Raw genomic sequence first — 90,168 nt, 5'->3', positions numbered from 1 at the left:
AGAGCCCCTAACAGAATGGGCGGTCGATCAGCTTGCGGCGTCTGGTGCGTGCGCTCGCAAGGCGGAGGATCGTCCTCGTACTGGGCGTACATGGACGACTCCGACAACGCGGCGAGCGCGCGTGCCAGGCGTCGCAAGCCGACCGCCCATTCTGTTAGGGGCTCTAAGTGCGCAGGCGTGCCGTGTAGGCGGCCAGGTCGCGGTGTGCGAAGGTGTCCGCGTCCCAGTCCTCGGGCAGTACCTCGCCGAGCCAGACGTACGCCCGCGCCTGCCGTCCATCGGCCAGGGTGATCGACCGGAGCGCGTACGCGTCGCCCTCGAAGGCGTCGAGCCGCCGGCGGTCCTCAGCGGTGAGCCCCAGCAGCAGTACGCCCCGCACGGTCGTGCTCGCGGCGGGGACGAGGCCGGGAAACACGTGCTCCTGGAGTGCCGCCGCCCGCCATCCGGCAGCCTCCGCCGGGGAGTGCTCCGGCACCCTGCCGAGGAGTGCTTCGAGGACCTCGGGAAACCTCAGGGTGCCGTATACGAAGAGGAGTTCGCTTCCGCCAGTCATGCCGCGAGTCTAGGTGTGCCGTTCGGGGGTACCTGGGGGCCGGAGCAGTTGGAGCGCTCTTACTGGTGCGCCTCACGCGGCGCAGGGGCCTTCCAGCCCTCGCAGGATGCGCCGCAGTAGACCGTGCGGGAGAGTTTAGTAGCTGGTCAGACCCCAGACCCCCCTGCGTTGGCGCTTCAACCTACGGTATCGTAACCTACGGTACCGTAGGTGGCGCCTTCCCCGAGGCGCTCCCCGTGCCCCGTTGTCCCCGTTCTCAGGAGCCGCCGTGAGCCTCACCACCCCCCAGCACGCAGGTACGGACGAGTGGACGGACGCCCGGCTGATCTTCGCCCTTGAAGAGGTCGTGGAGAAGGAGCTCAACCGGCACCTGTCCGTCACCAAGGACTGGATGCCGCACCAGTACGTCCCCTGGAGCGACGGCCGCAACTTCGACGGCCCGCTGGACGGCGAGGCATGGGCACCCGACCAGTCCAAGGTCACCGACATCGGCCGGATCGCCCTGGTGGTCAACCTCCTCACCGAGGACAACCTCCCCTCGTACCACCACGAGATCGCCTCGATCTTCGGCCGCGACGGCGCCTGGGGCACCTGGGTCCACCGCTGGACGGCCGAGGAGGGCCGCCACGGCATCGTGATGCGGGACTACCTGCTCGCCTCACGCGCCGTCGACCCGGACGAGCTGGAGCGCTTCCGGATGGCGCACATGTCGGAGGGCTTCGAGTCGGACAACAGCCACAGCATGCTGCACTCCGTCGCCTACGTCGCCTTCCAGGAGCTGGCGACCCGCATCTCGCACCGCAACACGGGCCACCAGTCCGGCGACCCCGTCTGCGACCGGATGCTCGCCCGCATCGCCGCGGACGAGAACCTGCACATGATCTTCTACCGCAACCTGCTGGCCGCGGCCTTCGAGATCGCCCCGGATCTGACGATGCGTGCCGTGCGCGATGTCGTCATCAACTTCCGGATGCCGGGCCACGGGATGCCGGGCTTCGAACGCGCGGCCGCGCGGATGGCCATCGGCGGCGTCTACAACCTGCGGATCCACCACGACGACGTGATCCAGCCGGTGCTGCGCTATCTGAAGGTCATGCACATCAGCGGGCTCGGCCCTGATGGACTGAAGGCCCAGGAGGAACTGGGTCTGTTCATGTCCGGCCTGGACGGCGAAGCCACCAAGTTCGACGAGCGCCTCGCCGCGCGGCAGGCCCGCAAGGCGGCCCGTACAGCGGGCTGAGTCAGCACCGCTGCCCAGCGGCGCGAGACCACCCGCACTCGCGCCACCGCGCCGCGTTCGCCGGCGCCGCCGTCCACTCCCTCATACCTCGCTCACCCTGCCGTCCGCCAGCTCGATCCGGCGCGTCGTGTGCACCGCCTCGAGCATCCGCCGGTCGTGGGTGACGAGCAGCAGCGTCCCCTCGTACTCCGCGAGAGCGGATTCCAGCTGCTCGATGGCCGGGAGATCGAGATGGTTGGTCGGCTCGTCCAGCACCAGGAGGTTCACCCCGCGCCCCTGGAGCAGTGCGAGCGCGGCGCGGGTGCGCTCGCCCGGTGAGAGAGTCGCCGCCGGGCGGAGCACATGCCGTGCCTTCAGCCCGAACTTGGCCAGCAGCGTACGGGCCTCGGCGGGCTCCAGGACGGCGGCGTCGGCGAAGGCGTCGAGAAGCGCCTCGTCCCCGTAGAAGAGCTGGCGTGCCTGGTCCACCTCGCCTACCAGTACGCCGGAGCCGAGCGAGGCGGCACCGGCGTCCAGCTCCAGCCGCCCCAGCAGGGCGGCCAGCAGGGTGGACTTGCCCGAGCCGTTCGGCCCGGTCACCGCGACCCGGTCGCGCCAGTCGATCTGCAGATCGACGGGGCCGAAGTGGAACTCACCGCGCCGCACCTCCGCCGCGCGCAGCGTCGCCACCACAGCTCCGGAGCGGGGCGCGGGAGCGATGTCCATCCGCAGCTCCCACTCCTTGCGCGGCTCCTCGACGACGTCCATCCGTTCGATCAGCCGCTCCGTCTGCCGCGCCTTCGCCGCCTGCTTCTCGGTGGCCTCGACACGGGAGTTCCGGGCGATCTTGTCGTTGTCGCTCATCTTGCGCCGCGCGTTCCGCACGCCCTTCTCCATCCAGCCGCGCTGGGTGCGGGCGCGGGCCTCTAGCCCGGCACGGGTGTCGGCGTACTCCTCGTACTCCTCGCGGGCCTGGCGGCGGGCGCGCTCCCGCTCGTCCAGATACGCCTGGTAGCCGCCGCCGAAGAGGCGCACGCTCTGCTGGGCCAGGTCAAGCTCCAGGACGTCGGTCACCGTGCGGGCCAGGAACTCGCGGTCGTGGCTGACCAGGACCGTCCCGGAGCGGAGCCCGGCCATGAAGGTCTCCAGCAGTCGGAGGCCGTCCAGATCGAGATCGTTCGTCGGCTCGTCCAGCAGGAAGATGTCGTAGCGGCTGAGCAGCAGCGAGGCAAGCGACGCGCGTGCCGCCTGTCCGCCGGACAGCGCCGTCATCTCCCGGTCGAGCCCGGTGTCCAGGCCGAGTTGTGCCGTCACCTCGGCCGCGCGTTCCTCCAGGTCGGCGGCGCCGAGCCCGAGCCAGCGCTCCAGTGCGAGGGCGTACGCGTCGTCCGCGCCCGGCCGTCCCTCGGACAGCGCGAGCGTGCTCGCCTCCAGCGCGGCCTCGGCGTCGGCGACGCCGGTGCGCCGCGACAGGAAACCGCGCACCGTCTCGCCGGGCCGCCGGTCCGGTTCCTGGGGCAGATGGCCGACCGTCGCGGCGGGCGGGGAGAGCCGTACGGTCCCCTCCTCCGCCTCGGTGAGTCCGGCGAGCATCCGCAGCAGAGTGGATTTCCCGGCTCCGTTGACACCGACCAGCCCGACCACGTCGGTCGGACTGACGACCAGATCGAGCCCGGAGAAGAGTGCGCGGTCGCCGTGGCCCGCAGCGAGCCCTTTGGCGACAAGAGTGGCAGACATAAGGCGGTGAGCTTAGCGAATGCGCCGGTGGATGGCCCGTGATTTATTGCCACGGGCAACGACCTGGGACGGTCGAGGTGCGGACGTCTTCTCGCCCCCGACGTGGCTGGATCCAGGCTGCCGGAACCGGTGCCCGGCCGACACCCTGAGAACGCACGGGCACACCAGACCACCACCGGCCGCTCCCCCGGGGAGGCACCTTGTCCGATCCGACCTCCGGCTCCTTCGACGCCGACCGCCCACAGCGGAAGCCGGGTACGGCAGCCCGCCCCAACGTCTCCCGTGCGTGGGACAACTGGTCGGGCGGCAAGGATCACTACCCAAGCGACGCGGACATCGCGGCGAAGATCGTCACCATCCTGCCGAACATCCGCGATTCCGTACGGGCCAGCCGCCGGTTCGTCCAGGAGGCGCCGAGATACCTCGCGGAGCTGGGTATCCACCAGTTCCTCGACATCGGAGCGGGACTGCCGCAGGCGACCGGGACCAACCTCCACGAGGCGGTGCAGGCCGTACAGCCGGAAGCACGGGTCGTCCACGTCGACAACGACCCGAACGCGGTGATGCGCGGCCGCGCCCAGCTGATCAGCTCGCCCGACGGGCGGGTGGTGACGGTGGACGGCGACCTGCGCAAGGTGGCGGAGATCCTGAGCAACCCGGAGGTGACGGACACGCTGGACCTGAACCGGCCGGTCGCTGTCTGCCTCAACGCCCTGATCCACTTCATGGGTGACGACGAGGACCCACCCGGCATGATCCGGCAGCTGATGCGGGCCGTGCCCAGCGGCAGCGCGCTGACGCTGACGCATGCCACGGCCGACTACGTGCCCGAGGCGAGCGCCCAGGCGGAAGTCGTCTACCGCCAGGCGGGACTGCCCGCCGTCCACCACCGGTCGCTCCAGCAGATCGCCGACCTCGTGGCCGGCCTCGACGTGCTCGATCCCGGCATCGTCCCGGTGGAACGGTGGGCCGCCCCCGACTGCACCGCCGAACCGAAGCCCGCCCTCCCCGCCCTCACGGACGCGCTGGGCTACGCCCTGGTGGCCCGTAAGCGCTGACGCCCGGTGGGCGCCTCGAATTCAAGTCATCCGTGGAGCGGGCCCTGTCGCTCCCCGGGGGGGGTGTTGCGAGAGCGTTGACCTGCACCTGGCAGGCTGCCGTCATGAAGGAGACTCCTGAGGACCTGGACCGGCTGCAGCGCCTGCTCGACGACTCGTACGCTGCGGCAGGGACGTACCTCCGCTCCGTCCTCGCCAAGGAGCGCCGTCTCGATGCCGCGGGTGTCGTCGCCGAGTTGGGGGCCGTGCACGTGATGGCCCTGGCCACTACGACAGCCGGGGGCGAGCCCCGGGTCGGTCCCACTGACGGGCTTTTCTACCGGGGGCGTCTGTACTTCTACTCCGGGGCGGGTTCCGTGCGCTTTCGGCACATCCGCGCTCGCCCCGCCGTCTCGGCCTCGGTGATCGACGGCGAACGGCTGCAGATCACGGTGCACGGCCAGGCCCGGGAGGTGATTCCGACAGAAGACCAGGAGCTGGCGGCATTCCTGATCGAGGTGTACGGCCGGGAGGAGTGGGACAGGTCGAGGAGCGCGCTTTCCTGGGCACGGATCGAGCCCAACCGGATGATCACATATCGCCGTCAGGCATCTCGGAAAGACTGACGCCGGCCGCGGCCAGACCCTCAGGGCTGCCCGGTAATCCCTGGCGGGCGCACGACGACAGCTACGGCACCTCGCTGCGTAGCCGGAACGCCCGGACACGCCCAGTATGAGGACGCCCCTCCGCCTTGCGAAGCACCGCATCTGACGCCGCGCGCTGACCCACCAGGGATCACGGGACAGCCCTCAGGTGAGCAGAAGCCAGGCGACGATCAGTGCACCGAGCACGGTGAACGTGGTCAGTACGAGCATGGCTACCGCGACTCCCCTGCTGTCGGGTAACCGGTGTTTGCCGTCACCGTCCATGAGCTACCTCCCGACCGTGCGCACGCACGACACGTACAAGCAGAGTGCGCGTGAACTGGTGAGCGGTAAAGGGTGCTGACCGGAGGACCGTGCACAGCGCGGGCAACGGCAGGGCGGCCAGAGACTGGTGGCCGGGCGCAGTGCGTCGTCGTCACCGGCATACGCGCGGCGGGGGCTGACGATGTGGCGGCGGCCGGTGGCCGGGGTCGACGGTAGACGGCGATGGTCAGCCGGGAGTCACGCGCTGCCATAGCGGCGGGCCCCCTCCCGAGGCAGCGTCACCCACCCGCGGGCGCCGCGCAGCGGTGGTTCGGCCGCCGTGATGCCCACGTCTCCGCCGACGCGGCGGCAGACTCGCGGGCGTCGGCCGCTGACCCGAGACGCTACGGCGCAGGCGGGAGACCCAACGCCCCGACGAGGCTGAGGACTTCTGCCCGGTAGAGCTTGTCCGGGTCGCGGGTCTGGCCGCGCAGGTGGCCGTAGACCTCCAGGGAGACCAGGCCGTGCATGCGGGCCCAGACGCGCAGGGCGAGGGCGACGGCCGCCGGGGGCAGCTCCGGGAAGCGCTCCTGCGTCACTTCGACCAGGTGCGGATCGAAGTCCGACCACTGGTAGGCGTCGTCGGACGGCTGGAGCCGCTCCGCGTGGGGCCACGCGTCGGCGATGAGGCCGGTGAGCCCGGCGCAGGCACGGTTGCCCGTCTCGGGAGCCGGGCCGCCTTCGGGGACCTTGTAGCCGGGGACGGGATCCCCGTAGATGAGCCGGAAGCCCTCCGGGTTGCCGAGGGACCACTCCCGGAACGTCTGGGCCCAGGCCACGATCCGACCTGCCGGATCGCCGTCGGCAACGCCGTCGCGCGCGGCCTCGACGGCATCGAGCAGCGCGGTGTACACGTCGTTGATCAGCGTGGTGATCAGATCGTCCCGGGTCGCGAAATAGCCGTAGATCGCGCCTGCGGTCATACCCATCTCCCGGGCGATGGCGCGCAGCGAAATCGCGTCCGGCCCGCCCTCCGCCATGAGTGCCAGCGCGACCGCCTTGATCTCCGCACTGGTCTCCGCCCTCAGCCGGGCCCGGCGGCTCACCTTCTGATCTCCCACGCTCGGCACCCTACAGCGTGGCGGGGCTGATCTCCGTGCCGTCACTGCACGCCGTGCAGGGAAGCACCGGGTGTACTCGGCGTGGTGTTGACAGCCCGAACAGACCCGCGAAAGCATCCCGCCGGTGGAGATCACCGATCTGAGCCCAGCGGAACGACGCGTCTGGGAGGCGTTCCCGCTCGGCCAGGGCGTCGACTTCCGTACGGGCGCCGACGACGACCCGGCGGCCGGTTCGGCCTGGGGCGCCGACAGGTCCGTACGCGCCGAGATGCTGCGTGCACTGCTGTTCGACGGACCGCAGACGAACGGCGAGATAGCGGGCTTGAAGCTGACAGGTGCGCGCATCACCGGCCAGCTGGACCTGAGATACGGGACGGTCGAGCACCCGGTGGGACTCCATTCCTGCCACTTCGAGCAATGCCCGAAGCTGTACGGTGCGCAGACCCGCTCCCTGGTGCTGAACGATTCCGTACTGCCCGGTCTCAGGGCGGCGACCGTCCGTGTCGACGGAGTGCTGCGCCTGACTCGCTGCAGGCTGACGGGCCCCGTACATCTGGGGGGAGCGCAGATCTCGGGCGCGTTCTTCCTCGACGGAGCGCTTCTCGGCACGTCGGCCGCCCCGGGCGAGCCGCCCTCGCACGGCTCCGGCGATTCCGGGGAACCGCTCCTTCGGCTCAACCACGCGGTGATCACCACCGACGTACAGGCCACCGGCCTCCGCGCACACGGGCAGATCCGGCTGGACGGAGCCGGCGTGGGGGGCCAGGTGAACCTCGACGACGCCGAACTGCACGCCCCCGGCGGCACCGCGCTGCACGCCGAGACCCTGTCGGTCGGCACCGACCTGCGCGCCATGCGGCTGCGCGCCTACGGCCGGGTCAACCTGCGCGGTGCACGCATCTCCCAGCAGCTCAACCTCGCCTACGCCAGGCTCTCCAATCCCGGGGGCCAGGCCCTCCGTGCGAGCAACTGCGTCATCGGCGAGTTATGGCTTCGCGAGGCGGCACGGATCGTGGGCACGGTGAATCTGCGCGACACCTCAATCGACCTGCTGCACGCTGCCCCGGGGGTGTGGCCGGACCGGGTCAAGATCGACGGCCTCAGCTACCGCAGGCTTGGTCCGCACCTCCCGGCCGAGCAGCGCCTGCCGCTGCTCGAACGCGAGGAGGGTGGCTACCTCCCCTTCGCCTACGAGCAGTTGACCGCCGCGTACCGTACTGCGGGCGACGAGACCGCGGCCCGTACCGTCCAACTCACCAAACTGCGCCGCCATCGCCGCACCCTGCCCGGATACGCCCGGCTGTGGGGCCGCCTACAGGACGCCACCGTGGGCTACGGCTTCCGCCCGATGCGCGCCGCAGGCTGGCTGCTGGCCCTGCTGCTCATCGGCGCGCTCGCCTTCACCCGGAAGCGGCCGCACCCGCTGAAGCCCGAAGAGGCACCGGACTTCAACCCCGCCTTCTACACCCTGGATCTGCTGCTGCCGCTCGTCGGCTTCGGCCAGGAGGCTGCCTTCACCTCGCAGGGCTGGCACCAGTGGCTGTCGTATCTGCTGATCGCCACCGGCTGGATACTGGCCACCACCATCGCCGCGGGCATCACCCGCTCCCTCAGCCGCCAGTAGCCGGGACCGGGCCCCCGGCTCCCTTCCCCGCCCCGAGTCATCCCTCCGGGGCTCTCCGCCAGTCCTGCCTCTCTGGACGTGCCGCTGGGCAGGACTGCGCCTGTCACTACACACCTGATGGGGCGGCACGCCCTCGGGCTGATCTCTCGGACAACAAGGTGGGGTCAAACTCTCGCAGGGGTACGGCTTCAGCGGCCGGGACAGTGTCCGCGGCCCGACCCACCTGCCGGTTATGCTCAGCAGCCCCCGCCACCACCGCCGGGATCGCCTGGAATGAAGCCCTTGCGCTTCTTGTTGGCGCGGCGGCGCTCCTCTGGCGACATCCTGATCTGCTTCACGATGCCGGCCACCACCATCACCAGCCAGAACGCGAGCAGCAGCCAAAGGAAACCATGCATCGGTCCCACCCCTCCCCGTTCCGCTCCTGCTGCCCCCGGAACCGGCCCGCAAACCCGGTCAGCAGCGCGCCGCGTGGTCGGCACGGGCTGCTCAGAGACGGATCAGGACCTCGTCGAGGGGTTTGCGGGTCAGGTCGGGGACGTGGGCGTCCGGGGCCGGGTAGCCGATGGGGATGACGTAGGAGGCGCGTTCCTCGGTGGGGCGGTCGCAGATGTCGTTGAGGAAGCGCATCGGGCTCGGGGTGTGGGTGAGGGTCGCCAGGCCCGCCTGGTGGAGGGTGGCGAGCAGGAGGCCGACGGCGATGCCGACGGACTCCTTCGTGTAGTAAGGGCGCGGCGAGTGGGGGCCCTTGTGGACCTCGAAGACGACCAGGACGACAGGTGCGGTCTCCAGGAACGGCTTGTGCTCGTCGGTGCCGATCGGGGCGAGCGCGTCGAGCCATTCCTCGGAGGCGCGGCGGCCGTAGAACTCCCGCTCCTCGGCCTCCGCCGCCTCCCGCAGCCGGGTCTTGCGGGCCGGGTCGGTGAGGGCGACGAAGCGCCAGGGCTGGACGTGGGCGCCGCTGGGTGCGGTGGAGGCGGTGCGGACCGCCCATTCGAGGACGCCTTCGGGCAGCGGGCGCGAGTCGAAATCGCGGACCGTACGCCGCTGGGCCATGACTTCGTAGAAGCCGCGGGCGCGCTCCTCCGCCTCGTGAGCGGGAACCGTCATCGGACGGAGCGGGACCGTGGCGGGGGCAGCGGCATGGGGGCGGCTGTCATGGGCGCTGTCATGGGCACTGGTATGGACCATGGTCAGCAGCACAGCACATGGCTGCTGAGGGCCGCAAGACAGGCGCGGATTGTCGCGCTCTGCGACCCGGCGCGCCAGGCGGCCAGCACCTCGCGTTCCAGCGCTGGTGCGCAGTCGACGAAACGCACACCCGCCGGTGCGGGCCGGTAGGCCATCGCGGGGATCAGTGCGGCGGTCAGACCGGCCTCCACCAGGGCGAGTTGGGTGGTGTACTCGGCGACGGTGTAGCGGATCTCGGGCTCCACGCCGCGCACCCGCAGGGCCTGCAGCAGCGCTTCCCGGGGCTCCGTACCGGGCCCGCAGCTGGCCCAGACCTCGTCCTTGAGCTCTGCCAGGTCGACCGAGTCGTTGGCGGCGAGTGGATGGTCGGCGGCGAGCGCCACTCGTGCCCCTTCGCGGACCAGCGTCCGGAACGCGATACCGGCGGGCAGGGTTATCGGCCGGTTGCTCCAGCTCTCGATGACCAGCAGGTCCAGATCGCCCGCGAGCAGCACCGGAAGCATGTCGACGGCCTCGCCGTCGCAGAGCGTGGGGACCAGTCTCGGGTGTTCACGGGTGAGCGCGGCCAGGGTGCCGGGCAGCAGGCTGCGGATGGCGCTGCCGACCCCGCCCAGCCGCAGCGGGCCGAGGATCTCCTCGTGCAGATCGGCGAGATCGGTCGCGGCGGTCGTCAGTTGGGCGAGCACGAGGTCCGCGTGTGCGGTGAGCACCCGCCCGGCATGGGTGAGGCGGATACTGCGGCCGTCCGGCTCCAGCAGCTGGTGGCCGGATTCGCGCTCCAGCTTGGCCAGCTGCTGTGAGACACCCGAGGGCGTGACGTGCAGGGCGCGGGCGGCTCGCGCGATCGAGCCGTGGGCGGCCACGGCTGACAGCGCGCGGAGACGGTCGATACTGAACACGGTAGGAATGCTACCGAATACCCAGCACAAAAGATCGCTTTTACTTGCGGATCCGAGCCGCCACAGTGGTGGGCATGCCCCCTTCGTCAACGAGTACCACCACGGCCATGGATATGCGGCGCCCCGGAGTGCTGGTGATGGCGGGGGCGGCGTGCACCGCTGCTTCCGGCGCCTTCGTGAAGCTTTCCGGCACCGAAGCGGGGACGGCTGCGTTCCTGCGCTGCGCGCTGGCGCTGCTGGTGCTGGCGCCGTTCGCCGTGCGCGAGTACCGCAGGGTGGGGGCCCGTGACGGGCGGCTGCTGCTGCTCGACGCGGCGGCCGGGGCGCTGCTGGGCATCGACTTCGTGCTGTGGTCGGCCTGCGTCCTGAATCTGGGCGCCTCCATCGCGGCCGTGCTGCTGAACGTGCAGGTGATCGTCTTCCCGTTGCTGGCGAGGATGGTCTCCGGCACCCGGCTGCCCGGCCGGTTCGTGCTCGCCATCCCGGTGATGCTGGCGGGCGTCGCGCTGGCGGGCGGCGCGGTCGGCGGTACGGGTGCGGGCGGCGATCCGGTCACCGGCGTGCTCCAGGGCACGGCCTCGGGGGTTGCGTACGCGGGCTATCTGTTCCTCACCCGGCTCGCGGGCGGTCGCAGGCACTCGGTGCAGCCGGTGTGCGTGTCCACGGCGGCGGCAGCGGCGGCCGCTGCCGTGCTGGGCGGTGTCTGGACCGGCATCTCGCTGCCGGACACCCCGGCCGCCTGGGGCTGGCTCGCCGCGTTGGCGCTGATCGGTCAGGTGCTGGCCTGGCTGCTGATAGGTGCCGCGCTCCCCCGGCTGGCGCCGAACGTCGGCGCGGCACTGCTGCTGATGCAGCCCGTCCTCGCCGTGCTGGTCGGCGTCGTGGCGCTGGCGGAGCGGCCCACGCTCTGGCAGATCGCGGGCAGCGTCCTGGTCGTCGCCACCGTCTGGTACGCGACCCGCGCCCCGCGCGGCGACCGCCCGTCCGGAAGTGCGGGCGGGAGTGCGGACGGGCGTCCCGTACGAGCGGCTCCGGCCCTCGTCACGGCCACGGCCCCGGTGACCGCGCGAAGCGAACCGCACGAGGCCGGGCTTCCACCGCAGCGCTGACGAGCCGTTACGCGGCGGGCGGGAAAAGGCTAGCGTGCGCATATGCGTGAGGTTCTGATCATCGGCGGCGGCGTCATCGGACTGACCACAGCGGTCGTACTGGCCGAGGACGGCGCCCAAGTGCGGCTGTGGAGCCGGGACGCGGCGGCGGACACCACCTCGGCCGTGGCCGGGGGCCTGTGCTGGCCCTACCGCATCGAGCCCGCCGAGCAGGCCGTCGACTGGTCGCTGCGGTCCTTCGCGGCCTTCGCGGCGCTGGCCGGGGACCCCGCCCTGACCGGGGTGCGGCGGGTGGCGGGCCGGATGGACAGCGGCTGGGCACCCGAGGCGTGGACGGCGCTCACCGGCAGCCCGCCGGTGACTCCGCTTGTCGACATGCCGACCTATCTCCGCTATCTGCGCCAGCGGCTGGAGAAGGCGGGCGGACGGTACGAGGAGCGGGCCGCCCGCTCGCTGCGGGAGGCGGCCGGTGAGGCCCCCGTCATCGTCAACTGCACCGGCCTCGGTGCGCGGGAACTGGTGCCCGATCCCGCCGTCCGGCCCGTCCGCGGGCAGGTGGTGATCGTGGACAACCCGGGCATCGAGGAGTGGTACGTCGCCGCCGGCCCATCCTCGGCCCACCCGGTCTATCTCCTGCCGCAGCCCTACGGGCTCATCCTCGGCGGCACGGCGGAGGACGGCGCGACGGATCTCGTACCCGCCCCGGCGACGGCGGAGGCGATCATCGCCCGCTGCGTCCGCGTGCACCCCGCGCTCGCGGACGCCGCCGTGCTGGAGCACCGGGTCGGGCTGCGCCCGTACCGCCCCGCCGTGCGGCTGGAGACCGAGACGCTGCCGGACGGCGGCGTCTGCGTGCACCACTACGGCCATGGCGGGGCGGGCATCACCGTCTCCTGGGCCTGCGCCGAGGACGCCGCCCGACTGGTGCGTACGGCGTCGCCCGGCGCGTAGGCCCTGTCCGGGCGATCCTCTCGAACCTGCGAGGACCCGGCACCCGTCCCCATGCCCGCCTCGGTGGCTACCGCGATGGCGAACGCAGCCTCGCCTACCCGCTGGCCGGCTCCACGGGCCCCGGCGGCCCGGTCATCGCTGACCGCGGCTTCTGGTCGGTCGAGTTCGCTCACCACTTCACCCTGGCGGGCGCGGATCTACTGGTCAGGCTCAAGAGCAGCCGTCGGGCCGGAAGACCGGTACTCAAGGAGGCGCAAGCCTTTTCGCGGCTCTAGTTACTGGGGGCTCTCTCGGACACATCGGTCACCGCGGCAGCCATCAGTGCCACGAAGTTCTCGGTCCAGCAGTCGGACTCCTTCGTCGCGACTTCGACGCCGCATCGGGCACAGACGAGGTTGGGGCCGTCTTGGCCAGCGAGTCCGCAGCAACCACTGATGCGCCGTTGATCGGAGTGAAGCGCCGTTCCAGGAACGTCGTCCGGGTGAAAGATCAGAAGGGTGCCGTCGAAGTTGGTCTTGAAAGTACCCAGGGCCACCCGAGGCGGAACGACCTCGTGGTTCGGCGGCCGCTCCGGGCCTCTCGCTGGATCCCCCGGTACCACTTCGCTCGTTACAGGCTGCTGACAGTTGGCACAGCGAAAGACGGTCATACAGTCATCCTCCTCGCCCGGCGGTGCCCACGCCTTCGTCGCCATAGCGGCGCTGCGCATCGTCGGCTGACTACCTGAATCCGCCAACGTGGGCAGAGTGGTGATCCCCATCCGTCAGGTGCCAGCGCGCTGGGCGATGTCGAGGGCCTTGGAGCGATGTTGTCCAGTGCGCCTGGCTGGAGCGGTTCACTGTGTCGCTGCGGCGGTGAGCTGCCTCGCGTGCTGTTCTTCGAGCGTCGGGTAGTCGGTGTAGCCCTGTGCGCCGTGTGTGTAGAGGTGCTCCGTGTCGATCGGTGTGGCGAGCGGGTCGTTCGCAGCGATGCGCGCGGGCAGGTCGGGGTGAGCGAGGAACGCGCGTCCAAAGGAGATGAGGTCCGCGTGGCCCTGTGTGAGTACTTGTTCTCCCTGGTGTTGGGTGGTGGGCGCGTGGTTCTCGCCGACGTTGGCGATGAGCGTGCCGTTCCAGCGCGGTCGCAGATCTGCCAGGGCCGGGTAGTCGTCGTTGTCGGTGAGGTGGAGGTAGGCCAGGCCGAGTGGGGCCACCGCATTGAGCAGTGCGCGGTATACGGGGGCCGGGGAGCGCTCGGACATGCCGAATTGTGGGTTACCGGGAGAGAGGCGGAGCCCGAGCCGGTGCGCTCCGATGGCCTCGGCGACTGCGGTGACCAGTTCGACGGCGAACCGGGTCTTGTCGCGTCCGTACACGTCTGTGCGGAGGTTGGTGTTGTCGGCGAGGAACTGGTGGGTCAGGTAGCTGTTGGCGCCGTGGATCTCCACGCCGTCGAAGCCTGCCTGTAGGGCGTTGCGTGCGGCGGCCACGTGATCGTCGATCGCGATACGGATGTCGTCCTTCGTCATCTCGCGTGGTACGGGCGCCTCGGCCTTGCCGTCCTTGACGTGCACGGGTCCTGGGACCGGCACAGCGGATGGCCCGGCCGGGACGTCGCCAAGCAGCCGTGAGCGCGGGTGCCCCTGGCGTCCGCCGTGCATGAGCTGAGCGACGATCCGCCCGCCGCGTACGTGTACGGCCTCGGTCACCGCGTGCCAGCCGACGATGTGGGCCTCGGTCTCCAGCCCCGGGATGCGCCAGCCGCTCTGCCCCCGGCGGTGTGGCCAGATGCCCTCCGTGACGAGGAGTCCGGCTTCCGCGCGCTGCGCGTAGTAGTCCGCGACCACCGGGAGCGGGGTCCCGTCCTCGTGCGCGCGGAACCGGGTCATTGGGGCCAACACGAGACGGTTGGGGAGGGTGAAGCTGCCGGAGGAGTAGGGGGCGAGGAGCGGAGAAGTGGCCGTGTTCGTCATGCGGGAACCGTAGGATCTGACACCAGTGTCAGCTTCAACCCTTGAGCCAAGTGAGGGGCTGGAAACCCATGAAGATCGGTGAACTGTCCCACCGTACGGGCGTGAGCGTGCGATCCCTGCGCTACTACGAGCAGAAGTGCATCCTTGCCTCCGAGCGTACGGCCGGCGGGCACCGGGAGTACCCGGAGGCAGCCGTCGACCGCGTGATCCTTATTCAGCAATTGCTGGCCGCCGGGCTGAGCGGCGACAAGATCGCGAGTGTGCTTCCCTGCATGCGAGACCACGATGGAGGTCCGGCGGAGACGGCGACTCCGTGGCTGGTCGACCAGCTGGAGGCAGAGCGTAGCCGGATCGACCGCTCAATCGAGGACCTGCGTTACACGCGCGAAGTCCTGGACGAGGTCATCGTGACGGCGGCGGGCTGACGAGCTCGGGGGATGGAAGTCTGAGGATTCTCGTTTGGATCAGCAGGCGGACCACAGGAAGATCCCCGCGACGTGAAGTCCGGCCACGTGGATGGTTGCGGTCTTCTCGTAGCGGGTCGCGATGCCGCGCCACTGCCTCAAGCGGTTGATGCATCTCTCGGCTGTCAGGACCACGTTCGGCCTGGTGCGGGGCCGTCCACGTCGGCGGGGAACACGCACACGTGACCTCACCTCGGCGAAGGCGGGAGCGTCACCGGTCTGACCGGCAGTGAGGTGGAAGGCGGGCCTGCACTGTCCGTCGGACGCGCCCAGCGCACGTCAGTCAACGACATACTCAGGCCGACGATCAGATGATCCGAACGAAGCGCCCCAGCCGCGGGGCGCCCTTCGGTTGAAAGCGGGACTGAGAGGACACGCCTGCCGCCCACGCATCATGGACATGGCGAGTGTTGCCAGAGTAGACAGCAGGCAGCGAATCCTGTCCCGACAGAGTGGGAGCACTCGTGCGTCACAGATACCTCGCCCCGGCGGCCCTCGCCGTCAGCCTGCTGCTGACGGTCCCGGCGTCGGCGGCGGAGCCCTCACCAGGTACGCCGGGCGTAGGCGACCCCTACTACCCCGACTACGGCAACGGCGGCTACGACGTCTCGCACTACGACCTGCGCCTGAAGTACCAGCCGAAGAACGACCGGCTCAGCGGCACCGCGACCCTGCTGGCCACCGCCACCCAGGATCTGTCCCGCTTCAACCTCGACTTCGCCCTCGACGTCCGGGAGGTCCGGGTCAACGGCCGCAAGGCCGCGTTCACCGCCTCGGGCTCCCACGAGCTGGAGATCACCCCGGCCCGGACGCTGGCCGAGGGCGAGCGGATGACCGTCGTCGTGCGCTACTCCGGTATCCCCTCGAAGGTGGAGGTGAACGGCTACACCTCCTGGCACCGCACCCCGGACGGCGGTGTCGCGGCCAACGAACCGGAGGCCGCCTGGTGGTGGTTCCCGAGCAACGACCACCCCACCGACAAGGCGACATACGACGTCAGCGTGGCCGTACCGGACGGCACCGAGGCCGTCAGCAACGGCGTGCTCACCTCGCAGCGCTCCCAGGCGGGCTGGACCCGCTTCGCCTGGCGCTCGGACCAGCCGCAGGCCACCTATCTGGCCACCCTGGCCGTCGGCGAGTTCGACATCACCACCGACGAGACGGCCGACGGCCTGCCGGTGCTGAACGCCTACAGCGAGAACCTGGGCGAGAACGAGAACGCCGCCCGCGCCAGCATCGAGCGCACCGGCGAGGTCACCGAATGGCTCCAGGGGTACTTCGGGCCGTACCCCTTCAACGCCATCGGCGGCTATGTGCCCGACACCGACACCGGCTACGCGCTGGAGACGCAGACCAGGCCCTTCTACAGCCCCCGGAAGTTCGCCCAGGGCGCCAACGTCTCCGTCGTGGTGCACGAGATGGCACACCAGTGGTACGGCAACAGCGTCTCGGTCAGCCAGTGGAAGGACATCTGGCTCAACGAGGGCTTCGCCAGTTACGCCGAATGGCTCTGGTCCGAAAAGCAGGGCGAGGGCACCGCACAGGAGCTCGCCGACTGGGTCTACGACTCGCACCCGGCCGACGACGCGTTCTGGACGGTGAAGCCGGGCGACCCGGGCGCGGAGAACCAGTTCCACGCAGCCGTCTACGACCGGGGCGCACTCGCCCTCCAGGCGCTGCGGAACAAGATCGGTGACAAGGACTTCTTCGCGATCCTGGAGGGCTGGCAGCAGGAACGGTCGGGCGGCGACGCCGCCGTAGCCGAGTTCACGGCCTACGCCGAGAAGGTGTCCGGCGAACCGCTCGCCGCGCTCTTCGACACCTGGCTGTACCAGCCGGTGAAGCCGGACGCGTCCGCGTCCGGAGCCGCCGCGAACAGCGGGCGGAGCAAGGCGGCGGCTCCCGTGGAGCCGAAGTCCTGGCGGAAGATCCAGGCCTCGCACCAGCACCCACACCCGCACTGATCACTGCCCCCGCAGACACCGTGTACGAACGCGGCCATCTGGTGGCCGCGTTCGTACACGGTCTGCCTCCTGCACCGTCTGCGGGACCGCCGTCAGTACAGCCCTTCCAGCTCCTGGAGCAGCTTCCGCTTCGGGCGGGCGCCGACCATCGACTTCACCGGCTCGCCGGCACGGAAGAGGGCGAGTGTCGGCATCGACAGCACGTCGTAGGCGGCCTGGGTGCGCGGATTGTGGTCCACGTCGAGGGTGACGATCCTGAGCTGGCCCGCCAACTCACGGGCCACATCCTCCAGTACCGGCGCGATCATGCGGCACGGCGGGCACCACGAGGCGGTGAAGTCCACCAGTACGGGCAGATCCGACGCCAGCACCTCCGCCGCGAACGTCTCGTCGGTCACCTCGGTCACGGCCTTCGCCGGCCGGGTGTTCACGGGCTGGGCATTCAGGGGCTGTGTGGCGGGCTGTGGTGTCACGGTGTGGGCCTCTCGGTTCGCTCTACGGGGGTGGTGTCCGGGGTTTCCTGCGGGTGCGTGCTCCACTCACAGCGCGGTTCCGCCACGGAGGCCTCCAACTCGGCCCGTGCCAGATCCGCGCCGACCTGCTGCCGTACGGCGTGCAGCCGCGCGATGCAGTCGTCCAGCTCGGCGAGCTTGCTGCGGTAGACCTCCAGCGAGGCGGGGCAGGAGTCGCCCGCCGGATGCCCGGCGCGCAGACACTCCACGAACGGCCGGGTCTCCTCCAGGCCGAAGCCGAAGTCCCGCAGGGTGCGGATCTGCTCCAGCAGCCGCAGATCCTCCTCGTCGTAGGCCCGGTAGCCATTCGTTGTACGGCGGGCGGGCAGCAGCCCGCGCGCCTCGTAGTACCGCAGCGTCCGGGTCGTCATCCCCGCGCGCTCGGCCAGCTCCCCGATCCGCATGGCCCCGACGTTAGACCTTGACCCCGACGTCAACGCCAGAGCGGCCGGGCCCGACTGTCCGCACGGGTTTCACAGAACTGGTGAGACAGCAATACTGTTGAACATTGACGGAGTATCGACGGAGTGCAGCACACGGAGAGAGGTACGGGTGATGGAGCAGCAAGCAGACGCGGACAGTCTGACCGTCGACCAGCTCGCCGCCCGTGCGGGCGTCACGGTCCGTACCGTCCGCTTCTACAGCACACGCGGACTGCTGCCACCGCCCGCCATCGGCCCCCGGCGGGTCGGCCGCTACGGGCCAGACCACCTCTCCCGGCTGCTGCTGATCGAGGAGCTGCAGAGCCAGGGCATGACCCTCGCCGCCATCGAACGGTATCTGCAACGCCTGCCGGACGACCTCACCGCGTACGACCTGGCCATCCACCGCGCCCTGGTCGCCTCCTGGATGCCGGACACGGTCGACGAGGTGACCAGAGAGCAGTTGGAAGGACGCGTCGGCCGGAAGCTGACCGACGACGACCTGAGCAGGCTCGAGGCCATGAACGTACTGGAGGGCGCCGAGGACACCGGGAAGGCCGAGGACACCGGGAAGACGGGCGTCTTCCGGGTGGACCCGGGCATGCTGCAACTCGGGGTGCGGCTGCTGGACGTACCGATCTCCCAGGAGACGCTGCTCGCCTCGCGGGAGGTCGTACTCGAACACACGCGCTCGGCGGCGCGCGAGCTGAGCAGGCTGTTCAAGGACGAGGTGTGGCTGCCTTACCGGGAGCGGGAGGCCGACCCGGAGCAGGTGGCCGCGATGAAATCGCTGTCCGCCCATATGCAGCCGATGGTGGTGCAGGCGCTGCTCACCGCGTTTCAGCGCTCGCTGAAGGAGGAACTCCGCAACGCGTTTCCCTCCGAGGGCGGTGGCCGAGACGCGGGCGCGCCCACTCCGCCGGAGTCGGGGCACCCGCCAACGGGGTGACGGAACCCGTACCCGCCCCGGGGGGCGGGGCCCCGCTGGGCCGTGTCCGGCGGCACCCGGACTCACCCGCACCGGCGAAGCGCCCGCCTGTGCGGTGCCCGCTGGGCGGGCACCGCCGGGCAGCAGGGTGGGCGTACTCACCGTTGCGGCGGGAAGATCATCCGCCGCAACGGCGGCAAGCCGGACCGGACAGGTCCGGCGGCGTACGCGAGCATCCGCACTCGCGAAGCGTCTGCGGTCAGGAGACCGTGTCGGTGAAGGGCTCGCCCGTGCGGGCCTTTTCGGCGAGGAGGGGCGGGGTGGCGAACCGCTCGCCGTGTAGGGACTCCAGTTCGCGGGCGCGCTCGGCGAAGCCCGCCGGGCCGCCCTCGTAGCCGTTGATGTACTGCATGACGCCGCCGGTCCAGGGCGGGAACCCGATGCCCATGATGGAGCCGATGTTGGCGTCCGCGACGGAGGTCAGCACACCCTCCTCGAAGCAGCGCACGGAGTCGAGGGCCTCGGCGAAGAGCATCCGCTCCTTCAGCTCGGTCAGGTCGGCCAGTGCCGGGGCCGGGGCCCCGTCCCCCGACGCCGCCGGGCCGAAGTGCTCGCGCAGCCCCGGCCACAGCCGCACCCGCTTGCCGCTCTCGTCGTAGTCGTAGAACCCGGCGCCGCCACTGCGGCCCGTGCGTCCGAAGTCGTCGATCATCCGGTCGATGACGGTGTCCGCCGGGTGCGCGGGCAGGCTGACGCCCTCGGCCTCCAGTGCCCGCCGTGTCTCGTCCCGGATCTTGCGGGGCAGGGTGAGGGTCAGGTCGTCCATCAGGGCCAGCACCTTGGCCGGGTAGCCCGCCTGGGCGGCGGCCTGTTCGATGGTGGCCGGGTCGATGCCCTCGGCCAGCATGGCCATGCCCTCGTTGATGAAGTCGCCGATGACGCGAGAGGTGAAGAAGCCCCGCGAGTCGTTGACGACGACGGGTGTCTTCTTGATCTGCCGGACGAGGTCGAAGGCGCGTGCCAGCGCCTCGTCCCCGGTGTCGCCGCCACGGATGATCTCGACGAGCGGCATCTTGTCGACGGGCGAGAAGAAGTGCAGTCCGACGAAGTCGCCTCGGCGCTGGACGCCCTCCGCGAGTGTGGTGATCGGCAGGGTGGAGGTGTTGGAGCACAGCAGCGCGTCGGGCTCGACGATCGCCTCGATCTCCTGGAAGACCTTGTGTTTGAGTGCCGGATCCTCGAAGACCGCCTCGATCACGGCGTCGCAGCCCGCCAGGTCCTGCGGGTCGGCGGTCGGGGTGATGCGGGCGAGCAGCGCCTCGCGCTTGGCTTCGGTGGTGCGGCCACGGGCGAGCGCCTTGTCCAGCAGCGATGCGGAGTACGCCTTGCCCTTGTCGGCCGACTCCTGCGAGACGTCCTTCAGTACGACCTCGATCCCGGCCTTCGCGCAGGAGTAGGCGATGCCCGCGCCCATCATCCCGGCGCCGAGGACGGCGACCCTGCGTACCTGGCGCGGCTCGATGCCCTGGGGGCGGTTGGCACCGGAGTTGACTGCCTGCAGGTCGAAGAAGAACGCCTGGGTCATGTTGGTGGAGATCTGGCCGCAGGCCAGCTCCGTGAAGTAGCGGGCCTCGATGACCTCTGCGGTGGCGAAGTCGACCTGTGAGCCCTCGACTGCGGCGGCCAGGATGTCGCGCTGCGCCGGGTAGGGGGCACCGGCGGTCTGCTTGGCGAGGTTCGCCGGGAAGGCGGGCAGGTTGGCGGCGAACTTGGGATGGGCGGGGGTGCCGCCGGGGATGCGGTAGCCCGGCACGTCCCAGGGCTGCCGCGATTCCGGGTGGGCGTCGATGAAGGCGCGGGCGGCGGCCAGCATCTCCGCCTCGGTCTCCACGACCTCGTGGACCAGCCCCACCTCCTTCGCCTTGGCGGGGAAGTACTGCTGGCCCTGGAGCAGTACGTTGAGCAACGCGTCCGTGATGCCGAGCAGCCGGACCGTGCGGACGACGCCGCCGCCTCCGGGGAGCAGGCCGAGGGTGGCCTCCGGGCAGCCGATCTTGGAGCCGGGCGCGTCGAGGGCGATCCGGTGGTGGCAGGCGAGTGCGATCTCCAGGCCGCCGCCGAGCGCGGCACCGCCCAGGGCGGCCACCACCGGCTTGCCGAGGGTCTCGATGCGGCGCAGGTCGCGCTTGATGCGCATGCCCGTGTCGAAGACGCGCTGGGCGTGTTCGGGGCGGGCGGCGATCAGGTCGCGCAGGTCGCCGCCCGCGAAGAACGTCTTCTTGGCGGAGGTGAAGACGATGCCGCGTACGTCGTCCTGTTCGGCTTCGAGGCGGTCGGCGACCGCGGTGAGGGACTCCTTGAACGCCTCGTTCATCGTGTTGGCGGACTGGTCGGGATCGTCCAGGACGAGGGTGACCACCCCGGTGTCGTCCCGCTCCCAGCGGATGGTTGTCGACTTCGTGGATCCAGCCATGATTCTGGTTCTCCGTAAGGGGGTTCGGGGGGGCCGTTCGGGCTAGGGCGGGCCGGTCAGAGGCGTTCGATGACGGTGGCGATGCCCATGCCGCCGCCGACGCACAGTGTGGCCAGGCCGTACCGCAGGTCGCGGCGCTCCAGTTCGTCGGTGAGGGTGCCGAGGATCATCGCGCCGGTGGCGCCGAGCGGGTGGCCCATGGCGATGGCGCCGCCGTTGACGTTCACCTTGTCCAGGGACAGGCCCATCTCGCGGACGAAGCGCAGCACGACGGCCGCGAAGGCTTCGTTGATCTCGACGAGGTCGATGTCCTCGATGGCGAGGCCCGCCTTGGCGAGTGCCTTGCGGCTCGCCGGTGCCGGGCCGGTGAGCATGATCGTGGGGTCGGCGCCGGAGACGGCGGCGGAGACGATGCGGGCGCGGGGCGTCAGTCCGTAGCGGCTGCCGACCTCCCCGCTGCCGATGGCGACGAGCGAGGAACCGTCCACGATGCCCGAGGAGTTGCCCGCGTGGTGGACATGGTCGATCCGCTCCACCCAGTGGTACTTCTGGAGCGCCACCGCGTCGAAGCCGCCCATTTCGCCGATGTCGGCGAAGGAGGGCTTGAGGGCGGCGAGGGTGTCGGCGGTGGTGCCGGGGCGGATGTGCTCGTCGTGGTCGAGCACGGTGAGGCCGTTGCGGTCGGTGACCGGGACGACGGAGCGGGCGAAGCGGCCGTCCTTCCACGCTTCGGCGGCGCGCTCCTGGGAGAGCGCGGCGAACTCGTCGACATCGCGGCGGCTGAAGCCCTCGATGGTGGCGATCAGGTCGGCGCCGATGCCCTGGGGGACGAAGCCGGTCTCGAAGCTGGTCATCGGGTCCATCGCCCAGGCGCCGCCGTCGGTGCCGAGCGGGACGCGCGACATGGATTCGACGCCGCCCGCCAGGACCAGGTCCTCCCAGCCGGAACGGACCTTCGCCGCAGCCATGTTGACGGCCTCCAGGCCGGAGGCACAGAACCGGTTCTCCTGCACTCCGGCCACGGTGTCCGGCAGTCCGGCGGCGATGGCGGCGATCTTGGCGATGTCCGAGCCCTGGTCGCCGATCGGCCCGACGACGCCGAGCACGAGATCGTCGATGGCGGCCGGGTCCAGGCCGGGGAGGCGGCGGCGCATCTCGTGGATGAGGCCCACGACCAGGTCGATGGGCTTGGTGCCGTGCAGGGCGCCGTTGGCCTTGCCGCGCCCTCGCGGGGTGCGGATGGCCTCGTAGAGGAACGCTTCGGTGGTCAAGGTCGGCAGCCTTTCGGGTGCGGGAGGTGCGGTAGGTGCGGGAGAGCTGGGAGGTGCGGCCGGGGGGTCAGTCGAGCAGCGAGCGGCCGATGATCTCCTTCATGATCTCGGTCGTGCCGCCGTATATCGTCTGGACGCGCCCGTCCGTGAAGGCGCGGGCGACGGGGAACTCGTTCATATAGCCGTACCCGCCGTGCAGTTGCAGGCAGCGGTCGGCGACACGCTTCTGGAGTTCGGTGGCCCACCACTTGGCCATCGACGCGTGCACGGCGTCCAGGCCGCTCTCGGCGTGGTCGGCGATGCACCGGTCGAGGAAGGCGCGGGTGACCGCGCACTCGGTGGCCATCTCGGCGATCTCGAAGCGGATGTGCTGGAGCCTGGACAGCGGGCGGCCGAACGCCTCGCGCTCCTTCACATAGCCGGTGGTGAGCTCCACCAGGGACTCGGCTGCGGTGACGGCCGCGACGGCGATGGCCATCCGCTCCTGGGCGAGGTTGGTCATCAGATGGACGAAGGCGCCGTCCCGCTCCCCCAGCAGGTTCTCCTTGGGGACCCGCACGTCGGTGAAGAACAGTTCCGCCGTGTCCTGTGACTTCTGCCCGAGCTTGTTGAGGTTGCGGCCGCGTTCGAAGCCCTCCGCTCCGCGCTCCACGACCAGCAGGCTCAGACCGTGCGCGCCGCCCTCGGGGGAGGTCTTGGCCACCACGATGACCAGGTCGGCCAGGATGCCGTTGGAGATGAAGGTCTTGGCGCCGTTCAGCAGCCAGTGGTCTCCCCGGTCCTCGGCGCTCGTGCGGATGCCCTGGAGGTCGGAGCCCGCGCCGGGTTCGGTCATGGCGATTGCCGTGATGGTCTCGCCCGAGCAGAAGCCGGGCAGCCAGCGGCGCTTCTGCTCGTCGGTGGCCAGTGAGGTGAGGTAGGGGCCGATGATGTCGTTGTGCAGGCCCAGGGCCAGTCCGGAGACGCCCGCGCGGGCGAACTCCTCGGCCTGGACGACGGCGTAGCGGAAGTCGTCGACTCCCCCGCCGCCGTACTCCTCGGCGACCGCGACACCCAGCAGGCCCTGCCTGCCTGCGGCCAGCCACGCCTCACGGGAGACGATGCCGTCCTCCTCCCACTGGGCGTAGTGCGGCTCGACCTCCTTCGTGAGGAAGGTCCGTACGGTCCTGCGGAAGGCTTCGTGGTCCTCCGTGAACAGTCGGCGTTCCATGCTCACTTGGCGCTCACTTCGCTTTCGTCGGTGTCGAGTGCGGGAAGGCCCCAGTCGCGGGCGACCTCGGCGGTGTCCGCGCCCGGCAGCGGGGGCGGGCGCCGCACGGACCCCGGGGTGGCGGAGAAGCGCGGGGCGGGAGCGGGCTGGGTGTCGCCGGCGTGCTCGACGAAGGTGCCGCGGGCGGCCAGTTGGGGGTGGGCGGGTGCCTCGCGCAGGCTCAGCACGGGGGCCACGCAGGCGTCGGAGTCCTGGAAGACGCCGGTCCACTCCTCGCGGGTGCGGGTGCGGAAGCGGGCGGCGACGGCCTCCCGCAGTTCGTCCCAGCGGGCGAGGTCCTCGCGGGGCGGCAGCGCGTCGCCGAGGCCGAGGAGGCGGGTGAACTCCGCGTAGAACTGCGGCTCCAGGGCGCCGACGGCCATGTGCCCGCCGTCGGCCGTCTCGTAGGTGGCGTAGAACGGGCTGCCGCCGTCGAACAGGTTCGCGCCGCGCCGGTCCTGCCAGCTGCCCGCGTTCAGCATGCCGTGGATCATGGCGGTCAGATGGCTGGTGCCGTCCACGATCGCGGCGTCGACCACCTGGCCCGCGCCGCCCTCCGTACGGGCCCGGTGCAGCGCCCCGAGCACGCCGACAACGAGATAGAGGGAGCCGCCGGCGAAGTCCCCGAGCAGGTTGGCCGGGGCGTACGGCGGGCCGCCCGCCGGACCGGAGAGGCCGAGCGCGCCGGTGACGGCGATATAGCCGAGGTCGTGGCCCGCGCGCTGGGCGAGCGGACCGTCCTGGCCCCACCCGGTCATCCGCCCGTAGACCAGCTTCGGGTTCCGCTTCAGGCACTCCTCGGGGCCCACGCCCAGCCGCTCGGCGACGCCGGGCCGGTAGCCCTCCAGCAGGATGTCCGCCCGCCCGGCCAGGCTGAGCACGGAGGCCGGGCCGTCGGCGCTCTTCAGGTCGATGATCACCGAGCGCTTGTTGCGGTTGGTGAGATCGCGTGCGGGGTCGATGTCGAGCACGGAGCCATGGGGGCGGTCAACCCGTACGACATCCGCCCCCAGATCGGCCAGCAGCATCGCGGCGAACGGGGCCGGTCCTATCCCGGCCAGCTCCACCACCCGCACTCCGTCGAGTGGACCGTCCGCCGCGCCGTGCCGCCCGTTCTCCGCTGCCGTCATCGCGCCCCCAGCCTTGTGACACTAATGATGTAACACCAGTGATGCTAAGAAGGCGCACCCGGTTCCACAAGCCCCCGTAGGGCACCGGCGGCACGTACGGTCACCCGGCACCAGAGCCCGGGGCGTCGACCGCCAGGGCCTGCGCTCGGCCCACTTCTTGGATTCGGCGGAAATACTCGCGGATGACGGCGAGTTCGTCGTCCGAGAAGCTCGCCAGCGCCTCGTCGTAGGCCGTGCCGGGTGCCTCCCACGCCTCGTTCAGCCGGGTACGGGCGGCGGGCGAGAGGGCGACCATCGCGCGGCGCCGGTCGTGGGGGTCTGGTTGCCGTACGACCAGTCCGGCCTTGGTGAGGCGGTCCACCAGACGCGTCGCGGAGCCGGCCGTCAGCCCGGTCATCTCGGCGATCCGGCCGGTGCTCTGCGGGCCTTCCTCCTGTTCGAGCAGGTTCAGGCACTGCAGATCGGTGGGGTGCAGTCCCTGCGCGTCGGCCAGCTTCTGGTTGAGCAGCGTCCAGGCGGCGTAGTGCCGCCTGCTCTCGGCGTTGAGCTGCTCGAGCAGCTCGGAACGGTTTGACACCGGGCCCTCCATGGCTCAATCTTACTTGCGCCACGCAATCTCTTCGTGGCGCAACTAATTCGTGGCGCAGATGTTTCGTCGCGCCTGAATTCTACGGGCGCGCACGCATGCCGGCGCGCTCCGCTCCACTCCACCACTCCGGAAATGAGCATCGCTGTGAGTACCGTCGCGTCCTCCGACGCCGCCTCCCCCGCATCGCCGCCCCTCGCGTCCCCGTCCGAGCCCCTTCCCGTCCGAAAACGCTGGGCCGTACTGGCAGTCGTCCTCGCGGCCGACGTCCTCGACCTCGTCGACGCCACCCTCACCAACATCGCCGCCCCCACCATCACCGCCGACCTGGACGGCGGTCACGGCCTCGTGCAGTGGCTCGGCGCGAGTTACGCGCTGGCCCTGGGCGTCCTGCTGGTCGTCGGCGGGCGGCTCGGCGACAAGTACGGCAGGCGGCGCGTCTTCCTCGTCGGGCTCACCGGCTTCACCCTGACCTCGGTGGCCTGCGGACTCGCACCGTCCGCCGTCTTCCTGGTGATCGCCCGGCTGCTCCAGGGCGCCTTCGGCGCACTGCTGATCCCGCAGGGCTTCGGCATCATCGGCGCCGTCTTCCCGCGCGACCAGATCGGCAAGGCCTTCAGCGCCTTCGGCCCGGTACTGGGCGCCTCCGCCGTCGGCGGGCCGATCCTCGCCGGCTTCCTCATCGAGGCGGACCTGCTGGGCCTGGGCTGGCGCGCCATGTTCCTCATCAACATCGTGCTGGGCGGCGCCGCGCTGTTCGCCGCCGTCCGGCTGCTGCCCCGGGACACCGGTGATCCGGCCACCCGAGTGGACGGGATCGGCTCGGGTCTGCTCTCCGCCGCGATGCTCGGCCTGCTCGGCGGTCTGATCCGCGGCTCGGAGAACGGCTGGACACTCATCCCGGCCCTGCTACTCACCGGCGGCCTCCTGTCCGGCTTCCTCTTCTGGCGGCGCCAGCACACGGCAGCGAGCCCGCTGATCGAGCCGTCCCTGCTCAAGAACCGGGGCTTCACCTCCGGGCTCCTGCTGGGGGTGGCCTTCTTCGCCGCCGTGGCCGGACTCCTCTACGTCCTCTCGCTCTATCTCCAGCAGGGCCTGGGACGTTCGCCCATGGGTGCCGCGCTGGGGCTCGCGCCACTGGCGGCGGGCATCGTGATCGCCTCCATCGCCTGCTACGGACTGGTCGGCAAGCTGGGCCGCCGACTGGTGCTGACCGGTCTGCTCGTCACGCTCGCGGGCACCGGCTGGCTGCTCGCCCTCGTGCACTCCTCCGGCACTTCGGCCGGCTCCTGGGCGCTCGTCCCGCCCGTGTTCGTCCTCGGCCTGGGAATGGGCACCTGCTTCGGCACCGTGTACGACGTCACGATCGGTGACATCGACCCCAGGGAGGCGGGGAGCGCCAGCGGTTCGCTCAGCGCGGTGCAGCAGCTGGCCAACGCGCTCGGTGCCGCCGCCGTCACCACGATCTACTTTCACCGGCTCGGCACCTCCGACGTGCGGGCGGCCACGGTGCTGAGCCTGGTCGTGGTCGCCGCCGTCACGGTGCTCAGCTGCGCGCTGGTGGGCCTGCTGCCGCGCGGGGCCCCGGAGCAGCGGCAGCACTGAGAGCCGGTCGGAGGCCACCCGGCAGACTCTGCGGGCGCGTACCGTCGGGGCATGACCGATACCGACGCGACGCGGGGCGACATACGGCCTCCCGGGCTCAACTCCGACGAGATCCCCACACTTTGCGCCTTCCTCGACTACCTGCGGGACGCGGTGGCCGCCAAACTCTCCGGTGTGGGCGAGGAAGCGGCCCGGACGCCGGGGGTAGCGTCCGGGACGAGCCTGCTGTGGCTGGTCACCCACCTGACAGCGGTGGAGCACAACTGGTTCGTGTGGGCGTACGAGGGTGTCGGCGACGCACCCCTGGAAGACGAGGCGCCGCCCCTCGGGGAGGAGACCGTCGCGGAGGTGCTGGACCGCTACCGCGCGGCGGTCCGGCGCTCCCAGGAGGCCGTCGCCCGCTGTACGGATCCGGGGCGGCCGGGCGTACGGTCGCTGCGCGAGACCGCGGCGCCGTCCATGCGGTGGACTCTCGTGCACATGATCGAGGAGACGGCGCGGCACGCGGGCCACGCGGACATCCTGCGCGAGCAGCTGGACGGCTCTACCGGCCGCTAAGGGCTGTCCTGGGAAGCGGCGGCCGTTCCTGCCCCGGCGCGCTCCTGCGCGGCCAGTACCGCGTCCCCGTGCCGGAAGGCCCATTCGCCGAATGCCTCGATCGGGTCGAGCAGCGTGGCTCCCAGTTCGGTCAGCGCGTACTCGACCCGTGGGGGCACCTCGCGGTAGGAGCGGCGTTCCACGAGCCCGTTGTACTCCAGCCGCCGGAGGGTTTCCGTCAGCACCTTGGTGCTGATCCCGCCGATCCGCTCCCGCAGTTCACCCGGTCGGCAGGCCTCGTGCCGCAGGGCCCACAGGACCACCGCGTTCCAGGTGTTCGCCAGCAGGTCGAAGCTCATGCGGGCACGGCAGTCGGCGAGGAAGACGTCGTCCACGGCCCCGGTCACTCCCCCGCGCCGTGTTCGCGGGTGAACTCGGCGCGCCAGTGGCGCCCTTCGGGCCGTCCCCGGCCGCGGATGTCCTCCACCCGCACCGCCCGCACCCCGTCGTCGGCGAACGCGTCGACCTCGGCGCGGGTGAGCGGCCATGGCGGGCCCTCCTCCGGGCCGGCGGCCGCCTCGCGGGCGTTGGCGATGACCAGCAGCGTGCCGCCCGGGGCGAGCAGCGAGCGGACCCCGGCGACCGCCTGCCGCCGGTAGCCGGGCGGCAGGGACTGCACCGTCATGCTCTCGACCACCAGCGAGAAGGCGTGACGCCAGGAGCCGGGCAGCTCCAGCAGGTCGGCGGTGGTGTAGCGGACGGGCGAGTCCGGGGACCGCCGGCGCGCCTCCCGTACGGCGGAGGGTGCGACGTCGAAGGCGGTGGTGACGAATCCGAGCCGGGCGACATACTCGGCGTCATCGCCCAGCCCGGCGCCGACCACCACGGCCGACCGCTCCTCACCGCGCAGCCCGCGCACCTCCGCCCACTCCACCAGCAGCCGGTGCTGCGCGCCGCCGTGCCAGGGGACCACGGCCTCGCCGGCCGACGCGGCGGCGTACAGGCGCTCGAACCAGCGCGTCGGCACGTCGTCCGCGTCGGCCGACTGCGCCGCCAGACGTCTGGCGTGCGCGTCGGGGTCGTGGTCCCGTCCCCCACCGGTCATCCGTGCTCCTCACCGCGCTTCACTGCCGGACAAGCTTCCGTAGCGCAAGTATCCACCGCGACCGGCATTCCGCCGTTACGCACCGATCGGTTCCTGTCGGACTTCATAGGGTCGTTCCGAACGACGATCCGGGCACAGGAATGAGAGGAGTCAGGATGCGCATCGGCATTCTGGGGGCGGGCAACATGGCGGACGCACTGGGCACGCAGTGGGTCCGCGAGGGCCATGAGGTGCTGGTCAGCGGCCGTTCGCCGGAGCGGGCCGCCGCGCTGGCGGCCCGGCTCGGGTCTCCCGCCCGGTCCGGCACCTGGCGGGAGGCCGCGGAGTTCGGGGAGGCGGTGCTGCTCGCCGTACGGGCAGAGGGGGTGGCCGAGGTACTGCGGGAGGCGGGCGCGGAAGCGGGTTCGCTGCGCGGACGGACGCTCATCGACTGCACGAACCCGATCGTGCAGGAGCGGCTGACCCTCTTCACCGAGGGAGGCCCGTCGATGGCCGAGCGGGTCGCGGAGACGTCCGGCGCGCGGGTGGTCAAGGCCTTCAACGCCTGCCACGAGGACGTGTGGCGGATGACGCCGCCCGTTTTCGACGGCAGACCGCTGGCCGTGCCGCTGTGCGGTGACGACCCGGGCGCGCTGGCGACGGTGCGCTCCCTGGTCACCGATCTGGGCTGCACGCCGGTCGACGGCGGCGCCCTGGAGCGCGCCGGACTGCTGGAGGCGACCGCCGCCTTCCTGATCGGCCTCTGGTTCGGCGGCGCGGACGCGCAGGCCATCGCCCCGCCGCTGGCCTGGGCGACAGGCGGCAGCTAGTGCTTCGTCAGGCAAGGTTTGCCTGACGAAGCACTAGGGTCACTCGCCGATGAAGCCGTGGGTGCGGAGGAAGTACAGTGCGGCGTCATCGGCGGTCCGGCCGTCCAGGTCGACCATCGCGTTGAGGTCGATCACGGTGGCCTTGGTCAGTTTCTGCCCGATGCGCTCGGCCAGGCCGGCGAGTTCCGGGTACTTCCCGAGGGTGTCCTTCCGTACGGTGAGCGCCGCCAGTTCGGTGGTGAAGTGGCCCCGGTCGTCCTCCAACACCTTCAGGTTCAGGGACTCCAGGCGGGCGTCGGTGGTGAACACCTCGGCGAACTGGCAGGGGCTGCCCTTGGCCACGTTGACGTAGTTCAGGGCCAGGGCGTTCTGGTAGACCTGCGGGGCGGGAAAGGTCACCTCGTAGGTCTTCTGGATGGCGCGGATCTCCCGGTCGAGGAACTCCGCGGCGCCGCACAGCGTCAGCCCGCCGGGGTGATCGTCGCCGAAGTCCTTGAGGTCGCTGAGCCGTTCGACCTCGCCCAGGGCTCCGGTGGCGTCACCGCTGCGGGCGATCGCGTACTGGTTGCCGAAGCGGGCCGGTCCGAGCCACTCGATGCCGTTACGGCGTGCGTCCTCGCGCGCGGTGGCCCGGAACTGCTTCTGGGTGCCCTGCACCGGGGTGTCGTGGCCGAGGAACTGTGTCCAACCGGTGCCGGAGTACTCCCAGTACATGTCCACGTCGCCGCTCTCCAGCGCGCTCCGGACGATCGTGGAGCCGTTCAGACCGGTCTGGTCGCCGGTACGGGCGCCCGCCGCCCGCAGCGCGTAGAGCATGATCTTCCCGAGTATCTGCTGCTCGGTGAACTCCTTGGAGCCGACGGTGAACTGGGCGCCCTTGAGGTCGAACTCCTCGGCCAGCGACCCGCCGCGCAGGTCCCGCTCACCGACCGAACCGCTCTCCCCTGCGGCGCCGGAGCAGCCCGCGACCGCGAGCACGGCCAGGGCGAGCAGTACGCAGAGCCGCCGCCGGGCCCGCGTCGCACTACCCGGCCCGCCGGGCCCGCCCGTCCTGGTCAGCCTTCGCGCGTCCATCCGGCTTCCTCTCTGCATGTGGTTGCGGGGTGCTGCTCGCCGGTCACAAGCCGCGCGGGCGCAGGAAGTCCTCGGCGATACCGGCCAGCCAGTCGATGAGCAGGGCCAGCACCGCGACCAGGACGCTGCCGGTCACCAGCACCAGATTGCGGCTGGAGCTGATCCCGTTGGAGATGACGTCGCCGAGGCCGCCCGCGCCGATGAAGGTGCCGAGGGCGACCGTGCCGACGGTGATCACCAGGGCCGTACGGACCCCGGCGAGCATGACCGGGACGGCCAGCGGCAGTTCGATGCGCCAGAGCACTGCGCGGGGCGTCATTCCCATGCCGAGTGCCGACTCGACGACGGAACGGTCCACCTGCCGCAGCCCCGCGATGGTGTTGCGGAGCACCGGCAGGATCCCGTAGAGCACGAAGGCGATGACCGCGATCTGGTTGACGCCGAGGCTGACGAAGGCGACCGTCAGCAGCACGATCAGCCCCAGCGAGGGGATCGCCTGCCCGATGCTCGCCAGCGCGAGAACGGGCCCCGAGACGTGCCGGGCCCAGCGCCGCGTGAGCAGCACACCGAGGGGGATCGCGACCGCGAGGATGAAAGCGGTGACCACCCCGGTGAGTTCGAGGTGCTTGACCGTACGGCTTATCAGGTACTCCGAGTTGAGGCTGCGCTCTTCGATGAGGTCCCGGGGCTGGGAGGAGACATAGAGGGCCAGGACGAGGAGGACGAGGCCGAGGCAGAGGGGGGTGAGGGCATAGCGGAGCAGGAGGCGCGTGGGCATGGGGCCTACGCCTCCTGCAGGTGATCGGAGCTGGAAGGCGCCCCGGCCGCACGGGTGTTGATCAGCTCACGAAGGGTGTCCATCTCCACCACCCCCCGGTAGCGCCCGTCGCCGTCGACCACCGCGGCCGCCGAAGCGTTGACGGTGAGCATGTGGTCCAGCGCGTCGAACAGGCTGTCCCGCGGACCCAGCGGGGAGAGCAGCGGCAGCCGCTCGCCGGGCCTCCGGTCCTCTCCGGTGACCGGGAGCCAGCCGACCGGGCGTCGTCCGTCGCCCAGCACCAGCAGATAGTCACGGTCGCTGCCGCGGGCTGCCGCGCGCAGAGTCTCGCCGTCTGAAGTCTCCTCCACGGTGGGCCAGTCGGGCAGGACGACGCTCTCCAGGCGCGTGAGCGACAGCCGTCGCACCGAGGCACCGGACCCGATGAACTCGGTGACGAACCCCTCTGCGGGGTCGGCCAGGATGCGCTCGGGGGTGTCGTACTGGAGCACCCTGCCGTTGTCGCCGAAGATGGCGATGCGGTCGCCCATCTTGATCGCCTCGTCCATGTCGTGCGTGACGAACACGATGGTCTTGCGCACCGCGGCCTGGATCCGTAGGAATTCGTTCTGTAGCGCCTCCCGGTTCAGCGGGTCGATGGCGCCGAACGGCTCGTCCATCAGCATGACCTGCGGGTCGCCGCCCAACGCACGGGCCACACCGACTCTTTGCTGCTGCCCGCCGGAGAGCTGCTTGGGGTAGCGGCGGCGGTACGTCTTCGGGTCGAGGCCGACGAGATGGAGCAGTTCGTCGACCCGTTCGCCGACACGGCGCCGGTCCCAGCCCAGCAGTCTGGGCACAGTGGCGATGTTGTCCGCGACGGTGCGGTGCGGGAAGAGGCCGCCCTGCTGGATCGTGTAGCCGATGCGGCGGCGCAGTTGGGGTGCCGGGACTTCGGTGACGTCCCGTCCGTCGAGGTGGACCCGGCCGGAAGTCGGTTCGATGAGGCGGTTGATCAGCTTCATGGTGGTGGTCTTGCCACAGCCCGAGGGCCCTACGAACGTGACGATGTGCCCGGCGGGTATGTCCAGGGTCAGTGCGTCGACGGCGGCTTCGGACTGGCCGGGGTAGCGCTTGGTAAGGGCGTCCAGACGGATCATGGTCCGGTCGGCGGCACCGCCTTCGGGTGTCCCTCGTGTCACGTCAGGCACCGAGCCTCCCTGGTGTGGTGAAGCGGTTCACGATGGCGTAGAGGGCGTCGAAGAGCACGGCGAGCAGCACGATGCCGGCGACGCCCTCGATGGTCAGATAGACGGCGAACGGAGTACCCGCGGTGGCCAGTCCGTCGAGGATGAGGTTGCCGAGGCCGGGTCCGTTCACGGCGGCGGCGATGGCGGCGATACCGAGCAGCAGCTGTGTCGCGACGCGCAGGCCGGTCAGCAGCACCGGCCAGGCCAGCGGGAGTTCGATGGTGACCAGGACCCGCATCCGGCCCATGCCCATGGCGTGGGCGGATTCGATCACGGCTGGATCCAGCTCCCGGAGCCCGACGATGGTGTTGCGGACCACCGGCAGCAGAGCGTACAGCGTCAGCGCCACCACCGAGGGGGCGCTGCCGAGCCCCAGCGGGGTGATGAGCAGGCCGAACAGGGCGTAGGAGGGGATGGTCAGCAACAGCCCGGCCACCCCGAGCACGGCGGCACGGGGTGCGCCCGTGCGGTAGGTGAGCACGGACACCGGCACGCCGATGAGTACGGCCAGTCCGAGGCTCTGGAGCACGAGCACGGCGTGGGCCACGGTGTGGTCCAGCACGTCCGTCCAGTTCTCCGCGAAGAATTCGGGGAAGGTCATGGCGGCCCGCCCCGCGCGCTAGGCGTGGGCCGGGGCGGTGGCGAACGCCTCGGTGTAGAAGGTGTCGAGCTCCTCGACGAGGGCGCGGAAGGTGGGGTGTTCGTCGAACATCCACTCCGTGTGTCCGGCTCCCTCGATGAGGTGCAGCCGTTTGGGTTCGCCCGCCTGCTCATACAGCCACTGCGCTTCCTCGGGACGGTGCAACTCGTTCTCCGCGCCGTGCACCACGAGCAGCGGGCGGGGGGCGATCCGGTGGACGATGCTCTGCGGCGAGAAGCGCAGCAGCATGTCCGCGGACTCCAGCGAGACGCCCGAGCCGAAGCCCGGTGCCTTGTACAGCTCCTCACCGACATAGCCGTCGGTGCGGTCGTCACGGTCCAGCCGCACGATGTCCCAGGGCGAGACGATCTCGGACCTGCCGAGCGCGGCGCGGCGCCCGCGGTCCTCGGTGACCCGCTCCAGTAGGCTGTTCCAGCTGGCCTCATCGTGCATGTTGCGGGTGGAACGGGCGCCGTCGCTGATGCAGTTGACGGCGGCGACGGCCCGTACGCGCTGGTCCTCGGCCGCTTCGGCGATCACCACGCCCCCGCCCATGCCCCAGCCGAGCAGCCCGATCCGGCCCGCGTCGATGCCACCGGTCGCTCCGGCCCGGTCCACGGCCGCCCGCAGGTCCTCGGCCCACTCCTGGGGGACGAGACGGCCGCGCTCACCCTCGCTGAGACCGAAGCCCCGGTAGTCGAAGGCGATGACGGCGTAGCCACGGGCGGTCAGGGCGCGGGCGAAGCGTTCGGGGTGGATCACCTTGAGCCCTTGGTACCCGGAGGCCGGTATGACTACCGGGTACGGGGCGGCGGCTCCGCCGTCGTCGGGAAGGTGCAGGTCGGCGTCGAGACGGAGGCCGCTGCTGAAGAAGGGGAACGGGCGGGAGATCACCGGGATTTCCTCCTGGTAACGGGGGCTGGGCAAGCGGGTGAGCAGGTGCGGGGGACGGGATCACGGGGATGGGGGTGATGGGGACGGGCTGCGCGGGACGGCCCGCCGGATCAGTTGCCCGCCATGGCGCGGGAGAGCTGATGGGCGGCCGAGCACACCACCCGGCCGGCCCGGTCGAGTTCGCGGCCCATCCGGTATCGCGGGCCGGAGACGTTGAGCGCGGCGGTCACCCGGCCCCGGAAGTCCCGTACCGGGGCGGCTGCGCCGACCAGGCCGACCTCGAACTCCTCCCGCACCAGGGCGTATCCGCGCTCCTGGTCTCCGTGCAGGCGGTCGAGGAAGTCCGCCAGGTCACGAGGTGCTCGCGGCGGCGGAGGGGTGCGGGACCCGGAGGTGCCGAAGGCCGTGTCGGCAAAAAGGTCGCGGATCTCCTCGTCCTGGTGGTCGAGCAGCAGGGCACGTCCGGAGGAGGTGGTGTGCAGCGGGGTCAGCCTGCCCACCCATCCGGCAGCCTGCACCGTGCGCATGGGGCTCTCGGAGAGCACCGTCAGCGCTCCGTCGGCCGTGAGCACGGTCAGATGCACCCGCTCTTTGAGCACGTGGACCAGGCGCCGCAGCACGGGCGGTGCTTCGGCGAGCAGCCGCTGGTGTCCGGCGTTGGTGGCGATGGTGAACACCCGCCAGCCGAGGCGGTAGACGAGGGTGTCGGGGTCGCGCTGGACCAGACCTGCCTGGTCCAGCGCCTTGAGTGCGCGGGACACCTGGGTCTTCTCCCGGCCGACTCGCCGTGCGATCTCGACCACCCCCAGGCCGCCACGCTCCGCCGCCTCGTCCGCCCCGAGGGCCGTCAGGATGGCGAGGGTGCGGTGAAGGCCGGATGAACGAACGGGTGTCGTCATGTCAGGAGCATGACCGCGTACTCCGTCACCGACAACCCCTGTTGCTTCCACAGCAACCTGCGGCCCCGCCCCTCGGCCCTTGGGGTCTGTCAGAGGACGACCAGCGCCTCGGGGTGTTCCGACGCGCAGGCCCGCAGCGCACCCGGATCGAGCCCCTCGCGCGCCAGCACGTCGAGGAGCAGCTCCAGCGCTTCGGGCGGGCTCGGTGAGTCCGGCTGCCCGGCATCCGAGGACAGCACCAGATGCTCCAGCCCCACCCGTGACGCGTAGGCGGCCAGCCGCGCGGCCGTCATCCCCGGCTGGTGGAGCAGCTGGAAGGCGGTGATCTCGGCGAGCGCACCGGTCGCCGAGGCCAGCTCCGCCGCCTCGCCGGCCGCCATGGCGGGCACCGTGTAGCCGGGATGGGTCAGCAGCAGCCTGCGTACGCCGAGTCCGCGGGCGGTCGGCAGGAGCCAGCGGACCTCCGGGGTGCTGAGATGGCCGGTGGCCAGCACGGCGTCCGCCTCGGCGATCAGACGGCAGACCGCGCGCACGTCCTCGCCCGCGTCGTGGTCCGCGACGGGCGGGATTGCATAGGATTCGGCGGAGAGTTCCCTGCGGGCCGCGGACAGGCTCGGGAGCCCGGCCCGGCGCTGGGTGTGCGCGTCGGCGGTGGGCATCCAGACGATGCGGCCCCCCGCGTCCAGTGCGGCGGCGACGGCTGCGGGGTTGACGCCGCCGGTGTGCTGGTTGAGGGCGATGCCGCCGTGGACGCGCAGCGGGTGGGCGCGGGAGGCGGCGGCCGCCCGTCCGACGGTGGACTCGTAGTGGGCCTTCAGGACGCACCCGGAGAAACCGGCGTCGGCGTAGGCCGCGACCACGTCATGGTCGTCGGCCGACCGGGGCGTCACATCGGGTGCGGCATGCACATGGAGGTCGAACACCGGGCCAGGCTGCACCCGTACGGGGAGACCGGCAACCGCTGTTGTTCCGGCGGCAACCCCCACCGCCGCGGCCCGGTCGACCGCGGCGGGCTCAGTCCGCGACGTCCCGCATCAGGCGGTTCACCTCGCGGGAGACCAGTCCGAAGCGCGCCTCCTCGATGAGCGGCATCTCCCGGCGCCTGCGCCGCACCGCGTCCACGTCCAGATCGACCACAGTCAGCGACTCCGCACCGCGCGGCGCTTCCGCGACCACCGTGCCCCACGGGTCCAGCACTCTTGATCCGCCCCAGAAGGACGCCTTCCCCTCCTCGCCGACCCGGTTCACGAAAACCACCCAGCACTGCTGCAGGCGGGCGATGTTGAGCAGCAGGTCCTGCCAGTAGACGGCGGTGTCGATGGCGCCGGGAGCGAGACCGGCCGCGCTGTTGGTGGGCACGAACAGGATCTCGGCGCCGTCCTGTGCGGCCAGCCAGGGCAGTACGGGCTGCCAGGCGTCGTTGCAGATCAGCGTCGCCACCCGGGCGTGCCGGGTGTCGAAGGCGCGCAGCGCGTGTCCGGGGCTGAAATGCTTGCGCTCCTCCCAGTCCAGGTAGTTCGGCAGATACAGCTTGCGGTGGGTATGCACCAGCGCGCCGGAGGAGAGGTACGCCGCGGAGTTGTAGCGGCGCATCCGGCCGTCCTCGTGCAGTCCGATCAGCACATCCGGACCGTGCCCGGACAGCTCGGTGAGGCGGGGGTCGTCTGCGCCCACCGACTCGTCACCGGGCACCGAGCCGAGTGCGTAGCCGTGCAGGCTCAGCTCCGGGAAGACCACCAGGTCCGCCCGGCGGGCGGCGGCTTCCCTGACCACACGCCGTGCGGTGTCCACATTGGCCCGCACGGCACCCAGTTCGCAGTCCACCTGCGCCAGCGCGATCCGCACGCACAACACCCCCTCCTTCGGGACTTGCGGTTCTACGGTCCCGGGGAGGTGGCTGGCAAGGGCGGTTGCGCACCGGACAACACGGGGGGGCGCACGGGCTGCGTGTTCCGGAAGGTGCGTACCGGGCCGGCGTACCGGCCGGGCGTATCGGCGGCGCTCGCGGGGCAGGGTCCAGCAGTGGCCGGTCATGTCCGGCGCAGAGTCCCGGCAGAGCCGAGCCGGGAGCGACCAAGCGGAGTGAGTGTGCCCGAACGCCCCCTGACCTTCATCGTCGGCACCGGACGCAGCGGGTCGTCCGCGCTGTCGCGGATCATCAACCTGCACCCCGACGTGCTCAGTCTCAACGAGATGTTCGCCTCGCTCGGCGACGGCGCACTGCCCCGGGCGCCGTTCACCGGGGAGGAGTTCTGGCGGATCCTGGCCGAACCGAACGCCTTCTTCGACCGGATGACCCGCAGCGGGGTGCCACTCCCGGAGTTCCTCTACATCCGGGATCCGGGGCGCTACTCGGCGGAGACCGGCATCCCCGCCCTGAGCCTGATGGTGCTGCCCCATCTCAGCGAGGACCCGGACGGGTTGCTGGACGCCGTCGAACCGGAGATCCGCGCGCTCCCCCGGCGCCCGGCCGCCCAGCAGTACGAATCCCTGTTCGAGGTACTGAGCGCGCGCTGCGGCGGCGGCCGGGCCGTGATCGAACGCTCGGGCTACTCCCTGGGGGCGATCCCCCGGCTGCGCGCGGCCTTCCCGCACGCGAGGTTCGTGCACCTCTTCCGGGACGGCCCGGACTGCGCCGTCTCCATGAGCCGCCACGTCGGCTACCGCTCGATCGCGCTGCTGCGGGAGATCTTCGGGCGCTCCGGAGTCCGTTCACTCTCCGAGCTCACCCCGGAGCGCGAGGCGGAACTGCCGCCCGACCTGACCTGGCTGCTGCGCCACCGCTTCGACGCGGATCTGCTGCTGGAGCGGCCGATGCCGGTGACGGGGTTCGGCGCGCTGTGGTCGCAGATCGTCTCCGAAGGGGTGGCCAGGCTGGCGGAGATTCCAGCCGGGCAGCGCACCACGCTGTCGTACGAGGATCTGCTCGACACGCCACGCGAGGAGCTGACGCGGCTTGCCGCCTTCGCCGGTTTCGCACCGCACCCGGACTGGCTCGCACGGGGAGCGGCGACACTCGACGGGGCCCGGCGCGGGGCGGCTCTGCGGCTGCCGGCGGAGGAGCTGGCCGAGCTGCGGGAGCGTTGCGCGCCGGGCGTCCGCGCCTTGGCCGAGGCGGGCGGGCACGGCTGAGCCGCAGCGGGGAAAGTACGGGCTGAGGGCTGTCCCGTGATCCCTCAGGTGCCCTGCGCGGCCCGCAGCGCCGTGCGGCAGAGCGCGTCGGCGCGGCGGGTGGTCTCCGGCAGCCGGTAGTGCCGCGCCAGCGCCAGGGTGTGCGCGCAGGCGGCGTCCAGCCCGGTGCGGTGGCCGACGGAAACGTACACCGGCTTGACGCCCTCACGGGTACGCAGCGCGCGCCCGACCTCCTCACCGCCCTCGTCACCGCCCTCGTCGCCGTCCGGTCCGCACTCCCCGCGCCCCCGCCCTTCGTCGAGCAGCGGCGCGCTGTCACCGCGCCGTTCGCCCACCGGCGCATGCCGGAAGAGGAACGGCGACTTGGCGACGCCGATCGTCGGCAGCCCGGTCAGCACCCCCAGATGGCTGGCCAGTCCGAAGCGGCGCGGGTGGGCCATGCCGTAGCCGTCGCAGACCACCAGGCCGGGCACACTCCCGAGCTGCTCCAGCGCGGCGAGCACGGCGGGGATCTCGCGGAAGGCGAGCAGACCGGGCACATACGGGAAGGACACCGGGGCGAGGGCGGTCGCCTGGGCGACCACCTCCAGCGTGGCTGCGTCGAGGACCACGGCCGCAGCCGCGACCAGATCGCGTTCGTCGTCATAGGCGACGTCGACCCCGGCCACCAGGGTGCACGGGGCACCGGGCACGGGGCTGTGATCGGCGTACTCGACCCGGGCGCGCAGCTGGTCCTGCACCGCCAGCGCCTCCGCCTCGGTCACCGGCCAGCCCGGCTGCGGCCCCTGAGCCGCCTGCGCCGCCTGCGCCATCAGCGATGCCTGAGCTGCCGAGCGCACTGGCACGGTCACGCGCCCTTCACCTGTGGCTCACGGTCCAGTTCCAGGCCGAAGCGGGTGCGGTAGACGTCCAGCACCTCCCCCTCGGCGAGGTGGCGCTCGGAGCGCGCGCCGTCGGCGTCGGTGGTCACCAACTGCCGTCCGCTGAGCGTGATACGGCCGCCGTCCTCGGCCAGCCTGGAGCAGATCAGCGACCGGGTGAAGTGCGAGTCGGGCGAGGTGCGGTTGTACCAGCAGGCGCCCTCGAAGTCGGCGAGTGCGCGAGCCCGCCGCTCCAGCCGGTACTCGCGGTTCCCGTCCATCAGCACGACGAGATCGCCCTCGTCCGCCTCCTCGATGCGGAACTCCCCGCCCGGATCCTGCTGGTCGCCGGGTTCGTCCAGGGTCAGCGGGTAGGTGCTGTGCTTCCCGAAGCCGACGTCGGCCAGCCACCTCGAGCCGTCCTCGGCCTCCACCCGCAGCGTCATATGGCTGTGCGGGATGCTGAGCCGCTCGCCGGAGTACACCCGTGCGCCCAGCAGGCCCACCTGGTAGCCGAGGGCGCGGAGCAGTGAGGCGAAGGAACCGTTCAGCTCGTAACAGAAACCACCGCGTCGGCCCTCCACTATCTTGGCCCGCAGCGCCTTCTCGTCCAGCACGATGTCCTCGCCCCGATGGATCGAGAGGTTCTCGAAGGGCACGGCCACCAGGTGCCTGCGGTGCAGGGTCCGCAGCGCGGCGCTGTCGGGGGCGGCGGGGCGGTCGGCCCCGATGCGGCGGAGGTAGGCGTCAACAGCGGTCTCGTCCATGCGGCCAGTATCCGCGATGAGCATCGACGGCGGGAACCTCCGCCGCCCCCGGTGCCGGTAGGGCCGTTTCCGGCACCGGGGGCTGGTCGGAGGCCGCCGGTCAGAAGCCGTCGGTTGCGTGCGGAAGGTAGGTGGTGCGCAGCGCGGCATCGAGCCGGGCCGCCGCGCCGGGACTGTGCTCGGTGACGAGACCGGCCAGGACCATTCGCGTCAGCTCCGCGCCGCCCAGATAGCAGGCGCCGAGCTCCCGGATGTCCAGGGCGAGTTCGGCGGCGTCGGACGTCGGCCGGTAGGTCGCGCCAGCCGGTCCGGCGGTCAGCCGGAAGCGGCCCGCGTTGGCGGGCAGCCGCACGTCGGTCACCTCCAGCACCACATCCACCGGCGCTGCCCAGGACCGGGCGGTGAGCGCGGTGGCCGGGTCCGTCAAACGCAGCCACAGAGCCGGGGACTGATCGGTGACGCGGACCTGGTCGCGGTCGGCCGCGAAGAGCAGCAGCGGGTCGTCCAGCGGGCGGCCGGGGGCGCGGACTTGTCCGGTGAGGTCGATGGACACGAGGTACCGCCACAGGGACGCGGCGACCGCCGGGGTGTCCGCCTCCAGCTCGGTCACCTGCACCAGGCCGGAGGTGCGCAACTCCTCGTTCCCGCCACGGGTGCGGTAGACCGCGTAGCCGGAGGGACGCGGGGCGCCGCCGCCGGGCGGGACCTCGTCACCACCGAGTACCACCACCCTGGGCGGGCTCAGCTCCTTGTAGTCCTCGTCCTCCTCCCGCAGGACCTCCTCCCGCCACCAGTGCTCGTCGCGGGCGATGCGGCCCGCGCGTACGGCCCGCTGCGCAGAGTGCGCCGCGGCGAGCAGGGCCGGTGCCTCGTCCGGGGCTACCAGCCGCAGCGGGCGCTCGTCGGGGGCGAGACGCAGGTCGAGCGGCCGGGTGGAGTCGATCTCCACGGAGTACGCGCCGGTGGCCGGACCGAAGCCGAAGCGGCCGTAGATCGCCGCCTCCGACGCCCACAGCACGGAGAGCGGCTGCCCGTTCACCGCACAGCGCCGCGCCGATTCGTCGAGCAGCCCGGTGAGCACGCCGCGCCTGCGGTGGGTGGGGGCGACGGAGACGAACGTCAGCCCGGCGACGGGCAGCTCACCGCCCGGGACGGAGAGTTGGAAGGGCAGCGCGGCGGCCAGCCCGACCAGGCGGTCACCCTCGTACGCGCCGATGCGCTCGCAGCGCAGCAGCAGGTCCCGGTGCTGCTTGCGGGTCTTCTCCTCGGGTGTCTCGTGGAAGACGAGATGGGCGTGGTCCAGGGCGCGGTCCACATGCGCCTCGGGAAGGGTATGGAATTCCACAGTGGTCACGATGCGGACGCTAACCCTCCTGTTGCGGACAGTCATCCGATTATCGCTCGGACGAGTGAATCTTTCAGCCGCGCCGCCGACCCGGGACACACACGGATCAGGCGGGAAGGGAGATCCCGGCGCCATGGAAAAGCCGGGCGATTCCCCTGCGCGAGCGGCGCAGAATCTGGATCATGGGAGGGGGTGTTCTTCGCCCGCGTCGAGGAGCTCGGTCACGAGCCGACGGGCGTACGCGGCGTCGAGTCCGGCCGGGCGGAAGAGGATGCGGTACATCATGGGGGCGACCACGCGGTCCATCGCCGTCTCGACGTCGGGAGTGTTCTCCCCGCGGCCGATCGCGCGGGCGAGCATGACGTCGACCTGTTCGGCCGCGTAGGCCGAGCACTGACCGGCGTTGCTGCCGTCCGGGTCGCCGAGCAGAGCGTCACGGATGTAGGCGCGGCCGGAGGGGGACGACATCTCGTCGAGGAACTGTTCGGCCCAGGCCGTCAGGTCGGACAGCAGGTCGCCGTGGCCCTCCGGCGCGGTGTCGGGCCTCAGGCGCTCCACCGCGACGTCCGACAGCAGCTCCTGAAGGTCGCCCCAGCGGCGGTAGATCGTCGAGGGGGTGACTCCGGCGCGCTGGGCGACCAGCGGGACGGTCACCGCGTCGCGGCCCCGCTCCGACAGGATTTCGCGGACAGCGGTGTGCACCGAAGCCTGGACCCGTGCACTGCGCCCGCCGGGGCGCACCATCGGCTTACGACTCATGACTCCACCTTAAAGCACGGTTATTGCGTTTAGGAGGAGCATGCCGGCTCGACGGCCGCGCCAGGGCCCCCTCGCCGGTCTCCTCGCTGCGGGCATCCGGCCCTGATCCCGACCGGAGCCGAACGGCATACGGGCCGGGCCGGAACCGTCCGGCCCGCCCGCCGCTCTCAGGCGGCGGGCGGGAGCGATCGGGCGGACTGCGTCCGCTCGTAGGCGTGGCCCACCCGCAGCAGCTGCCGCTCGCCGAAGGGCCGCCCGAGCAGCTGCATGCCGATCGGCATGCCCGCCGTGTCGTGGCCCACCGGGACGGCCAGAGCGGGCACTCCGGTGATGTTGGCCGGGGAGGATAGACGCACGTACGCGTCGGAGACGGCCTCGGTCGAGCCGTCGGACCAGGTGACGTTCTCCTGACCGGCCTTCACCGCGGTCATCGGGACCGCCGGGGCGGCGATCACGTCGACCTTCTCCAGAATGCGGGCCCATTCCTCCTGCATGAGCGTCCGGGAGCGCTGGGCACGCAGATAGTCGCCCGCGCCCATCAGTTCACCGGCCTCCAGGAGGATGCGGACGTCCGCCTGGTACAGCTCGGGGACCGTACGCAGCGTGCCCTCGTGGTAGGCGGTGGCCTCCGGCACCATCAGCCCCCACTGGGTGGCCTGGATGTAACGGGTCATCGGGATGTCGATCTCGACGAGATGGGCGCCGAGAGTCTCCAGCTGCGCGATGCCCCGGCGGACGGCGGTCTCCACCTCCGCGTCGACATGGTCGAAGTAGTAATTGCGCGGCACCCCGACGCGCACGCCCGCCAGGTCCGGCTCCCGTTCCGGCCGGTGGTCGACGCCGGGGGTGTCCAGCGAGGCGGGGTCACGCGGGTCGTGCCCGGCGAGGACGGTCAGGACCAGGGCAGCGTCCTCGACGGTGCGGGTGACCGGGCCGACGTGGTCCAGCGACCAGGACAGCGACGTGACGCCGTGGCGCGGCACCAGCCCGTAGGTCGGCTTGAAGCCGACGACCCCGTTCAGCGCGGCGGGAACCCGGATCGACCCGCCGGTGTCGGTGCCGAGGGCGAAGGTCGCCGCCCCGGCCGCCACCGCGACGGCGGACCCGCCGCTGGAGCCTCCCGCGACCCGGCCGCGGTCCCAGGCGTTGCCGGTCTGCGGGGTGGTCAGGCCGTAGGCGAACTCGTGGGTGTGGGTCTTGCCGACCAGGACGGAGCCCGCGGCCCGCAGCCGGGCGGCGACCGAGCTGTCGGCGGCGGCGCGGTGGCCGGCCCGGACCCGGGAACTGGCGCTGGTGGGCGAACCGGCGACGTCGATCAGGTCCTTGAGCCCGGCCGGGACGCCGTGCAGCGGCCCCCGGAACACGCCGCGGGCCGCTTCCTGCTCGGCCTCCCGTGCCGCGCCGCGGGCCTGCTCAGCGGTGACCGCGACGTACGCCTCGACGTGCGGGTCCACCTGGTCGATGCGGTCGAGGACCGAGTCCACCAGCTCGACGGGGGACAGCCGGCGGGCCCGGATCCGCTGCGCGGCGTCGGCGAGGGTCAGCTCATACGGCTGCATCGTGCTTCTCCTTTCCGGCGCGGTAGGCGCCGGCGGGCGGGGTGTCCCCGAAGTCCAGCTCACGCAGGACCGCGACGACGGAGTGGATGTGGTTGGCGGTGGCGGCGACCGCGGCGTGGCGGTCATCGGGCAGCGGAAGTCCGGCACGGGCGGCCCAGCGGGCGGCCTCGGGCGGCGTGAGTTCAACGGAGGGCACAGGTTTCTCCTGATCAGGGGCGTGGCAACGAAGCACTCCGCGCCAAAAGCTAACGGTTTGCTTTAACCCGACCGTAGGCCCTACGGTCGGGTTAAAGCAAATGCATTGCATTTACGGAAGGAGTCCCATGCCCGGCGTCATCTCCGGCGTACGAGCGGTGGCCGACGCGCCCGCGATCTCCGACGCACCCGCGCACGTCGCTCACCAGGCCACCCGCACCCGTACGAAGAGGCGCACGGCTTCTTTCGCCCTCGACGTGTCGATACTCGCGGCCCTCCTGGCCGCGTCCAGCGCTCCAACCCCGCTCTACCCTCTCTACCAGGACCAGTGGGGCCTCTCCGCGCTCGCCGTCACCGTGGTCTTCAGCGCGTACGCTTTGGCCCTGTTGCTGGCCCTGCTCACCACCGGAGCGCTCTCCGACCACCTGGGGCGACGCCCCGTCCTGGCAGGCGCCCTGCTCATGGCGGCCGCCTCCATGGTCCTCCTGGCCTCAGCGGACGGCGCGGGCTCCCTGACCATCGCCCGGGTCCTGCAAGGAGCGGCCACCGGCGCGGCCACCAGCGCCGCGGGCGCGGCGCTCCTCGACCTGGAAAACCCCCGGCGCCCGGGCCGGTCCGCCCTGGCCAACAGCGTCACCCCGGTCGCCGGCATGGCCACCGGCGTGCTCGTCTCCACCCTGCTCGTCCGTTTCGCCCCCGCCCCCACCGTCACCGTCTACGTACTGCTGGCGGCGTTGTTCCTAGCCCAGGCGATCGCGGCCACCTTCACCACGGAGACGGCCCACCGCCACGCGGGAGCGCTGCGGTCGCTGCGCCCGCGGGTCAGCGTCCCGCCGCCGGCCCGCCGCACCCTGCTGGCCGCGGGCGCCGCTGTCGGCACCGTCTGGGCGCTGGGCGGCTTCTACTCCTCCCTCGGCCCGGCCCTCGTACGCCTGGTGGCCCCCGACGCCCCGCAAGCAGCCCGCGGCATGGTCTTCTTCACCCTCAGCGCCACCGCCGCACTCACCGTGTGGGCGCTGCGGCGCAGGCCGCCCCGCGCCACGGCGATCGGCGGCTGCCTGTCCGTCCTGCCCGCCGCGGCCCTGACCCTGAGCGGTCTGCACGGCTCCGGACTGCCCGCCGTCTACGGCGGAGCGGTGCTGGCCGGCATCGCCTTCGGCGCCGTTTCCCAGGGGGCGCTGCGTATGCTCCTCGCCTCGCTCGACGAGCGGGACCGCGCCGCGACACTGGCCGCCTACTACATCCTCAGCTACCTCTCCATGAGCCTGCCCGCCGTCGCCGCGGGCGCCGCCACCCAGCGCTACGGGCTGGGGACCACCTCACACGCCTACGCCATCACCGCCGCTCTGCTCGCCCTGGCGGCACTGGCGGCACTCATCGCGTCACGACGCGGGGCGGCCCACCCCGAAGCCGACCGCTCCCACTGAAGAGAACAAAGGAAACGACACACAATGCACACCTCCCCCGCCGCCACCCCCATCCCCTCCTGGACCGTGGGCGGCGTCACCGTCCACCGCATCGACGAAGTCGCCCTGCCGCCCGCGACCGGACCCTGGCTGCTGCCCGACGCCACCCCTGAGGTGGTGACCGCCCAGGACTGGCTGCAGCCCCACTTCGCCGGCCAGGACGGGATTCTGCACATCGACAGCCACAGCTTCGCGTTCGTCGTGAACGGGCTGCGCGTTCTCGTCGACACCGGCATCGGCAACGGCAAGGAGCGTGCCAACCCGGCCTGGCACAACCTGCGGACCGACTTCCTGGAGCGCCTCACCGCCGCCGGTTTCCCCCCGGACTCCGTCGACCTGGTGATCCTCACTCACCTGCACGCCGATCACGTCGGCTGGAACACACGGCAGGTGAACGGCGAATGGGTCCCCACCTTCCCCAACGCCCGCTACCTCACCTCCCGCGCCGAGCGGGAGTCCTGGGCCACGTACGACATGGAGGAGGCACGCGAACAGATGTTCCGCGACTCCGTGATCCCGGTCGAACAGGCGGGTCTGCTGAGCACGGTCGACGTCCCGCACAAGGGGGCCGAGATCGCCCCCGGCCTGCGCTTGATCCCGACGCCCGGCCACACCCCCGGCCACGTCGCCGTGGAACTGACCAGCCAGAAGGAGACGGCGCTGATCTCCGGCGACTGCGTCCACCACCCCGTCCAGCTCGCCCACCCCGTCATCGGCGCCTGCGTCGACATCGACCCGCGGCAGTCCGAGGCCACCCGCCGCAAGCTGCTCGGCTCCCTCGCCGGCACGGACACCCTCCTCCTCGGCACCCACTTCGCACCGCCCACCGCCGGCCGCGTGGTCGCCCACGGGGACGCCTACCGGCTGGAGTCCGTCCCCGCTTCCTGATGCCGTCGCCACGCCCTCTCGGTCACGCAGGTATGGCCCAGCCCCTCGGACCCCACCAGGGCCGCTCCTCTCGAATTCGCCGCCAAGGTCGAACACGCCAGGGACAAGTACGCGAAGGGCGTCCACCAGCACGGCGCACGCAAAGAGCAGCCGGCCCGGCGACCGGCCGTCCGTCTGCGCGAGGTCGCCGACGCCACCTTCGTCGACATGCCGAGGGGGTCCGGGCAGCGGAAGCTGGTCGACGACGCCTTCACCAGAGCGGAACTGGCACGACGCGTCCTGATCGAGGTTTCCGACATCACCTCGATCCCCGACCACGTGGCCCACGGCCTCGGCGTGGCCTTCCTGTTCCCCCGAGTCGCGAAAGCGGCCGGACCGGCCGTGCGTGCGGTGCCGTTGGCGGACGCCGAACTGTCCTGGACGCTCAGCGTGGTCACCTCGGCGACGCGCCACCCACACGCGCGCCGCACGCGTTTCTGGACCTCCTCCCCCACCACATCCGGCACGATCGCGTGTTCTGACCCGCGTGCGGCCCTCACCATGGGCAGCCCGACGGGCCTGTCAGATGTCCTGTCCGAATCCCGCCAGCCACGGCCCCACCGGCCGCGCGAGTATCAGTCCAAGCCCGAAAACACGTAACAAACAGGGATGGACACCATGATTTCTCCGCTCAACGGCAAGGTCGCTCTGGTCACCGGTGGCAGCCGCGGGATCGGCGCGGCGGTGGCGCTGCGGCTGGCGCAGGACGGCGCGGACGTCGCCCTGACCTACCAGCACAACAAGGAGCAGGCCGCGCAGGTCGTCGCCGGGATCGAGGCGGCGGGCAGGCGCGGCTGGGCCGTACGCGCCGACTTCGGCGAGGGCCCGGACGTGACGGCGGCCGTCGAAGGCACCGTCACGGAGTTCGGGCGTCTCGACATCCTTGTGAACAACGCGGGTACCGGCGTGATGGCCCCGATCGGTGAGCTGTCTCTCGAGGACATCGACCGGGTGCTCGCGGTGAACGTGCGGGGTGCCTACCTCGCGGCGCGTGCCGCCGCCGGGCAGCTCGCCGAGGGCGGACGGATCATCAACATCGGTTCCTGCATCACCGAGCGCGTCCCCTTCCCGGGCGCCACGCTGTACGCCACCAGCAAGGCGGCGCTGACCGGCCTCACCAAGGGGCTCGCCCGGGAGCTGGGCGGACGCGGCATCACCGCGAATCTGGTGCAGCCCGGCCCGACCAACACGGACATGAACCCGGCGGACGGGCCCAGCGCGTCGGCGCAGCAGGGCTTCACCGTTCTCGGCCGCCACGCCGAGCCGTCGGAGATCGCCGCGACGGTGGCACATCTGGCGGGTGAGGGCGGCAATTACATCACCGGCGCCTCCCTCGCCGTGGACGGCGGCCACTCGGCCTGACCGTCAGCAAATCCGGAGCCAATCCGGAGCCCGTCCGGAAGCCCGGAGCCGCCCCCATCCGTACGCACACACGGGTGGGGGCGGCTCGGCAGGTCAGCGGGACGGCTCCAGCCGGGCGATACGGCCGTCCTCCCCGGAGGCCCAGCACCCGAAGTCGTCCGCGCAGTCCACCGTGTCGTAGGAACCAGCGTCCACCGTCCGCCAGTTGCGCCCGCCGTCGAAGGTGACGTCGGTGCCCGTCGGCCCGACGGCCAGTGCGATGCGGCGGGTGTGCGGCAGCCAGGCAACGCCCGAACGGTACTCCGGCACCGGGCGGGCGCTGTCCGTCCACGTCCGGCCGCCGTCGCCGGTCACCGCCGAGGCGTCAGGCGACTGCTCGCCGGGCCGGAAGTCACCGCCGACCGCCACACCGTGGCGGGCGTCGCGGAAGGCGAGCCCGAAGACGCCACGCTCCCCGGCTCCCGCCGGGATCGGCGCCTCGGCCGCACGCCAGGTGTGTCCCCGGTCGGCGGAGTGCAGTACCCGCGCCGTCCCGGCACCGCCGGTGGCCATCCACACATCGCGCGGGCCGCTGCTCACCAGGCACTGCCCGCTGGCCGCGAAGTTCGCCTCGCCCTCCTGCGCGGGCGGCATGCCCCGGTCGGGCAGCACACGCCAGCTGCGGCCGCCGTCCCCGGTCGACAGGATGCGGAACTTGCCGTTCACCGGGTCGCTGACGGCCAGACCGTGCCGGGCGTCGAAGAACGTAAGACAGTTGTAGAACGCCTCGGGGGTGTCGTTGCGGAAGGTCTCCGCCCAGGTGGCACCGCCGTCCGCCGTACGGAACACCCGCGACTCCTCGCCCGGTCCGATGGCGAGCACCACGGCGCGCCGCGCGCCGAACGCCTCGACGTCCCGGAACTCCAGACCGGCCGCGCCCGGCGGCGACACGTCATTCCAGTGACGGCCGCCGTCCCTGGTCCGCAGTACGGTGCCGCCGCTGCCCGCCACCCACGCCGTGGAGCGGCTGACCGCGTCCAGCCCACGGAACCGGGCATCCGTCCCGCTGTCCTTGAGCGACCAGCCGGGCGCGGCCGACTCCCAGCGGGCCGACGGCTGTGCCTGCCCCGCCCGCTTCTGACCGTCCGCCTGTGCCTGGCCCGTGCCGAGCGCGGCGGCCAGGGCCGCCCCGCACAGTCCGGCCGCCGCTGCTCGCCTCAGCTTTCCCTTCAGCCTCATGGGCACGGAACCTAGCCCATGGCGGCGGTGGCGTCACTGCCCAGGAGAGCCCGTCAGCGGATGCAAGAAGCCGTCGTCCTGCCGGCCGGGGGCAGGACAGCAGCTCCTCAGCCCCCGTCCGGCAGCATCTGCTCCGCGAGGACGACCATCACGAAGCCGCAGCCGAGCACGGCCATCGCCCAGCGCGTACGGCCTCTGCGGCTCAGCACGATCGCGGTCCCGGAAAGTATCAGCGCGATGCCGTAGAGACCGACCGTCAGCAGGGACGGAGCGCTGCCGAGCCGGACGACAAGTGCGGTGGCGACGGCGATCATGACGACGGCGGAGGTCACCGCGCGGGTGCGGCGTGCCTGCCCGGCTCGCGTCAGACGGGGCCGCCGCGCCGGCTCCTCGTCGTCGTAGAGGTCGGCGAGGTCGTCGTCATCGGGGTCGGGGGCCGCGTCGGGACGGGCCCCCAATGTGGCGCCGCGGTCGGCGTCCGAGCCCTCGTCGGCGTCCGAGCCCTCGTCAGTCTCCGTGTCCGCAACGGCAACGGTCTCCGGTTCCGCCTCAGAAGGCGTGTCCGTATCCGCGGCCCCCTCGGCATCCCGGTCGGCGTTCTCGTCCCGGTCACGGACATCGGCCCCGCGTACCTTCGTACCGTCGACCTCTTCGTCATCGAGTGCCGTCATCGACGTTCTTCACCTTTCGTCCCCCGAGCACATGCGGTAGTCCGGGAGGTTACCGGCAGTGGCGGCGCCGCGTCCCGGCGCCCTGTCCGTCGCGCGCCCGCGCCGACCGGCGCGTCAGGATGGGCAACACCGGCCGGGGGGCGGAGGATCGGGCCTGCAGTCCGATGCATACGCTGATTCCGATCTATATACACAGGAGGCATTCCGCATGGCGACCACACGCACCGCACACACGGTCTGGAACGGGAATCTGATGGAGGGGTCGGGCACCGTCACCCTCGACTCGTCCGGGATCGGCGCCTACCCCGTGTCGTGGCCCGCCCGTTCGGAGGAGCCGAACGGCAAGACCAGCCCGGAGGAGCTGATCGCGGCCGCCCACTCCAGCTGCTTCTCGATGGCGCTCTCGAACGGACTGAACAGCGCGGGCACCCCGCCCACCAAGCTGAACACCCAGGCCGAGGTGACCTTCCAGCCGGGCACCGGCATCACCGGGATCCACCTCACCGTGGAGGGTGAGGTCCCGGGCATGGACGAGAGCGCGTTCACCGAGGCGGCCGAGAACGCCAAGGCGAACTGCCCGGTGAGCCAGGCCCTGACCGGTACCACGATCACCCTCTCGGCGAAGCTCGCCTGAGCGGTACTCCGGCAGGCCGCCCGCCGCACCATGTGCCGCACCCGTATGCGGCGCAGTCCACGACTCGGCGGGCGGCCCCCGGACCACCACTGGCAGAATGGGTACTATGCCCGAATTGCCGGAGGTGGCGTCTCTCCGCGAGTTCCTGGCCGCACGACTCGTCGGCCGGACGGTCGCCAGCGCCCACGCCCTCGCCGTGAACGTGCTCAAGACGTACGACCCGCCGCTGACCGCCCTCGAAGGGCAGACCTTCACCGAGGTGGCGCGCTGGGGCAAGTTCCTCGACCTGACGGCCGGCGATCTGCACCTGGTGGTCCATCTGGCCCGGGCGGGCTGGCTGCGCTGGCACGAGAAGCCGCCCCCGGCGCCGCCCCGCCCCGGCAAGGGCCCGCTGGCCCTCCGCCTGGTCCTGGCCGAACCGGAAGCCGCCGCGGTCGACCTCACCGAGGCGGGCAGCCAGAAGCGCCTGGCGGCGTACGTCGTACGCGACCCCACCGAGGTGCCCGGCGTCGCCCGCCTGGGCCCCGACCCGCTCGCCGAGGACTTCACGCCGGAGGCGTTCCGCGCACTGCTGCGCGGCGAGCGGCGCCGGATCAAGGGGGTGCTCCGCGATCAGAGCACCGTCGCCGGGATCGGCAACGCCTACTCGGACGAGATCCTGCACGCCGCGCGCATGTCGCCGTACAAGCCCGCGGGCGGGCTCTCCGAGGAGGAGACCGGCACGCTGTACGCCGCCGTGGGCGAGACGCTGCGCGAGGCCGTCGAGCGCTCCCGTGGGGTGGCGGCGGGGAACCTCAAAACCGAGAAGAAGAGCGGCATGCGGGTGCACGGGCGCACCGGACTGCCGTGCCCCGTCTGCGGGGACACCGTGCGCGAAGTCTCCTTTCACGACTCCTCGTTGCAGTACTGCCCGACCTGCCAGACCGGCGGCAAACCGCTCGCCGACCGGCGGATGTCCCGCCTGCTGAAGTAGCGCTCCCGCCCCCGCTCAGGGACGGGGGATGTTGCGGAGGTTGGAGCGGGCCAGGTCGAGCATGGTGCCGACGCCGCCGTCCAGCACCGTGCGGCCCGCCGCCAGGGCGAAGCCCTTCACCTGGCCGAAGGTGATGTGGGAGGGCACGGAAAGCGCGTTGGGGTCGGTGATCAGCTCCACCAGCGCGGGCCCGGGGCGCCCCAGCGCGTCGGTGAGCGCGCCGGCCACCTCGCTCGGCTGCTCCACCCGCCAGGCGGGGATGCCGACGCCGCGCGCGATGGCGCTGTAGTCGACGGGGGCGTGATCGGTCTCGTAGGCGGGCAGCCCGTCGACCATCATCTCCAGCCGGACCATGCCCAGCGAGGCGTTGTTGAAGACCACCGTCTTCACCTGGAGGTCGTGCTGCTTCACGGTGAGCAGTTCGCCGAGCAGCATCGCCAGGCCGCCGTCGCCGGAGAGCGAGACGACCTGGCGGGAGCGGTCGGCGAAGGCGGCGCCGACGGCGTGCGGCAGGGCGTTGGCCATGCTGCCGTGGCTGAAGGAGCCGATGACGCGGCGGCGGCCGTTGGGGGTGAGATAGCGGGCGGCCCACACGTTGTTCATGCCGGTGTCGACGGTGAAGACGGCGTCGTCGGCGGCGATGGAGTCCAGCAGGCTGGCCGCGTACTCCGGGTGGATCGGGGTGTGGTGTTCGACGTTGCGGGTGTAGGCGTCGACGGCCGTGGTCAGGGCGCGTTCGTGCTTGCGCAGCATGGTGTCGAGGAAGCTCCGGTCGCCTGCGGGTGCCAGCAGCGGCTGCACGGCGTCGAGCGTGGCGGCGACGTCCCCGTGTACGGCGAGTCGCAGCGGGGTGCGACGGCCCATGGTGCGGGCGTCGTTGTCGACCTGGATGGTGCGGGCCTGCGGCAGGAAGGCGTCGTAGGGGAAGTCGGTGCCGAGCATCAGCAGCAGATCGGCGCCGTGCACGGCGTCGTGGCAGGCTCCGTACCCGAGGAGTCCGATCATCCCCACGTCATAGGGGTTCTCGTACTGGATCCACTCTTTTCCGCGCAGCGTATGGCCGACCGGCGCCTTGAGCGTCTCGGCAAGCCGCATCACCTGGCTGTGCGCGTGGCGGGTGCCCACGCCGCAGAAGAGGGTGACCTTCTCCGCTTCGTTGAGTGCGCCGGCCAGCTTCTCCACCACATCCGGCGCGGGGGTGACGGTGCCGCAGGCGGGGGTGGGGACGGTACGCCCGGTCGGGTTGGGCGCCGGTTTCTCGCCCAGGTCGCCGGGCAGCACCAGCACGGCGACGGTGGAGCCGCCGAGCGCCCGCTGCGCGGCGATCCGGGCCAGTCGGGGCATCTGCTCCGGCTGGGAGAGGAGTTCACACCAGTCGGCCACCTCGTTGAACAGCTGTTCGGGGTGGGTCTCCTGGAAGAAGCTGGTGCCGATCTGGCCGGTGGGGATGTGCGAGGCGATCGCCAGTACGGGCGCGCCGCTGCGCTGGGCGTCGTACAGACCCTGCACCAGATGGGTGTTGCCGGGGCCGCAGGAACCGGCGCAGACGGTGAGGCGCCCGGTGATCTGCGCCTCGGCGGCGGCGGCGAAGGCACCCGCCTCCTCGTTGCGCACATGCACCCACTGCAGTGCGCCGTCCGAGCGGCGGATGGCGTCGACGAAGGGGTTGAGGCTGTCGCCGACGACTCCGTAGACCCGCTCGACCCCGGACTGGATCAGGACCTGGACAAGCTGGTCGGCGACTTTCACGGCGGCCATGGCATCCCCTCGTACGGTCGGTGGCTCCGGCATCGAGCGTAGAGGCCGCAAGGGAAGCCCGCGCGGCGAAGCGGCTGCCCCGGCGGGCAGGCCTACGCGTCGAGCGGCAGTGCCAGCAGTGCGTTCTCGACGAGTTCCGGCATCGCCGGGTGGATCCACAGCTGACCTCGCGCCATGCTGCGCGCGTCCAGTCCGAAGTTCATCGCCTGGATCAGCGGCTGGATCAAGGTGGCGGCCTGCGGTCCGATGATGTGCGCGCCGAGCAGCAATCCGGTGGAGGGGTCGGCCAGCAGCTTGGCGAAGCCGGTGGTGTCCTCCATCGCCCAGCCGTACGCGATCCCGGCGTACTCCGCGGTCGCGCTCACGAAGCGGACGCCTCGTTCCCGCGCCTCCCGCTCGGTCAGCCCGACGGCGGCGATCTGCGGCGAGGTGAAGACGGCGTGCGGCACATAGCGGTGGTCGGCGGCGACCGGCTGGTCCGGATGGAGCAGGTTGTGCTGGACGACCCGGGCCTCGTGGTTGGCGACGTGCTTGAGTTCGTACGGCGAGGAGAGGTCGCCCAGCGCGTAGATGCCCGGCACGCTGGTGCGCTGCTGCGGGTCGACGCTGACCCGTCCGCCGTCCGTGGTGGTCACTCCGGTGGCGGCGACGTCCAGCAGGTCGGAGTTGGACCGCCGGCCGGTGGCCACCAGCAGGAGTTCCCCTTCGACGGTCTCCGTGCCCGCGGGGCCGGTGAGGTCGAGCGCGATGCCCGAGCCGGTGCGGCGTGCGCGCTCGGCGGTGCGCCGCAGGCGTACGTCGAAGCGCTGGGCGGCCAGTTCGGTGAACCGGGTGCTGATGTCCGCGTCCTCCGCCCGCAGCAGCGCGCCCGAGCGGGCGATCACCGTCACCTGGACACCGAACGAGGCGAACACATGGGCGAACTCCGCGGCGACGAACCCGCTGCCGAGGATCACCATGCTGCGGGGCAGCTCGTCGATCCGCATCACGGTGTCGGAGGTGTGGTAGCCGGACTCGGCCAGCCCGGGTATGTCCGGGGCCACCGGGCGGCTCCCGGCGGCGAGGACGAACTTGTCCGCGGTCACGGTCTCCTCGCCGCGCCCCGGGGCTCCGGACCCGCCTGCGTCCGGGAAGGAGATGGTCAGCTCCTTGTGCCCGGTGAAGCGGCCCTGCCCCTCGTACACCGTGAGTCCGGCGTTGTCCTCATGCGCCAGCCGGTAGGCGCGGCCGTCGCGCGCGATGGGGTCGATCCGGCCGAAGACGCGGTCGCGTACCTCGCGCCAGCGCACCCCGCGCAGTTCGGCGTCCACGCCGAGCCGGGCACCGGCGGCCGGGGCCACGGCCAGGTCTGCGGTGTGCACATACATCTTGGTCGGGATGCAGCCGACGTTCAGACACGTGCCACCGAAGGTGCCCTTCTCCACGAGCGCCGTCCGCCACCCGGCGAAGCGGTGGTCCACCAGGGAGTTTCCGGATCCGGTACCGATGACGACCAGGTCGTAGTGGGACACGCCCTCAATCTCCGCTCTGCGCACGGGACGCCTGGGCCGCGGGGGCCGGGCACTGGCGGCCGTCGGCGGGCTCGCCGCTCGCACGCAGGGCCCACCACACCAGCGGGATCTGGAGTGGCAGCCGGGCGCTGGCGAGCGCGCCCAGCGGGGCGGGCCGGTCGCGCCAGTCGCGCGCCATCTTCACGTTGGCGGGGAACACGGCCACGAAGTACGCGGCCGCCGCCCGGCCGCCGGACCTGCGGGTGCGCGGGTGGGCGAGACCGGCGGCCAGCACGAGTTCGACGGCGCCACTCGCGTAGGTCCAGGCCCGGGGGCTGCCGGGCAGGGCGCGCGGGACGAGCGAGTCGAAGAGCTTCGGCACGGCGAGGTGTGCCACGCCCGCACCGGCCAGCAGCGCGGCAAGCGATTCGGCGCCCGAGAGGCGACGGCGTACGGCCATTCTGTGTGCTCCCACCGGAGGTTGACGGCGCGGGCTGCCCGCACCGGGGTTCTCTGCTCAACAGTAATCCGGGCGTCGAGCCAGCCCCTCAGACAGGCGTCCGCAGGCACCATCGGGGCCTTGTCACGGCGCCGGGGCGTGCGCGGGGGCGCGGCGGCCCAGCGCCTCGCCCAGCAGCGCGTGCAGCCGTTCCGCATCGGCGGGCGAGAGCACCAGTTCGTCGGGCAGGACGCGCGTATCAACCCCGAAGGAGGCCAGCGAGACGCGCACCGCGGGACGGGCCGTTGATACCTGCGGAGGCGGCGGGGACTGCGGATGCGAGGGGTGGGGGGCCTGCGGCTGCGGCGCCTGCCGGGGGGACCTGGAGGGCCGACGCTGGCGGGGCAACTCCGGCACCGCGGGGCCGGATCCGCCGCCCGCACCGTAGGCACGGTCGCCGCCCGCGGACTTCGCGGCGCGCAGTGCCACATCGGCGTCCAGCAGGAGATCGGCGAGACCTCCCCTGGACGCGCCCGGACCGCCGTAGGCCGCCACGCCCATCGAGACGGCCTGCCCGGTGAGCGTGACCGTACTGCTGCGGCTGGAGCGGGCGCTCACGGACAGCCGCCGGACGGCCTCCTGAGCGCCGCGGGCGACGGCGAGCGCCTCGTCCTCGGTCGCGCCGGGCAGCAGGATCAGGAACTCGTCACCGGCGTGCCCGCCGTACCGGCCGACGATGCTGTTCTCCGTGCGGTCGAGCGCCCCCGCGACGGCGCGCAGCACCGCGTCGCCCGCGAGATGGCCGTACCGGTCGTTCACCGCCTTGAAGCGGTCGAGATCCGCGAGTATCAGGGCCATCGGCTGCCCGTGGCGCCGGGCACGCGCGGCGGCACGGGCGGCTCTGTTGTCCCACTCCAGCCGGTCCAGCACGCCGGTGAGCCGGTCGGTCAACGGCTTCCTGCACAGGGCGCAGTGTTTCTGCTCGGCCGACCTCGGCACGGTGGTCATCGACTGCCTCTCCCGACATCATGGAAGCACGGGTCCACTGCGCTTCGCCCGGTGAGCCTTGAGCAACTTCGGGTTGACTGTTAATCATTCAACTCAACTAGTAGTTGAGCAGTTGCGCTGTGTGAGTCTAGACTCGCGGTGGCCCTGGGTGTCAACCACCGTTGGGAAAGGGCCAGTTGAGATCGCGTCGGGCCGAAGGGCCGCGTGGTGGAGGTGGTAGCGGTGCTCGAGGACGCACGACAGCCGGAGCCGGAACACGCGGACCGGCCGACTCTCGCCGCCCATCTGGACCGGCTCTTCGACGACATCCGGCCGCACGGCCCGCGCGGCCGCCCGTATACGAACGAAGAGGTCGCCACCGCCGTCAAGCGGGTGAACCCCGGCATCCGGGTCGGCGGCGCCTACCTCTCGGCACTGCGCAAGGGGACCAAGCGCAATCCGTCCACCGAGTTACTCACCGCGCTGGCCCGGTTCTTCGGCGTGCCCACCTCCTACTTCCTCGACGAGTCCACCGCCGCGCGGGCAGCCGCGGAAATCGAGCTCGCCAAGGTGGCCCGCAACCTGGGCGTACGGAACCTCGCGCTGCGCGCGCTGGAACTGTCTCCCGAGGGGCTCGCCGCCGTGACCCAGATCGTCGAGCATGTACTCGAGGGCGACACGCGGGCACAGCCGCCCGGTCCGCCCGACACGTGAGGGCGGTGCCACGATGGACATGAAGGTCATGCGCCGCAGTTGTGCTGCGCTGGTCCGCGACCTGGACCTGCCGCTGCCCGCCGAACCGCAGCAGGTGATAGCGGCACTGTGCACCCGGATGGAGCAGCGGCAGGGGCGTGCGGTGCACCACCGGCTCGTCCCGTTCCCGCCCGACACCGTCAGCGGACTGTGGGTGGCCACCGACGACGCCCACTACATCCTGTGTGAGGCCCACACCAGCCCGTGGCACCAACTCCTCATCACCTGCCATGAGTTCTGGCACATGGAGGTTGATCACCGGGACACCACGGGCAATACCGGCGCTCATGCCGCCCAGGCCGCTCGGGCCGACGACGAGACGCCCGCCGGGGACGTGGACCGGCGGCTGTTCCCCTCACTGGACCCGGAGACGGTCTCCCGCATCATCGCCCGGCGTACGCACTGCAGCGCGGAGGAGGAACAGGAGGCCGACTTCTTCGCCTCGCTGCTGATGGCGAGGGTCAGCCGGTGGCTGGCCGAGGAGACCTGGACGGTGCCCGACGCGGAGGCGGCCGTCGTGCACCGGCTGGAGAACACGCTGGGGCGGCGCGGGGGCGGCCGCCCGCGATGACCGACCCCACCCCCGTCTACTGGTTCTGCTCCGCCGCCGCCTGGGCGACCCTTACCTACAAGCTGCACGATCTGCGCCGCGCCCCGCGCAACCCGATGCGCTGGGCGGTCTGCGTCACGCTGTTCCTGGCCGCGACCGCCGTCTTCTTCGCGGCACCGAGGGCAATCGCCCGCGTCAACAGCGTCACGGGAGTGCACAACTGCTCCGCGCCGCTCGTCTACTCCCTGCTCATCGCGCTGAGTTCGTCCTCGCTCGCCCTCATCGCCTTCTGGCGGCACCCGCCGGAGCGGGCCCGACTGATCGCGCGCCACTGGGTGGTGACATACACGCTGCTCATCGTCTGCCTGAACGTGCTGTTCTTCCTCGGTGACGCCCCGGTCGAGCGGCGTCTCGACTTCGACACGTACTACGCGAACACGCCGTACATCGCCGAATCCATCCTCGTCTATCTGCTGGCCCTTGCCGTCGCCATGATCCAGCTGATCCGCACCGGCGCGCACTGGGCACAGATCGCGGGGCGTGCCTGGCTGCGGCGCGGGCTGTGGTTCATCGTGGCGGGGGCGGTCGGCGGGCTGCTCTTCGCCCTCTCCAAACTGGTGGCGGTCGTGGCCCGTTGGACGGGCCGGAACTGGGACGCCCTCAGCACCGACGTCGCCCCGGTGTTCGCGACGCTCGGGCTGGTGGTGAGCGCCACCGGTTACGCGCTGCCCGCCGGTGGCGAGCATCTGACGCGGCTGCGCGGGCGCTTCGCACGCTACCGCGCCTACCGCGACCTGTACCCGCTGTGGGACGCGCTGCGCCGCGCCGTCCCCGCGATCGTGCCGCCCGCCCGGCTGCCCTGGTGGGATCTGGAGCTGCGGCTGACAAGGCGGCTAGCGGAGATCAACGACGGCCGCCTCGCGCTGCGTTCGCACACCGATCCGCAGGCCGCCGCCACCGCGCTGCGGCTGGGGCGGGAGTCCTCGCTCTCCGGCACGGATCTGCAGGCAGTCGTGGACGCGACCCGGCTGAAATCCGCGGTGGCCGCCAAGGCGGTGAACCGCAAGTTCGCCCCCGCCGACGAACCGTCCGAGCAGACGCCGCGCGGCGGTGCGGACGGTGCCGGCGAACTGGCCTGGCTGACCAAGGTCTCCCGGGCCTACGCCCACTCGCCGGTGGTGGCCGCCGCAGTTGTCGGCCCCGCGGAGCGGGACCCCGACGGCCGCAACCATGCATCCGCCCCCGGGCAGTGAGGGAGGAACACTGAATCCTCCCCCGGCGCGGGCAGGGGAACTCCTGGCTCACGCTGCCTGCGGGTCAGCGGCCCGGCAGGTCTTCCACGATCAACACCCGCCCGGTCGGACCAGCCCGGGTTCGTACAGGAAAGCTTGGAGGTTCATGTGCTGTCCTGGCTCTCGATCAGCACGGCGTACGCGTGTGGTTCTCGCCACGCACAGTTGTCAGCCGACCCGGCCGTGTCGGAAGACCGGGGCGTCCTCGGAGGAGCCAGGTGAGCGGACCCACGCGCGCGGTGGTCCTGGGCGCCGGACTGACCGGCACCCTGGCGGCCGCCGCACTCTCCCGGCAGCTGGACCAGGTGACCCTCGTCGACGGCGATCTGCTGCCCGCGGGGCCGCAGCCCCGCAAAGGCGTGCCGCAGGCCCGGCACGCCCACCTGCTCTGGTCGGGCGGCGCGCGGGCCGTGGAGTCGCTGCTGCCGGGTACGGAGCAGCGGCTGCTGGACGCCGGTGCCCGCAAGACCGGCATGCCGGACGGACTGGTCTCCCTCTCGCCACAGGGATGGCTGCGCCGCTGGCCGCAGATGCAGTACCTCTTCACCTGTACCCGCGACCTGCTGGACTGGACCGTGCGCGAACAGGTGCTGGCCCGCCCCGGCATCGAGCTGCGGCAGGGCTGCCAGGCCGAGGAACTGCTGGGCAGCGCCACCCGGATCACCGGCGTACGGCTGCGGGACCGGCACTCCGGCACGAGCGAGGACTGCCAGGCCGACCTGGTCGTCGACGCCACCGGGCGCGGCTCCCGTGCCCCCCACTGGCTGGCTGACCTCGGACTGCCGCCGGTGACCGAACAGACCGTCGACTCCGGTCTCGCCTACGCCACCCGCCTCTTCCGTGCCCCGCCCGGCCTCCCCGCCGACTTTCCCGTCGTCAACGTCCAGGCCGATCCGCACGCGGACCGTCCGGGCCAGACGGCGACGCTGCTGACCGTCGAGGGCGGCAAGTGGCTCGTCACCCTCTCGGGCACCCGCGGCGGTGAACCACCCGCCGCCGAAGGGGACTTCGTCAGCTTTGCCCGCGCGGTGCGCCACCCCGTCGTCGGCGACCTGATCGCCGGAGCGGAACCGCTCGGGCCCGTCCGCACCACCCGAAGCTCCGTCAACCGGCGGCGCTTCTACGAGCGTCTCCCCCACTGGCCGGACGGCTTCATCGTGCTCGGCGACGCCGTCGCCACCTACAACCCCGTCTACGGACACGGGATGTCCGTCGCCGCGCAGGGTGCGGTGGCCCTGGGGTACGGGCTCGACCGGCACGACCCGGCCGCCACCGGGACGGCCCGCAGGCTCCAGCGAGCCCTCGCCCGCACGGTGGAGTGCGCCTGGACGACGGCAACCACCCAGGACGTGCTCTACCCGGAGGCCGTCGGCGAAGCTCCCCGCCTTCCGGCGCGGATTCTCCAGCGCTACATGGACCGTCTCATGGTGACGGCCAACGCCCGCCCGGCCGCTGCCGACGCGCTCTTCGAGGCGCTGACGCTTTCCGGTCCGATGACCCGGCTGGTCTCCCCACGGGCCGCCTTCGCCACGCTGCTGGGGCCGGGCGGCGGCACGCCGCTGCCCGGCCCACCGCTGACGGCCGCCGAGACACGGGCGGCACGCGTACGGTGACCCGCGCGGGCTAGCGCTACCCGCCGTGCCGGTCCCGGTGCGTCACTCCAGGATCTTGAGGAGCTCGGTCGCGAGCGGGCCAGAGGAGGACGGGTTCTGCCCGGTGACCAGGTTGCGGTCGACGACCACGTTCGAGGCCCAGGGCCTGCCCTCCTGGAAGTCCGCGCCGATGCCGACGAGACGGTCCTGGAGCAGCCACTTCGCCTTGGCCGCCAAGCCCGCCTGGGTCTCCTCCGCGTTGGTGAACCCGGTGAGCCGGTAGCCCGCGAAGGGCGAGCTGCCGTCCGGGTTCTTCGCCGCCAGCAGTGCCGCCGGGCCGTGGCAGACCACGCCCAGCGGCCTGCCCGAGGCGAGCGTGTCCCTCAGCAGGCCGCCGGAGTCGGTGTCGGCCACCAAGTCCTCCATCGGGCCGTGGCCACCGGGGTAGTAGACCGCGGCGTAGTCGGCCAGCTCCACATCCTCGAGCCGGAGCGGACTTCGCAGTCCGGAGATCGACGCGAGGGAGTCCGCGACCCGGTCGGCGCCTTCCTGCCCGCCGTTCGCCTCCGGGGCCAGGCTCGCCTGGTCCACGGTCGGCAACACGCCGCCCGGGGTGGCGACCACGACCTCGTGACCCGCGTCGGTGAACACCTCGTACGGCGCGACGACCTCCTCGGCCCAGAAGCCGGTCGGGTGCCGCGTGCCGTCAGCGAGCGTCCAGTGGGCGGCACCGGTCACTACGAAAAGGATCTTTGCCATCTCGCCTCTCTCCGGGGGCCGGCCGAGTCGGCTCCTGCCAAGGTGCCGTACCGGCCTCCTGCTGATGTCCCGAAGATAGATCGCCGGGCCATTGGCAGCCAAGAGGACACCCGCTAAGGGCTGTCCCGTAATCCCTGACGGGCGCACGGCGGAGCCGTCAGATGTGGACTGCCGGTGCCGATTCCTCACTCCGGGGTGCCTGGACCCCGCGACGGTACAGCAGCGCGCTGACCACCATGCCGACGGTGAAGAAACCGGCCGACCACCAGTAGGCCGTCGCATAGCTGTCCAGCGCGCCCTGGGCGATCACGCTCGGATCCTTCGCGTCCTTGCCCTCGAGATAGTCGGTGGCGGCACTGGCCGCCAGCGTGTTGAGCAGGGCGGTGCCGACCGATCCGCCGACCTGCTGCATGGTGTTGACCAGGGCGGACGCCACACCCGCGTCCGACGCCGCGACGCCCGCGGTCGCCGAGCTCAGCGCAGGGGCGAACACCAGGCCGAGACCCGCTCCGAAGATGACCAGCTGGGGCAGCACATGGGTGACGTAGCCGCTGTTCAGATCGAGGGTGGTCATCCCCACCAGGGCCGCCGCGCCCACTCCGAGCCCGAGCGGCACGATCGGCCTCGGGCCCATGCGGGGCACCAGCTGCGTGGTGGCCACGGTGGAGGTGATCAGCAGGGCGCCGATCATCGGCAGGAAGGCGAGGCCCGTCTCGATCGGCGTGTAGCCCAGTGACTGCTGGAGGTAGTACGTCAGGAAGAGGAACACGCCGAACATGCCCGCGCCGCTGATGAGCATGACCAGGAAGGACGCGCCTCGGTCGCGCTCCAGGACCACGCGCAGCGGCAGCAGGGGATGCCGGGCCCGCGTCTGCCACCAGGCGAAGACGGAGACCAGGATGGCACCGGCGATCAGGAAGCCCCAGGTGAGGGGTGACGCCCAGTCATGGGACTCGGCGTTCGAGAAGCCGTAGACGATGCCGAAAAGGCCGAGGGTGACCAGCAGGGTACCGGGGACGTCGAGCGCGATGGTGCGGTCCCGCCCGACGCCCTTCAGCAGCGCCACGCCGCCGACGAGGGCGACAGCGGCGAAGACCAGGTTGACGTAGAGAGTCCAGCGCCAGTCGAGGTGCTCGGTGAGCACACCGCCGAGCAGCAGACCGACGGCGCCGCCGGCACCCGCGATGGCGCCGAAGACGGCGAAGGCCTTGCCGCGCTCCTTCACGTCGGTGAAGGTGGTGGTCAGCAGCGCCAGTGCGGCGGGTGCGAGCAGGGCGCCGAACACGCCTTGGAGGCCACGCGCGACGACCAGCATCTCGAAGCTGCTCGCGGCACCGCCGAAGGCGGAGGCGACGGCGAAGCCGACAAGGCCCACCAGGAAGGTGATCTTCCTGCCGAAGAGGTCGGCGATCCGGCCGCCGAGCAGCAGCAGGCTGCCGAAGGCAAGGGCGTAGGCAGTCACCACCCATTGCCGGTCGCCGTCGGAGAAGCCCAGATCCGCCTGGGCGGACGGCAGTGCGATGTTCACGATCGTCGCGTCGAGCACCACCATCAGCTGGGCGATGCCGATGAGGGCCAGGATCCACCAGCGATGAGCCGGAGGCTCAGTCTGGCTGCTGGCCGGATTCTCCCCTGGGGTGCCGACAGACGCGCCGACGGAGGTACGTGACATGGCTTCAAGTGCTCCAGGAATGACGAGGGGTCGGTGAATCAGTCGGTGCATCAGTCGTTGAGGAGGTGGAGGAGTGCAGCAGTGCGGGGAGCACTGCACGCTCGACAAAGCTCGCCAGATACTCCGCGTCCGCGTAGGCGTCCTCGAACAGCGGCCGGGACACCACCGCGGCGAACAGCATCTGGGGAAGGAATTCCGCCGCCGTCGGCCAGGACGCCAACTCCCCTCGTTCGACCGCGCGTTCGACGAACGCGGTCACATGGGCGACGTCTGGCTCGACGAGTGACTTGCGCAGCGCCCTGACCAGGTCCTGGTCGGTGAGCGTCGCGTGCCCCAGTGCGGCGACGAGATCGGTGTCCTGCTCGGCGCAGGCCGACATCCGGGCGGCAAGGGACATCAGGTCACCGCGGAGGGAGCCGGTGTCGATTCCCTCCGGTATCGGCTGGGTACGGCGAAGGGCGGCGATCAGCAGCTCCGGCTTCCCCTGCCAGAGCCGGTAGAGGGTGGCCTTGCTGCAATGGGCCCGAGCGGCAACCGCGTCCATCGTCATGGCCCCATAGCCGACCTCACGCAGCACGTCGAGCGCCGTTGCCAGCACCTCGGCCTCCCGCTCGGCGGTCATGCGCGGGCGGCGCACCTGGGCTTTGGCTATGTCTGCGGGCATCAGCTGCATCCTTATCGTACGAAACGGTTTCGTACGCTAACTCTAGAAGGCGCCGCTATGAAACGCAAACGTTTCGTACGCGGGCGGGCGGGTCACGCGTGTCGCCTCAGCCGGGCGGCGCGTCCCCCGGTCGGCACAGCACGGCGACCTGTCGCGGCGGAGACTCAGCGGTGCGCCGTCGCCGGGTGCGTCGCCGGTCAGACGGCTCCGAAGTCACCCGGAAGGCTCTCCCTGCCGCCGCAGGAATCCCGGACGACCACGGTCGGCCACAACTGGACGCGGTGGACGGGACGTTCGATGGTCTCGGCCACCCGGGCGAGCGCGAGTTCGGCGGCCAGTGCCCCCAGCCGGTGCTTCTGGGGCCGGACGGCGGTCAGCGGCGGGTCCGAGGCGGCGGCCACCTCGTCGTCGTAGGTCACCACCGCCAGCTCCTCCGGTACGGCGATCCCGCCGTCCTGGGCCCGCTGGACCATGCCGATGGCCTCCCGGTCCGAATGGATCAGCAGCGCCCGCACCCCGCGGCTCCGGCACTGCGCCAGCACCGTGTCGTAGGCGCCGGTCCAGCCCGCCGCGCCGTAGGACGGCACGTCCAGGTCCAGTGCTCCGTGGTCGCCCAGCTCCAGCGAGGCGACCGTCTCCCGCCAACCCGCGCGCAGTGCCCGGCTGGTCGGGCTGGACCGGGAGGTGATCAGTGCCACCTGGCGGTGTCCCCGTGCGACCAGGTGCCGCACCGCCAGCCCGGCGCCCAGGGCGTGCGCGGTGGTGGCGGCATCCAGCGCGAGGGTCGGCAGGTCGGGCGGCGGGAGGCGCTCCACGAGGACGACCGGGACGGAGAGCGTGCCCAGCCAGCGCAGCACGTCCAGTCCGGCCGCGCCGTCCGTGGTGGGCGCCACCAGGAGTGTCCGTACCCCGCGCGCCAGCAGCGCGGAGACCTGCCGGCGGTCCTCGGCCGCTTCGTAGCTGGAGGCGCGCAGCACCAGCCTCCCGCCCGCGGCGGCGACGGTGGACTGGGCACCCTGGATGACCTGCGGCCAGTAGTAGTCAACGGACGGGACGACCATCCCGACGAGTGATCCAGCGGCGAGGGCGCCGTACGCCGACCGTGGCGCGCTGTCCGGCTGGCCTCCCGGCACACCGCCGTGGGGCACGGTGATGCCGCCGTGGACCCGCATGACGAGCCCCCGGTCCGCCAGCGCCGTCACATCTCGCCGCACCGTCACGGCCGTCACCCCGAGCTGCTCGGCGAGATCGGCAAGAGGGACGGATCCGTGCCTGCGGACAGCGGCCAGTATGAACTCGTGCCGTTGCGAAGCGAGGGTCATCCAGGGCCTGTCCGGTGGGTCTTCGAGGGCTCGGATCTTTCGTTCCTGATCGATTCTGTTCGCTTGTCTTCTTACTCGTTGACTTCGAACTATCGCACAGGCTCTGGTGGCCTGCACCACCCCGCAGAAGGGAAATCAACGGTGCCCAACTCATCGGTTACCGGCGGCAACGCCCGCCGGAGCCCGGTCGGCAGACCCCTCAGCTCGCGCCGGACCTTCCTGCGCACCTCGGGCGCGCTCGGCGCAGGCGCGCTCGCCGGCGGAACGCTCTCCGGCTGTACGGTCTTCCAGGGAGATTCGGAGGGCACGACGGTCCGGATCTGGTCGTGGCTGACCGGCATGGACAAGTACGTGGCCGCGTTCAACGCCTCACAGCGGAGCATCCACGTCGAACTGAGCGTCATCGCCGCCGGGCTGTCGGGCGGATACGCGCAGCAGACCAACGCCATCAAGGCCCACAACGCCCCGGACATCCTGCATGTGGAGTACCAGGGACTTCCGCAGGTGCTGCTGACCGGCGGCCTGCGCGACCTCACACCCGATCTGGCCGACCTCTCCGACGGCTACTCCCCGGCCGCATGGCAGGGCGTCCGGCCCGACGGGCGCACCTGGGCGGTCCCCATGGACCTCGCTCCGATGGTGTTCTTCTACCGCAAGGACCTGTTCGACAAGCACGGGATCCGGGTGCCCCGGACCTGGGAGCAGTTCCGCGACGCGGCCGAGCAGGTACGCCAGGCCGACCGCGCGGCGCGGATCACCACCTTCCCGCTGAACGACGGCTCGTTCTTCGCGGGCATGGCCTGGCAGTCCGGCGACCCGTGGTGGCGGATCGACGGTGACACCTGGCGGGTCGGCGTCGACGACGCGGGAACGCTGCGCACCGCCGAGTACTGGCAGTCCCTGATCGACTCCCGGCTGATCCGCACCGGCGGCACCGGCACCCAGAACTGGATCGCCGCCATGCACCAAGGCGGACTGTGGGGTCTGCTCGGCGCCTCCTGGAGCGTGGGCATGCTGAAGAAGTCCATCCCCGAGGACGACGGACGCTGGGCCGTGACGACGATGCCGACCTGGGACGGCGAGCCCGCCAACGGCATGCAGGGCGGGACCGCCTTCGCCGTCTCCGACGAGAGCGAGGTGTCCGAAGCGGCGCTCACCTTCCTGCGCTGGCTGAGCACCGACCCCGAAGTGGCGCGCATCGGCGCCACGTTCACCCTGCCCTTCCCCGGCTACCTGCCCAGCCGCAAGACCGCCCGCGGCGAGTTCAGAAACGACTACTTCCTCGGTGATCCCGTCTACGACGTCCTCGACGAGGCCGCCGAACGGGTCCCCGACTGGACGTGGGGGCCCAACGCCCTGGGGCTGTTCTCCACCGTCAAGGACGCCTTCGGCAGCGTGCCCGCAGGGGGCACCGACCTTCCGTCCGCCATCCGCGAGGTGCAGTCCTCCAGCGTCTCGGACATGCGGCGCCGCGGTCTCTCCGTCGAAGAAGGGAGCCGCAGATGAGCAGCCTCGCCCCAGCCCGGTCCGCCGAGTCCGAGGCGGCAGCCGGAAGCCCGCGCCCGCGCGGCAGCACCCGGAAGAGCGGACGCTCCCGCCGCAACGCGGCGGCCATGCTGCTCACCGGGCCGTTCGTCCTCCTGCTGCTGGGGACCGTCCTGGTGCCGATCGGCTACACGGTCTGGCTGAGCCTGTTCACCGAGCGCCTGTCGGGGCTCGGCTTCGACGGGCCGCGACAGGTGTTCGTCGATGTCGGCAACTACCAGACGGTGCTGAGCGATCCGGCCTTCCTCGAGGGCGTGGGCAATGTCGCGCTCTACGCGGCGCTGCACATACCCGTGATGCTCGGCGGCGCCCTGGTGCTCGCGCTGCTGCTGGACTCCGCGGTCGTCCGGATGGCCAAGGTGTGGTCGCTGGCGGTCTTCCTGCCCTACGCGGTGCCCGGCGTGATCGCGGGACTGATCTGGGCCTATCTCTACAGCCCCGACGTCGGACCGATCAGCTCGATGCTGCCCTTCGACCCGCTGGGCTCGAACGGTGTGCTGACGTCCATCGTCAACATGGCCACCTGGCAGTGGCTGGGATACAACATGATCATTTTCTATACGGCCCTGCAGACCGTGCCGCGCGAACTGCTGGAAGCGGCCCGTGCCGACGGAGCGGGCCCGCTGCGCACCGCCCTTTCCATCAAGGTACCGATGATCCGTCCGACCGCCTTCGTCGCGCTGGTCTTCACCCTCATCGGCTCCCTCCAGCTGTTCACCGAACCCATGGTGCTCCGCAACTTCACCGGGTCGGTCACCAGCAGCTGGACGCCGAGTCTCTATGTCTACGAGTCGGCGTTCGTCAGCAATGACTACGGCCGCGCGGCGGCGGCCTCCGTGCTGCTCGCGGTCGCCTCCGCCCTGCTCTCGGCATTCGTGATGCGCCTGTCCACCCGGAGGTCCCGATGACCGCGCCCGTCCGCACACCCGAGCAGCGCGGAGACCGTGCCCCCCGTCGGACCGGCGCCCGTACGGGAGTGGGCGCGTCGCCGTGGACCTCACGCGCCGCCGTGCACACTCTGCTGGTCATCGCCTCGCTCTACAGCGTGCTGCCGCTGGTGTGGCTGGTCACCTCCGCGACCAAGTCCGTCGGGGACTTCTCCACCACCAGCGCGTTCGAACTGGCCGACTGGAACCTCGGAGAGAACCTGAGCGCCCTGTTCGCCGAGGAGGACGGCGTCTTCCTCTCCTGGATACGCAACTCGGCCCTCTACGCGGGCCTCGGCGCCCTCCTCGGCGCGCTGATCTGCACCGCCTGCGGATACGCGATCGCGAAACTCGACTTCCCCGGGCGCAAGCTGCTGTTCGGAGTGACCCTCGCCGGCGTGCTCGTCCCGACGACGGCGCTGGCGCTGCCGCTGTACCTGCTGGCCTCGCAACTGCACATCGTCAACACCTTCTGGGCCGTCTTCCTGCCGCTGCTGACGCACCCGTTCGGCGTCTACCTCGCCCGCGCCTTCGCCGACGCCGCCGTACCCGACGAGGTGATCGAGGCCGCCCGCGTGGACGGCGCCGGTGAGCTGCGCATCTTCTTCACCATCGCCCTGCCCATGATGCGCGCGGGATTCGTGACCGTGCTGCTGTTCCAGTTCGTCGGCATCTGGAACAACTTCTTCCTGCCGCTGGTCATGCTCACCGATCCGGACCTGTTCCCCATGACCCTCGGCATCTATCAGTGGAGTACCCGAGTGACGCAGTTCCCCCAGTACAACCCGCTCGTGATCACCGGGTCGCTGCTGGCCGTCGTACCGCTGGTGCTCGCCTTCGTCCTGCTCCAGCGCCAGTGGCGCAGTGGTCTGGCCAGCGGGAGCATCAAGTGACCTCTGCGGTGCGCAGGCCGGAAACCCTGCTGATGATGGATCAGGAGACGCTGCGGCAGCAGTTCGGCGAGGCCGAGATGGCCAGGCTGCGGCGCGCGGCCTCACTGGGCACGCCGGGTGCCGCACACGAGAGCCGCTCCGCTCCGGTGCTTCGGCGGCTGGCGGAGACCGAGGTGCTGATCACCTCCTGGGGCTGTCCCCCGCTGGACGCACGCGTACTCGACGCCGCGCCCCGTCTGCGCGCGGTGCTGCACGCCGCGGGATCGGTGCGTGAGCATGTCGGCGACCCGGTCTTCGACCGGGGCATGCTGGTCACCACCGCGGCCGACGCCAACGCGGAGCCCGTCGCGCACTACACGCTGGCAGCCGTGCTGTGGGCGTTCAAGAAGGTGCCCTTCCTGGCCGCGGACGCACGGCGGCACCGGGAGGACTGGTCCTACCGCGAGCGGCGCGGCGAACTCAGCGGCCGGGACCGCACGGTGGTGCTGGTGGGCTTCTCCCGGATCGGCCGCCGGGTCACGGAACTGCTCGCGGGGCCGGGGCTCGCGCGGGTCCTGGTGGTCGACCCGGTGGCCGACCCGGCGGCGATCACCGCCGCGGGCGCGGAGCCCGCCCGCCTCGACGAGGCGCTGCCGCAGGCCGACATCCTCAGTCTGCACGCTCCGGCGCTGCCGCAGACCCGTCATCTCATCGGCGCGGCCGAGCTCGCGAGGCTGCCGCCGTACGCGGTGCTCCTCAACACCGCGCGTGGCTCGCTGATCGACACGGCGGCGCTGGAGCGCGCCTGCGTGGAACGGGGGCTGCACGCGGTGCTCGATGTCACCGAGCCGGAGCCGCTGCCCGCCTCCTCCCCGCTGTACGAGCTGCCCAACGTGCTGCTGACCCCGCACATCGCGGGGTCACTCGGTTCGGAGACCCGGCTGATGACCGCCTCGGCACTGACCGAGCTGGAGCGTTACGCCGCCGGGCTGCCCCCCGTCGCGCCCGTCACGCGCGAGGTCCTGGCAGTGCAGGCGTAGCCCGGTCCGAGGACACGGGCCCCGGGCAGCCCGGTCCGCCCGGTCGCCGCGATCGGCCGCGATCGGCCGCGATCGACCGGGCCCCACCGGGCGGCTCAGGAACCTGGTGGCGTGTATCCGACGCTGACCGACCCGTCGCCCCCGCTGATCGCAGCCCGGTGGACGGCCCCGTCGGCCCAGCGGACGGAGACCACGAAGCCGTCACCGACTGCGGCCCGCCCGACCTCCGCCTCCGCCGCCTCATCCAGCGGCGGGGGCGCCGGCTCCGCCGTCAGGCGCGCGAGGCAGACGAAGACGTCCCCCTGCTCGGCGTCGGTCGTCTCACCCGACAGTGCGGGGGTGAGCGCCTGCCGGGAGTAGGCGGTGGCCACCCGCGGCCGGGAGGAGGCCGTGGCAAGCCCGGTGCCGGGTGCCAGCTCCGAGCGCACCTCTTCTCCACCGGCCCACCCGGTCTGCACGACCTGCGTACCCGGCGCCGCGTGCCGCACGACGTGGACCCGTACCTCCGCCGCCCCCCGGACCAGCACCACGCTGCTGACGCGGGCCTCGTCGACGAGGTGCCGGGACGCCGCCCAGCCGGGACCCGTGCCCATCGGCTCGATACCCGTGCGGGCGGACACGCCGCCGCCGCTGCCGACCAGGCCGAAGTGGTTGTCCGGCCAGGCTCCCCGCGGCGCCGGCCCGGTGGCGGTGGAGTACGCGAGACGGGTGTAGTAGGGGTCGTAGCGGACGTCCTCGCTGCCGTGGTTGTGGAGTCGTACGAGGCCGTCGGCCACCGTCGACTGGAGCAGCCAGTTGGGCACCGCCAGCGGAGTCACCGCGTCGCCGCGCTCCGCAGGTGCGGGCTCCTCGACGGCCGTCCAGGCCGCGTGGCCGGCGGGCAGCAGCAGGCCCAGGAACGCCTTGCTCGCCCAGTACGGCGAGGCGGGGCCCGAGTAGCCCTGGAGTACCCCGTCGTACGGGCCGTGCCAGCCGAGGGTCAGCAGGCCGGTACGCGGGTCCACCGCGCCCCGGTCCAGGAAGTAGCGCAGCGCGCCGGAGGCCAGCCGCCGGGTCATGCCCGGGGCCGCCGGGGTGTGCCCGGTCAGCGCGCCGAGCCAGAGCGGGGCGACGGTGGCCATCCGGTAGGTGAGCGAGCGCCCCTGGTGCATCGGTGCTCCGTCGGCGCCGAAGTAGGAGGGGTAGCTCCGGAGGTGGTCCCTCAGGCGGCTCCCGTAGCGGTCGAGGAGCACCGGGTCGTCCGACAGCCAGGCTTCGAGCACCGGGTAGAGGTGCATGGCCCAGCCGTTGTAGTAGTCGAAGGCGCGGCCGGCGCCGTCGGTGTACCAGCCGTCGCCCTCGTACCACTCCTCGATGCGGGTGAGCCCGCGGTCGACGGCCGCGCGCGCCGCGAGCCTGTTCTCACCGGTCTCGGCGAGGAACCCGCCGACGGTCGCGGGGAACATCTCCCAGTTGCACGGCCAGGGCTGCGCGTCGAGCGCGTCGGCGAGCCAGGCGGTGGCGCGTTCCCGTACGTCGTTGTCGAGCCTGTCCCACAGCCAGGGCCTGGTCAGCCGCAGGGCGAGGGCGATCGAGGCGGCTTCGACGAGGGGCTGGCTCCGGTCCCGGATCAGCGGCCAGTCCTCGGGACCGTCACCGCCGGGGGTGAGTGTCCCGGCGGCGAGGCCGTCGGCGTAGCGCTCCATGAGCCCGGCGGGGTCGGCCCCGCGCGCCCCCGCGACCCGGAAGGCGGCGAGCAGGAAGGTGCGCGCGTAGCCCTCCAGGCCGTCCGACCGGCTTCCCGACCAGCTGTGCAGGTCACCGGGGAAGTGGAACAGCGCCTGGCCCGGGGTGGCATACGCCCGGGTGGCGGCGAGCAGCTGATCGGCCGCCAGCTCCCAGTGGGCGCGGGTCCAGCCGGTGTACGGGCTGAGCTCACGGTTCTCCTGCACGCCATTCCTCCGAAGTGTGGGTGCCCGGCTGCCCGCCCCTGGGCGCTCTGATCACCGGCCAGCGCTCCAAGATCCGCCGCGGCGGACTGCGGGAAGCGGGAGCGGTGTGCCGGTGCCGGCAGACACCGCCCGGATGCGGGCACGCCTGAGCCCCGCTTGGCCCGGGTGGAGCATTGCTAGAATGGTTACGTAAACATAATCAGGCTGATCCTGACAGCGCGCCTGTCGTGAGGTCAAGAGACCTGCCGGCACGGGCCGTGACGAAGAAGGGGCCGTGGTGACCGACGCCACCAGCGCAGCAGCGGGAGTCCCCCGGCCGGTGCGCTCCAGCCGCACCCGCCCTGGCCGGCGCACCTCGATGGCCGACGTCGCCCGGCACGCCGGTGTCTCCTCACAGACGGTCTCGCGCGTCTCCAACGGGGACGCGGCCGTGGTCGAGTCGACCCGGCGACACGTACTGGCCGCGATGGAGGAGCTGGGCTACCGGCCCAACAGCGCCGCACGGGCCCTGAAGCGCGGCGAGTTCCGCACCATCGGCGTCATCCTCTTCACCCTCTCCACGACCGGGAACATGCGCACGCTGGAGGCCATCGCCAACTCGGCGGCCGACGAGGGGTACGCCGTCACGCTGCTCCCGGTTGCCGCCCCGACGCAGGACGACATCCGGGGCGCCTTCACCCGGCTCGGGGAACTCGCGGTGGACGCCATCATCGTGATCATGGAGGTGCATCTGCTGGACACCGCCAAGGTGTCGCTGCCGCCGCACATCCAGATCGTCGTCGCCGACTCCGACGCCGGTGACCGCTACAGCGTCGTCGACACCGACCAGGCGGGCGGCGCACGGACCGCCGTACGCCACCTGCTGGAGCTCGGCCACCGCAGTGTGTGGCACCTCGCGGGGCCAGCGGAGTCCTTCTCCGCGCAACGCCGTGCCGACGCGTGGCGGGCGACGCTCGAGGAAGCAGGACGGGAAGTGCCGCCCGTGCTGCACGGTGACTGGTCCGCGGAGTCCGGCTACCGCGCCGGGCTCGCGCTGGCCGAGGAGGCCGACTGCAGTGCGGTCTTCGCGGCGAACGACCAGATGGCGCTGGGGCTCCTGCGTGCCTTCCACGAGGCGGGCAGGAGAGTGCCCGAGGACGTCAGCGTGGTGGGCTTCGACGACACCCCCGGCTCCGGGTCCTTCTTCCCCCCGCTCACCACCGTCCACCAGGACTTCGCCTCGGTCGGGCGGCAGTGTGTCGAAGGCGTGCTGCGGCAGATCCGCAACGAGGAAGCCGAACGCGGCACCACTCTCGTACCCACCCGGCTCGTCGTTCGCGAGAGCACCGCCGCCGCGGCGGCCCGCAGGGGCTGAGGGCACCACTCACCACCCTCGCTGCCCTCGCTGCCCAGCCGACCGGGCCGCATCCGCTGTCCGGCGTCAGACCGCCTCGGCCAGCTGCCGGATGAGCGCCAGCGACTCCACGCTGGGCTGCACCGGAAAGTATTCGAGCCCGAGACGGCCCTGGTAGCCGAGGTCCCGCAGGGCGCGCAACTGCTGCGCCCAGTCGATGTCTCCGGTCCCCGGCTCTCCGCGCCCCGGGCAGTCCGCGATCTGTACGTGCGAAACGAGACCGATCGCGCCCTGAAGCACCTCTGCGGGCGACTCGCCCATGGCGACCGAGTGGTAGAGGTCGTAGAGGAGCGCCACGTCCGGGGAGTCCACTCCCCGTATCACCTCAAGGCAGTCGGCAGTCACGTCGAGCAGCGAACCCGGATGGTCCACCCGTGTGTTGAGGTTCTCCAGCACGAGTGTCACTCCCTCCCCGGCGATGAGGTCGGCGGCCTTTCGCAGGACGTCCACCAGCGTCGCGTGCTGCTGCGCCCTCGTCCGGGACGGCAGACCGGCTCCGGAGGTGATCACGAGCCGGGGGCAGCCGAGTTCCTTTGCCCGGTCGGCTGAGGCGCGTACGCCCGCCAGGAACGACTCGTGCTCCTCCTCGAGTGCGAGCCGTGCACGAGGTTCCACGATCATGGTGCACAGGTCCAGCCCGGTTTCCGAGAGGGCACGCCCCAGACGGGGCAGGTCCTTGTCGGTGGCGCTCCAGATCTCCACGGCGGTACAGCCCGCGTCCGCGGCGGCACGCACCCGGTCCCCGTAGTCGTCACCGGCCTCCGTGAACAGCAGCTCCAGGTTCGCCGACAACTCGTACATCCGCTCGCTCCTCTTCCGCTGGCCATGCGGCCCCGGAACACCCCGGTGCCCACGGCGATCTGCCCACTTCTCGCCGTGCCTACGGCCCTCCCCGCCCACTTTCTCCCTCGTGGAGGCGAAGGCACGGCCGCGCCGACGGCCGCCGGGCCGGATTCCGCAGGACCGGATTCCGCCGGACAGGCCCCGGGACGGGCCGGGGCGGTCCGGACGGGAGGCGGCCGGACCGGTCAGGCGTCGATGATGACGGGGATGATCAAGGGCTTGCGCCGGTGGGTCCGGAAGGCCCATGAGGCCACTGCCCGGGCGATCAGCTGTTCGAGCTGATGCGCGTCCCCGACCCCTTCCTCCGCCGCCTTGGCAAGGGTCTTCTCGATCACGGGGACGACCGGCTCGAAGGTGGCATCGTCATGGACGAACCCGCGGGCCAGGAAGTCCGGCGCCTCGGCGAGCGCACCGGTGTCGGCGTCGACGATGGCCACGACGGTGACGACGCCCTCCTCCGCCAGGGTGACGCGGTCCTTCAGCGATGCTTCGGTGGCACCGCCGACGGTCATGCCGTCCACATAGACATAGCCCGCGGACACCTTGCCGGTGATCGACGCCCGGCCGTTGACCAGGTCGACGACGACGCCGTCCTCGGCCATGATCACCCGGTCCGGGTCGAGTCCCGTCCGGATGGCGAGCTCGCCGTTGGCCTGCAGATGGCGCCATTCGCCGTGCACGGGCATGACATGGCGGGGCTTGACGATGTTGTAGCAGTAGACGAGTTCACCGGCGCTCGCGTGTCCGGAGACGTGCACCTTGGCGTTGCCCTTGTGGACGACGTTGGCGCCCCAGCGGGTCAGTCCGTTGATCACCCGGTAGATGGCGTTCTCGTTGCCCGGGATCAGGGAGCTGGCGAGCAGCACGGTGTCGCCCTTGCCGATGCGGATCATGTGGTCGCGGTTGGCCATCCGCGACAGTGCGGCCATCGGCTCCCCCTGCGACCCGGTGCACACCAGGGTGATCCGGTGGTCCGGCAGTTTCTCCAGTTCCTTGAGGCTCACCACCAGGCCGGAGGGGACCTTGAGATAGCCCAGCTCACGGGCGATACCCATGTTGCGGACCATCGACCTGCCCACGAAGGCGACCTTGCGGCCGTGCTCGTGCGCGGCGTCCAGCACCTGCTGGATCCGGTGTACGTGGCTGGCGAAGCTGGAGACGATGACGCGTCTCGGCGCGGTGCGCATCACCTGCTCGATGGCGGGGTTCAGCTCGCGTTCGGAGGTCGTGAAGCCGGGTACCTCGGCGTTGGTGGAGTCGGTGAGGAACAGGTCGACGCCCTCCTCACCGAGACGGGCGAAGGCGCGCAGGTCGGTGATGCGGTCGTCCAGAGGGAACTGGTCCATCTTGAAGTCACCGGTGTGCAGCACCATCCCGGCGCCGGTGCGGATCGCGACCGCGAGACCGTCCGGGATGGAGTGGTTGACCGCCACGAACTCGCATTCGAAAGGCGCGAATCCCCGGCGGTCGCCCTCGCGCACCCGCACCGTACGGGGCTTGATGTTGTGCTCTTTGAGCTTGGCCTCCACGAAGGCCAGTGTCAGCTTCGAACCGACGATGGGAATGTCCCGCCGCTCACGCAGCAGATAGGGGACACCGCCGATGTGGTCCTCGTGGCCGTGGGTCAGCACCACGGCCACGATGTCGTCAAGGCGGTCACGGATGGAGGAGAAGTCGGGGAGGATCACGTCGACCCCGGGCTGGTGCTCCTCGGGGAAGAGCACGCCGCAGTCGACGATGAGCAGCTTCCCGGCGTACTCGAAGACGGTCATATTGCGGCCGATCTCGCCGAGGCCGCCCAGGGCGACGACTCTCAGCCCTCCCTCGGGCAGCGGCTTGGCGGGTTTCAGCTCAGGATGCGGATGGCTCATACCGTGACGCTACCGGAGGGTCCCTGCTCAGCTCGCGCTGGTACCCTACGGCCGTTTCGCGAAGCGGCGCGCACGCAGCCGCTGCGACCAGCCCGCGGTGCGAGAATCACGAGCCTGCTCGCGCCCGGCGGCTGCAACGCTGAGCCGCGTTTCCTGCTCCTTCTCGGTGGCAACGGCCCCGGCGGAGAGCAGCGTCGCACCGGCCAGGCCGCCCCAGAGGGCGGCCGGGCCGTGAGGTGCGAGAGCGGTGATGGCCACCGGGGAGACGGCGAGGCCGAAGCCCGTGGAGAGCTGGAAGCGGGCGAGGGCGCGTCCCAGGACATGGGCCGGGGCGAGGGCGGTGACGAGCGCCGTGGCGCTGCCTGCATAGATGATCTCGCCGAGGGTGCAGACCACGGACACCGCGGCGACGACCGGGGCACCCCAGCCGTGTCCCAGGAAGTTGGCCGCGAGGAAGCCGAGGTAGGACGCGGTGAGCACCACGCCGGCGATTGCCAGCACGGACCGGCGGGGGAAGCGGGACATCCAGGCGGTGACCGGAACCTGCAGGGTGACCACCAGCACCGTGTTGGCCACAAAGATGGCCCCCGACCACACCGGGGAGGCGTGCATCTGAGTCACCAGGACAAGAGGAAGCGCGATTTCGGGGACGTTGAGGCAGAAGACGTAGATCACGTTGGCGGCCAGAAGCGCGCGCATCCGGGGTGCGGGCTCGTCGTCCCTGCCCTTGGCCGCGGCAGCGGCCGGATGAGCGTGCACGTGGACCGACCACGCCAATGCCGCCGCGGCGAGGTAGGCGAGCCCGGTGACGGCTGCCAGCGCCTGCAATGCGGTGGTGCCGCCCGCCAGGCATGCGGTGGCGAGGAGTGCACCGGCGCCCATGCCGGCGTTGCGCAGGGCGCGGCCCCCTGCGAGGGCGGCGTCGCGTTCCCGGCCGTGGGCGACCGTGGCCACGAGGGCTGCATGGGCGGCCGGCCATGCCTGGTTGCCGATGCCGAGGAAGAGCGCCGCCGCCGCGAACAGCCAGACGTGCCCCGCCGGGGCGGCCAGCAGCAGCGCCACGCCCAGCACCCGCACCAGCATCGACGCTGCCACGACCGTGCTGCGTGCGCCCCGGTCCAGCCATCGGCCGACCGCGGGCATGCACACCAGACCCACGACGGCGCCGACCGTCATGGCGATGCCGGTGGCCGGCGCGGACAGCCTCAGCACAGACACTCCGTAGAGCAGCAGAAAGGGCCGCAGCAAGCCGGTGCCGAGCGCGTCCACGGCCAGGGCGACGGCATAGCGGGAGCCTCCGGAGGCGCGGACGAGGGCGCGCGGCTGGATCTTGGTGGTGGTTGCCATGGCGACAACGCTGCGTTCGGCCGCCGAGCCGACTATGCCGGTTGACGGACACCGTCAACCGACGCGGTCGTCGGCCATCCGGTCAGCGATGCTGAGGGGATGACGTTGAGGATCGACATCGGCGGCCTGCCGTCCGGGCGACTGCGCTTCGCTGCCTCCCCGCTGGCTGAGCTGACCGCGATGCTGCACGTGCTGGCCGAACCCGCGCATCACCCGCAGCTCGCCGGCTGGGCCGGGGACGTCTGGGCTGGGCTCCGGCCGGAGCTGGCCGAGCGGCTCAGGGAAGCGGAGTTCCTCTGGCGTTCCTCGCGAGCCGACTTCCTGGTCCCCGCTCGTCCCCGGCCCACCCTCGCCGAGGAGTTGGACAATGTGGACCGGATCGACGATGAAACCTATGTGGCCGCCGCGCTCATCACCACGTGCGGCAGCAACCGGGTCCACTTCGCCGCGCCGTCGCCGCTCGCCGACGCGACTGCGCGCGAGCGGGCCCTGGACCTGGCCCAGGCCCGCGGCGCGCTCCAAGAGGCCTTCGCGGAACGGCTGCTCGCGGACCCGGCCGTCGTGCGGGCGCGGGTGCGCCACACCCTCGAACAGTGCGCCGAGGCATTCTTCGACGCCGCCTGGAGGGGCGTCGCCGTGCAACTCGCCACCGATCTGCGCCTGAAGAACGACCTGCTGAAGCGCCAGGGCCCCGGGCCGGCACTCGCATCGGTCTCCAGCGCCGTGACCCTGGCGCCGGACGGCAACTGCATCATCGTGGACAAGCTGCAGGACAAGGCGACGGCCGCCCACGGCACCGGGGTCACCTTCATCCCCAGTGTCTTCGGCCGCCCGCACCTGGTGGTGGTCCACGCGCCCGGGTGGCAGCCGGTGGTGCAGTACCCCGTGGCCGAGCCGAGTCCATCAGAGCCGGTATCGCTGGAAACGGTCACACTACGTCTGGAGGCACTCGCACATCCGGTACGGCTGCGGCTGCTGCGCACCCTGGCCCGCGGTCCGCACACCACCGGTGAGCTGGCCGACGCCTGGGAACTCTCACCCCCTGAGGTTTCCCGCCACCTCGCTGTCCTGCGCCGCGCGGGTCTGCTCACGGCACGGCGACACGGTCGCTATGTCCGTTACACCCTCAACCTGTCGGGTCTGACGGCACTGGGGTCCGACCTGCTGGCGGCCGTACTGCGCTGAGCAGGGCTGGGCCGGGCCGTCGTCGATGACGCACAGGCGGTCGATGACGCACAGGCGCGTGCCGGGCATCGCGAGCCGGTGGACCTTTCCGAACGCAGCAGTGGGGCGTGTTTCGAAAGTCCCGCCTGGCCCGCGACGCCTGGCACACACGCTCGCCGCGCTGTCGGAATCGCCCGAGTAGCCCGTTACGAGGGCGGTCCTCCGCCTTGCGAGCACACGCACCAGCCGCCGCGGGCCATACCGGCGCCACTTCTCAAACACGCCCTAGACTGATCGTCGTGACGGGGCATCTTGAGGGACCACTCGACCGCGACTCGATGGTGGCGTTCCTCTCTGCACACGGGGACGGAGTGCTCTCGACGCTCGGCCCCGACGGCTCCCCGCAGTCGGCCTATCTCACCTTGGCGGTCACGGACCGCGGGGAACTCGTGTTCGACGCCCGGGAGGTGTCGCGCAAGGTGGCCAACCTGCGCCGGGACGGCCGTGTGGCAGTGGTCGTCGGCGGCCGCGACGGCGTGACACTGCAGGCCGAAGGTCTGGCAGACATCCCCGCAGGGGACGAGCGACAACGTTGCGCCGACGCATACCAGGATGCCTTCCCCCAGTTCGCATCGTCCCTCCAGGACTCCGCGATCGTCGTCGTCCGGGTGAGAATCGCGTGGGCGCGTCTCGGCGATTTCCGCTCACCCACGGCGGTTCTGCGGGAGACGTCCGGTCCGATCTAGTCAGGGCCCGCGCGCCGCGGAGCGGTGCCGGGATCGCAGCACACCGACGCACGGCACTCACCGCCATCGCCACGTCCTCAGCAGCAGGTTCTGAGCCGCGTCGAAGATCGGGCCCGCGCGTGCGGTGAGGTACGGCAGCAAGCTCGGTTGGTCACCGAGTCCACGAGGAAGGGCATGTCGTCGGTGACGACCTCCACCACCGCTGGGCGAAGCAGTTGGTGGCCAACTGACGAGATCAGCTGACCTGCGCTTCGCCGACGGCCGGGTGTGCGGAGCCCCTGCTCACCCTGCCCCTCGCTCGCCAGAAGTAGCTCGCCGTCCGCGGTAGCCACGAATGCCGCGGGGCCGCGCAAGGGCACACCATATGACCACTGCCGTCAGTGCGGCTGCCGTCATCGCACCCAGCACCGGTGGCTCCGGCCGAAAGCCCAGTGAGAGTCGGGTGCCCATGAAGGTGAGTACGACGACGGGCACCTCCGGGCAGTAGAGCGGAGCCCTGGCGGCGACAACCCGCAGCGCGGCTGCCGCCGCCAGACCGGTCGCGGTCCAGGCCATCAGATACGGCCGCACGTGCCCCGAAGCGGCGAGCGGCATCCCGTACTCATCATGGCCGAGCCGGAAGGACGCGTTGACCCAAGCCAGGCCCACCCCGAGGACGGTGACGGCCGCCACCCACAGGGCGTGGCGCCACAGCGGACCAGGCCGCAGGGACTCTTCGTCCCCGTCGGAGCTCGCGCAGTCGTCAGGGACGGAGAGGCCGGGCGATTCAGTCACACCAGGAAGGACGCGGCCCGGAGAGCGCAGGTTCCCACCCGAAGCAGAGCTCGTCGGCCAGCCGAAGTACCGTGCCGCGGCTGACGGAGATGCCGAGGGATGTCCGCCCGGCGGGCGCCGAGGTTCGACCACCTTCCGCAGCCGTTGACGGCGAAGGTCGTCATGTTCGCACGGCCCGGCCCACAGGCGGCGGGGTGTGATCGGTGCAGGGAGGGCACGTGGTGCAGGAGCGCCAGAGCCGGTCGCCCAGTATGGACCGCGCGCGCCAGTTGCCGAGGACGGATGGCCCTCGTCCTGGGAACCAGGCGTCACCGCGGGCAGGACCTGCCGGAGGAGGTCGCTGATGCAACGGTAGCCACCTGTCGGGGCTTATGGCCATCCCCAGACCGAACGGCCTCAGGCCACATTTCCTGTGCCGGTGCGGCATCGCCGCGGTTGCTGCTCACCCCGCGCTGGAGCGGGCCGTTGGGCCGCGGCGCTCAGCGGTGGTCTCCTCCCCTGGTCGGAGTTGGGGTTTCGACCGTGGGCGGATGACTGAGAGATCACCGCGTCGGAAGCTTCCGGCATGACTTCTTCACGAGCGTTCGTTGGGGGCCCGGCGGCCATCAGGGTCGAAGGGCTGACCAAGCGTTATGGCCGCAGAACGGCAGTCGATGACCTGTCTTTCACGGTCGGGTCCGGAAGGGTGACGGGCTTCTTCGGCCCGAACGGGGCAGGGAAGACCACCGCACTCAAAGCGGTCGTCGGACTGGCGCGGCCGACAGCGGGCCGAGCGTTCGTACGGGGCACGCCAGCCACGAAGCTCAGGTCCGACGCACGCCTGCTCGGCGTGTACATCGAGCCGTGCGGGGCCCATCCCGGCCGAACCGGCAGGGCGCACCTGCGGTCGCTGGCCGCGCTGGCCGGGCTGCCCCGCCGCCGGGTCGGTGAGGTCCTGGAACTCGTCGGATTGGAGGAGGCGGCCCAGGGCAGGGTCGGGAAGTATTCGATGGGCATGCGGCAGCGGCTCGGGCTCGCCGCGGCGCTGCTGGGCGATCCGGAGATCCTGGTGCTGGACGAGCCGGTGAACGGCCTGGACCCGCAGGGCATCCGCTGGTTGCGTACGCTGCTGCGGGATCGGGCCGCGAACGGCGGCACGGTCCTGCTGTCCAGCCACATGTTGGGTGAGGCCGCCCAGACCGTCGACGACGTGATCATGATCGACCGGGGCCGGATGGTCCACGAAGGCACGATCCGGGATCTCGAACGGTCCGGGGCGAGCACCGTCGTCGTGCGCACCGCCGAGGCCGAGCGCCTGTCGGCGCTGGTGGTCGCGGCCGGTGGCCGCACAGGGCGCGATGACGGAGGCGGGCTGCTGGTCGAAGGGCTCGACGTCACGGAGGTGGCACGGCTGGCCCACCGCGACGGCCTCCTGCTGGAGGAGATCGTCCAGCGGACCGCGTCGCTGGAGGATGCGTTCTTCGGCCTCACGGGAGGGGCGGACCGTTGAGCCATCTGCTGCGAGGTGAACTGATCAAGACCATGACCACCCGGACCGTGCTGGGCTTCGCGGTGGGCGGGGTCGCGTTCGCCGTCCTCAACGTCCTGGCGGTCGCGGTGTGGTCGGGCACGCTGGACGAGGTGCCCGAGAAGGAGGAGGCTCTTTCGGCGCTGCCGATCCTGCTTCTGCTCTGGGGATTGGTCGGTACAGCCGGGGAGTACCGGCACCGGACGGCCGCTCCGGCGGCTCTGGTGGGCCGCCGTCACCGCGGGGTCGTGCTGTCGGCGAGAATTACCGCTTACGCGCTGATGGGGCTCCTGCTCGGTACGCTGACGACCATGGTGTCGGTCGGGCTTGCGCTGCCGCTGCTGAGGGACCAGCCGGGTCCCGATCTCACCTCTGGAGACGTCGGTGCCGTCGTGGCGGGCAACCTCGTGGCGTTCGTCCTGTCCGCGATCCTGGGTGCCGCCCTCGGCGCCCTGCTCCGTAGCCCGGTCCTGGGGGTGGTCGTCCTGCTGATCGTGAACTTCGCCGTGATCCCGCTGCTGTCCGGGGTCTCGGAGTCGATGGTCAACCTCACGCCGTTCGGCGCGGCCGGCGTGCTGAGCCGGATGACCCACCACACGACCCTGTCGGTCGTCGAGGCCGGATGGGTACTGGCCGCGTGGACGGCCGCGGTCGCGCTCGTCGCGGTCGTCGTCGAGCGACGGCGCGATCTGGCGTGAACCGGTTCCTGCGGCGTGCCAGGGCGGCGTGCGACCCGCTGGTCGCGCGCCGCTCGGCGCTGTTCGACCTCGCGCTGGCCATGATCACGACCGCGGTGGAACTCGGGGTGTTCTTCGACAGCAACACCCGTGTCGGCGCGCTCCCGGTGGTGGTGACGGTGCTGGTCGGCGCCGCTCTGCTCGGCCGCCGCCGCGCACCCATGGCGGTGCTCGCCACGGCCTGTGCGGGTGCCGCCGTGCTCGTCTGGCTGGGCTACGCGCCGGGCGGGGGGCCCGCCGTGGTCGCCCTCGCCTCGCTCGCCGATCTGCGTGACCGCAGGGTCTCGGGGGCGGTGCTCGTCCCGACGATGCTGTACCTGGAGCTGGCGAGCATCTGCTCACCGCCCCTCTCGATCGGCGCGTGGGCCCTCGGTTCGTACCTGCAGACCCGGCGGCGCTACACCCGGGCGCTGGAGGACCGCGCGGCCACCCTGGAACGCGAGCGTGACCAGCTCGACCAGATCGCGACACAGCGGGAACGCGCCTCGGTCGCCCGCGAACTCCACGACATCGTCGCCCATTCGGTGACCGTCACGCTGATCGGCGTGCGCGGCGCCCGGGACGTCCTGCCGACCGAGCCCCAGGTCGCGGCTGAGACACTGGAACGGGTCGAGGCCAACGCGGAGCAGAGCCTGGCCGAGCTGCGCCGGATCCTCGGCCTGCTGCGCACGCCGGACAGCGGTGCACAGTGGCGACCGCAGCCGTCGCTCGATCAGCTCGCCGAGCTGGTCTCCGGCTACCGGACCGCCGGTATGCCCGTGCGGCTCGAGGTCACCGGCGAGGCCCAGCCGCTGGCCGACGGCCTCGAACTGTCGGCCTACCGGATCGTCGAGGAGGCACTGACCAACGTGCTCAAGCACACCGATCCCAACCAGGTCACGGTGACGCTCGACTACGGCCCGACGCGGTTGGACGTCACGGTCGAGGACGACGGCGGCGGCGGTGTCCCGGTCCCGTCGGTCGGCGGGCACGGCATCCTCGGAATGCGGGAGCGTGCGGCGGTGGCAGGCGGCAGCCTGGACGCCGGCCGGACCGCCGGCGGCTTCCTGGTGACCGCCCGGCTCCCGGTCGGGGACGCGGTATGACCATCCGCGTTCTGATCGTCGACGACCAGGAGCTGATCCGCACCGGCTTCCGGCTGTTCCTGCAGACCCAGGACGACATCGAGGTCGCCGGCGAAGCCGCCGACGGCCACGAGGCACTGACCCAGGCCGCTGCCCTTGGCCCCGACGTGATCCTGATGGACATCCGGATGCCGCGCATGGACGGCGTCGAGGCCACCGCGCGGCTGACCGCCGCCGATTCCTCGCCCCGGGTGCTGATCCTGACGACCTATGACCTGGACGAGTACGTCTTCGGAGCACTGCGGGCGGGCGCGTCGGGTTTCCTGCTCAAGGACGCCTCACGCGACCGCCTGCTGGAGGCGATCCGCGTCGTGCACGCCGGTGAGGCCCTGCTGTCTCCGTCGATCACCCGCAGGATGATCGAGGACTACGCCACCCGCACCGGACCGCTCCGGCCCCGGGCCAAGCTGCTGGACGGTCTCACTCCCCGGGAACGGGAGATCCTCCTCCTGGTGGCCAGGGGCCTGTCGAACCCGGAGATCGCCGCGCACCTGGTCGTGACCGAGGCGACGGTGAAAAGCCACGTGGGCAGCATGTTCGCCAAGCTCCATCTGCGTGACCGCGCCCAAGCTGTGGTATTCGCCTACGAAAACGGCTTCGTACTCCCGGGCAGCTCGGACTGAGCCCGCAACCGCTGCGGCAGACGCCTGAGCGTCCGCGCCGCCGCCGGTGCCGGAGTCGTCATAGTCACGCATCCGCTTGGGCAGGGCGCGGGCCGGACCAGGCGAGTCCGCGAAGCGGGGGTCAGCCCGCCCCGCCGTCGAGCAGCCAGTTGTAGCGCAGCCGCAGCGCCCGCTCCGTGCTGGCCGCCGCAGTAGCGAGCCCGACCACGACGTTGCCCCATGCCGGCAGATCAATGGGCGAGGTAAGCGTCCCGACATACTGGGCGACGCCCTCCGGCGCCCGGGTGACCTGTTCGGCGAGCTGAAGGATCAGGAGAACCAGACCGATGACGAGCACGATCGACGAGAGGAAACCCATACAGCGGCTCAGTGCGGGGTGCTCGCGGTCGAGGCGCGCGCGGCGCCCCTCGGCGGAGTCGGGGTCCGGGACGAGTTGGTGCTCGGCCCCCTCGGCGGCGACGTAGTGGCAGCGCTTGAGCCCGAAGCTGCTCGCCCTTACTTCGACGGTGCCGCCCTGAACGGGGAAGACGGCAGGGACTTTGGACTCGGCGTGATGCCTGCCATCAAGGTACAGGTGGGCCTTGACGTAGCCCTCCGACTGATTCTGATGCTTGACGTCGACGGCGTAGACCGTCTGCCGGCCGTCGTCGTTCATCAGCCGAAGATGGAACAGTGCGCGGGTAAGCATCTGCCACCAGCGGAAACGCTTCAACGGTCGCCCGTCCCCGGGCTTGACCCGCTGCACAGCCCGACGATGCCGCCACTCCTTGAGCATGCCTCTACTCCTGTTGCTTGCTGGGTTCCGCCGCGCAGGCGAGGTCCTCCGCCGGGCGCTGCCCGGTGGTCAGGAACGCGGTCACCGCGTCGTTCGCGCACGTGTTGGGGCCGAACGGATAGACACCGTGCCCGCCCTGGTCGGCCGTCACCATCGTGGCCCGCTTCCCGAACGCCCGCCGCAGATCCTGGGCGCCGACCAGCGGCGTCCCCGGGTCGCGCTCGTTCTGCGCCATGAGCACGTTCGACGGGCCCCGGTCACCGATGCGTACCGGCGGCTCGACCCGCTCGTCCGGCCAGAACGCGCACGGTCCGATGCTGGCCGTGGACCCGCCCAGCATCGGGTATTTCAGCCGGTCGACCGCGACATTGCGCTGATACTCCCGGACCGTCTCCGGCCAGCGCGAATCGCCGCATATCACTGAGAAGCGGGCGGACATGAAGTTCTCCATGTTCGGAAACGGCGGGGTGGGCGGCGGCGGCTGGTCCGTGTCGAGTGCCTGCCAGGTCTTGGCCACCAGGGGCATGTCCGCGTCGCTGTAGAGGCGGTCGAACGTGATCCCGCGGAACGACGTCGCGTCGAAGCCCTGGACCGGTTTCGCCTCCAGCCGCTCCGCGAGTTCGAAGAACTTCGCGGTCACCTGCGCCGGTGTGGTGCCCAGACCGTATTCGGGGTGCGCGGCCGCGAAGGCCGCGAAGGCCGGGAACCTGTCCTCCATTCCACGGGCGAGCAACCGCATGGCCGTGACGTCGTAACCGCCGGGGCCCAGGTTGCTGTCGAGCACGATCCGGTCGCTGCGCTTCGGGAACATCGTCGTGTACACCGCACCGAGGTAGCTGCCGTAGGAGGCACCGAGGTACGAGAGCTCCGGCTCGCCCAGCGCCGCCCGGATCCGGTCCATGTCGCGCGCGGTGTTCGCGGTGGTGGTGTGGGGCAGCATCCACGCCGTCCGTGCGGTGGCGCACTGCTCGGCGATGGTCCGCGCGTTCGGCGCCTCCCGCGCGACATCGGCCGCGGTGTGCGCGTACGGCGGGACGTTGCCGCGTGCCTGCTGCTCCGGCGTCAGATCGCAGGTCACCGGCGTGCTGCGGCCGACGCCGCGCGGATCTAAGCCGATCAGGTCGTAGGAGTCCAGCACCTTCTGCGGCAGCCCTGAGCCGGCGAGAACGGCCGGGTAGCCGAGTCCCGTGATGCCGGGGCCGCCCGGATTGGTCAGCAGCACGCCGCGGCGCTGCGAGGGTTCCTTGCTCGCCAGCCGGGAGATCGCGATCTCGATCTGTCGGCCGTCCGGATCCCGGTAGTCCAGCGGGACGTCGAGCGTCGCGCACTCCAGACGGGGCAAGGGGGCCTTCGCCGAGGCGACCGCGACCTTCGCCGAGGCGGCCTCCGAGCACGGGCCCCACCGCACGGAGTCCGGCGTCGCCGCCACCGACACTCCCGGAATCGCGTGGGTCGTCGCCACCGCGGTGGCGGCGAGGGCGAGGGACAAGGTTCGGTTCATCTGGTGTCCTCCTGAGGGGTGCACGGGGGCGCCGGAACGGGCGTGCTTGGGAGACGGCCCCGCCGCGGATCACCGCTGGGCGGACAGGGCTGTGATCACCGTCCCGACCTCCTCGACGAGTCTGTCCCTGGGGCGCCGCCGGCACATCAGCCCGGCGGCTCGAATCGCCTTCGCCCGGAGTCGAGACGGTGATCCGACTCTGGTCGAAGGACACATCAGCCCCCGGTCTGACTCACCGGCCGTACGGTTTCGCGACAATGGCCAGGTGAATACAGACGTCGCGCCACGGCTCGGGGGGTGGCAGCAGACCTGGCGGCTGGCGGCAGCCACGGCAGTGAGCCTGCCGGTCTGGCTCTCCGCCGGTGTGCTGCTGTCGCGGGAGCAGGCGACCGGGACGGGCCCCTGGTTTCTCATTGGTGATCCGCTGGTGGCTCTCGGCTGCCTGGCGGCGCTGCTGTGGCGGAGGCGGTTCCCGCTCGCCGTCGCCATGACGGTGGCGATCGCGTCGACGGCGTCGGCACTCGCCACCGGAGCCGCGCTCGTGGCAATGGGCTCGCTCTCCACCCGTCGTCGTCCGGTGGAGATCGGGGTCGTGGTGGTGGCCTACGTGACCGCGTCACAGTTCGCTGCCGGGTTCTACCCGGTCCAGAGCCCGCCCGGCACGTTGTGGTTCCAGCTCGCGGTCCCGGGGCTGACCGCGGGCATCGCGGTGGCCGTGGGCATGGCCATCGGCGCGCGGCGGGTCGAAGTGCGGTCCCTGCGGGACCGGGCGGAGAGCGCGGAGCGGGAACAGAGCGCACGAGCGGCGCAGGCACGTGCCCTGGAACGCAACCGGATCGCCCGCGAGATGCACGACGTGCTCGCGCACCGGATCTCTCTGGTCGCCATGCAGGCCGGAGTGCTGTGCCACCGCAGCGACCTCGCAGCAGAGGAAAACCGCGTGCTCGTCCGCGGCATCGCCGACGGCTCCCACCAGGCCCTGGAAGAACTACGGGATGTCCTCGCTGTGCTCCGGGCCGACCCGGGCCGCCCGGAACCACCACAACCCTCCCTCGACCACATCCCCGAACTGGTGGCCGACGCCCGCACATCCGGACTGGACGTAACGCTCACCACCACGGTGACGGGAAAACCGTCCGACGTCGTCGGACGAACCTGCTACCGGATCGTCCAAGAAGGACTGACCAACGCCGCCAAACACGCCCCAGGCGCACACCTACACATCACCCTCGAAGGAACAGCGGGCGACACACTCACCGTCAGCCTCCACAATTCCCCAGCCACCAAAAAAACCGCAAAACCACCGGCATCGGGATTCGGCCTGCTCGGCCTCACCGAGAGAATCGATCTCGCCGGCGGAACACTCGATCACCATCCGACCCCCGAGAACGGATACATCCTCACCGCACAACTACCCTGGCCGAACCACGGCCAGGAAAAGAGAACTTGAGTGGACAGCGAGCGGGAGCCGGTGCGCATCGTCATCGTCGACGACGACCAGCTGGTGCGAATGGCGCTGCGACTCGTCATCGACGGCGAACCGGACCTGACCGTCGTCGCGGAAGCGGCCGACGGGAACGCCGCGATCACCGTGGTGGACGAGCAGCGGCCTGACGTCGTACTGATGGACGTGCGCATGCCCGGCCGTGACGGTCTCAGCACAACCCGGGAACTCCTCACCCGGCCCGCGCCGCCCCGGGTGCTCATGCTGACCACATTCGACTCCGACGATCTGGTCCTCGGCGCACTGCGCGCCGGAGCCCTCGGGTTCGTCCTCAAAGACACCCCACCGCCGCAGATTCTCGACGCGGTGCGGACCGTCGCGGACGGCAACCCCGTGCTGTCTCCAGCGGCCACGGCACGGGTGATCGCCGCAGCCACCGGCCCGCGGTCCTCTCACGCTCGCGACCCGTCCCGCCAAGCCGCACGGAAACGGCTGTCCACACTGACCGAACGAGAACTCGAAACCGCTCAGGCCATCGCGGACGGACTGGGCAACCCGGAGATCGCCCAGCTGCTGCGCATCAGCATCGCGACCGTCAAGGCGCACACAGGCAACCTGTTCGCCAAGCTGGCGGTCGAGAACCGGGTGCAGATCGCACTCCTGGTCCGCGACGCAGAGGTATGACCAGCGTGGCGCAGAGGCTGCCGCGCTGCCCCGAGGGGCGCGTCATGGAGCCGTCCTGGACAGCCCGTTCACCGGGCTGGGCACGCGTCAGTTCCGCAAGCTGATCACTGCGCTACGCCGCGAAGACCACCTGCGCCGATGGCTCCGCAAACGCGGCATCCGCCACCGCATCGCCCATGTGCTTGCCCCACAGCCATTTCCGCAGGTGAGGAACATCGTACGCCTTGTCGGCGTGCAGGTGCCGGGGCTTGCCGTGACGGCGGTCGCATCGTCGGCGGGCCCCAGACGCACGGCGGCCAGGAGCGCGACCCTGGAGGTGCGGCCCACTTCGGGGCTTGAGGAACATCCATGTCAGATCGTGCGCCAAGCCCCCGTCGCACCTGGTGGCTGGCTGACGGAGCGTCAGCAGCACATGTGATCTGCATGTCCTGGCACAGATGATGCAGATCGGCCGAGCTGGTGGCCTCCGGCCCCGCTCGATCGGGGTGCGATCGACACCGGCCGCGTCGGCCACCGGATCGGCCCGCCGCTCGCGCACCGCGCGCAGGTCCAGATGATCCTGGAACAGTTGCCGGGTCACCTTGCGCATCCGCGCCGCGAGCAGGTCCTCCAGCCCTGAATGCGTCAACGCGGCGGCGTCCGGAGACGTCAGATCCGTGGCGACCTGCTCGAACAGGCCCAGGGCGGCGCTCGCCAGCCCGACTCCCGTCCGTCCACCCGGAACAGCCCTGGCGCGGTCTCGGCCAGGATCCCCCGCTCCACCAGGCGCTTCAACTTCGGGCGCATGCCCTCCACGTGACGGGCTCTCCAACTTCAGCTCCACACACGTCCTTGCACCGCCAGGCCAACCCCTGCTTCACCGTCTCCCGCGTGATCTGCAGCCGGGACAGTTCGGCTTCCGCCTGGGACACCGCTTCGCAAAGCTCTGCGATCTTTGCGAATCACCCCGACGAGGCACCCTCACAAGATCTGCACCAATTCGGGCGGATCATTCCGTGCGGCTGAGTCCTCGGAAATGACTGGCGCGCGGGGCTCGTCAGTGGCCCTTACGGTGTGGCCAGGGCTTCGGTCGGGGGAAGCTGGGCGGCACGGAACGCGGGGTAGAGGCCCGCCAGGGCGCCGATCACCAGAGTCGAGGCGACTCCGCCCGCCATCGCCCAGACGGGGACGACCACGGGCCAGCCCTGGGAGAGGGCGTACGCGGTTGTCACGCCGACGCCGAGGAGGACGCCGCCGATCCCGCCGAGGCCGGCGAGTATCTGGGACTCGGCCAGGAACTGGGTGCGGATGTGTCCGCGGCGGGCGCCCAGTGCGCGACGCAGACCGATCTCGACGCGGCGTTCGAGGACGGAGATGACCATGGTGTTGGCCACGCCGACACCGCCGACCAGCAGAGCGACCCCGCCCAGGCCGAGCATGAGGCCGGTGAACGCCTGGTCGGTGGCGCTCTTGGCGGCGAGTGCGTCCGAGGGGCGGGAGACCTTGACCTCGGTCGGCTTCTCCGGGCTGGCGGTCGCGGCGAGGATGTCGCGTACGTCGGCGACGGCGGAGTCGGCGGTACGGGTGTAGATCATGGTGGGGTGGCCGTCGAAGCCCAGGAGTCTTTCCGCGATGTCCCAGCCGACCAATGCGGCGGAGTCCAGCTCGGGTGCGAGCGGTACCGGAGCGAGGACGCCGGTCACCGAGAACCAGTGGCCGCCCAGATAGACCTTGGTGCCGGGTGTGATGGCGCCGATACCGAGCCGGTCGGCCGCGCCCGATCCCAGCACGACGGCCGGGTAGGCGGAGGTGGCGTCGTTGAGCCATCTGCCGCGGGCCGGCTGCCCGGTGACCGCGTCCAGAAGGTCGAGGCGGGCAGCCTTGACGTTGATACTGCCGGTCTCGATCTCGGGGACCCGGTCGTTGCGGTAGACCTTCGCGGTCGTATCGCCGGTGGCGGTCGCCGACTGGACGGGGCGGATGCGCTTCACCGCATCGACGGAGGTCTTGGGCAGCTTGGCCTCGCCTCCGGTGAAGGTCTGCCCCGGCGATGCGGTGAGCAGGTTCGTGCCCAGCCGGTCGAGAGTGTGCTGCAGTTCGGCGTGGCTGGATGTGGAGATACCGACGACACCGATCATGGCAGCGATGCCGATGGCGATGCCGAGTGCGGAGAGGAACACCCGCATCGGGCGGGCGCGCAGGCCACCGGCACCGGTGCGTACGACGTCGCGGGGGCTCAGACGGCCGGTCTTCAGCATGCCTGTGCCACGCTTTCGGTGGCCGTGTCCCGGACGATCCGGCCGTCGCGTACATGCACCTGACGCGGGAGGGACGCGGCGATCTCGCGGTCGTGGGTGATGACGATGACGGTGGTGCCGCCGGCGTGCAGCTCGTGCAGCAGGTTCATCACGGTGTCGCCCGACCTGGAGTCGAGCGCGCCGGTGGGTTCATCGGCGAGCAGCAGGATCGGATTGCCGACAAGCGCGCGGGCGATAGCCACCCGCTGCTTCTCGCCGCCGGACAATTGGTGCGGGCGGTGGTAGACGCGGTGGCCCAGGCCGACCCGCTTCAGTGCGGTGCGGGCCGCCCGGCGGCGCTCGGTGAGAGGTATGCCGCAGTACAGGAGTCCCTCGGCGACGTTGTCGACGGCTGGTACCCCGGCGGTCAGGTGGAACTGCTGGAAGACGAATCCGATACTGATGGCGCGTAGCGCGGACAGCTCGCGGTCGTTGAGTTCGAAGACGTCATGGCCGCCGACGAGGACCCTGCCCCGGCTCGGTCGGTCCAGCGTGCCGATCATGTTGAGCATCGTTGATTTGCCGGACCCGGAAGGGCCCGCGATGGCGACGAATTCGCCGTGGTCGATATACAGGGACACGTCATCGAGCGCGGTGACGCCACCGGGGTAGGCACGGGTGACGTGATCGAGGCGGACGACGGGAGTATCGGGCCGCGTCACTTCGGCACCCCCACCTTGTCGCCCTGCTCAAGTCCTTCACCGGTGATCTCGACACGGCCGCGTGCGAACAGACCGGTCTTCACCGCGACAACGCGGGGACGGTCGTTGTCCACGACCTCGACGCCGTAGCCTCCCTCAGCGAGGGCGAGCAGGGCCGATATGGGCACGGTCAGTACGCCCTTCTTCGCGACCGAGGTGATACCCACGTCGACGGGAGCACCGTCGTACGTGCCGAGTCTGTCGCGGTCCTTCCGGTCGACCCCGACGGTCACCTTGATCACGGACTTGCTGTCACCGTCGCCCTGGTCATCCCCGCTGCCCTCGCGGGTGGCGACCGTGCCGACGCTGGTGATCGTGCCGGTGACACG

88 protein-coding genes and 1 pseudogene (1 of these 89 cut by a window edge) are annotated in these 90,168 nt (G+C 71.2%); 36 read left to right on the top strand and 53 right to left on the bottom strand.

All coding sequences use genetic code 11. The features are described 5' to 3' along the window. Nucleotides 1-163 precede the first annotated feature (163 nt). Entirely contained in the window at nt 164-553 is a 390-nt protein-coding gene (locus LHJ74_RS27490; RefSeq protein ID WP_260220961.1) for a gamma-glutamylcyclotransferase family protein, read from the bottom strand. A gap of 268 nt (nt 554-821) precedes the next feature. Between LHJ74_RS27490 and LHJ74_RS27485 the strand changes: the two genes are divergently transcribed. Continuing rightward, a complete protein-coding gene (locus LHJ74_RS27485; protein WP_260220960.1) occupies nt 822-1,793 on the top strand; it encodes an acyl-ACP desaturase in 972 nt (323 codons plus the stop codon). An 81-nt stretch (nt 1,794-1,874) separates the two neighbouring features. Here LHJ74_RS27485 and LHJ74_RS27480 read toward each other — a convergent pair whose 3' ends face one another. Next, nucleotides 1,875-3,509, bottom strand: coding sequence for an ABC-F family ATP-binding cassette domain-containing protein (locus tag LHJ74_RS27480; RefSeq protein ID WP_260220959.1), 1,635 nt, complete (start codon nt 3,507-3,509; stop codon nt 1,875-1,877). 200 nt (nt 3,510-3,709) lie between these two features. Here LHJ74_RS27480 and LHJ74_RS27475 point away from each other — a divergent pair, with 200 nt between their 5' ends. Next, on the top strand, nt 3,710-4,567 hold the full coding sequence (locus tag LHJ74_RS27475; protein WP_260220958.1) for an SAM-dependent methyltransferase: 858 nt from the start codon (nt 3,710-3,712) through the stop codon (nt 4,565-4,567). Nucleotides 4,568-4,671: 104 nt separating this feature from the next. After that, nucleotides 4,672-5,172, top strand: coding sequence for a pyridoxamine 5'-phosphate oxidase family protein (locus LHJ74_RS27470; RefSeq protein WP_260220957.1), 501 nt, complete (start codon nt 4,672-4,674; stop codon nt 5,170-5,172). A 686-nt stretch (nt 5,173-5,858) separates the two neighbouring features. Here LHJ74_RS27470 and LHJ74_RS27465 read toward each other — a convergent pair. After that, nucleotides 5,859-6,575 carry a TetR/AcrR family transcriptional regulator gene (locus LHJ74_RS27465; RefSeq protein WP_260220956.1) on the bottom strand — a complete coding sequence of 239 codons (717 nt, stop codon included), beginning with the start codon at nt 6,573-6,575 and terminating at the stop codon, nt 5,859-5,861. A gap of 124 nt (nt 6,576-6,699) precedes the next feature. Here LHJ74_RS27465 and LHJ74_RS27460 point away from each other — a divergent pair, with 124 nt between their 5' ends. Further along, nucleotides 6,700-8,199 (top strand): translocation/assembly module TamB domain-containing protein, encoded by a 1,500-nt coding sequence (locus LHJ74_RS27460; RefSeq protein ID WP_260220955.1) that lies wholly within the window; start codon nt 6,700-6,702, stop codon nt 8,197-8,199. Nucleotides 8,200-8,435: 236 nt separating this feature from the next. Here LHJ74_RS27460 and LHJ74_RS27455 read toward each other — a convergent pair whose 3' ends face one another. The 3 genes from LHJ74_RS27455 to LHJ74_RS27445 all read right to left on the bottom strand — a co-directional run bounded on the left by LHJ74_RS27455 (nt 8,436) and on the right by LHJ74_RS27445 (nt 10,289). Then, nucleotides 8,436-8,597, bottom strand: a complete 162-nt coding sequence (locus LHJ74_RS27455) for a hypothetical protein (protein ID WP_260220954.1) — start codon at nt 8,595-8,597, stop codon at nt 8,436-8,438. 91 nt (nt 8,598-8,688) lie between these two features. Next, on the bottom strand, nt 8,689-9,309 hold the full coding sequence (locus LHJ74_RS27450; protein WP_260220953.1) for a nitroreductase family protein: 621 nt from the start codon (nt 9,307-9,309) through the stop codon (nt 8,689-8,691). 83 nt (nt 9,310-9,392) lie between these two features. After that, entirely contained in the window at nt 9,393-10,289 is an 897-nt protein-coding gene (locus LHJ74_RS27445) for a LysR family transcriptional regulator (protein WP_260220952.1), read from the bottom strand. Nucleotides 10,290-10,363: 74 nt separating this feature from the next. Between LHJ74_RS27445 and LHJ74_RS27440 the strand changes: the two genes are divergently transcribed. Beyond that, nucleotides 10,364-11,398 (top strand): DMT family transporter, encoded by a 1,035-nt coding sequence (locus tag LHJ74_RS27440; protein WP_260220951.1) that lies wholly within the window; start codon nt 10,364-10,366, stop codon nt 11,396-11,398. A gap of 42 nt (nt 11,399-11,440) precedes the next feature. Then, nucleotides 11,441-12,349: an FAD-dependent oxidoreductase gene (locus LHJ74_RS27435; RefSeq protein WP_260220950.1), complete on the top strand. Its 909-nt coding sequence runs from the start codon at nt 11,441-11,443 to the stop codon at nt 12,347-12,349. An 835-nt stretch (nt 12,350-13,184) separates the two neighbouring features. On the opposite strand, the gene LHJ74_RS27430 is transcribed toward LHJ74_RS27435, so the two are convergent. Next, nucleotides 13,185-14,300: an alkene reductase gene (locus LHJ74_RS27430; protein WP_260220949.1), complete on the bottom strand. Its 1,116-nt coding sequence runs from the start codon at nt 14,298-14,300 to the stop codon at nt 13,185-13,187. Between the two features lie 68 nt (nt 14,301-14,368). On the opposite strand from LHJ74_RS27430, the gene LHJ74_RS27425 reads away from it, so the two are divergent. Beyond that, entirely contained in the window at nt 14,369-14,725 is a 357-nt protein-coding gene (locus tag LHJ74_RS27425; RefSeq protein ID WP_260220948.1) for a MerR family transcriptional regulator, read from the top strand. A 39-nt stretch (nt 14,726-14,764) separates the two neighbouring features. Here LHJ74_RS27425 and LHJ74_RS27420 read toward each other — a convergent pair. Continuing rightward, nucleotides 14,765-15,031, bottom strand: a pseudogene (locus LHJ74_RS27420) (hypothetical protein); the annotation flags it as partial. A gap of 197 nt (nt 15,032-15,228) precedes the next feature. Between LHJ74_RS27420 and LHJ74_RS27415 the strand changes: the two are divergent. Continuing rightward, entirely contained in the window at nt 15,229-16,728 is a 1,500-nt protein-coding gene (locus LHJ74_RS27415) for a M1 family metallopeptidase (RefSeq protein WP_260220947.1), read from the top strand. A 92-nt stretch (nt 16,729-16,820) separates the two neighbouring features. Here the strand turns inward: LHJ74_RS27415 and trxA are convergent, their stop codons facing one another. Further along, nucleotides 16,821-17,159: a thioredoxin gene (gene trxA, locus LHJ74_RS27410; RefSeq protein WP_311203358.1), complete on the bottom strand. Its 339-nt coding sequence runs from the start codon at nt 17,157-17,159 to the stop codon at nt 16,821-16,823. A gap of 38 nt (nt 17,160-17,197) precedes the next feature. Continuing rightward, entirely contained in the window at nt 17,198-17,644 is a 447-nt protein-coding gene (locus LHJ74_RS27405) for a MerR family transcriptional regulator (protein WP_260220946.1), read from the bottom strand. A 151-nt stretch (nt 17,645-17,795) separates the two neighbouring features. On the opposite strand from LHJ74_RS27405, the gene LHJ74_RS27400 reads away from it, so the two are divergent. After that, the gene (locus LHJ74_RS27400) at nt 17,796-18,611 is read left to right on the top strand and encodes a MerR family transcriptional regulator (protein ID WP_260220945.1); all 816 of its coding nucleotides are present in this window, start codon (nt 17,796-17,798) and stop codon (nt 18,609-18,611) included. A gap of 238 nt (nt 18,612-18,849) precedes the next feature. Here LHJ74_RS27400 and LHJ74_RS27395 read toward each other — a convergent pair whose 3' ends face one another. The 5 genes from LHJ74_RS27395 to LHJ74_RS27375 all read right to left on the bottom strand — a co-directional run bounded on the left by LHJ74_RS27395 (nt 18,850) and on the right by LHJ74_RS27375 (nt 25,290). Then, nucleotides 18,850-21,063: a 3-hydroxyacyl-CoA dehydrogenase NAD-binding domain-containing protein gene (locus tag LHJ74_RS27395; RefSeq protein WP_260220944.1), complete on the bottom strand. Its 2,214-nt coding sequence runs from the start codon at nt 21,061-21,063 to the stop codon at nt 18,850-18,852. Between the two features lie 56 nt (nt 21,064-21,119). Continuing rightward, nucleotides 21,120-22,334: an acetyl-CoA C-acetyltransferase gene (locus tag LHJ74_RS27390; RefSeq protein WP_260220943.1), complete on the bottom strand. Its 1,215-nt coding sequence runs from the start codon at nt 22,332-22,334 to the stop codon at nt 21,120-21,122. 67 nt (nt 22,335-22,401) lie between these two features. Continuing rightward, a complete protein-coding gene (locus LHJ74_RS27385) occupies nt 22,402-23,544 on the bottom strand; it encodes an acyl-CoA dehydrogenase family protein (protein WP_260220975.1) in 1,143 nt (380 codons plus the stop codon). A 2-nt stretch (nt 23,545-23,546) separates the two neighbouring features. Beyond that, nucleotides 23,547-24,713 (bottom strand): CaiB/BaiF CoA transferase family protein, encoded by a 1,167-nt coding sequence (locus LHJ74_RS27380; RefSeq protein WP_260220942.1) that lies wholly within the window; start codon nt 24,711-24,713, stop codon nt 23,547-23,549. Between the two features lie 100 nt (nt 24,714-24,813). Next, on the bottom strand, nt 24,814-25,290 hold the full coding sequence (locus LHJ74_RS27375; protein ID WP_375546850.1) for a MarR family winged helix-turn-helix transcriptional regulator: 477 nt from the start codon (nt 25,288-25,290) through the stop codon (nt 24,814-24,816). Between the two features lie 156 nt (nt 25,291-25,446). Between LHJ74_RS27375 and LHJ74_RS27370 the strand changes: the two genes are divergently transcribed. Together LHJ74_RS27370 and LHJ74_RS27365 are read left to right on the top strand one after the other, a co-directional pair. Next, nucleotides 25,447-26,904 carry an MFS transporter gene (locus tag LHJ74_RS27370; protein ID WP_260220940.1) on the top strand — a complete coding sequence of 486 codons (1,458 nt, stop codon included), beginning with the start codon at nt 25,447-25,449 and terminating at the stop codon, nt 26,902-26,904. Nucleotides 26,905-26,955: 51 nt separating this feature from the next. Then, nucleotides 26,956-27,462 carry a DinB family protein gene (locus LHJ74_RS27365; RefSeq protein WP_260220939.1) on the top strand — a complete coding sequence of 169 codons (507 nt, stop codon included), beginning with the start codon at nt 26,956-26,958 and terminating at the stop codon, nt 27,460-27,462. Here the strand turns inward: LHJ74_RS27365 and LHJ74_RS27360 are convergent. Both LHJ74_RS27360 and LHJ74_RS27355 read right to left on the bottom strand, forming a co-directional pair. Next, nucleotides 27,459-27,800, bottom strand: coding sequence for a winged helix-turn-helix transcriptional regulator (locus LHJ74_RS27360; RefSeq protein WP_260220974.1), 342 nt, complete (start codon nt 27,798-27,800; stop codon nt 27,459-27,461). The two genes, LHJ74_RS27365 and LHJ74_RS27360, sit on opposite strands and share 4 nt — an antisense overlap. A 44-nt stretch (nt 27,801-27,844) precedes the next feature. Beyond that, a complete protein-coding gene (locus LHJ74_RS27355; RefSeq protein WP_260220938.1) occupies nt 27,845-28,546 on the bottom strand; it encodes a class I SAM-dependent methyltransferase in 702 nt (233 codons plus the stop codon). Nucleotides 28,547-28,701: 155 nt separating this feature from the next. Between LHJ74_RS27355 and LHJ74_RS27350 the strand changes: the two genes are divergently transcribed. Then, nucleotides 28,702-29,355 carry an NADPH-dependent F420 reductase gene (locus LHJ74_RS27350; protein ID WP_260220937.1) on the top strand — a complete coding sequence of 218 codons (654 nt, stop codon included), beginning with the start codon at nt 28,702-28,704 and terminating at the stop codon, nt 29,353-29,355. A gap of 39 nt (nt 29,356-29,394) precedes the next feature. Here LHJ74_RS27350 and LHJ74_RS27345 read toward each other — a convergent pair whose 3' ends face one another. The 8 genes from LHJ74_RS27345 to LHJ74_RS27310 form a co-directional block, all read right to left on the bottom strand. Beyond that, on the bottom strand, nt 29,395-30,429 hold the full coding sequence (locus LHJ74_RS27345) for a glycine betaine ABC transporter substrate-binding protein (protein WP_260220936.1): 1,035 nt from the start codon (nt 30,427-30,429) through the stop codon (nt 29,395-29,397). 43 nt (nt 30,430-30,472) lie between these two features. Further along, nucleotides 30,473-31,207 carry an ABC transporter permease gene (locus tag LHJ74_RS27340; RefSeq protein WP_260220935.1) on the bottom strand — a complete coding sequence of 245 codons (735 nt, stop codon included), beginning with the start codon at nt 31,205-31,207 and terminating at the stop codon, nt 30,473-30,475. Nucleotides 31,208-31,212: 5 nt separating this feature from the next. Beyond that, complete coding sequence (locus LHJ74_RS27335; protein WP_260220934.1) at nt 31,213-32,397, bottom strand: ATP-binding cassette domain-containing protein; 1,185 nt, start codon at nt 32,395-32,397, stop codon at nt 31,213-31,215. Then, a complete protein-coding gene (locus LHJ74_RS27330; protein WP_260220933.1) occupies nt 32,390-33,037 on the bottom strand; it encodes an ABC transporter permease in 648 nt (215 codons plus the stop codon). The genes LHJ74_RS27335 and LHJ74_RS27330 overlap by 8 nt, the downstream gene beginning before the upstream one ends. An 18-nt stretch (nt 33,038-33,055) precedes the next feature. Further along, nucleotides 33,056-33,970 (bottom strand): alpha/beta hydrolase, encoded by a 915-nt coding sequence (locus LHJ74_RS27325; protein ID WP_260220932.1) that lies wholly within the window; start codon nt 33,968-33,970, stop codon nt 33,056-33,058. Nucleotides 33,971-34,080: 110 nt separating this feature from the next. Next, a complete protein-coding gene (locus LHJ74_RS27320) occupies nt 34,081-34,869 on the bottom strand; it encodes an IclR family transcriptional regulator (protein ID WP_260220931.1) in 789 nt (262 codons plus the stop codon). 89 nt (nt 34,870-34,958) lie between these two features. Then, nucleotides 34,959-35,792 (bottom strand): DUF6282 family protein, encoded by an 834-nt coding sequence (locus LHJ74_RS27315; protein ID WP_260220930.1) that lies wholly within the window; start codon nt 35,790-35,792, stop codon nt 34,959-34,961. A 91-nt stretch (nt 35,793-35,883) separates the two neighbouring features. Beyond that, nucleotides 35,884-36,714 (bottom strand): nitrilase-related carbon-nitrogen hydrolase, encoded by an 831-nt coding sequence (locus LHJ74_RS27310; RefSeq protein WP_260220929.1) that lies wholly within the window; start codon nt 36,712-36,714, stop codon nt 35,884-35,886. Between the two features lie 243 nt (nt 36,715-36,957). On the opposite strand from LHJ74_RS27310, the gene LHJ74_RS27305 reads away from it, so the two are divergent. Then, on the top strand, nt 36,958-38,001 hold the full coding sequence (locus LHJ74_RS27305; RefSeq protein WP_260220928.1) for a sulfotransferase family protein: 1,044 nt from the start codon (nt 36,958-36,960) through the stop codon (nt 37,999-38,001). 44 nt (nt 38,002-38,045) lie between these two features. On the opposite strand, the gene LHJ74_RS27300 is transcribed toward LHJ74_RS27305, so the two are convergent. From LHJ74_RS27300 to LHJ74_RS27275, 6 genes are all read right to left on the bottom strand, one after another. Beyond that, nucleotides 38,046-38,813, bottom strand: a complete 768-nt coding sequence (locus tag LHJ74_RS27300) for an endonuclease V (RefSeq protein ID WP_260220973.1) — start codon at nt 38,811-38,813, stop codon at nt 38,046-38,048. Nucleotides 38,814-38,848: 35 nt separating this feature from the next. After that, on the bottom strand, nt 38,849-39,628 hold the full coding sequence (locus tag LHJ74_RS27295; RefSeq protein ID WP_260220927.1) for an arylamine N-acetyltransferase family protein: 780 nt from the start codon (nt 39,626-39,628) through the stop codon (nt 38,849-38,851). A gap of 100 nt (nt 39,629-39,728) precedes the next feature. After that, nucleotides 39,729-41,018 carry a GNAT family N-acetyltransferase gene (locus tag LHJ74_RS27290; RefSeq protein WP_260220926.1) on the bottom strand — a complete coding sequence of 430 codons (1,290 nt, stop codon included), beginning with the start codon at nt 41,016-41,018 and terminating at the stop codon, nt 39,729-39,731. A 135-nt stretch (nt 41,019-41,153) separates the two neighbouring features. Beyond that, nucleotides 41,154-41,732, bottom strand: coding sequence for a TetR/AcrR family transcriptional regulator (locus LHJ74_RS27285; RefSeq protein ID WP_260220925.1), 579 nt, complete (start codon nt 41,730-41,732; stop codon nt 41,154-41,156). 167 nt (nt 41,733-41,899) lie between these two features. After that, complete coding sequence (locus LHJ74_RS27280) at nt 41,900-43,291, bottom strand: amidase (RefSeq protein ID WP_260220924.1); 1,392 nt, start codon at nt 43,289-43,291, stop codon at nt 41,900-41,902. Then, nucleotides 43,278-43,487 carry a hypothetical protein gene (locus LHJ74_RS27275; protein ID WP_260220923.1) on the bottom strand — a complete coding sequence of 70 codons (210 nt, stop codon included), beginning with the start codon at nt 43,485-43,487 and terminating at the stop codon, nt 43,278-43,280. The genes LHJ74_RS27280 and LHJ74_RS27275 overlap by 14 nt, the downstream gene beginning before the upstream one ends. 127 nt (nt 43,488-43,614) lie before the next feature. Between LHJ74_RS27275 and LHJ74_RS27270 the strand changes: the two genes are divergently transcribed. From LHJ74_RS27270 to LHJ74_RS27255, 4 genes are all read left to right on the top strand, one after another. Then, on the top strand, nt 43,615-44,913 hold the full coding sequence (locus tag LHJ74_RS27270; protein WP_260220922.1) for an MFS transporter: 1,299 nt from the start codon (nt 43,615-43,617) through the stop codon (nt 44,911-44,913). Nucleotides 44,914-44,937: 24 nt separating this feature from the next. Next, the gene (locus LHJ74_RS27265) at nt 44,938-45,840 is read left to right on the top strand and encodes an MBL fold metallo-hydrolase (RefSeq protein ID WP_260220921.1); all 903 of its coding nucleotides are present in this window, start codon (nt 44,938-44,940) and stop codon (nt 45,838-45,840) included. Nucleotides 45,841-46,014: 174 nt separating this feature from the next. Then, complete coding sequence (locus LHJ74_RS27260; RefSeq protein ID WP_260220972.1) at nt 46,015-46,479, top strand: LysR substrate-binding domain-containing protein; 465 nt, start codon at nt 46,015-46,017, stop codon at nt 46,477-46,479. A gap of 18 nt (nt 46,480-46,497) precedes the next feature. Then, complete coding sequence (locus LHJ74_RS27255; protein ID WP_260220971.1) at nt 46,498-47,241, top strand: SDR family NAD(P)-dependent oxidoreductase; 744 nt, start codon at nt 46,498-46,500, stop codon at nt 47,239-47,241. Nucleotides 47,242-47,334: 93 nt separating this feature from the next. On the opposite strand, the gene LHJ74_RS27250 is transcribed toward LHJ74_RS27255, so the two are convergent. Beyond that, nucleotides 47,335-48,459 (bottom strand): WD40/YVTN/BNR-like repeat-containing protein, encoded by a 1,125-nt coding sequence (locus LHJ74_RS27250; RefSeq protein WP_260220920.1) that lies wholly within the window; start codon nt 48,457-48,459, stop codon nt 47,335-47,337. A 107-nt stretch (nt 48,460-48,566) separates the two neighbouring features. Further along, a complete protein-coding gene (locus LHJ74_RS27245; RefSeq protein ID WP_260220919.1) occupies nt 48,567-49,130 on the bottom strand; it encodes an MSCRAMM family adhesin SdrC in 564 nt (187 codons plus the stop codon). Nucleotides 49,131-49,338: 208 nt separating this feature from the next. Between LHJ74_RS27245 and LHJ74_RS27240 the strand changes: the two genes are divergently transcribed. Together LHJ74_RS27240 and LHJ74_RS27235 are read left to right on the top strand one after the other, a co-directional pair. After that, entirely contained in the window at nt 49,339-49,764 is a 426-nt protein-coding gene (locus LHJ74_RS27240) for an OsmC family protein (protein ID WP_260220918.1), read from the top strand. A 106-nt stretch (nt 49,765-49,870) separates the two neighbouring features. After that, entirely contained in the window at nt 49,871-50,737 is an 867-nt protein-coding gene (locus LHJ74_RS27235) for an Fpg/Nei family DNA glycosylase (protein WP_260220917.1), read from the top strand. 15 nt (nt 50,738-50,752) lie between these two features. On the opposite strand, the gene LHJ74_RS27230 is transcribed toward LHJ74_RS27235, so the two are convergent. The 4 genes from LHJ74_RS27230 to LHJ74_RS27215 all read right to left on the bottom strand — a co-directional run bounded on the left by LHJ74_RS27230 (nt 50,753) and on the right by LHJ74_RS27215 (nt 55,432). Continuing rightward, nucleotides 50,753-52,495 carry a pyruvate dehydrogenase gene (locus LHJ74_RS27230; protein WP_260220916.1) on the bottom strand — a complete coding sequence of 581 codons (1,743 nt, stop codon included), beginning with the start codon at nt 52,493-52,495 and terminating at the stop codon, nt 50,753-50,755. A gap of 92 nt (nt 52,496-52,587) precedes the next feature. Further along, nucleotides 52,588-54,006 (bottom strand): mycothione reductase, encoded by a 1,419-nt coding sequence (locus tag LHJ74_RS27225; protein WP_260220915.1) that lies wholly within the window; start codon nt 54,004-54,006, stop codon nt 52,588-52,590. A gap of 4 nt (nt 54,007-54,010) precedes the next feature. Continuing rightward, entirely contained in the window at nt 54,011-54,445 is a 435-nt protein-coding gene (locus tag LHJ74_RS27220; RefSeq protein WP_260220914.1) for a DoxX family protein, read from the bottom strand. A gap of 123 nt (nt 54,446-54,568) precedes the next feature. Beyond that, nucleotides 54,569-55,432 (bottom strand): GGDEF domain-containing protein, encoded by an 864-nt coding sequence (locus LHJ74_RS27215; protein ID WP_260220913.1) that lies wholly within the window; start codon nt 55,430-55,432, stop codon nt 54,569-54,571. Nucleotides 55,433-55,654: 222 nt separating this feature from the next. Between LHJ74_RS27215 and LHJ74_RS27210 the strand changes: the two genes are divergently transcribed. From LHJ74_RS27210 to LHJ74_RS27195, 4 genes are all read left to right on the top strand, one after another. After that, on the top strand, nt 55,655-56,125 hold the full coding sequence (locus LHJ74_RS27210) for a helix-turn-helix domain-containing protein (RefSeq protein ID WP_260220912.1): 471 nt from the start codon (nt 55,655-55,657) through the stop codon (nt 56,123-56,125). Between the two features lie 13 nt (nt 56,126-56,138). Beyond that, on the top strand, nt 56,139-56,735 hold the full coding sequence (locus LHJ74_RS27205; RefSeq protein ID WP_260220911.1) for a hypothetical protein: 597 nt from the start codon (nt 56,139-56,141) through the stop codon (nt 56,733-56,735). Then, on the top strand, nt 56,732-57,967 hold the full coding sequence (locus tag LHJ74_RS27200) for an MAB_1171c family putative transporter (RefSeq protein ID WP_260220910.1): 1,236 nt from the start codon (nt 56,732-56,734) through the stop codon (nt 57,965-57,967). The genes LHJ74_RS27205 and LHJ74_RS27200 overlap by 4 nt, the downstream gene beginning before the upstream one ends. Nucleotides 57,968-58,224: 257 nt before the next feature. Next, entirely contained in the window at nt 58,225-59,619 is a 1,395-nt protein-coding gene (locus LHJ74_RS27195; protein WP_260220909.1) for an NAD(P)/FAD-dependent oxidoreductase, read from the top strand. 42 nt (nt 59,620-59,661) lie between these two features. On the opposite strand, the gene LHJ74_RS27190 is transcribed toward LHJ74_RS27195, so the two are convergent. The 4 genes from LHJ74_RS27190 to LHJ74_RS27175 form a co-directional block, all read right to left on the bottom strand. Next, nucleotides 59,662-60,357, bottom strand: a complete 696-nt coding sequence (locus LHJ74_RS27190; protein ID WP_260220908.1) for a type 1 glutamine amidotransferase domain-containing protein — start codon at nt 60,355-60,357, stop codon at nt 59,662-59,664. A 157-nt stretch (nt 60,358-60,514) separates the two neighbouring features. Then, nucleotides 60,515-62,029, bottom strand: coding sequence for an MFS transporter (locus tag LHJ74_RS27185; RefSeq protein ID WP_260220907.1), 1,515 nt, complete (start codon nt 62,027-62,029; stop codon nt 60,515-60,517). A 4-nt stretch (nt 62,030-62,033) separates the two neighbouring features. After that, complete coding sequence (locus tag LHJ74_RS27180) at nt 62,034-62,693, bottom strand: TetR/AcrR family transcriptional regulator (protein WP_260220906.1); 660 nt, start codon at nt 62,691-62,693, stop codon at nt 62,034-62,036. 197 nt (nt 62,694-62,890) lie between these two features. Further along, nucleotides 62,891-64,015 carry a substrate-binding domain-containing protein gene (locus LHJ74_RS27175; RefSeq protein ID WP_260220905.1) on the bottom strand — a complete coding sequence of 375 codons (1,125 nt, stop codon included), beginning with the start codon at nt 64,013-64,015 and terminating at the stop codon, nt 62,891-62,893. A gap of 141 nt (nt 64,016-64,156) precedes the next feature. Between LHJ74_RS27175 and LHJ74_RS27170 the strand changes: the two genes are divergently transcribed. From LHJ74_RS27170 to LHJ74_RS27155, 4 genes are read left to right on the top strand one after another with little or no spacing between them, the layout of a single operon-like run. Next, entirely contained in the window at nt 64,157-65,521 is a 1,365-nt protein-coding gene (locus LHJ74_RS27170; protein WP_260220904.1) for an ABC transporter substrate-binding protein, read from the top strand. Further along, complete coding sequence (locus LHJ74_RS27165; protein ID WP_260220903.1) at nt 65,518-66,468, top strand: carbohydrate ABC transporter permease; 951 nt, start codon at nt 65,518-65,520, stop codon at nt 66,466-66,468. Before LHJ74_RS27170 ends, LHJ74_RS27165 begins: the two co-directional genes overlap by 4 nt. After that, nucleotides 66,465-67,379, top strand: a complete 915-nt coding sequence (locus tag LHJ74_RS27160) for a carbohydrate ABC transporter permease (protein ID WP_260220901.1) — start codon at nt 66,465-66,467, stop codon at nt 67,377-67,379. Before LHJ74_RS27165 ends, LHJ74_RS27160 begins: the two co-directional genes overlap by 4 nt. Further along, nucleotides 67,376-68,398 carry a hydroxyacid dehydrogenase gene (locus tag LHJ74_RS27155; RefSeq protein WP_260220900.1) on the top strand — a complete coding sequence of 341 codons (1,023 nt, stop codon included), beginning with the start codon at nt 67,376-67,378 and terminating at the stop codon, nt 68,396-68,398. The genes LHJ74_RS27160 and LHJ74_RS27155 overlap by 4 nt, the downstream gene beginning before the upstream one ends. A gap of 95 nt (nt 68,399-68,493) precedes the next feature. On the opposite strand, the gene LHJ74_RS27150 is transcribed toward LHJ74_RS27155, so the two are convergent. After that, on the bottom strand, nt 68,494-70,329 hold the full coding sequence (locus LHJ74_RS27150; protein ID WP_260220899.1) for a DUF2264 domain-containing protein: 1,836 nt from the start codon (nt 70,327-70,329) through the stop codon (nt 68,494-68,496). A gap of 358 nt (nt 70,330-70,687) precedes the next feature. Here LHJ74_RS27150 and LHJ74_RS27145 point away from each other — a divergent pair, with 358 nt between their 5' ends. After that, nucleotides 70,688-71,683: a LacI family DNA-binding transcriptional regulator gene (locus LHJ74_RS27145; protein WP_260220970.1), complete on the top strand. Its 996-nt coding sequence runs from the start codon at nt 70,688-70,690 to the stop codon at nt 71,681-71,683. A gap of 66 nt (nt 71,684-71,749) precedes the next feature. Here the strand turns inward: LHJ74_RS27145 and LHJ74_RS27140 are convergent, their stop codons facing one another. The 3 genes from LHJ74_RS27140 to LHJ74_RS27130 all read right to left on the bottom strand — a co-directional run bounded on the left by LHJ74_RS27140 (nt 71,750) and on the right by LHJ74_RS27130 (nt 75,783). Continuing rightward, complete coding sequence (locus LHJ74_RS27140) at nt 71,750-72,523, bottom strand: hydroxypyruvate isomerase family protein (RefSeq protein WP_260220898.1); 774 nt, start codon at nt 72,521-72,523, stop codon at nt 71,750-71,752. A 227-nt stretch (nt 72,524-72,750) separates the two neighbouring features. Next, entirely contained in the window at nt 72,751-74,436 is a 1,686-nt protein-coding gene (locus tag LHJ74_RS27135) for a ribonuclease J (protein ID WP_260220897.1), read from the bottom strand. A 45-nt stretch (nt 74,437-74,481) separates the two neighbouring features. Then, nucleotides 74,482-75,783 carry an MFS transporter gene (locus tag LHJ74_RS27130; protein WP_260220896.1) on the bottom strand — a complete coding sequence of 434 codons (1,302 nt, stop codon included), beginning with the start codon at nt 75,781-75,783 and terminating at the stop codon, nt 74,482-74,484. A 99-nt stretch (nt 75,784-75,882) separates the two neighbouring features. Here LHJ74_RS27130 and LHJ74_RS27125 point away from each other — a divergent pair, with 99 nt between their 5' ends. Together LHJ74_RS27125 and LHJ74_RS27120 are read left to right on the top strand one after the other, a co-directional pair. Continuing rightward, the gene (locus LHJ74_RS27125) at nt 75,883-76,968 is read left to right on the top strand and encodes a DUF5937 family protein (RefSeq protein WP_260220895.1); all 1,086 of its coding nucleotides are present in this window, start codon (nt 75,883-75,885) and stop codon (nt 76,966-76,968) included. Between the two features lie 278 nt (nt 76,969-77,246). Then, nucleotides 77,247-77,693, top strand: coding sequence for a pyridoxamine 5'-phosphate oxidase family protein (locus LHJ74_RS27120; RefSeq protein ID WP_260220894.1), 447 nt, complete (start codon nt 77,247-77,249; stop codon nt 77,691-77,693). Between the two features lie 77 nt (nt 77,694-77,770). Here LHJ74_RS27120 and LHJ74_RS34520 read toward each other — a convergent pair whose 3' ends face one another. Further along, a complete protein-coding gene (locus tag LHJ74_RS34520; protein WP_375546849.1) occupies nt 77,771-78,025 on the bottom strand; it encodes a hypothetical protein in 255 nt (84 codons plus the stop codon). Beyond that, complete coding sequence (locus LHJ74_RS27115; protein ID WP_260220893.1) at nt 77,976-78,467, bottom strand: hypothetical protein; 492 nt, start codon at nt 78,465-78,467, stop codon at nt 77,976-77,978. The genes LHJ74_RS34520 and LHJ74_RS27115 overlap by 50 nt, the downstream gene beginning before the upstream one ends. A 565-nt stretch (nt 78,468-79,032) precedes the next feature. Here LHJ74_RS27115 and LHJ74_RS27110 point away from each other — a divergent pair. The 4 genes from LHJ74_RS27110 to LHJ74_RS27095 are packed head-to-tail and all read left to right on the top strand — an operon-like array spanning nt 79,033 to nt 82,458. Continuing rightward, on the top strand, nt 79,033-79,956 hold the full coding sequence (locus LHJ74_RS27110; protein ID WP_260220892.1) for an ATP-binding cassette domain-containing protein: 924 nt from the start codon (nt 79,033-79,035) through the stop codon (nt 79,954-79,956). Next, a complete protein-coding gene (locus tag LHJ74_RS27105) occupies nt 79,953-80,672 on the top strand; it encodes an ABC transporter permease (RefSeq protein WP_260220891.1) in 720 nt (239 codons plus the stop codon). Before LHJ74_RS27110 ends, LHJ74_RS27105 begins: the two co-directional genes overlap by 4 nt. Continuing rightward, entirely contained in the window at nt 80,669-81,796 is a 1,128-nt protein-coding gene (locus tag LHJ74_RS27100) for a sensor histidine kinase (RefSeq protein WP_260220890.1), read from the top strand. Before LHJ74_RS27105 ends, LHJ74_RS27100 begins: the two co-directional genes overlap by 4 nt. After that, complete coding sequence (locus LHJ74_RS27095) at nt 81,793-82,458, top strand: response regulator (protein ID WP_260220889.1); 666 nt, start codon at nt 81,793-81,795, stop codon at nt 82,456-82,458. Before LHJ74_RS27100 ends, LHJ74_RS27095 begins: the two co-directional genes overlap by 4 nt. A 121-nt stretch (nt 82,459-82,579) precedes the next feature. On the opposite strand, the gene LHJ74_RS27090 is transcribed toward LHJ74_RS27095, so the two are convergent. Together LHJ74_RS27090 and LHJ74_RS27085 are read right to left on the bottom strand one after the other, a co-directional pair. Continuing rightward, the gene (locus LHJ74_RS27090) at nt 82,580-83,233 is read right to left on the bottom strand and encodes a hypothetical protein (RefSeq protein WP_260220888.1); all 654 of its coding nucleotides are present in this window, start codon (nt 83,231-83,233) and stop codon (nt 82,580-82,582) included. A gap of 4 nt (nt 83,234-83,237) precedes the next feature. Then, nucleotides 83,238-84,734: an alpha/beta hydrolase gene (locus tag LHJ74_RS27085; RefSeq protein ID WP_260220887.1), complete on the bottom strand. Its 1,497-nt coding sequence runs from the start codon at nt 84,732-84,734 to the stop codon at nt 83,238-83,240. 265 nt (nt 84,735-84,999) lie between these two features. On the opposite strand from LHJ74_RS27085, the gene LHJ74_RS27080 reads away from it, so the two are divergent. Both LHJ74_RS27080 and LHJ74_RS27075 read left to right on the top strand, forming a co-directional pair. Then, nucleotides 85,000-86,184 carry a sensor histidine kinase gene (locus LHJ74_RS27080; protein WP_260220886.1) on the top strand — a complete coding sequence of 395 codons (1,185 nt, stop codon included), beginning with the start codon at nt 85,000-85,002 and terminating at the stop codon, nt 86,182-86,184. Further along, on the top strand, nt 86,185-86,862 hold the full coding sequence (locus tag LHJ74_RS27075) for a response regulator (RefSeq protein ID WP_260220885.1): 678 nt from the start codon (nt 86,185-86,187) through the stop codon (nt 86,860-86,862). A 112-nt stretch (nt 86,863-86,974) separates the two neighbouring features. Here the strand turns inward: LHJ74_RS27075 and LHJ74_RS34515 are convergent, their stop codons facing one another. The 4 genes from LHJ74_RS34515 to LHJ74_RS27055 all read right to left on the bottom strand — a co-directional run. Then, a complete protein-coding gene (locus LHJ74_RS34515) occupies nt 86,975-87,490 on the bottom strand; it encodes a hypothetical protein (protein ID WP_375546848.1) in 516 nt (171 codons plus the stop codon). Nucleotides 87,491-87,908: 418 nt separating this feature from the next. Beyond that, nucleotides 87,909-89,099 (bottom strand): ABC transporter permease, encoded by a 1,191-nt coding sequence (locus LHJ74_RS27065; protein ID WP_260220884.1) that lies wholly within the window; start codon nt 89,097-89,099, stop codon nt 87,909-87,911. After that, on the bottom strand, nt 89,093-89,800 hold the full coding sequence (locus LHJ74_RS27060; protein WP_260220883.1) for an ABC transporter ATP-binding protein: 708 nt from the start codon (nt 89,798-89,800) through the stop codon (nt 89,093-89,095). Before LHJ74_RS27060 ends, LHJ74_RS27065 begins: the two co-directional genes overlap by 7 nt. Next, nucleotides 89,797-90,168, bottom strand: partial view of a peptidoglycan-binding protein gene (locus tag LHJ74_RS27055; RefSeq protein WP_260220882.1) — the 3' portion only. 774 nt of this gene lie beyond the right edge of the window; the window shows 372 of its 1,146 coding nt (coding positions 775-1,146); the start codon falls outside the window, past its right edge; the stop codon is at nt 89,797-89,799. Before LHJ74_RS27055 ends, LHJ74_RS27060 begins: the two co-directional genes overlap by 4 nt.

This window comes from Streptomyces gossypii, from assembly GCF_025165795.1.
Taxonomy (GTDB): Bacteria; Actinomycetota; Actinomycetes; order Streptomycetales; family Streptomycetaceae; genus Streptomyces; species Streptomyces gossypii.
Note: the sequence above shows the minus strand (reverse complement) of the source record. Positions and strands in the feature narration are given on the sequence as shown.

Bases quoted from the DNA above. Each gene is read 5' to 3' on its own strand.
- LHJ74_RS27295 (WP_260220927.1), bottom strand. From the start codon at position 39,628: ATGGACGAGACCGCTGTTGACGCCTACCTCCGCCGCATCGGGGCCGAC.
- LHJ74_RS27200 (WP_260220910.1), top strand. From the start codon at position 56,732: ATGACCGACCCCACCCCCGTCTACTGGTTCTGCTCCGCCGCCGCCTGG.
- LHJ74_RS27130 (WP_260220896.1), bottom strand. From the start codon at position 75,783: ATGGCAACCACCACCAAGATCCAGCCGCGCGCCCTCGTCCGCGCCTCC.
- LHJ74_RS27400 (WP_260220945.1), top strand. From the start codon at position 17,796: ATGGAGCAGCAAGCAGACGCGGACAGTCTGACCGTCGACCAGCTCGCC.
- LHJ74_RS27265 (WP_260220921.1), top strand. From the start codon at position 44,938: ATGCACACCTCCCCCGCCGCCACCCCCATCCCCTCCTGGACCGTGGGC.
- LHJ74_RS27385 (WP_260220975.1), bottom strand. From the start codon at position 23,544: ATGGAACGCCGACTGTTCACGGAGGACCACGAAGCCTTCCGCAGGACC.
- LHJ74_RS27340 (WP_260220935.1), bottom strand. From the start codon at position 31,207: ATGCCCACGCGCCTCCTGCTCCGCTATGCCCTCACCCCCCTCTGCCTC.
- LHJ74_RS27140 (WP_260220898.1), bottom strand. From the start codon at position 72,523: ATGTACGAGTTGTCGGCGAACCTGGAGCTGCTGTTCACGGAGGCCGGT.
- LHJ74_RS27110 (WP_260220892.1), top strand. From the start codon at position 79,033: ATGACTTCTTCACGAGCGTTCGTTGGGGGCCCGGCGGCCATCAGGGTC.
- LHJ74_RS27490 (WP_260220961.1), bottom strand. From the start codon at position 553: ATGACTGGCGGAAGCGAACTCCTCTTCGTATACGGCACCCTGAGGTTT.
- LHJ74_RS27285 (WP_260220925.1), bottom strand. From the start codon at position 41,732: ATGAGTCGTAAGCCGATGGTGCGCCCCGGCGGGCGCAGTGCACGGGTC.
- LHJ74_RS27320 (WP_260220931.1), bottom strand. From the start codon at position 34,869: ATGACGACACCCGTTCGTTCATCCGGCCTTCACCGCACCCTCGCCATC.
- LHJ74_RS27250 (WP_260220920.1), bottom strand. From the start codon at position 48,459: ATGAGGCTGAAGGGAAAGCTGAGGCGAGCAGCGGCGGCCGGACTGTGC.
- LHJ74_RS27125 (WP_260220895.1), top strand. From the start codon at position 75,883: ATGACGTTGAGGATCGACATCGGCGGCCTGCCGTCCGGGCGACTGCGC.
- LHJ74_RS27255 (WP_260220971.1), top strand. From the start codon at position 46,498: ATGATTTCTCCGCTCAACGGCAAGGTCGCTCTGGTCACCGGTGGCAGC.
- LHJ74_RS27480 (WP_260220959.1), bottom strand. From the start codon at position 3,509: ATGTCTGCCACTCTTGTCGCCAAAGGGCTCGCTGCGGGCCACGGCGAC.
- LHJ74_RS27280 (WP_260220924.1), bottom strand. From the start codon at position 43,291: ATGCAGCCGTATGAGCTGACCCTCGCCGACGCCGCGCAGCGGATCCGG.
- LHJ74_RS27065 (WP_260220884.1), bottom strand. From the start codon at position 89,099: ATGCTGAAGACCGGCCGTCTGAGCCCCCGCGACGTCGTACGCACCGGT.
- LHJ74_RS27365 (WP_260220939.1), top strand. From the start codon at position 26,956: ATGACCGATACCGACGCGACGCGGGGCGACATACGGCCTCCCGGGCTC.
- LHJ74_RS27455 (WP_260220954.1), bottom strand. From the start codon at position 8,597: ATGCATGGTTTCCTTTGGCTGCTGCTCGCGTTCTGGCTGGTGATGGTG.
- LHJ74_RS27425 (WP_260220948.1), top strand. From the start codon at position 14,369: ATGAAGATCGGTGAACTGTCCCACCGTACGGGCGTGAGCGTGCGATCC.
- LHJ74_RS27090 (WP_260220888.1), bottom strand. From the start codon at position 83,233: ATGCTCAAGGAGTGGCGGCATCGTCGGGCTGTGCAGCGGGTCAAGCCC.
- LHJ74_RS27345 (WP_260220936.1), bottom strand. From the start codon at position 30,429: ATGGACGCGCGAAGGCTGACCAGGACGGGCGGGCCCGGCGGGCCGGGT.
- LHJ74_RS27085 (WP_260220887.1), bottom strand. From the start codon at position 84,734: ATGAACCGAACCTTGTCCCTCGCCCTCGCCGCCACCGCGGTGGCGACG.
- LHJ74_RS27245 (WP_260220919.1), bottom strand. From the start codon at position 49,130: ATGACGGCACTCGATGACGAAGAGGTCGACGGTACGAAGGTACGCGGG.
- LHJ74_RS27145 (WP_260220970.1), top strand. From the start codon at position 70,688: ATGGCCGACGTCGCCCGGCACGCCGGTGTCTCCTCACAGACGGTCTCG.
- LHJ74_RS27435 (WP_260220950.1), top strand. From the start codon at position 11,441: ATGCGTGAGGTTCTGATCATCGGCGGCGGCGTCATCGGACTGACCACA.
- LHJ74_RS27450 (WP_260220953.1), bottom strand. From the start codon at position 9,309: ATGACGGTTCCCGCTCACGAGGCGGAGGAGCGCGCCCGCGGCTTCTAC.
- LHJ74_RS27235 (WP_260220917.1), top strand. From the start codon at position 49,871: ATGCCCGAATTGCCGGAGGTGGCGTCTCTCCGCGAGTTCCTGGCCGCA.
- LHJ74_RS27355 (WP_260220938.1), bottom strand. From the start codon at position 28,546: ATGACCGGTGGGGGACGGGACCACGACCCCGACGCGCACGCCAGACGT.
- LHJ74_RS27405 (WP_260220946.1), bottom strand. From the start codon at position 17,644: ATGCGGATCGGGGAGCTGGCCGAGCGCGCGGGGATGACGACCCGGACG.
- LHJ74_RS27205 (WP_260220911.1), top strand. From the start codon at position 56,139: ATGGACATGAAGGTCATGCGCCGCAGTTGTGCTGCGCTGGTCCGCGAC.
- LHJ74_RS27440 (WP_260220951.1), top strand. From the start codon at position 10,364: ATGCCCCCTTCGTCAACGAGTACCACCACGGCCATGGATATGCGGCGC.
- LHJ74_RS27180 (WP_260220906.1), bottom strand. From the start codon at position 62,693: ATGCCCGCAGACATAGCCAAAGCCCAGGTGCGCCGCCCGCGCATGACC.
- LHJ74_RS27350 (WP_260220937.1), top strand. From the start codon at position 28,702: ATGCGCATCGGCATTCTGGGGGCGGGCAACATGGCGGACGCACTGGGC.
- LHJ74_RS27160 (WP_260220901.1), top strand. From the start codon at position 66,465: ATGACCGCGCCCGTCCGCACACCCGAGCAGCGCGGAGACCGTGCCCCC.
- LHJ74_RS27175 (WP_260220905.1), bottom strand. From the start codon at position 64,015: ATGACCCTCGCTTCGCAACGGCACGAGTTCATACTGGCCGCTGTCCGC.
- LHJ74_RS27380 (WP_260220942.1), bottom strand. From the start codon at position 24,713: ATGACGGCAGCGGAGAACGGGCGGCACGGCGCGGCGGACGGTCCACTC.
- LHJ74_RS27190 (WP_260220908.1), bottom strand. From the start codon at position 60,357: ATGGCAAAGATCCTTTTCGTAGTGACCGGTGCCGCCCACTGGACGCTC.
- LHJ74_RS27395 (WP_260220944.1), bottom strand. From the start codon at position 21,063: ATGGCTGGATCCACGAAGTCGACAACCATCCGCTGGGAGCGGGACGAC.
- LHJ74_RS27270 (WP_260220922.1), top strand. From the start codon at position 43,615: ATGCCCGGCGTCATCTCCGGCGTACGAGCGGTGGCCGACGCGCCCGCG.
- LHJ74_RS27165 (WP_260220903.1), top strand. From the start codon at position 65,518: ATGAGCAGCCTCGCCCCAGCCCGGTCCGCCGAGTCCGAGGCGGCAGCC.
- LHJ74_RS27095 (WP_260220889.1), top strand. From the start codon at position 81,793: ATGACCATCCGCGTTCTGATCGTCGACGACCAGGAGCTGATCCGCACC.
- LHJ74_RS27330 (WP_260220933.1), bottom strand. From the start codon at position 33,037: ATGACCTTCCCCGAATTCTTCGCGGAGAACTGGACGGACGTGCTGGAC.
- LHJ74_RS27230 (WP_260220916.1), bottom strand. From the start codon at position 52,495: ATGGCCGCCGTGAAAGTCGCCGACCAGCTTGTCCAGGTCCTGATCCAG.
- LHJ74_RS27430 (WP_260220949.1), bottom strand. From the start codon at position 14,300: ATGACGAACACGGCCACTTCTCCGCTCCTCGCCCCCTACTCCTCCGGC.
- LHJ74_RS27300 (WP_260220973.1), bottom strand. From the start codon at position 38,813: ATGGCGCAGGCGGCGCAGGCGGCTCAGGGGCCGCAGCCGGGCTGGCCG.
- LHJ74_RS27240 (WP_260220918.1), top strand. From the start codon at position 49,339: ATGGCGACCACACGCACCGCACACACGGTCTGGAACGGGAATCTGATG.
- LHJ74_RS27215 (WP_260220913.1), bottom strand. From the start codon at position 55,432: ATGACCACCGTGCCGAGGTCGGCCGAGCAGAAACACTGCGCCCTGTGC.
- LHJ74_RS27360 (WP_260220974.1), bottom strand. From the start codon at position 27,800: ATGAGCTTCGACCTGCTGGCGAACACCTGGAACGCGGTGGTCCTGTGG.
- LHJ74_RS27220 (WP_260220914.1), bottom strand. From the start codon at position 54,445: ATGGCCGTACGCCGTCGCCTCTCGGGCGCCGAATCGCTTGCCGCGCTG.
- LHJ74_RS27470 (WP_260220957.1), top strand. From the start codon at position 4,672: ATGAAGGAGACTCCTGAGGACCTGGACCGGCTGCAGCGCCTGCTCGAC.
- LHJ74_RS27290 (WP_260220926.1), bottom strand. From the start codon at position 41,018: ATGACTGTCCGCAACAGGAGGGTTAGCGTCCGCATCGTGACCACTGTG.
- LHJ74_RS27185 (WP_260220907.1), bottom strand. From the start codon at position 62,029: ATGTCACGTACCTCCGTCGGCGCGTCTGTCGGCACCCCAGGGGAGAAT.
- LHJ74_RS27135 (WP_260220897.1), bottom strand. From the start codon at position 74,436: ATGAGCCATCCGCATCCTGAGCTGAAACCCGCCAAGCCGCTGCCCGAG.